At 61.5% G+C, this 83,633-nt stretch carries 78 protein-coding genes and 3 pseudogenes (1 of these 81 cut by a window edge); 36 read left to right on the top strand and 45 right to left on the bottom strand.

From position 1 onward, the window contains the following. Positions 1-111: 111 nt before the first annotated feature. From ACYVKR_RS24445 to ACYVKR_RS24420, 6 genes are all read right to left on the bottom strand, one after another. Positions 112-1,308 carry an ABC transporter substrate-binding protein gene (locus ACYVKR_RS24445; RefSeq protein ID WP_460483573.1) on the bottom strand — a complete coding sequence of 399 codons (1,197 nt, stop codon included), beginning with the start codon at positions 1,306-1,308 and terminating at the stop codon, positions 112-114. A 29-nt stretch (positions 1,309-1,337) separates the two neighbouring features. Beyond that, positions 1,338-2,057: an ABC transporter ATP-binding protein gene (locus ACYVKR_RS24440; RefSeq protein ID WP_460480087.1), complete on the bottom strand. Its 720-nt coding sequence runs from the start codon at positions 2,055-2,057 to the stop codon at positions 1,338-1,340. Positions 2,058-2,059: 2 nt separating this feature from the next. Next, the gene (locus ACYVKR_RS24435; protein ID WP_460480088.1) at positions 2,060-2,830 is read right to left on the bottom strand and encodes an ABC transporter ATP-binding protein; all 771 of its coding nucleotides are present in this window, start codon (positions 2,828-2,830) and stop codon (positions 2,060-2,062) included. Positions 2,831-2,944: 114 nt separating this feature from the next. Next, positions 2,945-3,979 carry a phosphotransferase gene (locus ACYVKR_RS24430; protein WP_460483572.1) on the bottom strand — a complete coding sequence of 345 codons (1,035 nt, stop codon included), beginning with the start codon at positions 3,977-3,979 and terminating at the stop codon, positions 2,945-2,947. Then, complete coding sequence (locus tag ACYVKR_RS24425) at positions 3,976-4,737, bottom strand: SDR family NAD(P)-dependent oxidoreductase (RefSeq protein WP_460483571.1); 762 nt, start codon at positions 4,735-4,737, stop codon at positions 3,976-3,978. Before ACYVKR_RS24425 ends, ACYVKR_RS24430 begins: the two co-directional genes overlap by 4 nt. Before the next feature lie 8 nt (positions 4,738-4,745). Continuing rightward, complete coding sequence (locus tag ACYVKR_RS24420; RefSeq protein WP_460483570.1) at positions 4,746-5,933, bottom strand: acyl-CoA dehydrogenase family protein; 1,188 nt, start codon at positions 5,931-5,933, stop codon at positions 4,746-4,748. Positions 5,934-6,030: 97 nt separating this feature from the next. Between ACYVKR_RS24420 and ACYVKR_RS24415 the strand changes: the two genes are divergently transcribed. Continuing rightward, positions 6,031-6,738, top strand: coding sequence for a GntR family transcriptional regulator (locus ACYVKR_RS24415; protein WP_460483569.1), 708 nt, complete (start codon positions 6,031-6,033; stop codon positions 6,736-6,738). Positions 6,739-6,829: 91 nt separating this feature from the next. On the opposite strand, the gene ACYVKR_RS24410 is transcribed toward ACYVKR_RS24415, so the two are convergent. From ACYVKR_RS24410 to ACYVKR_RS24400, 3 genes and pseudogenes are all read right to left on the bottom strand, one after another. Next, entirely contained in the window at positions 6,830-7,468 is a 639-nt protein-coding gene (locus tag ACYVKR_RS24410; protein ID WP_460483568.1) for a sugar phosphate isomerase family, read from the bottom strand. A gap of 1 nt (position 7,469) precedes the next feature. Continuing rightward, positions 7,470-8,177, bottom strand: a complete 708-nt coding sequence (locus tag ACYVKR_RS24405) for a CoA transferase subunit A (RefSeq protein WP_460483567.1) — start codon at positions 8,175-8,177, stop codon at positions 7,470-7,472. A 295-nt stretch (positions 8,178-8,472) separates the two neighbouring features. Further along, positions 8,473-8,586, bottom strand: a pseudogene (locus ACYVKR_RS24400) (NAD-dependent dehydratase); the annotation flags it as partial. Between the two features lie 234 nt (positions 8,587-8,820). On the opposite strand from ACYVKR_RS24400, the gene ACYVKR_RS24395 reads away from it, so the two are divergent. From ACYVKR_RS24395 to rraA, 4 genes are all read left to right on the top strand, one after another. Beyond that, complete coding sequence (locus ACYVKR_RS24395; RefSeq protein ID WP_460483566.1) at positions 8,821-9,726, top strand: LysR family transcriptional regulator; 906 nt, start codon at positions 8,821-8,823, stop codon at positions 9,724-9,726. Between the two features lie 80 nt (positions 9,727-9,806). Then, the gene (locus ACYVKR_RS24390; protein WP_460483565.1) at positions 9,807-11,789 is read left to right on the top strand and encodes an aconitase family protein; all 1,983 of its coding nucleotides are present in this window, start codon (positions 9,807-9,809) and stop codon (positions 11,787-11,789) included. A gap of 110 nt (positions 11,790-11,899) precedes the next feature. Next, a complete protein-coding gene (locus ACYVKR_RS24385; protein ID WP_460483585.1) occupies positions 11,900-12,793 on the top strand; it encodes a Bug family tripartite tricarboxylate transporter substrate binding protein in 894 nt (297 codons plus the stop codon). A 6-nt stretch (positions 12,794-12,799) separates the two neighbouring features. Next, positions 12,800-13,288 carry an RraA family protein gene (rraA, locus tag ACYVKR_RS24380; RefSeq protein WP_460483564.1) on the top strand — a complete coding sequence of 163 codons (489 nt, stop codon included), beginning with the start codon at positions 12,800-12,802 and terminating at the stop codon, positions 13,286-13,288. 158 nt (positions 13,289-13,446) lie between these two features. On the opposite strand, the gene ACYVKR_RS24375 is transcribed toward rraA, so the two are convergent. The 6 genes from ACYVKR_RS24375 to ACYVKR_RS24350 all read right to left on the bottom strand — a co-directional run bounded on the left by ACYVKR_RS24375 (position 13,447) and on the right by ACYVKR_RS24350 (position 18,020). Beyond that, positions 13,447-13,956 carry a cupin domain-containing protein gene (locus tag ACYVKR_RS24375; RefSeq protein WP_460483563.1) on the bottom strand — a complete coding sequence of 170 codons (510 nt, stop codon included), beginning with the start codon at positions 13,954-13,956 and terminating at the stop codon, positions 13,447-13,449. A 16-nt stretch (positions 13,957-13,972) separates the two neighbouring features. Then, complete coding sequence (locus tag ACYVKR_RS24370) at positions 13,973-14,566, bottom strand: NIPSNAP family protein (protein WP_460483562.1); 594 nt, start codon at positions 14,564-14,566, stop codon at positions 13,973-13,975. Positions 14,567-14,582: 16 nt separating this feature from the next. Then, a complete protein-coding gene (locus tag ACYVKR_RS24365; protein WP_460483561.1) occupies positions 14,583-15,335 on the bottom strand; it encodes an SDR family oxidoreductase in 753 nt (250 codons plus the stop codon). 15 nt (positions 15,336-15,350) lie between these two features. After that, positions 15,351-16,160, bottom strand: coding sequence for an aspartate dehydrogenase (locus ACYVKR_RS24360; protein ID WP_460483560.1), 810 nt, complete (start codon positions 16,158-16,160; stop codon positions 15,351-15,353). Next, positions 16,157-16,939, bottom strand: coding sequence for an alpha/beta fold hydrolase (locus ACYVKR_RS24355; RefSeq protein WP_460483559.1), 783 nt, complete (start codon positions 16,937-16,939; stop codon positions 16,157-16,159). Before ACYVKR_RS24355 ends, ACYVKR_RS24360 begins: the two co-directional genes overlap by 4 nt. A 64-nt stretch (positions 16,940-17,003) precedes the next feature. Next, positions 17,004-18,020, bottom strand: a complete 1,017-nt coding sequence (locus ACYVKR_RS24350) for a LacI family DNA-binding transcriptional regulator (RefSeq protein WP_460483558.1) — start codon at positions 18,018-18,020, stop codon at positions 17,004-17,006. 295 nt (positions 18,021-18,315) lie between these two features. Here ACYVKR_RS24350 and ACYVKR_RS24345 point away from each other — a divergent pair, with 295 nt between their 5' ends. Then, on the top strand, positions 18,316-19,278 hold the full coding sequence (locus tag ACYVKR_RS24345) for a tripartite tricarboxylate transporter substrate binding protein (RefSeq protein ID WP_460483557.1): 963 nt from the start codon (positions 18,316-18,318) through the stop codon (positions 19,276-19,278). Between the two features lie 363 nt (positions 19,279-19,641). On the opposite strand, the gene ACYVKR_RS24340 is transcribed toward ACYVKR_RS24345, so the two are convergent. The 8 genes from ACYVKR_RS24340 to ACYVKR_RS24305 all read right to left on the bottom strand — a co-directional run bounded on the left by ACYVKR_RS24340 (position 19,642) and on the right by ACYVKR_RS24305 (position 27,984). Continuing rightward, complete coding sequence (locus ACYVKR_RS24340) at positions 19,642-20,211, bottom strand: carboxymuconolactone decarboxylase family protein (RefSeq protein ID WP_460483556.1); 570 nt, start codon at positions 20,209-20,211, stop codon at positions 19,642-19,644. A gap of 52 nt (positions 20,212-20,263) precedes the next feature. Then, positions 20,264-21,124: a fumarylacetoacetate hydrolase family protein gene (locus tag ACYVKR_RS24335; RefSeq protein WP_460483555.1), complete on the bottom strand. Its 861-nt coding sequence runs from the start codon at positions 21,122-21,124 to the stop codon at positions 20,264-20,266. A gap of 21 nt (positions 21,125-21,145) precedes the next feature. Further along, positions 21,146-22,099 carry a VOC family protein gene (locus ACYVKR_RS24330; RefSeq protein WP_460483554.1) on the bottom strand — a complete coding sequence of 318 codons (954 nt, stop codon included), beginning with the start codon at positions 22,097-22,099 and terminating at the stop codon, positions 21,146-21,148. Further along, entirely contained in the window at positions 22,096-22,974 is an 879-nt protein-coding gene (locus ACYVKR_RS24325; RefSeq protein ID WP_460483553.1) for an alpha/beta hydrolase, read from the bottom strand. The genes ACYVKR_RS24330 and ACYVKR_RS24325 overlap by 4 nt, the downstream gene beginning before the upstream one ends. 110 nt (positions 22,975-23,084) lie before the next feature. Beyond that, complete coding sequence (locus ACYVKR_RS24320) at positions 23,085-24,422, bottom strand: amidohydrolase family protein (RefSeq protein ID WP_460483552.1); 1,338 nt, start codon at positions 24,420-24,422, stop codon at positions 23,085-23,087. After that, positions 24,419-25,930, bottom strand: coding sequence for an FAD-dependent monooxygenase family protein (locus ACYVKR_RS24315; RefSeq protein WP_460483551.1), 1,512 nt, complete (start codon positions 25,928-25,930; stop codon positions 24,419-24,421). The genes ACYVKR_RS24320 and ACYVKR_RS24315 overlap by 4 nt, the downstream gene beginning before the upstream one ends. A 9-nt stretch (positions 25,931-25,939) precedes the next feature. Further along, on the bottom strand, positions 25,940-26,920 hold the full coding sequence (locus ACYVKR_RS24310) for a Bug family tripartite tricarboxylate transporter substrate binding protein (protein WP_460483550.1): 981 nt from the start codon (positions 26,918-26,920) through the stop codon (positions 25,940-25,942). A gap of 20 nt (positions 26,921-26,940) precedes the next feature. Beyond that, positions 26,941-27,984, bottom strand: a complete 1,044-nt coding sequence (locus ACYVKR_RS24305) for a porin (RefSeq protein ID WP_460483549.1) — start codon at positions 27,982-27,984, stop codon at positions 26,941-26,943. Between the two features lie 129 nt (positions 27,985-28,113). Here ACYVKR_RS24305 and ACYVKR_RS24300 point away from each other — a divergent pair, with 129 nt between their 5' ends. The 8 genes and pseudogenes from ACYVKR_RS24300 to ACYVKR_RS24265 all read left to right on the top strand — a co-directional run bounded on the left by ACYVKR_RS24300 (position 28,114) and on the right by ACYVKR_RS24265 (position 33,788). Then, the gene (locus ACYVKR_RS24300; RefSeq protein WP_460483548.1) at positions 28,114-29,037 is read left to right on the top strand and encodes a LysR family transcriptional regulator; all 924 of its coding nucleotides are present in this window, start codon (positions 28,114-28,116) and stop codon (positions 29,035-29,037) included. A 52-nt stretch (positions 29,038-29,089) separates the two neighbouring features. Next, positions 29,090-29,713 (top strand): annotated as a pseudogene (locus ACYVKR_RS24295) (tyrosine-type recombinase/integrase). Positions 29,714-30,110: 397 nt separating this feature from the next. Then, the gene (locus ACYVKR_RS24290) at positions 30,111-30,686 is read left to right on the top strand and encodes a TetR/AcrR family transcriptional regulator (RefSeq protein ID WP_460483547.1); all 576 of its coding nucleotides are present in this window, start codon (positions 30,111-30,113) and stop codon (positions 30,684-30,686) included. A 70-nt stretch (positions 30,687-30,756) separates the two neighbouring features. Further along, on the top strand, positions 30,757-31,461 hold the full coding sequence (locus ACYVKR_RS24285; RefSeq protein ID WP_460483546.1) for an SDR family oxidoreductase: 705 nt from the start codon (positions 30,757-30,759) through the stop codon (positions 31,459-31,461). Positions 31,462-31,494: 33 nt separating this feature from the next. Further along, positions 31,495-31,806, top strand: coding sequence for a hypothetical protein (locus ACYVKR_RS24280; RefSeq protein ID WP_460483545.1), 312 nt, complete (start codon positions 31,495-31,497; stop codon positions 31,804-31,806). 90 nt (positions 31,807-31,896) lie between these two features. Continuing rightward, positions 31,897-32,463, top strand: a complete 567-nt coding sequence (locus tag ACYVKR_RS24275; protein ID WP_460483544.1) for a PaaI family thioesterase — start codon at positions 31,897-31,899, stop codon at positions 32,461-32,463. 104 nt (positions 32,464-32,567) lie between these two features. Continuing rightward, positions 32,568-33,569: an NADP-dependent oxidoreductase gene (locus ACYVKR_RS24270; RefSeq protein WP_460483543.1), complete on the top strand. Its 1,002-nt coding sequence runs from the start codon at positions 32,568-32,570 to the stop codon at positions 33,567-33,569. Between the two features lie 72 nt (positions 33,570-33,641). Further along, positions 33,642-33,788, top strand: a complete 147-nt coding sequence (locus ACYVKR_RS24265; protein WP_460483542.1) for an oxidoreductase — start codon at positions 33,642-33,644, stop codon at positions 33,786-33,788. A 285-nt stretch (positions 33,789-34,073) separates the two neighbouring features. Here ACYVKR_RS24265 and ACYVKR_RS24260 read toward each other — a convergent pair whose 3' ends face one another. Continuing rightward, a complete protein-coding gene (locus ACYVKR_RS24260) occupies positions 34,074-35,534 on the bottom strand; it encodes an efflux transporter outer membrane subunit (protein ID WP_460483541.1) in 1,461 nt (486 codons plus the stop codon). A gap of 88 nt (positions 35,535-35,622) precedes the next feature. Here ACYVKR_RS24260 and ACYVKR_RS24255 point away from each other — a divergent pair, with 88 nt between their 5' ends. The 6 genes from ACYVKR_RS24255 (at position 35,623) to ACYVKR_RS24230 (ending at position 42,701) form a co-directional block, all read left to right on the top strand. Beyond that, entirely contained in the window at positions 35,623-36,240 is a 618-nt protein-coding gene (locus tag ACYVKR_RS24255; protein WP_460483540.1) for a TetR/AcrR family transcriptional regulator, read from the top strand. An 88-nt stretch (positions 36,241-36,328) separates the two neighbouring features. Continuing rightward, positions 36,329-37,441: an efflux RND transporter periplasmic adaptor subunit gene (locus ACYVKR_RS24250; protein WP_460483539.1), complete on the top strand. Its 1,113-nt coding sequence runs from the start codon at positions 36,329-36,331 to the stop codon at positions 37,439-37,441. Beyond that, positions 37,438-40,506 (top strand): efflux RND transporter permease subunit, encoded by a 3,069-nt coding sequence (locus ACYVKR_RS24245; RefSeq protein ID WP_460483538.1) that lies wholly within the window; start codon positions 37,438-37,440, stop codon positions 40,504-40,506. Before ACYVKR_RS24250 ends, ACYVKR_RS24245 begins: the two co-directional genes overlap by 4 nt. A 41-nt stretch (positions 40,507-40,547) precedes the next feature. Beyond that, complete coding sequence (locus ACYVKR_RS24240) at positions 40,548-41,354, top strand: oxidoreductase (protein WP_460483537.1); 807 nt, start codon at positions 40,548-40,550, stop codon at positions 41,352-41,354. Positions 41,355-41,493: 139 nt separating this feature from the next. After that, positions 41,494-42,072 carry a PaaI family thioesterase gene (locus tag ACYVKR_RS24235; protein WP_460483536.1) on the top strand — a complete coding sequence of 193 codons (579 nt, stop codon included), beginning with the start codon at positions 41,494-41,496 and terminating at the stop codon, positions 42,070-42,072. A 92-nt stretch (positions 42,073-42,164) separates the two neighbouring features. Then, positions 42,165-42,701 (top strand): helix-turn-helix transcriptional regulator, encoded by a 537-nt coding sequence (locus ACYVKR_RS24230; RefSeq protein ID WP_460483535.1) that lies wholly within the window; start codon positions 42,165-42,167, stop codon positions 42,699-42,701. Between the two features lie 117 nt (positions 42,702-42,818). On the opposite strand, the gene ACYVKR_RS24225 is transcribed toward ACYVKR_RS24230, so the two are convergent. Next, positions 42,819-45,845 carry an IPTL-CTERM sorting domain-containing protein gene (locus ACYVKR_RS24225; protein WP_460483534.1) on the bottom strand — a complete coding sequence of 1,009 codons (3,027 nt, stop codon included), beginning with the start codon at positions 45,843-45,845 and terminating at the stop codon, positions 42,819-42,821. Between the two features lie 604 nt (positions 45,846-46,449). Continuing rightward, positions 46,450-48,015 carry a winged helix-turn-helix domain-containing tetratricopeptide repeat protein gene (locus ACYVKR_RS24220; RefSeq protein WP_460483533.1) on the bottom strand — a complete coding sequence of 522 codons (1,566 nt, stop codon included), beginning with the start codon at positions 48,013-48,015 and terminating at the stop codon, positions 46,450-46,452. A 167-nt stretch (positions 48,016-48,182) separates the two neighbouring features. Between ACYVKR_RS24220 and ACYVKR_RS24215 the strand changes: the two genes are divergently transcribed. The 4 genes from ACYVKR_RS24215 to ACYVKR_RS24200 all read left to right on the top strand — a co-directional run bounded on the left by ACYVKR_RS24215 (position 48,183) and on the right by ACYVKR_RS24200 (position 50,887). Then, complete coding sequence (locus tag ACYVKR_RS24215) at positions 48,183-48,938, top strand: SDR family oxidoreductase (protein WP_460483532.1); 756 nt, start codon at positions 48,183-48,185, stop codon at positions 48,936-48,938. 42 nt (positions 48,939-48,980) lie between these two features. Then, positions 48,981-49,460, top strand: coding sequence for a carboxymuconolactone decarboxylase family protein (locus ACYVKR_RS24210; protein ID WP_460483531.1), 480 nt, complete (start codon positions 48,981-48,983; stop codon positions 49,458-49,460). Between the two features lie 24 nt (positions 49,461-49,484). Beyond that, positions 49,485-49,886: a cupin domain-containing protein gene (locus ACYVKR_RS24205; protein WP_460483530.1), complete on the top strand. Its 402-nt coding sequence runs from the start codon at positions 49,485-49,487 to the stop codon at positions 49,884-49,886. A gap of 68 nt (positions 49,887-49,954) precedes the next feature. Continuing rightward, positions 49,955-50,887 carry an MBL fold metallo-hydrolase gene (locus ACYVKR_RS24200; protein ID WP_460483529.1) on the top strand — a complete coding sequence of 311 codons (933 nt, stop codon included), beginning with the start codon at positions 49,955-49,957 and terminating at the stop codon, positions 50,885-50,887. A 163-nt stretch (positions 50,888-51,050) separates the two neighbouring features. Here ACYVKR_RS24200 and ACYVKR_RS24195 read toward each other — a convergent pair whose 3' ends face one another. Beyond that, entirely contained in the window at positions 51,051-54,491 is a 3,441-nt protein-coding gene (locus tag ACYVKR_RS24195; protein WP_460483528.1) for a kelch repeat-containing protein, read from the bottom strand. A gap of 82 nt (positions 54,492-54,573) precedes the next feature. Here ACYVKR_RS24195 and ACYVKR_RS24190 point away from each other — a divergent pair, with 82 nt between their 5' ends. The 4 genes from ACYVKR_RS24190 to ACYVKR_RS24175 all read left to right on the top strand — a co-directional run bounded on the left by ACYVKR_RS24190 (position 54,574) and on the right by ACYVKR_RS24175 (position 57,319). Continuing rightward, the gene (locus tag ACYVKR_RS24190; RefSeq protein WP_460483527.1) at positions 54,574-55,443 is read left to right on the top strand and encodes a helix-turn-helix transcriptional regulator; all 870 of its coding nucleotides are present in this window, start codon (positions 54,574-54,576) and stop codon (positions 55,441-55,443) included. Positions 55,444-55,623: 180 nt separating this feature from the next. Then, entirely contained in the window at positions 55,624-56,097 is a 474-nt protein-coding gene (locus ACYVKR_RS24185; RefSeq protein WP_460483526.1) for a DUF4274 domain-containing protein, read from the top strand. Then, positions 56,094-56,675: a hypothetical protein gene (locus tag ACYVKR_RS24180; protein ID WP_460483525.1), complete on the top strand. Its 582-nt coding sequence runs from the start codon at positions 56,094-56,096 to the stop codon at positions 56,673-56,675. Before ACYVKR_RS24185 ends, ACYVKR_RS24180 begins: the two co-directional genes overlap by 4 nt. Further along, positions 56,672-57,319 carry a hypothetical protein gene (locus ACYVKR_RS24175; RefSeq protein ID WP_460483524.1) on the top strand — a complete coding sequence of 216 codons (648 nt, stop codon included), beginning with the start codon at positions 56,672-56,674 and terminating at the stop codon, positions 57,317-57,319. Before ACYVKR_RS24180 ends, ACYVKR_RS24175 begins: the two co-directional genes overlap by 4 nt. A gap of 137 nt (positions 57,320-57,456) precedes the next feature. Here the strand turns inward: ACYVKR_RS24175 and ACYVKR_RS24170 are convergent, their stop codons facing one another. Beyond that, positions 57,457-57,855 (bottom strand): hypothetical protein, encoded by a 399-nt coding sequence (locus tag ACYVKR_RS24170; protein WP_460483523.1) that lies wholly within the window; start codon positions 57,853-57,855, stop codon positions 57,457-57,459. 528 nt (positions 57,856-58,383) lie between these two features. On the opposite strand from ACYVKR_RS24170, the gene ACYVKR_RS24165 reads away from it, so the two are divergent. From ACYVKR_RS24165 to ACYVKR_RS24155, 3 genes and pseudogenes are all read left to right on the top strand, one after another. Next, on the top strand, positions 58,384-58,596 hold the full coding sequence (locus tag ACYVKR_RS24165) for a cold-shock protein (RefSeq protein ID WP_460483522.1): 213 nt from the start codon (positions 58,384-58,386) through the stop codon (positions 58,594-58,596). Between the two features lie 95 nt (positions 58,597-58,691). After that, positions 58,692-59,699: a trypsin-like serine peptidase gene (locus ACYVKR_RS24160; protein ID WP_460483521.1), complete on the top strand. Its 1,008-nt coding sequence runs from the start codon at positions 58,692-58,694 to the stop codon at positions 59,697-59,699. A 555-nt stretch (positions 59,700-60,254) separates the two neighbouring features. After that, positions 60,255-60,486, top strand: a pseudogene (locus ACYVKR_RS24155) (hypothetical protein); the annotation flags it as partial. 59 nt (positions 60,487-60,545) lie between these two features. On the opposite strand, the gene ACYVKR_RS24150 reads toward ACYVKR_RS24155, so the two are convergent. Both ACYVKR_RS24150 and ACYVKR_RS24145 read right to left on the bottom strand, forming a co-directional pair. Then, on the bottom strand, positions 60,546-61,739 hold the full coding sequence (locus tag ACYVKR_RS24150; protein ID WP_460483520.1) for a M20 aminoacylase family protein: 1,194 nt from the start codon (positions 61,737-61,739) through the stop codon (positions 60,546-60,548). A 14-nt stretch (positions 61,740-61,753) separates the two neighbouring features. Continuing rightward, positions 61,754-62,746: a Bug family tripartite tricarboxylate transporter substrate binding protein gene (locus ACYVKR_RS24145; RefSeq protein ID WP_460483519.1), complete on the bottom strand. Its 993-nt coding sequence runs from the start codon at positions 62,744-62,746 to the stop codon at positions 61,754-61,756. Between the two features lie 152 nt (positions 62,747-62,898). Between ACYVKR_RS24145 and ACYVKR_RS24140 the strand changes: the two genes are divergently transcribed. Beyond that, a complete protein-coding gene (locus tag ACYVKR_RS24140; RefSeq protein ID WP_460483518.1) occupies positions 62,899-63,837 on the top strand; it encodes a LysR family transcriptional regulator in 939 nt (312 codons plus the stop codon). A 372-nt stretch (positions 63,838-64,209) separates the two neighbouring features. On the opposite strand, the gene ACYVKR_RS24135 is transcribed toward ACYVKR_RS24140, so the two are convergent. The 6 genes from ACYVKR_RS24135 to ACYVKR_RS24110 form a co-directional block, all read right to left on the bottom strand. Next, entirely contained in the window at positions 64,210-64,617 is a 408-nt protein-coding gene (locus ACYVKR_RS24135; protein ID WP_460483517.1) for an SRPBCC family protein, read from the bottom strand. An 11-nt stretch (positions 64,618-64,628) separates the two neighbouring features. Continuing rightward, positions 64,629-65,114, bottom strand: a complete 486-nt coding sequence (locus ACYVKR_RS24130) for an SRPBCC family protein (protein WP_460483516.1) — start codon at positions 65,112-65,114, stop codon at positions 64,629-64,631. Continuing rightward, complete coding sequence (locus ACYVKR_RS24125; RefSeq protein ID WP_460483515.1) at positions 65,086-65,454, bottom strand: ArsR/SmtB family transcription factor; 369 nt, start codon at positions 65,452-65,454, stop codon at positions 65,086-65,088. The genes ACYVKR_RS24130 and ACYVKR_RS24125 overlap by 29 nt, the downstream gene beginning before the upstream one ends. Positions 65,455-65,470: 16 nt before the next feature. After that, the gene (locus ACYVKR_RS24120) at positions 65,471-65,812 is read right to left on the bottom strand and encodes a TfoX/Sxy family DNA transformation protein (RefSeq protein WP_460483514.1); all 342 of its coding nucleotides are present in this window, start codon (positions 65,810-65,812) and stop codon (positions 65,471-65,473) included. 58 nt (positions 65,813-65,870) lie between these two features. Continuing rightward, positions 65,871-66,245, bottom strand: coding sequence for a hypothetical protein (locus ACYVKR_RS24115; protein WP_460483513.1), 375 nt, complete (start codon positions 66,243-66,245; stop codon positions 65,871-65,873). 427 nt (positions 66,246-66,672) lie between these two features. Then, entirely contained in the window at positions 66,673-67,770 is a 1,098-nt protein-coding gene (locus tag ACYVKR_RS24110; protein WP_460483512.1) for a helix-turn-helix transcriptional regulator, read from the bottom strand. Between the two features lie 274 nt (positions 67,771-68,044). Here ACYVKR_RS24110 and ACYVKR_RS24105 point away from each other — a divergent pair, with 274 nt between their 5' ends. From ACYVKR_RS24105 to ACYVKR_RS24095, 3 genes are all read left to right on the top strand, one after another. Next, positions 68,045-68,737: an IPTL-CTERM sorting domain-containing protein gene (locus ACYVKR_RS24105; protein WP_460483511.1), complete on the top strand. Its 693-nt coding sequence runs from the start codon at positions 68,045-68,047 to the stop codon at positions 68,735-68,737. Positions 68,738-69,068: 331 nt separating this feature from the next. Next, complete coding sequence (locus ACYVKR_RS24100; protein WP_460483510.1) at positions 69,069-69,434, top strand: hypothetical protein; 366 nt, start codon at positions 69,069-69,071, stop codon at positions 69,432-69,434. Positions 69,435-69,680: 246 nt separating this feature from the next. Further along, on the top strand, positions 69,681-70,346 hold the full coding sequence (locus ACYVKR_RS24095) for a hypothetical protein (RefSeq protein WP_460483509.1): 666 nt from the start codon (positions 69,681-69,683) through the stop codon (positions 70,344-70,346). Positions 70,347-70,460: 114 nt separating this feature from the next. On the opposite strand, the gene ACYVKR_RS24090 is transcribed toward ACYVKR_RS24095, so the two are convergent. The 4 genes from ACYVKR_RS24090 to ACYVKR_RS24075 form a co-directional block, all read right to left on the bottom strand. Then, the gene (locus ACYVKR_RS24090) at positions 70,461-73,058 is read right to left on the bottom strand and encodes an FG-GAP-like repeat-containing protein (protein ID WP_460483508.1); all 2,598 of its coding nucleotides are present in this window, start codon (positions 73,056-73,058) and stop codon (positions 70,461-70,463) included. 118 nt (positions 73,059-73,176) lie between these two features. Next, positions 73,177-74,271 (bottom strand): helix-turn-helix transcriptional regulator, encoded by a 1,095-nt coding sequence (locus ACYVKR_RS24085; protein WP_460483507.1) that lies wholly within the window; start codon positions 74,269-74,271, stop codon positions 73,177-73,179. Between the two features lie 430 nt (positions 74,272-74,701). Then, positions 74,702-76,174 carry an ATPase domain-containing protein gene (locus ACYVKR_RS24080; RefSeq protein WP_460483506.1) on the bottom strand — a complete coding sequence of 491 codons (1,473 nt, stop codon included), beginning with the start codon at positions 76,172-76,174 and terminating at the stop codon, positions 74,702-74,704. Beyond that, complete coding sequence (locus ACYVKR_RS24075; RefSeq protein WP_460483505.1) at positions 76,171-76,617, bottom strand: hypothetical protein; 447 nt, start codon at positions 76,615-76,617, stop codon at positions 76,171-76,173. The genes ACYVKR_RS24080 and ACYVKR_RS24075 overlap by 4 nt, the downstream gene beginning before the upstream one ends. Before the next feature lie 326 nt (positions 76,618-76,943). Between ACYVKR_RS24075 and ACYVKR_RS24070 the strand changes: the two genes are divergently transcribed. Then, positions 76,944-77,618 carry a Crp/Fnr family transcriptional regulator gene (locus tag ACYVKR_RS24070; RefSeq protein WP_460483583.1) on the top strand — a complete coding sequence of 225 codons (675 nt, stop codon included), beginning with the start codon at positions 76,944-76,946 and terminating at the stop codon, positions 77,616-77,618. A 370-nt stretch (positions 77,619-77,988) separates the two neighbouring features. On the opposite strand, the gene ACYVKR_RS24065 is transcribed toward ACYVKR_RS24070, so the two are convergent. The 5 genes from ACYVKR_RS24065 to ACYVKR_RS24045 all read right to left on the bottom strand — a co-directional run. Beyond that, entirely contained in the window at positions 77,989-78,726 is a 738-nt protein-coding gene (locus ACYVKR_RS24065; RefSeq protein WP_460483504.1) for a response regulator transcription factor, read from the bottom strand. A gap of 407 nt (positions 78,727-79,133) precedes the next feature. Then, a complete protein-coding gene (locus ACYVKR_RS24060; protein ID WP_460483503.1) occupies positions 79,134-79,361 on the bottom strand; it encodes a hypothetical protein in 228 nt (75 codons plus the stop codon). A 646-nt stretch (positions 79,362-80,007) separates the two neighbouring features. Further along, a complete protein-coding gene (locus tag ACYVKR_RS24055) occupies positions 80,008-82,284 on the bottom strand; it encodes a polysaccharide deacetylase family protein (RefSeq protein ID WP_460483502.1) in 2,277 nt (758 codons plus the stop codon). 184 nt (positions 82,285-82,468) lie between these two features. Then, the gene (locus ACYVKR_RS24050) at positions 82,469-83,242 is read right to left on the bottom strand and encodes a hypothetical protein (RefSeq protein WP_460483501.1); all 774 of its coding nucleotides are present in this window, start codon (positions 83,240-83,242) and stop codon (positions 82,469-82,471) included. 14 nt (positions 83,243-83,256) lie between these two features. Further along, on the bottom strand, positions 83,257-83,633 hold the final stretch of the coding sequence (locus ACYVKR_RS24045) for a YaiO family outer membrane beta-barrel protein (RefSeq protein ID WP_460483500.1). 538 nt of this gene lie beyond the right edge of the window; the window shows 377 of its 915 coding nt (coding positions 539-915); the start codon falls outside the window, past its right edge — the gene reads right to left on this strand; the stop codon is at positions 83,257-83,259.

Below are 83,633 nucleotides of genomic sequence, written 5' to 3'. Positions count from 1 at the left end.
CCATTGACCAGGCCCAGCAAAAGCTGGCTCAGCATCGCCGGCAATGAAACACCAAATATGTCCATGAGGGGCTCACACAGCAGTGGATCTAGCTAGATGTCGGTCCGGAAATTACTTCCAGAGCGCGCACTTGGACTCGGCCTTGGTGGTGAAGACTTCTTCGCCGGGCAATTGTTTGACGATCTTGTAGTAGTCCCAGGTACCCGTGGATTCTTTGGGCGACTTGACCTGCACGAGCAGCATGTCGTGCACGTAGCGACCATCAGCGCGCAGGTAGCCAGAAGCGAAGAAGTCGCTCATCTTCATACCGCGCCAGGCAGCCATGACTTTGTCTGCATCGGTGCTGCCGGCGGTTTGTACTGCCTTCAGGTAGTTCATCATGGCAGAGTAGTCCGCCGCTTGGATTTCGCTGGGGCGGCGCTTGGTCTTGGCCATGAAGCGATCAGCGAACTTGCGGGTTTCGTCATTCATGTCCCAATACCAACTGGTGACGAATTGCATACCCTCAGTGTTTTTCAACCCCAGGCTGTGGATATCGGTGTAGAAGACGAGCAAGGGGCTCACTTTCATCGACTTACCAATACCGAACTCCTTGGCGGCCTTGATGGAGTTGACGGTGTCGCCACCCGCATTGGCCAACGCCAGCACCTGGGCCTTGGAGTTCTGCGCCTGCAGCAGGAAGGAAGAGAAGTCGGAGGCGTTGAGCGGGTGCTTGACCGTGCCCACCACCGTGCCGCCTTTTTCCTTGACAACCTTCGAGGCATCGGCCTCCATCGCCTGTCCGAATGCGTAGTCTGCAGTGACGAAGAACCAGCTCTTCCCTCCGTTTTCCACGATAGCTCCGGCTGCGCCCTTGGAAAGCGCAACGGTGTCATAAGCATAGTGCACGGTATAAGGAGTACATTGCTCATTGGTCAGTGCCGAGGTGGCGGCACTATTGTTGATCATCACGCGCTTTTTCTCTTCAGCCACCTTAGCCAAAGCCAAGGCCGTGCCTGAGTTGGACCCACTGAAGATCATGGTGAGGTCCTGCGTATCAACCCACTCTCGGACCTTGCTCGCAGCGATGTCAGCCTTGTTCTGGTGGTCGGCCGAGAGCAACTCGATCGACTTGCCCAGTACCTTGCCACCGAAGTCGTCAATCGCCATCTGAATAGCCACTCCGCCATTCTTTCCTTCCAGATCCGCATATAGACCAGACATATCAGTGATATAGCCGACCTTTACCTTTTCCTGAGCGTGGGCTGCCGTCAATGCCATTCCCATGACGCCAAGCGCGCCAGCCAATGTCCTCATCGTCACCTTCATTGCAGTCTCCTTATGGTGTTTCAAAAAATTCAGACGCCGAGCAGGGTATTGAGCAAAGGCATCTTGGCCTCCAGCTCGGACGCGCCGAACTGCTCCACGATCTGGCCGTGCTCCATCACATACAGGCGGTCGGCCAACGGCGCCGCAAAGCGGAAGTTCTGCTCCACCATCACGATGGTGTAGCCCTTCTGGCGCAGGCTCACGATCATGCGCGCCAGCGCCTGCACGATCACCGGCGCCAAGCCTTCCGAGATCTCGTCGAGCAAGAGCAGCTTGGCGCCGGTGCGCAAAATGCGCGCCACCGCCAGCATCTGCTGCTCGCCGCCCGACAGGCGCGTGCCCTGGCTCTGGCGGCGCTCGGCCAGGTTGGGGAACATGGCGTAGATCTCGTCCACCGACATGCCGTCGGTGCCGGTCTTGAGCGCCGGTGGCAGCATCAGGTTCTCTTCGCACGAGAGGCTGGCGAAGATGCCGCGCTCTTCAGGGCAATAGCCCACGCCCAGGTGGGCGATGCGGTGCGTGGGCATCTGGATGGTTTCCACGCCGTTGATCTTGATCGAGCCCTTGCGCGCGCCGGTCAGCCCCATCACGGCACGCATGGTCGAGGTGCGCCCGGCGCCGTTGCGGCCCAGCAGGGTCACCACTTCGCCGGGCATCACGCGCATCTGCACGCCGTGCAGCACGTGCGATTCGCCATACCAGGCCTGCAGGTCGTTGATCTCGAGCGCGGGAGTCGTTGCGTTGTTCATGCTCAGTGGGCCCCTTGCAGTTGGCCGTCGGTCGTGCCCATATAGGCTTCCATCACCTGCGGGTTCTGCGACACCGTCTGGTAGTCGCCTTCCGCCAGGATGGCTCCGCGCTGCAGCACCGTGATGCGGTCGGCGATGGTGGAGATCACCTTCATGTTGTGCTCCACCATCAGGATGGTGCGGCCCGCCGACACCTTCTTGATGAGCTGGGTGACGCGGTCCACGTCCTCGTGGCCCATGCCCTGCGTGGGCTCGTCGAGCAGCATCAGCTCGGGCTCCATGCCCAGCGTGGTGGCGATCTCCAGCGCCCGCTTCTGGCCATAGGGCAGGTTGACGGTGACCTCGTCGGCCATGTGCGCGAGGCCCACCTCTTCGAGCAGCGCCCGGGCGCGCTCGTTGAGCTGGTTCAGCGACTGTTCGCTGCGCCAGAAATGGAAGGCCGTGCCCAGGCCACGCTGCAGACCCACGCGCACGTTCTCCAGCAGCGTGAGGTGCGGGAACACCGCCGAGATCTGGAACGAGCGGATCACCCCGCGCCGAGCGATCTGCGCGGGCTGCTCGTTGGTGATGTCGATGCCGTTGAAGCGGATGACGCCCTTGGTCGGCGTCAGGAACTTGGTCAGCAGGTTGAAGCAGGTGGTCTTGCCGGCGCCATTGGGGCCGATGAGCGCATGGATGGAGCCGCGCGCCACCGAGAGGTTGACGTTGCTCACCGCCGTGAACCCCCGGAACTCCTTGGTCAGGTCGGTGGTCTGAAGAATGACATCACTCATGATGGCCAATCTGGACGAGGCAGCACATCCGCCAGAATGGCGCTGTGCTACCCTGCCCTTGTCTCCTTGTGTGTTGTATGGGGCTGCGGATCATGGATACGGCAATAGCGGCTCTCAGCCTCCTGGCTGGTAAGACTGCGCAGCCTGCCAGCCCAGGTCGGCAAGCGGACCTGCTTTGCGTCCGGTCTCCACGGCATCGGCCGCCGCAGCGTTGCCCTCAGCGGCACGCTGCGCAATGCCATGCAAGATGGCCGCCATGCGGAACAGGTTGTAGGCGATATAGAAATCCCAATGCCCAGCCGCATCGCGGCCCGTGGCGTCGCCGTACCACTTCACATATTGCCCTTCCGAGGGAATGCCGAGCTTTGCGAGATCGAGCCCCCCAATACCGCGCCATAAGTCGTGCGGAATGCGCCAGCCCATGCACTGATAGGCCAGGTCGGCTAGTGGATGCCCCAGCGTAGACAGTTCCCAATCGAGCACCCCGATCACGCGCGCCTCGGTCGGATGGAAGATCAGGTTGTCGAGGCGGTAGTCACCGTGAACCAGCGTCGTTTCGTCGCCAGCAGGCAGGTGTTCCGGCAGCCAGTCCATCAGCTTATGCATGGACTCGCTCACCGACAGCGTCGACTCCTGGCACTGGCGCGTCCACCGGGCAATCTGGCGGCCGACGTAGTTGCCTTCCTTGCCATAGTCCCCGAGGCCCACCGCCTTGTAGTCCACTGCATGCAGCGCGGCGATCACGCGGTTCATCTCGCGATAGATCGCCAGACGCTCGGCGTTGTTCATACCCGGCAGGCCCTGATCCATGAACACGCGGCCCTGCAAGAACTCCATCACGTAGAACGGCGTACCGAGTAGGGTTGCATCCTCGCAATAATCGAGCATGCGGGGCACCGGCACGCCGGTATCTGCAAGCGCCTTCATTACACGGAATTCGCGGTCAATCGCATGGGCTGAGGCAAGCAGTGCTCCCGCTGGCTTCTTGCGCAGCACGTACTGTCGTCCCTTGCCAACATCGATGCGGAAGGTGGGATTGGATTGCCCGCCCGCAAGCACACTCACATCGATGGGATCGGCGTCCGCGAGGCCCTTTTTGAACAGATACGCGACCAGCGCATCCATGGGCAAGTTGGTAGCTGCATTCATAGTCCACTCACCAGGTGTGCGCCATCCACAGCAACGGTCGCACCCGACATCGCCGCCCCGGCATCGGAGGCAAGCAGCAGCAGAGGGCCATCGAGATCGGCAAGTTCGCTGAAGCGGCGGCTTGGAATGCGCATGCGCAGTTTTTCGCCCGGCTCGCTGGTCAGAAAGTCACGATTCAAATCAGTGATCACGTAACCGGGCAGCAGCGCATTCACGCGGATGCCATAGCGCGCGAGTTCCAGCGCCATGGCCTTGGTGGCCTGAATCACGCCCGCCTTGGAGATCGCATAAGGCGCCACACCACCGCCCACACGCTCGCCAAGGATCGAGGCCACGTTCACAATCGCACCGCCCTTTTTGGCGGCCACCATGCGGCGAGCACCTTCGGTCGCGACCAGCCAGTTGCCCTTGAGGTTGGTATCCATCACCTGGTCAAAGTCGTCTTCGGTCTGCTCCAGCAGCGCGCGCGTGACGGTGATACCGGCATTGTTGATGACCACATCGGGTACGGCCCATTCGCCGACCGCATCGAAGCAGTCCTTCACGCTTGACGCACTGCTCACGTCGAGCGAGAACGCCCGCGCATCCCCGCCGTCCGCCGCGATGCCATCCACCACGGACTGCAGCTTGTCGGCGCGCCGTGCGGCCAGCGCCACCTTCGCGCCATGGGCCGCGAGCATCCTCGCGAAATGGGTACCGAGACCGCTCGATGCACCGGTCACCAGCACCAGCTTGCCCTGGAGGCTGAATTTGCTCATGACATCTCTCATGCCACATCCTCCGCCGCAGCTTTCTCCGCCATGTGCACCAGCTTGCGCGCCATGCTCCAGCGATGCACTTCGCTCGGGCCGTCATAGATGCGGAATGCGCGCATGTCACTGAAGATGCGCATCACCGGGGTCTCACCGGTCACGCCCTGGCCGCCGAGCATCTGCACGCTGCGATCTACTACGCGCCACTCGGCTTCGGAGCAGATCACCTTGGCACGGCTCGATTCATAATTGCACTTTTCGCCTTGGTCGAGCAGCCACGCCGTGTGCCAGATGTTCAAGCGCGCGGTGTGCAGATCCATGTCGTTGTCGGCCAGCATGAAACCCACGCCTTCGTGCTCGGCAAGCGGCTTACCGAACGCCTGGCGTCTGCGGGTGTACTCCAGCGCCGTTTCATGCGCACGGCGCGCCTGGCCCAGCCAGCGCATGCAGTGCGTGAGACGCGCGGGGGCAAGACGCACCTGCGCATAGCGAAAGCCCTGCCCGATCTCGCCCAACACATCGCTCACAGGCACGCGCAGATTGTTGAAGCGCAGCACGCCGTGTCCGCCCGTGAAGCAGGAATCCATAGCATCCATACTTCGCTCGAGCACGATTTCTGGACGATCCATGTCGCTGAGAAACATGGTGGCCGAGCCATCTTCCATACGCGCCATGATGATCACATAGTCCGCACCTTCGGCTCCGGTGATGAACCACTTCGTGCCATTGATCAGATAGTCCTCGCCATCCTTCACTGCAGTAGTGGCGAGCATCGATGGGTCAGCACCCGCACCCGGTGAAGGCTCGGTCATCGCAAAGCACGAGCGCGTCTCGCCCGCCACCTGCGGACGCAGCCAGCGCTCTTTCTGCGCCGACGTGGCGACCTCCTCCATCAGGTGGATATTGCCTTCGTCTGGCGCATGGATGTTGAGCGCTGTGGGGCCCAGCCACGAGTAGCCGGCTTCCTCGAAAACAACTGCCTTCGCAATGTGGCTCAGCCCCAATCCGCCCATTTCCACAGAAGCGTGCGGCGTGAGCAGCCCGGCCTCACGGGCACGGTCGACCAGTTCGCGGCGCAGCTCTTCGCTAGGGCCATGAGCAGACTGGCGCCTATCGTTCTCCAACGGAATCACCTGCTCGGCAATGAAGCGCCGCGTCCTGTCGCGCAGCTCCAGTAACTGTGGCGAAAGCGAAAAGTCCATGTGCTCCTCATTCCTGATTTTATCCAACGATATTGTTGGACAATATTGTTGCACGAAAATTCACCATACTGCAAGCACATTCAGACCCCGAGCACAGATGCGTATCATTCAGCCCATCGATATCGCCTGCACCATGCCTTCAAAAGAATCCAAACCATCTGACGACGTCGCCAGCGCATCCAGCGTGGTGTTCTACGGAATCATGAATGCCCTGGCAGAGAGGACGCTGGTGCCAGGCCAGCGGCTGGTGGAGGCTGACCTCACGGAGCAATACGGAGTGAGCCGAAATTCCGTGCGGGAAGCCCTGCAACACCTGGCAGCTCAGGGCGTTGTCGAGGTCCTGCGCAACAAGGGGGCCGCCATCCGCGCGCTGAGCCTCCAGGAAACCCTGGAAGTGCTGGATGTAGCCGAGCGCATGACCGGCCTGCTCGCCAAAAGCGCGGCCCACGGCATTGCCAGCGGGCGTTCACGGGAGCCCCTAGAGCGAGCACTGCAGGAACTCACGCGGGCCTATGACTCGCAAGATACTGATGCTTTTGCAGTTGCGCGGCGCAGCCTGTACCGTGCTCTGCTCACCACCAGCGGCAGCCGCGAACTGAAACGGCTTTTTCCCTCCATACAGATGCCCATCGTCTACGCTCAGCATCGGCCCTCTACGCTGCAGAAGGTACGCATGCATGACTACCAGGTCATGTGTGAAGCCGTGCTGCGCGGCGACGAGCCAGCTGCAGACAAGGCTGGCATGGTGCACGTGCAGAACGTGCGCACAGCCATCATCCGAAAGGTGTCCGGCAACCCAGAGTGAGGGATCTCGTCAAGATGCAAGGAACCCTGCAGACACCAACCTGCTGTGCGCCAGGCATCACTGCGGTGTGAAGCCAAAGCGGGGAAGGCTTTTACAAGAGCGGTACCCCGGTCATCGCCTGCACGTCCTCACGGCTGACGCCGTTCGCAAGCTCCACCAGTTGCAGACCATCCGCCACCACATCAAGAACGCACAGATCGGTGATGATCCTGGAGACCACGGAAAGCCCTGTCAAGGGTAGCGTGCACTCCGGGAGGATCTTCATGTCCCATCCTCCATCCTTGCGTCGTGCCACGTGCTCCATGAGGATGATCACCCGGCCGACACCCGCTACCAGATCCATCGCGCCGCCCATGCCCTTGACCATCTTGCCCGGGATCATCCAATTAGCCAAGTCGCCGCGCGCACTCACCTGAAGAGCACCCAGGATCGACAAGTTGATCTTGCCTCCCCGAACCATGGCAAAGCTATCGTGTGAACCAACGATACTGGTTCCCGGAATGGTCGTCACAGTCTCCTTGCCTGCATTGATGATGTCCGGGTCCACTTGCTCTTCGAAGGGATAGGGGCCGATCCCCAGCATTCCGTTCTCGCTCTGCAGCCAGACATCAATCGCTGGATCCACGAAGTTCGCAACACGCGTAGGCAGGCCAATCCCCAGATTGACATAGAAACCATCTTGGAGCTCTTGCGCCGCTCGTGCGGCCATTTGGTCATGCGTCCATGCCATGTCAGTTTCCTTCACTCTGCCGTACCGTACGGCGTTCAATCCGTTTTTCCGGGTTTGCATTCACAACGATGCGATGCACGTAGATGCCTGGCAGATGAATCTCGTCCGGATCAAGGCTGCCGGTCTCCATGATTTCCTCGACTTCCACCACCGTGCACTGCCCAGCCACCGCAACGGCAGGGTTGAAATTGCGCGCAGTCCGCCGAAATACCAGGTTGCCGGCCCGGTCTGCCTTCCATGCTTTCACAAGCGACAGTTCAGGCACGAGCGACTCCTCCAGGACATACGTCTTACCTCCAAATTCGCGCAGTTCCTTTCCATCAGCTACCACGGTGCCGACACCCGTGCGTGTGAAGAATGCGGGAATCCCTGCTCCACCCGCCCGTAACTTCTCGGCAAGCGTCCCCTGCGGAGTGAACTCCAGTTCGAGCTCTCCAGCAAGAAACTGCCGCTCAAACTCCTTGTTCTCGCCCACATAGCTCGCGATCATCTTGCGGATCTGGCGCGAGCGCAGCAACTTGCCCAGGCCGAAGTTATCGACTCCCGCGTTGTTAGAGATGGCCGTCAGATCCTTGACGCCAGACGCCAACAGGGCGTCGATCAGGGCTTCTGGAATGCCGCAAAGACCAAAGCCGCCGACGGCGATGAGCTGGCCATCTCTGGCCAGCCCGTCAAGCGCTGCTTCGGCGCTGGGATACACCTTGTTCATTTACCAATCCCCTGCAGAGCCCAAAACCGGGCGTGTGCCACATCGTCCTCGTTCATTTCGTAGAAGAGCGATGCGGTTTATAAATTGACCAACAATATTGTCGAACAATATAAATTAATGCAGATCATGGTTTACCCGAATCCGGAAGCGATATCACAGTGCGGCCGCTTACCTCGGCAGTTGCTCTCCATGCGGAGTTGTGACCTTGCCGACGTGTTCAATGACGTGGCGTGCTCAGGCTTCACCCACTGCTGCCGGACAGTTAGCAGTTCCGCTCTACGAACTCTTGTCGACCTCACCTCAACCCCTGTCGACAGGAGGTCACTTGGAAATCAAGAAAGCGGCGCTTGAAGAACTTCGTGGAATCGAATAGGCTGTCCTGCTCATCGCGAGGTAGCAATTCTTGGATGGCCGAATAGGCAGATGACTACTCCAGGCTGATCTGAGACGTTCGGCCTTCCCCGGCTAAGTTCCGCTGCGACCGATTCCAGACATCGGCTCGCGGTTCGGCCAGATGTCTACGGAGTCTTTCAAGACTCCTGCGGCCTGGCGATAAATGCAAGAATGGCGAACGCTCCCGCGTGGGCGCGCTTTCCGCCCGCAGGTTTGCCCCGTTTCTCCATTGCACTCACCTCTTGCCACGATGAAGCAGTCTCCCACCCCGGTCAGACGCCTCGATGCCTATAGCCTGCGGCTGTTCGTTGCCGTCGCCCATACCGGCTCGATCGCCAGAGCTGCCGAACAAGAGCACATCGCTTCCTCTGCGCTGAGCCGCCGGCTCGCCGACCTCGAGCATGCCTTCGGCACGCCTTTGCTGATCCGCTCTCCGCGCGGTGTCGCGTTGACCGATGCGGGGCGCATCGTTTTTGAGCGGGGCCTGCAGATAGACAACGAATTGCAGGGACTGGTGCGCGAAGTGCAGATGCATGGTGACGAGGTACGCGGCACGGTGCGCCTGTATGCCAACATGTCGGCGGTCGTGGGCTTTCTGCCAGAGCGACTGTCGCTGTTCAAGACCCACTACCCGCATGTGCGGATAGCACTGCATGAAGCCGATACGCGAGAAGTCATCAGGGCCTGTCTCGACGACCGTGCCGATGTGGGGGTAGGAGTGGCTGTCACGGCTTCCTCTGGCCTGGATTCCTGGTATTTCGCGACAGACCCACTGCAGGTGGTCATTCCCGGCGGCCACCCTCTGGAACGCACCGAATCCCCCGATTTTTCCCAGGTACTCGAGTTCCCTCTCATAGGCGTGCACCAGGGAGGGTCGCTGGACCGGATGCTCCATGAGCGGGCAGAGGCTGTGCAGATGAAATTCTCTCCCGAAGTGTCCCTGAGCAGTTTCGACGCCGTGTGCCGGATGGTGGAAGCAGGTCTGGGCATTGCTGTCATTCCCCAAAGTGCCGCGGCCGCCTATGCCGGCACGGCCCGCTTCACACTGCGCCCGCTGTCGGATCCGTGGGCCCACCGGGAACTGCGCCTGTATGCCTTGCGGCGCCAGCCCCAGCTTCGAGCGGTCCAGGCACTGTTGGATGCGCTTTCCGGGTAATCCCGGATGTCGATTTCTGCGCCCTCCCCTGTGCTGTCTTAGCGCTACCCGCTGGCGTAGCGGCGGCCCAAGATGGAGGCATGCAAGCCAAATCACGGTTACCCCTCCACTTCTCGCCCCACATTCTTTACCTCAGCCATTGCCCTGCAACGGTAAAGAAGGCGCTCGATGGCCAGCAGGTGAAGTTGGCGGATGCGCATCCCCTGCGCGATGACGTGTCCACAGATGAGATCACCCCCATCGCGATCCTCACGCATTTCGACGATGAACTGGGGCGCTACCCCTACTCGGGCTTCAAGACCGGTGGCGAATTTCCCATCGCCGTCGACGCGGTGCGCAACAGCGGTATCCAGGTGGTCGTTGCAGGAAAGCGCTACGGCAAAGGTTCCTCGCGGGAACACAGCCCGGCAGCAGAAAAGCTTGCCGGCGTTCGCCTGGTAATCGCAGAGAGTTTTGAGCGCATCTACCGCCAGAACGCCGACAACATCGGGCTGATCACCTCCACGGATTTCAGCCTGATTCCCCGGATTGAAGCGGGGGAGGACATTCCCTGGGACGAACTCACTCAGGGCCGGGACACCCTCGCAGCAGCCATCCTCCGCGAAGGTGGCCTGCTGCCATTCGGCCAGGCGCATCTTGGCCGAATCTCGGCATCGGGCATGGATCAAGTCAGCCAGCCACGGACTCTCTTCGAAAAAATCGTGGCCCGGCATGCGCTGGCCACAGAGGCAACGCCGCAAGATCCGGCTCCGGGCGATGGCGCATTCGTACGTGCCGACTGGCGTTTCATTCACGAGTACTACACCGGCATGGCGGCGCACATGCTGCACGCGACTTTCGGTCGGCCGCTTGAGCTCAATGAGCCCCACTCCATCATCGTCTTCGAGGACCATACCTCCTATGTAGAGGAAAGCCCGGCCCACGTCAGGGGCGGCCTGGTACCCAATGTGCACCGCATGGTGCGTGCCCAGCGCGACTTCGCCAGCGAGTACGGGCTGCGCAGCCACCGCACCCTGACTGAGCTCGAGGCCCGGGAGGACGATGGCAGCAACGTTGCGGGTATCTCGCACGCGATGATGGCCGAGCACTACGCGCTTCCCGGCCAATTGGTAGCGGGCACGGATTCCCACACGACCCACAGCGGCGCCCTGGGATGCGTTGCATTCGGCGTCGGAACCACCGACATGGCGAATGCCTTTGTCACGGGCGCCGTACGTCTGACGGTCCCGGAGAGCCTGCGCATCGTCCTCGATGGAGAGCTGGCTCCTGGCGTCACTGCCAAGGATGTCGTCCTGCACTTGCTGGCCCAGCCCTATATCCGCGCGGGTGGCGGCGTCGGAAAGGTCTTCGAGTTCACGGGAACGGCCATTGCGCGGATGAGCACCGACGAGCGCGCGACCTTCACCAACATGACAGCAGAACTCGGGGGCTTCACCGGGATCGTGGCGCCGGATGCAGAAACGGTCCGTTTTCTCCAGGAGCGACGTGGGGTGCGTTTTGCGATCGAGGAATGGATGCACAGCGACCCGGATGCCCAATATGCGCAGACCATCCGGATCGACTGTTCAGCGGTGCCGCCCATGGTTGCAGCCCCCGGGGATCCGGGCAATGGCCTACCGCTTTCGACGATCGGGCAGAAGGTACGGATCGACATCGCCTACGGAGGCTCCTGCACCGCTGGCAAACGGGAAGATTTTGAGCACTACCACGAGGTACTGCAATGGGCCGCTGACCGTGGCCTGCGCGTCGCGCCAAGTGTCGAACTGTTCCTGCAGTTTGGCACGACAGCGGTTCGAGACCATTGTGTGGCAGCGGGCTACCTCGATGCATTCGAGCGCGTGGGAGTACGGATTCTCCAGCCTTCCTGCGGTGCGTGCGGGAACTGTGGTCCGGGTGGCTCCGTGAGGCCTGACCAGGTCACCGTGAGCGCCATCAATCGCAACTTTCCTGGACGGGGTGGCCCCGGTAGCGTATGGCTCGCCAGCCCTCCCACGGTAGCCGCCAGCGCCATCGCGGGGGAGCTCATGTCCTTCGAGGACTTGAAGCGGCAGTTTTCCAGCTGAATATCAAAAAGGAGATAACGATGAAACCCATGCTGAGCAAACGCAGACTGGTTCCGCTACTGGTCGCGGCCCTGGCCTTCCCTTCATTGCATGTGAACGCCCAGCCTGCCATGTCGGACAAGCCCATACGCGTGGTGGTTCCACTGGCGGCGGGCTCTACCGTTGACGCCGTAGCCCGCGCTTTGGGGCCGGGCTTCGGCCGGGCGACAGGGCACCCCATCGTGGTCGAGAACATTGCAGGAGCCGGCGGCATTCCTGGCACCACACAGGTGGTCAAGGCGCCCAAGGACGGACTCACCCTTGGGATGATTTCATCGAACCATGTCATCAACCCAGGCATCTACAAGACAATCCCCTACGACAGCCTGAAGGACATCACGCCCATTGCTGTGCTCGCAACCGTGCCTTTGGTACTGGTCGTCAATGCGAAACTGCCGGTGAAAAGCGTCCAGGAGCTGCAGGCCTATGCCAAGTCCCACCCCGGAGCCTTGAACTACGGCTCTGCAGGCAATGGCAGCACGCTGCATCTGGCGAGCGAGCTGATGATTTCCGAGACTGGCATCGACATGAAGCACGTACCCTACCGCGGAACCGGCCCGCTCATCACGGATCTGGTCGGTGGCCAGGTTCAGCTGGGCTTCGTTTCGGTATCTCAGGTAGTGCCGCAGGTAAAGGCGGGCACGCTCCGTGCACTCGCCGTGTCCACTACATCCCGGTCAGCGGCGCTTCCAGACGTTCCGACGATGGCCGAGGCCGGTGTTCCTGCCTACAGCTTCGATGCCTGGATCGCGTTGCTCGGTCCGCCGGGACTCGGTAAACCTATTGTCGACAGCTATGCAGCGGCCATCAAATCAGCAATGGCGTCGCCAGAAGCCCAGGCAGCGATCGCCGGACAAGGCTTGATGCTCGTCGACAAAGGGCCGAATGAAGCGCCAAGCTTCTTTCAATCCGAACTGGTCAAGCACCAGAAGCTGGTGAAGCAGTCCGGCGCAACGCTGGACTGATCAGCCATGCAAATCAAGACCGCGGATCTGTGTGATCGATTCGGAGAAGCCGTTCAGCTGTGCTCAACCAGCTGGCGATCCTATGGCGGCCGGCATGCCGCTTCCGGCCACATCCAGACGCTGCGGACCTATGAGGACGCAGCCCTCCTTCGACAAACCCTTGCCGGCCCCGGCGAGGGACGCGTGCTGGTTGTCGATGCTGGAGCATCGTTGCAAGTTGCTGTGCTGGGTGATCGCATGGCGCGCATCGGGCTGGACAATGGCTGGGCTGGCGTGCTCATCCATGGCGCCGTGCGCGATATCGAGCTCCTCCGTGATCTCGACTTTGCGGTCTTCGCCTTGGGCCGGAACCCGCGGCGCGGCAGCAGCACTGGCGTCGGAGACATCGGGGTGGCGCTGAGCATCGATGGCATCCTCATCCGTCCGGGGGACTTCATTGCCATGGATCTGGACGGGGTTGCAGTCATGGATGGAATACCAATCGCTCCTGGCTGAGCTCCACCGCTCAGCTCTGGCGAATGCATGACAGCAGAAGCCAGGAGCAAATGCTCATCTACGCAGGTCACGGCAATCTACTCCTAGCCCCCTCCGCCGCGAGCATTTCCTAGCAGACGATCTGCATCACCGATGTCTTTTGAAAGCCATGGATACCGTCAGGTTTTGGAAAAAACCGTCGCCTCCTCGATCGCCTTCACATCGCTCGGACGCGCGAACGGCTCGGGAGCCGGCTCACCCGGGGTACGGGTACGTCCAATCGCCTCAAAGAAATCCTCCAGGCCACCAGGCATGAAGAACCATACCCACTTCAGGTCTGTCGTGCCGTCGTTGGTGAAGGTATGCGTCTGGTTGTGCCCCAGGTAGAGCGTGGTATTCGGAGCCATGCGTTCGGGCTTGCCATCCACGATGGCGGCGCCCTGCCCTTCGATCACATAGAGCACCTCTTCGGCGCGGTCATGGGAGTGCAAGCGCACCGTACCTCCAGGAGGCAGGGTCTGGGTTCCCATCGAGAACGGATGGAAAGAGCGGATGTTGCGGGGCGACAGGATGACCTCGGCATGCCCATTGGCGGGCTGAGGCTGCCACCACGACGCAGAGGCATCCTGCGGGATGACCTGCGAGTCACCATGCGGGTCGTCGAATGTGAGAGAAGTGGGTTGCGTCATGGTCTGCTCCAGGCTGTCAAGGGATAAGGGTTGGATTGGCGGGATTCAGCGGCGTGAGCCTATGTACCCGGTGCGCTTGAATATGAACTCGCACTTCAGCGAGCGATGCGCTATCTGGCTTTTCCGTCAGCACCGCAATCTCATTGGGGTCGGGAAAGTCGGTGGTCCAGACCGCGTTCGCATCCGTCTCAGCCTGTGCGAGGATCAGCGCCGCCTTCCCGACCATGCCTCTGGCACGGTGCAAGTAGGTGGTCTTGGCCGCCAACGGCTCGACCACATTGCTGGAGTGCTGCGGATTCAGCACGCTCAGATACTGGCGATGGATCAGTGGCGCTGCCGGCGGGAGAAACTCCTGGATCCAGCCTGGCACCCGAGAGAGTTGCTTGCGCAGTGCCGCCCGCTCATCAAGGCTGTCGTACTCCCACAGGTGCACGAACCTCACATAGCCCGCCTCCGAGGTGTCGGCATCGCCCAGGATCTGCGCCTCCCAAGCCCCCAGCAAACGACCGTATCCGTCGCCGCGCACGCGCCGCGCCACATCGACAAACAGCCGCCGGTATTCTGGCCAATTCCCCTCACGCAGGAGGTACTCTCGAAGTTCGTGGATCACTGGTACCTCCTTGGCACTACCAGGCGGTGTAGCCACCGTCCACGGTGAACATCGCACCGGTGGCGAAAGAGGACTCTTCGGAGGCCAGGAAGAGAATCATCTGCGCGATCTCCGCAGGCTGTCCCGGGCGGCCGATCGGTGCGCGCGAATCATTCCATTTCTTGAACGCCTCGGGATCCGGATGCTCGGCAATCATCTTGTCGAAGTAGCTGGAGGCCACCACGCCCGGGGCCACGCTGTTGACCCGGATGCCCTGTTCGATGTGGTCCAAGGCCATTGCCCGGGTCAGCGCCGCGACACCACCCTTGGCCGCGACGTAGGCTGCCCGGTCCTTGATACCTACCACGGAAATGGTGGAGGCCAGATTCACGATTGCGGCCTTGCCCCGCTTAGCCAGGTGGGGAATTGCATATTTCGAGCACAGGAAGACCCCCTTGAGGTCCACGCCCATCAGATCGTCCCAGGCCTGTTCATCGGTGGTTACCACAGACCCCAGGCAGCCATAGCCTGCGTTGTTCACGAGGATGTCGAGGGCGCCGAAGCGCTCCACCGCAGCATTCACCATGGCCTGGACATCTGCGGACTTCGAGACATCGGCGGCCACAGCCAACGCACTATCGCCCAGGCGCTGCGCAACGGCCTGCGCCTTCTCGAAATCCCGGTCGGCTACGACGACCTGGGCGCCTTCCTTTACAAAAAGTTCAGCGGTTGCCGCGCCGATGCCGGCTGCCGCGCCGGTGATGATTGCAACTTTGTGAGCCAGTCTCATGATGATGTGATGGGTTTAGATAGAGGAAGGGATCTGGAGGTACTTGCGCAACTCGGCTTCGATGCTGAGCGCGGCAAGCCAAGACGTTTTGACGTTGTCGGGAAGCGGGTTGTTTTCCAGGCGCATGAAGAAGCGGCCGAACGCTCCGCGCGCCTCGACCTCGTGCACATTGCAATCCACGGTGGGATCGGCGATCAGGCGGACCGAGGTTGCATCGAAGCCCACGCCGGCCAATGCAACCGCTGCGGTGACGTTGGCATTCTTCGGAAAGCTCTGCGCCGCCCCACGCGCCGTCCCCTCGAAAATGACCGCGGCCTGCTGCAGCGACACGAGATCTACGACATCCTCCGCGGGAGTGTCCTTCCATGCCAACGGTGGCTTGCGCCCGGTGTAGACGACCGAATCCAGGCCGGCGCTACGGGCAGCGTCCAGCGCATCCAAGCCCCCAATCGCACCGGACACGGTAACTAGCCGGGCACTTCCGTCATGCGCCGCCTGGGCCAGGTCAGCACGCAGGCGATCGTCCGACAGGGCGCCCACCGAGACCAGGATGACATCCACCCCTTGCCGCAGCAGCACAGGCACCACGCTGGAGACCACCCCATGCCCAGCACACTCGACCACCAAGTCGGGCCGCCAGGCACACAGGCTCTCCAGCGATGTAATGCGCTCCACACCGTCCATGTCAGGCGATGAACCCGGACGATCAAAACCCGCGTAAATGCCGTTCGGCAGCAGCTCCTTCTGGAGCCCGCTCAGCACGCGCTTGCCAATGGCCCCCAGGCCCAGCACCGCAATGCGACGGCCATGTGTTGTGATGGTCATGTGTTAGCTTCGAGAAACGATGTAATCAGCTTGGCATAGTCCGAGACCTCTGTGGTCGGCGTGAAATGCCCCCCGGCGATCTGGGCCAGTCGCGCATGCGGAATGCGCGCGGCCAGATCTTGCGAGTGGTGGAAGGGAACGATGTTGTCGTCGGGCGCGCCGACCACGAGCACCGAAGCCTGGATGCGGCTCAGTTCTTCGCTGCGTTCATGCGCCAGCAGCATGTCGATGCGCTCCAGGGTGAGCGCCACATTCATCGACGGCACCTGGGCCGCGCCACCCTCTTGCGCCCGAGCAGCGAGGTGGCGCTCGAACCATTGCGAGGGGTAGGCCAGCAGTTCGCCGAGCGCGGCGTAGGCAGCAACGCCGGATGTCCGCAGCACCTCCTGGCGCAGCCGGAACAGCGCATGGAAGCGCTGATCGGGCTTGGCCCAGGTGCTACTCAGCACGAGCTTATGGACGCGATCAGGCGCATCCAGCGCCAGCGCCTGGGCAACCAGGCCACCGGTCGAATGGCCGACTATGTGCGCACGCTCGATGCCCAGTTGATCCAGCAGTGCCACCACCTGCCTGGCAATGGCATCAATGGATTGCGGCCCCTCTGCCGGGGAGCCGCCCATCCCCGGGTGGTCGATGGCAAGCGTCCGAAAGTTGCCTGTCCATTGCAGTTGGGCCGGCCGCCAGAACCTGCCCAGGCCACCCAGTCCTGGGACAAGCACCACGGCCGGACCGTCGCCGCAGTCGGCGACGCAAAGCGTTGACTTCTTGAAATCTGACATGGAATAAACTGTAATCGATTACAAATTATTCCGCAAGGGAGCAACGCAGGAGATGTCGATTTTTTTAAGGCGCGGGGCCGCTGGAAGCGCGGATGACCAGATTGGCGGGGATCTGCCGGCTGGGGCTGGTTTGCCCTTCCAGGGCACGCAGCAGGATGGTGGCGGCCTCCGCCCCCATTTCCGCGCTGTTGACCGAGATGGTGGTCAACGCGGGATCGACCAACGCGGCGAACTCCTGGTCGTCGAATCCGACGATGGACATGCGACCAGGGACGTCAATGCCGAGTTTCTTGGCTTCGCAGAGCGCTGCCAGGCCGTAGTAGTCGCTGTTGCAGACCACTGCCGTCACCTCCGGGTAGGCGTCGACCAGGGTACGCATGGTCCGCGTGGCATGGTCGAGGGAATAGCCCTTGGGGTCTTCGAAGATCAGGGGCTCATCATCAATTCCCGCAGCCCGGAGTGCTTCCACATAGGCCCTGCGGCGAGCCTGCTGGCGGTCATTGCCCACCGCCGGGCCGGACAGCATGGCGAAATGCCGGTGCCCCAGGCCCAGCAGATGCTTCATCATCTGGGTGGTTGCCGCATAGTTGTCGGATCCGACCGAGGGAAAGGGCGCATCCGCCAAGTGGGAGTAGGTGGAGACCACCGGAATGCGGCTCTCCAGCAGATGCGCCAGCAGCCGGTGATCATCGATTCGACCTACCATCATCAGCCCTTCGACGCCGCGGTCCAGCAGTTGCTTCACCGGCTCGAAGATGCGGGAATTGTCAAAGCCCACCGTGATCAAGGCAGACAGATAGCCAGCCTGGCTCATCCGGGCCTGGAAGCTCGACAGCATGCCCGAATAGAGGCCATGGTCCGTTGTCGGAAAGATCGCCCCCACCATGAAGGTGCGCTGCAAGCGCAAAGCCTTGGCGGCCGGGTTGGGCCGGTAGCCCAGCCGAGCTGCCACTTCCAGCACATGTTTGCGCGCTTCTTCGCTGACCGTTTCGGGCAGATTGAAGGCACGCGAGACCGTGGCCACCGACACACCGGCGGCTTTCGCCACATCTTTCACTCGGGCAGCCTTGGGCTGTTCCATCTCGATCCGTGTTGCTGTCATAGATGAACTGTATACGGGCGTACGTTGCTGAATGCGCATCTCGCCTCATTTGATGCATTTTTGCCTCTTACGACGCAACGCATAGCGGAATCGCACTACTCAGCCTGGCATGCCATCTGCGTATCAAGGGTTTGCACGGGTGCTTCTACCTGCGGCTCGCTGCACAATGTAATCGTTTACTTAAATTTCTGGCAGATCATTTTTTTGCCAAGATATGTAATCGATTACTTTTCAAGAATTCCTCATCCACCTCAACCGTTCTAGGATGCTTTCCATGCTCTCCTTCAAGGCCATTCTTTCCGCAGCAGCCGTCACCACGGCCGCCCTGGTTACGTCCTCCGTGCAGGCGGCCGACCCCTACCCGGCCAAGCCGATTGAATTGGTGGTCGCGTTCCAGGCCGGTGGCGGCACCGATTCGATGGCCCGGGCATTCGCGGAGGCCGCGCGCCACCATCTGTCTCAGCCCATCATCGTGACGAACAAGCCGGGCGCGAGCGGCTCCATCGGACTGTCCTATGTTGCGAATTCGCCGCCGGACGGCTACCGCGCCGCCATGGTGTTTGCGGAGCTGTTGGCGATTCCGCTGATGAACATCAGCAAGGTGAGCTACGAGGATTTCCAGCCCATTGCCCGATTTACCTCGGACCCCTCCTCCATCACGGTCCGCGCCGACTCGCCCTGGAAAACGGTTGAGGAATTCCTGGCGTACGCTAAAGCCAATCCCGGCAAGGTCACGGTGTCCAATGCGGGCAACGGCTCGATTCCCCAACTGGCGGCGGCCTCGCTCGGCGACAAGATGGGCGTCACGTTCAGCCATGTCCCGTACCAAGGCTCCGCGCCGGCCATTCTGGGGCTGGTTGGCGGACAGGTCGATGCCACCTTCGTCGCGTATGGCGAGCTGAAGGCCCACGTGGAAAGCGGCAAGCTGCGCACCCTCGCCGTAATGGGCGACAAGCGCCTTCCCGGTCTAGACAATGTGCCGACCTTGAAGGAAAAGGGCATCGACCTGACCTCGTACGTATGGCGCGGCATTGCGGTCGCCAAGGGCACGCCGCCGGAGATCGTCAACAAGCTGCGGGAAGCCGCGGTCAAGGTCGCGGCTGAGCCTGCGTTCAAAGACACGCTCGCGAAGCAGAACCTCACCTTCTCCTATGCCGACTCCCAAGAATTCCGCAACCAGATGGCGGCACAGAGCGCTGTCTACCAGAAGCTAATTCCCACGTTGAAGCTTAATTGAGCTTCTGCTCCGCAGCCGGGACAGAGAGAAATCCAGCCGCTTCCCGGGCTGTCTATTTCCCTAATGTCCACCAGGCCAGCTAGCGAACATTACCTATACGAGCTAGCTGGCCAATGCGATCGGCTCTAAAACCCGGCCTACTGCTTCAGGCTGTTCTGAGACGTTCGGATAAGTCTTCTCAATGTCCGTCGGGCGCATTTCCCGACATTGATTCAAAAGTGTCCCATCAAACCAGGTCGACTCAGGGCACGTCAGCGGCTACTACGCTTGGAAGGTCCAGCCGCACAGTCCGAGGGGCAAGGACGATTAGCCTCTGACGAGCCTTCTCAAGCAGGCCTGGCTGAAGAATTGTGGCGTGTATGGCTACCCGGGAGGCAAAGGTAACAATGCGGCCACAGACGTATCCGGCACTGCGGTGCAAGCGACATTCATCACCATGGCAAGAAAGGTGTAGTACCCGGTAATGCCGATGAGATCGACTACGCCCTGCTCTCCAAAGCACTGCACCGCTTGCTGCCAAAGATCGTCCGAAACGGCCTGCTTGCGTTGAAGTTGCATGCAAAACTCGTAGAGCAACGACTCGTCATCACGCATGTCCGCTGGCCACACTCCTTGAGCGATCGCTTCAATGATGTCTCGCGAAACGCCCTCGCGCAAGGCAATCGGAACATGGATGGCCCACTCCACCTGCTGAGTCCATTGCCGAGCCACCAGCAGGATTGCAAGTTCGGAAAGCCGCTGCCCGATGGTGCTACGGTAGCGCAGGTACTCCCCCATGCGCTGGGCATGGTCCATCAGCTCAGGACTGCGCAACAGCGGCACAAAAGGCGATATCAGCGCACCTCTGGGACCGTGAATCACCTCTTGCGCAGACCGCCGCTGCTCGCCCGTCCACTGATCCTCCGGTATTGGTGGCAGGCGATCAAGCGTCATCGGGAGCCCTCTCGGTCCAGCATGTGTGCTCTCTGCCTATTGGAGTTGCTTATCATGCCAGTACCTCATCGACCACTGGGTTACGCAAGACGCCAATGCCTTCGATCTCCACCTCACAGATGTCACCATCTTTGAGCCAGACCTGGGGATTACGTGCCAGCCCCACTCCGGAAGGGGTTCCGGTAATGATGATGTCGCCCGGCTGCAATTCCATTCCCTCCGAACAGGCCGCAACCAGGGTGGCCACATCGAAAATCATGTCGGTCGTATTAGCGTTCTGCAGAACTTCGCCGTTCAACCGGCAGGTCACTTGCAAGCCTTTGGCTCCTGCAGGAAGCTCATCCGCCGTGACAAATTCGGGGCCAAAGCCGCCACTGCGGTCGAAATTCTTCCCCCATAGCCACTGGCCCGAGCGGAACTGATAGTCGCGGATGGAGCCTTCATTGAAGATGGAATAGCCTGCCACGTAGTCCAAAGCATCCTCTTTGCGGATATAGCGGCCTGCTTTTCCGATGACCGCTACGAGCTCTGCCTCGTAGTCGAACTGCGTGGACACCCGGGGCCGTACCAAGGGCACATCGTGCGCGACCCAGGATGAGGGAAAGCGCTGAAACAGGACCGGATGCTTGGGGGGATCGAAGTTGCTTTCCGACGCGTGATCCACGTAGTTGAGACCAATGGCAAACGCCTTCGATGGGTTTTGCAGCGGGGGAAGCAGCGTCAGATCTGCCAATGCCAGATGCTCTTTAGAGCGGCTCGCCGCGTCCTGAACTTGGTTGAGCCCATCGGGGCGCTTGAGCAGTTCCTCCAATGTTCCAGGCAGTCCCGCGGCAGTGAGATTGACAACTTGCGAACCGGTTCGCAGGCCCAGGGCAGGCTGCCCGTTGCTGTCGACAAAGGCGATAATTCTCATGGTCTTGCTTTCAGGCCGGTATTACGCCGGCTGCTCCAGGTTGGTAATGAAGTCAGAGGGCAACAAAGGCCCCCACACATACAGCGAGTCTTCCGGCGGATGGTCCGCCGCTGGCCACTCGTAGCCAGCCGGCACGAAATCGATGTCGTAGGAATATTCGGCATAGCTGCCCCACGGATCGCGCACGTAGTAGAAGTAGTTCGATCCGAGCACGTGCCGCCCCACCCCCCATCCCTGGGTGTAGCCAGCCTTGCGCATCTGTTCGGAGCCACACCCGACCTCTTCAAGGCTGCCCACATCCCAACTGGAATGGTGCAAACCAGGTGCATGTGATTTGGCGAACGCGACCAGATGGTGGTCGCTGCCGTGGGCACCATGCATGAAGGCAATGATGTCGCCGGAATGGTCAGACAGCCGCAGTCCCAATATTGCTTGCGCAAACTGGACCATTCGCGGCACGTCGGGTGTAAAGAAGAGGACGTGCGACAAGTACCTGGGGCGAACCGGTTGCACACGGCTGCGCGCGGGCGCAGCACCCTGGCCGGGGGCGACTGATGGCATGGCATTCGGTCGGGTCTTGTGCGAAGGCGACACTTTGGGCGCACCCACGATTTGCAAGAGCGTCCCGTCCGGGTTGGTCAGCCAGAGACCCTCCGAATCACCCAGGGGATGCGGCTTCGCCTCAAGACCAGCCTGGCGAATGCGCTCGCACATACCACTCATCTGGTGCTTCGGCATGCCATAGCGCACGTACTCCAACCGCTTCGGCCTACCTGTCTCATACACACGTGCCCAGCAGTGCGAGTGGCCGAAGGTATAGAGATCTAGGTGGTGGCCGTCACGGCGTACCTCCAGGCCAAATGCGCGGTAGAAATGCTCGGCTTCGCGCAGATCGGGCACGCTGAATACCAGGCAATCGATCGAATGAACCGACGCCTCCGCTGCGGCGTTCATACCTGAAACCTGGATGGTCATGTTGTACTCCCTTTGACATTGCCGGGACCGGAGCGCAGGACCGCAGCGAAGCGCCGGCAGATCTCGTCATTAGCACTGCGCGCAGCCTCCGAGACTTCAAAAAATCCGAAGAATGGATGGAACATGTCATTGAATTGCAAGACCTGCGCTTCTACGCCGGCGGCCTGCAGCCGCTGCGCATAGGCCAACCCCTCATTGCAAAGCGGATCGCACCCCGCCACGGCGACAACAGTGTCCGGAAGCCCCCCCAGATCCGTACAGCGCATGGGCGAAGGAGGAAATTCCGCCGCTCGCCCTGCCGAAGCACCCAGATAAAGCCTGGCCACATCGCACAAATCATGCGGAGTCAGCATGGGGTATTCACGCCCATCGCGTTCCAGCAAGGCGGTATCGCGGGCGAAATCGACACCGGGAACAATGAGAAGCTGTCCCGCGAGCGAAAAGCCCAAATCGCGCACCTGAAGTGCGGACGAAGCCGCGAGATTGCCCCCCGCGCTCTCTCCAGCAACAGCCACGCATGCGGGATCACCGCCCAACACGGCAGCATTCTCAAGTGCCCACAGCGTGGCGGCCAGCGCATCGTCATGCGCCGCAGGAAAGGGATGCTCCGGCGCGAGCCGATAGTCCACGGATACGACGACCGCCTCGATATCGCGGCATAGCTTGCGCGCGATATCGTCCATCAGTTCGACACTCCCCAGGACGAATCCCCCACCATGGAAGAAGACAACTGTCGGCAGCGAACGCATGCGCGAATGCGGGCGATACACGCGTACTGGAACACGAACGTTTCCATATACCGCGATAGAGTCTTCCATCGACCGCACATCCGGCACACCGAATCGCGCACGTGCAGCAAGAATGGCGTCGCGCATACGTGTGCGGGCCTCCTGCGGAGTACCGCTGAATGGCGCAGGGGCGTCCCGCACCTGGAGGGCAGTGACAACTGCGGCGAGTTGCGGATCAAGTTGTGCAATGGCCGGCATCACAAGTCCTCCAGCACATACCGCTGCGAATGGAATGCGCGTGCGCGAAGCGCCTCTACGTCAATGTGCAGCAGGCGGCCATGGCGCTTGACTGCGCGTCCGGCAACATAGACGGAATCGACATTTCCCGGGTGTGCAGCCAGCACAATCGCCCCTACCGCATCTGAAACGGGCATAAGGTTCAGATCGTCCTGCCTCACCAAAATGATGTCGGCTTGCTTGCCCGGCGTGAGTGAGCCGGTCTTATGAGCCAGCCCGGTGGCATGGGCTCCTGCGATCGTCGCGAACTCCAGCACGTCGCGCAACGTCAATGTCTGCGGCGCGTTCGCGGCCCGGGAGTGACCTCCTCCCATCCACGAGCGGTAGTATGCAAAAGCATGGCGCATCTGCGTGAACATGTCACCTGCGCACTTGGTTTCGGTATCGCCGCTCAGGCTGGGACGGATGCCGACGGCCAGGAGCCGATCGAATGGAATGTCGCCAATGCCCTGCGCATTCAATTCGCAATGGACCCCAAGCGACGCCGTGACACCCGCATCGGCCATCATGGACAGTTCATCGTCGGCACAGCAGCAGCAGTGAACGAAGGTCAGGTCATCGCCGAGCATGCCAGCTTCATGCATCTGGGCAATGGCACGAACCTGGGCATTGCGGGCGTATGCTCCCATGTGGATGGTGGAGCGAATGTCCAACTCGCGAGCCAGGCGCAAATCATTCAACCACACATCCCGCTGTGCCATTTCCGGGCCACGGCCCGCCATTGCCAGCGTGAGCAATTGGTCATCCGAGGAAAAATACTGTTCACGCAGCCGGCGAATGTCCTGTGGATGTCCGCGCTCGCTGCTGAACATCCATGAGTTTCCCTCAATGAGCGGCCAGCCATGGGCAAATACGCCACGAATGCCGGAATCGCGCAAGGCCAGGATTGCAGCATCCGCATGCTCCGGCGTGTTCTGCACATGGGACCAATCCAGCATGGTGGTCGTCCCTCCGTCCAGCGCGGATACCGCTCCCAGCAGGGTTCCCACATAGACGTCTTCGGTACGGAAAGCCGCCCCCTTCGCGCCCAGCATTTCAGCGAAATAAATCTGTGGATCAATATCCGCGTAGCGATGCCGCACACAGGTCTGCCAAGTGTGCCGATGGGTATCGATAAATCCTGGGAGCACGATCATGCTCCTGGCATCGATCCGCTCGGCGGCCTCTGTCTCGATGTGTGGCGCCACGGCAAGGATCCGCTCGCCCTCTATCAACACGTCTCCGCGGCGCAAGTCCCCGATGGCAGGGTCCATGCTGATCACCCAGCCACCGGTCAAGAGGGTGCGACGCTCATTCATGTCCTGCTCCGCGTCAGCCACCGATCCAGTTCCGCGCGGACCGTACCAGCCTGCGCTGGGTCGCTGCTGGCCCAGGCAACATAGCCGTCCGGACGGACCAGGATACCTGTCACGCCGTCCATGGCCAGAGGAACACGGCCGACGCGCGCACTGACGATATTCAGAGGAACGCCCATGGACTCGAGCGATGCGAACTGCCGGCTCTGCCCTTCCAGGTCGAGCAGCAGAAACCTGCGGTCGCGCAGCAGTTCGGCGGGCCGCACCGACTGGCCGTCCTGCGTGATCAGATCGAAGTCCGGGAGCCGGCTACCCGTCAAGGGATGGCTTGCGGCCCCACGCTGATACGGCTCTTGCAGTCCGCACAGTTCGAGAACCAGCTTACGCTGCACATCCGGCAGCGGGACGATGTGCTCCGCCAAATGCCGCTTGAGCGCAATCCCCCCGGCGTCAAAATTGAACTGCAGCTCGCATTGGGCCTTGACGCTTTCGAGCAGCGAGCGCATCACCGGCAAGCGCTCCTCGTCGTAGCTGTCCAGCGTCGATTCATCAGCGTAGCCGTTGATCACATGGGCCAACTTCCAGCCCAAGTTGAAGGCATCCTGCAAGCAGAAGTTCATTCCCACACCGCTGGCTGGGTAGTGGATGCGGGCGGATTCGCCCACCAGGAATACCCGATCCTTGCGCAGTGATGGCACCGAGCGCATTTGGTCATCAAAGCGTGATGCCCATCGGTAGCTGGTAATTCCGTAGTCGGTGCCGTGCACGTCCTTGATGCACTGCAGCGCTTCCTCCAGGGTGACGGGCTCATCCTTCGGAGCCATGCGCCGGTCGCGGTGAACGATGTTGAAGCGCGTGATGCCTTCACCAAAGGCATAGCCGCGCACCCATCCCATTTCATTGTCGACATTGATACGCCCGCCTTGCCAGGGGGCCTCCAGGAGCGCGTCGATGACGATGCCACGGAAGGTACCGGAATGACCGTCAAACGAGATACCTGCGCTGGACCGCACAGCACTGCGGCCTCCGTCCGCGCCGACCAGATAGCGAGCGCGCAGCATGGCCGGTGCGCCGTGCTCATCCACAGCCGACACGGTCACCCCATCCGAGTCTTGCTCGAAGGATTTGAACTCCATGCCACGCCAGATCTGCGCCCCGCTCTCGATCGCCCACTGCCAGAGAATCTCCTCGGTCAAGTTCTGCGGCAATCCGAGCGTAAAGCCGAAACGGCTCTCCAGGTATTGCCAGCGGATAGGATGAAAACCCGCCCATATGTGCGAATGGCGGAATGGATACGGCATGATCCCCCTGGTACGCTCGACGAAGCGATCAGCAATGCCGCGGGCATCGAACAGTTCGAGCACACGGGGCAGAATAGTCCCCGCCCTCGATTGCACGCCCTCGGTTCGGCGCTCGAGCACCAGGGTCTTCGCCCCGGCACCCGCCAGTTCGGCAGCCAGCGTCAGACCAGACGGGCCACCTCCAACAACGATGGCATCCCATGCTTGCATGCTTGTCTCCTACTCAGGCTTGAGGCCTGCGGCCTTGACGGCGGCCTCGACCATTGGTCGATCGTTCGAAATCATGCGGCCGAGATCCTGGGCGGATCCCCCCATGACACGCCACTGCTCTTCCTCGATTCTTTTGCGCACTTCAGGCATTTCCAGCACCTGGGCGAAGACGGCGTTGAGCTTGCGCACAACCAGCTCAGGCGTACCGGCCGGTGCGACAAGGCCCATCCAGTTGCCGAACGGACGAAATGCAGGAAACAGTTCCGACATCGTGGGAACGTCCGGTTGCGATGGCAAGCGCTTGTCCGACATGAAAGCGAGTACCCGTACTTGCCCTGACTTCCACTGCCCGAGCACCGAGCCAACGCTGAGAACCGTCACATCCACACGGCCGCTGAGCAATTCGGGAATGATGGGCGCGGCGCCCTGGTAGGGAACATGCAGCATGTCCACCCCGGTCACCGTCTTGAATTGCTCCATCAGCAAGTGATTGAAAGAGCCGATACCGACGCTGGCATAGGGCTGACCCGGCTGCTTCTTCAAATGCTCCACCAATGCGGATATGTTTGTCACGGGTAGCCGGGAGCTGACGATCAAACCCACCGGAATGTCGGCTACAGCAATGACCGGCGTGAAGCTGCGCACCGGGTCGTACGGCAAGTCCTTGCGCTGCAGACTATTGAGCAGCAAGGCCGACGTCGTGGTGAGCCCTAGCGTGTAGCCATCTGGCTTAGCCCGCGCTACCTGGGCTGTGCCCAGGATGCCATTGGCGCCAGCCTTGTTCTCGAACACGATCGGCTGGCCAAGCAGGCGCGAGGCGCGCTCGGACACCAGACGCCCCACGACCTCCAGCGCAGAGCCTGCAGGATAGGGAAACACGACATGGATAGGCTTGTCAGGGTAGGCACTCTCTTGTGCGAAGGCCGGCCGAAGCATGGAGAGCATGGCCATGGCAGCACCGCAGATCAGCGAAGTTCGTCTTGTCTTCATTTTTTCTCCCAGGCTCCTCTTTAGAAGGTATGGCGGATACCGAATTGAGTCCCGGTAATGTCCTCACCCTTGGCGAGTGCCGGCAGCGCCGGATTCAAGGTCTCGGAAAAGCCTGAGCTATTGTTCAGGCGAGCAATGCCCGCAAAAACCGAGGTCCGCTTGGACAGGAAGTGCATGTACTGGATCACCACCCTGGAAGCCCTGGCGTCTCCCTGCCGCTCCAGCAGATAGCTCGCGCGGATTTCTCCGAGGCCGATGGGCCAGTTGGTGCCAACCAGAGCCGTGTTGCGCTTTGGCTGACCCGGATCATTGCGCTGGATATAAAAGCCCGTGAGGCGCGGACCTCCGAACTTGTAGTCCCCGCCCACCATGAATTCCCTGCGATCGCCAGTAGGAACTGCACTCTTCTGCGTGGTGTAGGCCGCATGCATGTCGAAGCTCTTGTCGCTGTACGAAGCGCCCAAGCCCATGTACTGCATGCCCGCCACCCCTTCACTGGCGCTGGCGAGTGCACGCGCCTGGAAGCCACCCATGCGCGGACTGATGTACTTGACGGAATTATTGATGCGGGGCGTGAAGATTGCCATCGGCCACGCCGCCCCGATCCCCGCAAAATAGAAGGGATCCAATGGTGCGGTGAGATCGTCCATGGGGATGTAATTGCGGCCCAGGCGAACCTCGCCGTAAGGCGTTGCCAGGCCGACCATCGCCTCGCGGCCAAAAAAGGTTCCGCCGAAGCCAGTGGTGCCGGTATCCACATTGAAGCCGTGGTCCAGCTTGAACTTCGCCGCCCAGCCACCGCCCAGGTCTTCCACCCCCTCGAAAATCAGGCGCGAAGAATCGCTGGAAAGGCCCGTGAGTGTGCGTGACGCTCCGCTGGGCGAAGAGATGCGAAGGTAATCGATGGATGCCTCCACCTTGCCGGAGATCGTGATGGAGCTTTGCGCCTGCGCTCCGCTCGCGGCCAAGGCCGCATATGCAGCAACCGCATGGAGTGCCCGAGCGCTCAAACGGCGCGATCCGGCAGTCTGTGCTGCCCTCTTATGAACGGTGAAGGATTTCAATTTTGTCTCCTGGGTGATGAGGCCACGTAACGGCGCATTCCTCATGGGGCTCGATTGTTTTCTGGCCACTTCCATCCGACAAATGAATTGTTTAAAGTACTACCATTTACACCGCAAATAGTTAAGAGCATGCGCTTCGACAAACTGGACCTGAACCTACTCGTGGTGCTCGACGCGCTGCTCACGACTCGCAGCGTGACGCGGACCGCGGAACGTGTCTTTCTGAGTCAGCCGGCTACCAGCCTGTCCCTCAAGCGCCTTCGCGAGTACTTCAAAGACGAGTTACTGCAGCCGATTGGCAAATCCTTCGTGCTCACGCCCTTGGCCGCAGAGCTTGCCAAGCCGGTGCATGACGTGCTGCTGCAAGTCCAGGCGATCTCCCGTGCCCAACCCACATTCGATCCGGCCAGGTCGCAGCGGCGATTCGTTATCGACTCCTCGGACTACGTCATCTCGGTCTTGCTGTCAGAGATGGTGAGGCGTGCTGCCAGCGCCGCCCCCGGCATGGAGTTTGACTTGCGTGCAAGGAGCCCCCAGTCGCGTGAACTCCTTCAAAGCGGGGAAATTGAGTTGCTCATCACGCCGCAGTTCGCACTGGTGCCCGGACAGCCTTCTGAGCTGCTGTTCGAGGACACCTTTTCATGCCTTGTGAGTCCGGAGTATTTCGGCACCAAGAAAAAACTGACGACGGAGCAGTATTTCGAGGCCTCCCACATCGGCGTTGAATGGGGAGGTGGTCAGCGACTGACCTACGATCAGCAATTGATCTCCGTCGGCAAGCGCGCTCGCAAACAAGACGTCATCGCCCCTAGCTTCACGCTCGTACCGCATCTGCTGGTGGGAACCCCGCGCATTGCCACCTTACCGACCCGGCTTGCCCAGCAGATCGCCGCGCGCTTTGCCCTGCGTGTTGTCCAATGTCCCGTAGACATCCCGCCATTTGCCGAACACATGCAGTGGCATAAGTACCAGGAGCGCGACCCTGCGATTGCCTGGCTTCGAGGACTACTTCTCGAAATTGCTGAGGAAATGAAGCCCACTTCTGTGCCGTAATTGGTAGATGCAAGCGCATTCTGTAGATCCCTCAACTCGATGGGAGACCATCATGGAATCCACAGACAACACCACGCATCGCGAGCCGTGGAACAAGGGCAAGATCGTGGGGCAGAAATTGCCTTTCAAGCTGAAGGATATCTGAGCTTTGCGCGTCCGGCTTCAGATGGAATCGCGGGTGCGCGAACTCGCCCTCTTCAATCTGGGCATCGACAGCAAGCTGCGGGGCTGTGACCTCGTCGCCCTGAGAGTGCGAGACGTGTGCCATGGAGACCAAGTCGCCTCGCGCGCCATCGTCATGCAGCACAAGACCCAGCGACCGGTGCAGTTCGAGATCACCCAGGCCACTCGGGACGCCTTGCAGGCATGGATCAAGCAGGCTGGGCTCAAGCCTGAAGACTTCCTCTTCCCCAGCCGGCTTCATGAATCCCCCCATCTGGGCACTCGGCAGTACGCCCGGATCCTCGGGCACTGGGTCGATGAACTCGGACTGGATCGTGCCGACTACGGCACGCACTCAATGCGCAGGACCAAGGCAACGCTGATCTATCGGCGTACCAAGAACCTGCGTGCTGTGCAACTGCTGCTAGGTCACTCCAAGTTGGAGTCGACAGTGAGATACCTCGGCATCGAGGTGGATGACGCCCTCGAAATCTCCGAGCAGACTGAGATCTGACCTCGTTGAAGTCCCGCCCCCGCGCTAATACCGGATAGGTGGGACTCGAATAGCTGTTGCAAGGTCACTGCCCGCACTTACCCTCCCGGGCAAGACCGACACCGATCAGCATGCATTCAAAGCAGCGCGCTCCAGGCTGAACCGAGTCATTCGCGGTCGGCGGCCCAAGCGGCGGCGGCGATCATCACCGGACTTTCGGCGGGCAGCGGCTCGTATGACCGCTGCGCCCCCGAGACCGGGTGCTCAAGGTGGCGCGGTCGTGGTCGGGTCGTGAATGACAGATCGGAGGCGGAACCCACCGGCACTGCCGACCCAGGGACAACACTCACCATCCGCGAAACCGGGCCTTCGACCGTGGTTGACGCGATAATATGATGATCGTAATATAATGAACATCATGTCTGCCACCACCAGCCGCAAGGAACTGACCCACGACCGCATCCTGGATGCAGCGGCGCGAGCAATTCGCCGCGCCGGTTACGACGGCGTCGGTCTGGCCACCATCATGAAAGAGGCCGGCCTGACGCATGGCGGCTTCTATGCCCACTTCGCATCCCGCGATGCTCTGTTGGCCGAGGCCACGCAGCGTGCCGGTCGCGACACCGGGGCTGTGCTCGTCGATCGGCTGCGCCAGGCTCAGGCCCAAGGGATGAGTCCGTTCTCCGCGCTGGTGCACACCTACCTGGCTGATGCGCAACTCGAGAATGCCGAGTGCGGTTGCGTGGTCGCCGCGTTGGCCTCCGAAATCCCGCGCCAGTCCGAAGAGGTCGCCAGTGCAGCCCGCGCCCGCCTGCTGGGCTTGGTTGAACTGGTGCGCCGCACCCTGCCTGCCAGTGCCGACTCGGCGCAAGCCCAAGTGGTCGCGGCCACCCTGGTCGGCGCGCTGCAACTGGCGCGCACGCTCCAGGGCAACGCGGGCAAGGCCTGGCTGGCGAATGTGCGGGCCAGCCTGATCCAACAGTACGACATCTGAAGCGCCTTTGAAGCGGCCGCTGCGCGCTTGCGCGCTTGCAAATATGACGGCCATCATTTTTAGGAGCATCATGAAAATCGACAACGCCACCGTCCTCATCACCGGCGCCAATCGCGGCATCGGACTTGCGTTCGCCCAGGCCGCCCTGGCGCGCGGTGCGCGCAAGGTCTACGCCGGAGCACGGGACCCGAAGAGCGTCACGCTGCCTGGCGTCACGCCGATCCAGCTCGACGTGAACTCGCCTGCCGACATCGCCGCCGCCGTTGAGGCAGCCGGCGATGTGGCGGTGGTCATCAACAACGCCGGCATCGCACAGTTCACCAGCCTCCTCGCGGCGGATGCCGAGGCCAGCCTGCGCCAGCAGTTGGAGACCAATCTCTTTGGCGTGCTGCGCATCAGCCGCGCGTTCGCGCCGGTGCTGGCTGCCAACGGCGGCGGCGCGCTGCTCAACGTGGCTTCGGTCGCCAGCTGGATCACCAGTCCGGCGCTGGCTGCGTACGCGGTGGCGAAGTCGGCCACCTGGAGCCTCAGCAACGGCCTGCGCAACGAGTTGCGAGGCCAGAAGACCCAGGTGCTGACCCTGCACATGGCCTTCGTCGACACCGGCATGACCCAGGGCATCGTCAGCCCCAAGTCAACGCCGGACGACATCGTCGCCAGGGCGTTCGACGCGCTCGAAGCGGGCGCCGACGAGGTGCTGGCAGACGAGTTGACGCAACAGGTCAAGCTCGGCTTGTCAGCGCAGCCTGGCGTGTACCTGCAGGCGCGGGACTGAACATGATCACAGCCGTCGACACCCCGGCTCTGCGTGCCGCGTCGCCTGGCGACACGGCTGGGGCATCGCCGCTTCCTGGTCGGCGGTTCTCTGCTGTATGCCTGCAGCAGCCTGTGGTTCCTGCTCGTACCGGGGATCGAGCCGCAGTATCTGTCGCACTGGCTTCCCGGGCTGATGATGAGCGGCATCGCGGTCGGCGTGGCGCTCACCGTGGCGTTGCTGGGCCATGCAGCGCTGCAGCGCAGGGACTTCAATGCGCTATATGCCCTGCATGGAGCGCTGGCGCTGCTCACGGGTCTGCTCTGCCTGCCGGTGAACACCAAGCCGGGGGCGGCGCAGCCGTGAACATGGCTGCTCGATGCGATGTCGATGTTGGGTCCCGCAGAAGCGGACCGGCATCACGATCACTTTTTCACACCTTCAGTTGGATCCATCATGTCGATTGAGAGCACGGTCGAAGCCACGTTGAGCGCCTGGCAGGCGCAATTGGAGCAGGTGAGGCGGCGCAGGCTCGAGCGAGGCGGAGGTCATGCCGGCCTGGCCCATCCGCATCAGACTCAAGGCAAGACAGGTCTGCAGGTGATGACCGCCTTGCTCGAAGGCGACTTGCCCCACCCGTACATGGCCGACACCTTCGACTGTGAATTGGTCGAGTTGGGTGATGGGCGCGCGGTCTTCCAGGCGACTCCGCAACTCAAGCACTACAACCCGCTGGGTTCGGTGCATGGCGGCTGGTACGCGACCTTGCTGGACTTCGCATTGGGATGTGCCGTGCAGACCAAGCTGCCCGCCGGACGAAGCTACACCACCAGCCAGATCAATCTCAACATCGTCCGGGCGGCCAGCACACAGACCGGCCCGCTGCGTTGCGTGGGGACGGCGCTTCACGTCGGGCGTCAAGTCGGCACGTCTGAAGCAAGGATCGTCGGCCCCGACGGGAAGCTCTATGCCCATGCGACAACCACCTGCGCCATCTTTGAGTCTCCGCCTTCTGCGCGTTGACTCGGAAAGGCCTGATTCCTTCAGGCACTCGCCCCTGGCGATCCACCCACGGCCCGATCAACCCGTGGCAGCCCATTCGGGCCCGCCACGACCAGGAAGAACCCATGAAAGCACTCACGTTCAAGCGCTACGGCAAGTCGCCCGAGATCGGGTTCGCGGACGTTACCCGACCCACGCCAAGGGCCGACGAACTGCTGGTCCAGGTCCATGCGGCCAGCGTCAACCCGATCGACAACATGATCCCCACCGGGATCTTCAAGGCCGTGCTGCGGTTTGAGTTGCCAGCCACGCTGGGCAGCGATCTCGCCGGTATCGTGACCGAGGTCGGCAGCCGCGTGACCCGGTTCAAGGTCGGCGATGCGGTCTTTGCCAACATCTTCGATCAGGGCACCGGCTCCATTGCCGAGTTTGCAGTGGTGCCGGAGAGCGCTGCCGCGTTGAAGCCGGCCAATCTGGACTTCGTGCAGGCGGCATCGGTTCCGATGGTCGGGCTGACCTCGTGGCAAGCGCTGAAGGAACGCGTCAGTCTTCAGCCGGGCCAAAAGGTCTTCATCCCTGCAGGCTCCGGCGGCATTGGCACGTTTGCCATCCAGTTGGCCAAGCTGTTGGGGGCCAAGGTGGGAACGACCACCAGCACGGGCAATGTCGAACTGGTGCGCAGTCTGGGCGCCGACGAGGTGGTCGACTACAAGAAGCAGGCGTTCGAGACTGTGCTGAGCGGCTACGACGCGGTGCTGGGCACCGTCAGGGGCGACTCGATCGAGAAGTCCATCGGCATCATCAAGGCGCGGGGCAGGATCGTCTCCCTGGTCGGGCCGCTGGACGTCGCATTCGCTCGCGCTCGCCGCCTCAATCTCGTCCTGAAGTTCGTGTTCGCGCTGATGAGCCGCAAGATCCTGCGCCTGGCAAAGAAGCGGGACGTCGACTACTCGTTCCTCTTTGCCCGCCCGGATGGCGAGCAACTTGCCCAGATCGGCAAGCTCCTCGAGACGCAGCGCATCCGGCCGGTGATTGACAAGGTGTTTCCGTTCGAGCAGGCCAAGGAAGCACTCGACTATCTGGCCCTGGGACGCGCCAAGGGCAAGGTCGTCGTGAAGATGCGTTGACGCCCCTTGATGGGCAGCGGCGCCCCTGGGTTGCCGCGCTTCCATCTCCAACATTCCTGGCCCAGGGTGGACATGCTCTTCCAACCTTTTGCTGCGCGCTCGCTCCAACTCGCGAATCGCATCGTCATGGCCCCGATGACGCGCAGCCGCGCGGTCGACGCCAGCAAACCCAACGACTTGATGGCCGCGTACTACAGCCAGCAGGCCCGGCCAGTCTGATCATCACCGGGGGGGGAACCTGGCCTTCCCCGGACTGGGGTAACCCAGAGCCCTCATGGTGGCTGCAATGCATCGATCAAGGGTGAGGGAGGCTCGATGGCGGCAGCTTTCTGCCCCCTGCGAGAACTTCGGCTCTAAGAGCCCCCGGGGAGACTTGATCCGCTTCTCGTTGTCCCAGCGGAGTAGGAATCAACCACCTCAGTGAGCTGCTCAATGGGGGGCCACCTTCCAGTCCCGAGGAAGCAATAAGGTTCCATGCGCCTCCCGTTTCATAGGGTCGCAGTGTTATTTGCTTGCTACAGCGGCAGGCGCATCAGGCTGCCACCCACCGCCCAGCGCCTTGAAGGCAGCGACTGCGGCGCGGGCCGATTCAGCCTGAGACTGCACCCGAGCGTCGGACGCTCGCAGCAAGCTCTCGTCCGCTTGCAAGACTTCGATCAGGCTGACGACACCTTTTTGATATGCCGCCAATGAAGCGGTTCGTGCTCGGCCGAGCGAGTCCACTCCTTGGGAGAGCACGGCGGTTTGCTCCTCGCGCTTGACCAGGGCCGAAAAGGCATTCTCTACGTCTTCGGTTGCGTGCAGCGCTGCAAGCCGATACGCCGCCAGCATTTCGGCCTCCTGCCCTTTGGCTTGCTGAATCTGCGCATTGATGCGCCCGAAGTCGAACAAGCGCCAGCGCAAGCCGAGCACGCCAGCGGCTTGACTGGCGCCGCTGGTGAGCAGGTTGCCGCTGGACACTGCCGTGGCACCGCCGATAAGGCCACTCAAGGAAAGTTTGGGGTAGTACTCGGCGATGGCCATGCCGATACGCGCGTTCGACGCAGCCAAACGGCGCTCCGCCGCAATCAGATCCGGCCGCCTCCTCAGCAGGTCACCCGGCGATCCAGTGGCTGCGATCTGCGGAGCCATCGGGATGTCGGCAGTTTTAGCCAGTTCCGCCCGATGTGTGCCGGGCGGTGTGCCGAGCATCACATCCAGTGCGTTCATGGCGGTATCCAAGCCCGCCTCAAGCACAGGGACAGATGCCCGAACCTGGGCCAACGCACCTTCGGACTGCCTGACTTGAAGTTCAGGCACCAGGCCCTTACCGTTGAGAAGCTTGATGGTCGAAAGCAGTTCCTGCTGTGTCTGCACTTGGCGCCGTGCAACATCCAGGCGGGCCTGCAGTCCACGGATGCTTATATAGATGTCGGCGGTTTGCGCGGCCACTGCCAGCCGCGCGGCCGCCGCACCAGCTCCCGAGGCCTGGTACTCGGCAAGCGCAGCTTCCCGCCCACGGCGCAGCCCTCCAAACACATCCAGTTCCCAGCTCACGGCGAGGTTGGCCTCATAGGCATTGCCGTAGCGGTTGAAGCCACGCGTTGAGTTCAGGACTTGTCCCAAGGGCGTTTCAACGGATTGGTAGGCTCTGGTTGCCTGAGCGCCGACATTGCCGGAAGGCAACAGTGCAGCACTTGCCGCGCCAAGACCTGCACGCGCTTGAGTGACGCGGGCGGATGCCTGTGCGAGGTCGAGGTTCTGGTCAAGGGCAATCGTTACGTACCGCGTCAGTTGCGTATCGCCGAAACCCATCCACCAAGTGGCGAGGTCGGCGTTGATGGCCGCATGCCGAAGATCCATTGCGGCCCGACCATGAAACTGCGCCGGCATGGGCACATCGGGCCGAACGTAGTCGGGGCCGACAGCGCAGCCGGTCAGAAGGCTGGCGACAGCGAGCGCGACAAAGATGTGTTTGGGCAGCATGGACTTCTTCCACAGAAAGCAGGTTGTGACCATAATACCAAACAGTCACACGTTGTCCAATCTTTGTGGTTGACGTAAGCTGGAGTCCATGAAGAAATCAAGCGCTTATCCCGTTTCGGCCCGAGGCCCGGCCGATCACGAGGTGCGAGACCAGATCGTCACGGCCGCCACCGAACACTTCAGTCGCTATGGCTATGAGAAGACGACGGTCTCCGATCTCGCCAAGGCCATCGGCTTTTCCAAGGCGTACATCTACAAGTTTTTCGAGTCTAAGCAGGCCATTGGCGAAATGATCTGTGCGAATTGCCTGCGCCAGATCGAAACCGAGGTCGGGGAAGCCGTGGCGGAGACCGATCTCCCGCCAGAGAAGCTGCGGCGAATGTTCAAGACTGCCACCGAGGCGAGCCTCAAGCTGTTTTTCCAAGATCGCAAGCTCTACGAGATTGCAGCCTCCGCCGCCACGGAGAACTGGCAGGCAGCGATTGCCTATGAAGAACGCATCCAGAAACTGCTGCAAGACGTCTTGCAGGAAGGCCGGCAGACCGGCGACTTCGAGCGCAAGACCCCTTTGGATGAGACCACAAAGGCGATCTACCTGGTGATGCGCCCCTATCTCAACCCGTTGCTTTTGCAACACAGCTTTGGCTACGTCGAGGAGGCTCCGATGCATCTATCCAACCTGGTGCTCCGCAGCTTGTCCCCGTGACGCTCCGCCTAAAATTCAATGTGACTATTGACCAATTAAGTCACTAGTTTCATAATGAAAGTCCGATCACTTCGTCGATGGGACTTTCATGCTCCGGCGCCGCCTCGCTACCTCTACCCTCATCTGTGCATTGCCTTTCGCGCTGGCCGCCTGCGGAGACAAAGCGACATCTGACCCCCGCACCGAAGCACCGTTGGTGCGGGCCGCAGCTGTCGAAGGCGCAAGCTCCGCATCGCGCTCATTTACCGGAACCGTCGCCGCCCGGGTGCAGAGCGATTTAGGGTTCCGTGTCGCCGGCAAGGTATTGGAGCGGCTTGTGGATGCCGGGCAAACCGTCAAGCGCGGTCAGCCGCTCATGCGCCTCGACCCTGTTGATCTGAAGCTGGCGGCCCAGGCACAGCAAGAAGCAGTCGCAGCAGCACGGGCACGAGCGCAGCAGACCGCAGAAGATGAGGCTCGCTACCGCGATCTGCGCGGCACGGGGGCGATTTCGGCCTCGGCCTACGATCAGATCAAGGCCGCGGCCGATGCCGCGAAAGCCCAACTCAGCGCAGCCGAAGCCCAAGCCCTCGTTGCCCGCAATGCAAGTGGCTATGCGGAATTGGTCGCAGACAGCGATGGCGTCGTCATGGAAACGCTCGCCGAGCCTGGGCAAGTGATCAGTGCAGGGCAGACTGTTGTGCGTTTGGCTCGTGCCGGACAACGCGAGGCCGTGATCCAACTGCCGGAGACCCTGCGCCCGGCGATCGGCTCGACTGCACAGGCCACGCTCTTTGGCAAAGCGGGCGTTAGCGTTCCGGCCAAGCTTCGCCAGCTATCCGATGCTGCGGATCGACTCACCCGCACTTTCGAGGCCAGGTATGTGCTCGACGGCGAACTGGGCAACGCTCCGCTGGGTAGCACGGTCACGATCCGGATTGCGAAAGGGCCAGACGCAGCGCAAGACGGTTTGCAGGTTCCCATTGGCTCCATCTTCGATGCTGGCAAGGGGCCAGGCGTTTGGCTCATCAGCGGCAAGCCCGAGAAGGTTTCCTGGCGTGCGGTCACGATCGAGCATTTGGGCGACGATAACGCCCAGATCGGCGGACAGCTCAAGCAAGGCGACCAGATCGTCGCGCTGGGTGCGCACCTTCTTCAAGAAGGCAAACAGGTGCGCGTAGGCACACAAACGGCCGCCACGGGGCAAGGAGCACGTCCGTGAGCGAAGGCCGATTCAACCTGTCTGCGCTCGCCGTGCGCGAGCGCTCCATCACGCTGTTTCTGATCTTGCTGATTACCGGCGCCGGCATTCTTGCATTCTTCCAACTCGGACGCGCAGAAGACCCGCCGTTCACGATCAAGCAGATGACGATCGTTACCGCCTGGCCGGGTGCCACGGCGCAGGAGATGCAGGATCAGGTTGCAGAGCCGCTGGAAAAGCGCATGCAAGAGCTGCGGTGGTACGACCGGACGGAGACCTATACCCGCCCCGGTTTGGCCTTCACGATGGTTTTCCTGCTCGACAGCGCTCCACCATCCGAGGTTCAGGAGGAGTTCTACCAGGCTCGCAAGAAGCTCGCAGATGAGGCCAAGAAGCTACCTGCCGGAGTCATCGGGCCGATGGTCAATGACGAATATGCAGATGTGACCTTCGCGCTCTTTGCTCTCAAAGCCAAAGGTGAGCCACAGCGCTTGCTGGTACGCGACGCGGAAACGTTGCGCCAACAACTGCTGCATGTCCCCGGAGTGAAGAAAGTCAACATCATCGGGGAACAGTCTGAGCGCATCTTCGTGTCGTTCTCGCACGACCGCCTGGCTACGCTGGGTGTCACGCCGCAGGACATCTTTGCCGCACTCAACGGTCAAAACGTATTGACTCCAGCCGGGTCTATCGAGACCAAGGGGCCGCAAGTCTTCCTCCGTGTCGATGGCGCGTTCGACAACCTGGAGAAGATTCGACAGACACCGATCACCGCCAAGGGACGCACGCTGAAACTTTCGGATGTGGCCTCTGTCGCGCGTGGCTATGAAGATCCGGCCACCTTCCAAGTGCGCAACAACGGCGAACCAGCGCTGCTGCTCGGCGTCGTGATGCGCGACGAATGGAATGGCCTCGACCTCGGCAAAGCGCTGGAGGCGGAAGTCTCCAAGATCAATGAAGGTCTCCCCCTGGGAATGTCGCTGACGAAAGTGAGCGATCAGGCCGTCAACATCAGTTCGGCGGTGGACGAGTTCATGGTCAAGTTCTTCGTCGCACTGCTTGTCGTGATGGTGGTGTGCTTCCTCAGCATGGGCTGGCGGGTCGGCATCGTGGTCGCGGCGGCCGTGCCGCTCACGTTGGCGGCCGTGTTCATCATCATGGCGGCCACCGGCAAGAACTTCGACCGCATCACGCTAGGCTCACTGATTCTGGCGCTGGGCCTGTTGGTGGACGACGCCATCATTGCCATCGAAATGATGGTCGTGAAGATGGAGGAAGGCTATAGCCGGGTCGCCGCGTCGGCCTACGCCTGGAGCCACACGGCCGCGCCCATGCTCTCCGGCACGCTGGTCACGGCCATCGGCTTCATGCCCAATGGGTTCGCACGCTCTACCGCGGGCGAATACACCAGCAACATGTTCTGGATCGTCGGCATTGCGCTGGTCGTTTCCTGGGTGGTGGCGGTCGCGTTCACGCCATATCTGGGCGTGAAGATGCTGCCGGACATCAAGCAGGTCGAGGGCGGGCACCAAGCCATCTACAACACGCGCAACTACAACCGCTTCCGGCAGGTGCTGGGGCGCGTCATTGCCCGTAAATGGCTGGTGGCCGTCGCGGTTGTGGGGATGTTTGCTTTTGCCATTCTCGGCATGGGGCTGGTCAAAAAGCAGTTCTTCCCGACTTCCGATCGGCCTGAGGTTCTGGTCGAGGTGCAGATGCCATATGGCACGTCGATAGAGCAAACCAGTGCTGCAACGGCGAAGGTCGAAGCCTGGCTGGCGAAGCAGAAAGAAGCCAGGGTCGTAACGTCCTACATCGGCCAAGGCGCTCCGCGCTTCTTCTTGGCCATGTCGCCTGAATTGCCCGATCCGTCGTTCGCCAAGATCGTGGTGCTAACTGGGGACGAGAAGGAGCGGGAAGCGCTTAAGTACAGGTTGCGCCAGGCAGCGGCCGACGGATTGGCGCCGGAGGCACGGGTGCGCGTCACTCAGATCGTGTTCGGCCCGCCCTCGCCATTTCCTGTGGCCTACCGGGTTATGGGGCCTGACCCTGACAAGTTGCGCGTGATCGCCGCGCAGGTCGATGACGTAATGCGCGCCAGTCCCATGATGCGCACGGTCAACACGGACTGGGGATCGCGTGTCCCTGCCTTGCACTTCACGCTCGATCAGGATCGTCTTCAAGCCGTGGGACTGACTTCCAGCTCGGTGGCCTTGCAGTTGCAGTTCCTGTTGAGCGGAGTGCCGCTTACGGAAGTGCGCGAGGATATCCGCTCGGTGCAGGTGGTAGGTCGCGCGGCCGGCGACATTCGTCTCGATCCTGCAAAGATCGCCGGTTTTACGCTGGTCGGATCGGCAGGACAACGTATACCGCTGTCACAGGTGGGTACCGTCGATGTTCGCATGGAAGCTCCCATTCTGCGGCGCCGTGACCGCACACCGACCATCACGGTTCGGGGCGATATCGCCGATGGGCTGCAACCGCCGGATGTCTCCACGAGCATCTTGAGGCAGTTGCAGCCGGTCATTGCCCAGCTTCCTTCTGGCTACCGGATCGAACAGGCCGGCTCCATTGAGGAGTCAGCCAAAGCCACCACGGCGATGCTGCCGCTGTTCCCGATCATGATTGCGCTCACGCTGCTCGTCATCATCTTGCAGGTGCGTTCGATCTCCGCAATGGTCATGGTATTCCTGACCAGCCCGCTTGGATTGATCGGCGTAGTGCCGACGCTGCTTCTGTTTCAGCAGCCATTCGGCATCAATGCCCTGGTTGGCTTGATTGCGTTGTCCGGCATCCTGATGCGCAACACGCTGATATTGATCGGGCAGATTCACCACAACGAGCAAGAAGGCTTGAGCCCGTTCAACGCGGTTGTCGAAGCGACCGTTCAGCGCACACGTCCCGTGATCCTGACGGCCTTGGCCGCGATCCTGGCATTCATCCCGCTGACCCACTCGGTGTTCTGGGGAACGCTTGCCTACACGCTCATCGGAGGCACGTTCGCAGGAACGGCTCTGACCCTGGTGTTCCTGCCGGCCATGTACTCCATCTGGTTCAAGATCAGGCCAGTTCCTTCGCAAAGCTGATCGACCCCTTTCTCTATCTCATCACCCGACAAGGAACTTCCATGTCAATCTCTAAAGTCGTCGTCATCACTGGCGTGTCATCGGGCATCGGACGAGCCACTGCAATCAAATTCTCCAAGCAGGGATGCCGGGTATTCGGCACCGTACGCAATATGGAAAAGGCGCAGGCAATACCCGGTGTTGCGCTCGTCGAGATGGATATCCGCGATGAAGAATCAGTTCAACGTGGAATCCAGACCATCTTTGCGCAGGCGAAGTGCATCGACGTCTTGGTCAACAGTGCGGGAGGAACCCTGATGGGCGCAACTGAAGAAACGTCAATTGCGGAAGCCCAGACATTATTCAACACGAACCTCTTTGGCCTCTTGCGCATGATCCAAGCGGTGCTGCCGTATATGCGCGAACAACGTTCCGGTCGCATCGTCAACGTGAGTTCTGTGCTGGGCTTTCTGCCTGCACCATATATGGCGCTCTATTCGGCATCCAAGCACGCCGTCGAAGGGCTGTCCGAAACCCTGGATCACGAGGTGCGCCAATTCGGAGTGCGCGTCACACTTGTCGAGCCATCGTTTACCAAAACCAACCTGGATCTCAATGCACCGCAAACCGTGTGCAAGATCCCCGACTACAGCGAAGAATTCGGCATCGTCTCCCAGGCCATTCAGAAGAGCGTCCAAAAAGCTCCCGAGCCCGATGGTGTCGCTGACACGATCGTGGATGCCGCTTTGGGCTCCTGGAAGATGCGCCACACGCCCAAGGGCGAGGCATCGCTTCTGGCCAAGCTCCGCCGCTTCATGCCCGCCGGCCCGGTCGAGAAGGGCCTTAGAAAAACGTTTGGTCTGGTCTGAAGTCCCCCTCCCCCATCAACTCGCAGTACCGACTCCAGCTCTGCGGGGACGGGACCTCGAATGGCCGCGATAACCTCTCTGGTACCCAACCGGCGGCTGCCATTGCCAACCCTTCGAGACAAGTCCAACGACGCTGGGAATGTTTTTGAAAACCGTGAAGAAGAGAGATATGGAAAACAGCCAGGCAACATTTACGTGGGAAAAGCAGCAAGCAGAGGCGAATAGGCGCATGCGTGCAGGTGGTGGATCGGCCGGTATTGCCCGGATGGAGCAACTGGCCGGTAAGAGCGGACGCCAGATTCTTGAGGCGATGATGTCCGGCAAGTTGCCATATCCGCCGATGAATGAAACCGTGAACATGACGCTGTTGGATATTGGCGACGGCTATTCCGTGTTTCAGGGCATCCCGCTGCTACAGCATTACAACCCGCTAGGAACAGTGCATGGCGGTTGGTTTGCCTCGTTGCTGGACTCAGCACTTGGCTGTGCTGTGCACTCCACGCTACCCGCCGGGCGCTCATACACTACTGCCGAACTCAGCATCAACATCGTGCGGCCCGCTTCACACAAGACTGGCCCCTTGCGGGCGATCGGCAGGCTGATCCACGGCGGTGGGCGCATTGCCACGGCCGAAGCCCGCGTCGAAGATGAGCTAGGCAAGCTGTACGCCCACGCGACAACAACCTGCTTTGTCTTTGACGTAGCCGTCATGGAGTAAGCGAACTACCCCGCCAGTGCCGCTCTAGGGCCGCGCGCGCCCGCGCCCTGCTACTCTTGAGAAAGGAAAAGACGGTAGCCCCCAATGGCCCCTTGCACCAGTGGCTGACGCAAACAGCCCTGCGCGCCACGCCCATGCTGGGCCTGCTGCAGCGGTTTGGCCATCTGCTCGAATCAGAGCCCTTGCAGGGCGCTGCCAGCCAGCAATTGGCCGCCCGCCAACTGCAGGACACGCTGGCCGTGGCCCTGGACCAGTCGCCCGACTATGCCGCCTGGGCCGAGGAATACAGCATGGCGGCCGTGCGCCTGCGAGCCGTGCGCGCCGACATCGCCTCACACCTGGCCACCAGCCGCCTAAGCCTGGCCTGGCTGGCCGCACGCCAGGGCATATCGGCCCGCCAGCTGCAGCGCGTGTTGGCATCGGCGGGCACCAGCTACGAAGAGACCTTGCGCCACACCCGCCTGCAAGCCGCCCGAGCCATGCTACAGGAGCCGCGCAACGCGGGCATGAGCATTGAGGCTATCGCGCATGCCTGCGGGTTTTCCGAGGCGTCGACGCTGAGCCGGGCATTCAAGCAGCACTACGGCATGCCCCCCGGAGAGGCAAGATGGAAGCTGGGGGGGAGGTAGCTCTTCCCTAGATCCACTTCAGGCTGATCTGAGACATTTGGCTTTGCCTTTTCAAGGTTCGCAACGACCGATTCCGTCCCCTGGACTGCCCCTAGTCCGCCCTATCCTCCTCTCAGGTCAACTCACACGAGAACGTCGCAAGCCAGCCGCGGCGAATCCTGCCACTGTGAACGAGAGCAGCATCAGCGCCCACTGACTCAATGTGGGAATCGGCTTCACTTCGCGTGCGATCACCGTCTGCGTATACACGGTGCTCGTTGTGGCGGGATAGTTGGCATCACCTCCATAGCTCGCCACGAGACTGTGCTCTCCCAAAGTCTTCAATTGCGTGGTGGTAATGGACGCCACTCCGTCCACCAACGTGGCTGAACCTAGCGATGTGCCTCCATCGGTAATCTCAACATCCCCAGTGGGCATAGCAATCACCTTGGTGCGTAGCGCCATGCTTGGCGGAACCTCCAGCGTGACCGACACCGTGAACGTCACCGACTGACTAGGGAACGAAGGATTGACGCTGGAGGTGATGGTCACCCCAGAGTTACCTTGACCAATGGACACCATTTGCTGCGCCTGCGGCGCATCGCTGTAATTGGCATTGCCCTGTTGGTTCGCATTGATGGTGCAGGTGCCCACGGCCTCGAATGTGACCGTGCTTTCAGAGATGGTGCAAATCGATGCGCTGGCACCATCGACCGTGAAAACCACCGTGTTGCCCGACGCCCCGCCCGTGGCCGCAACCGTATAGGTGCCACCAACCTTGGCCTCCGCAGGGGAAGTCGAGGTGAAGCTAATTACCTGCACGCCTTTGGCGATCGACACGTTCTGCTGCACCTGTGGAGCAGCTTCGTAGTTGGTATTGCCCGCTTGGTTGGCCTGAATCGTGCAAATGCCAGTCGCCAACATGGTGATGGTACTGCCATTGGTTCCACTTGAGGAGCAGATGCCAGCGCTGGACGGTGCAATGCTGAAGGTAACGGGCAAGCCCGACGGGCCTCCGGTAGCAGCAACGCTGAATGTGCCGTTCTCGCTGAAAACCGGGCTGGTCGGCGTGGCGGTAATGGCGGAGATAGTTTGCGGCGCTTTCCCAATGGCCACGTTCAATGACACCTGCGCTGCCGCTTGGTAGTTTCCGTTGCCGGCTTGGTTGGCCAGCACAGAACAGGTGCCGCTTGCCAACATGGTGATGGTGCTGCCATTGGTTCCACCTGAAGAGCAAATGCCAGCACTGGACGGTGCAATGCTGAAAGTGACTGGCAAGCCCGACGGACCTCCGGTAGCAGCAACGCTGAATGTGCCACTCGCACTAAAGACAGGGCTGGTTGGCGTAACGACAATGGCCGAGATAGTTTGCGGAGCTTTTCCAATGGGAACGTTCAACGGCACCTGCGCTGCTGCTTCGTAGTTTCCATTGCCGGCCTGGTTGGCCAGCACAGAACAGGTACCGCTGGAGAGCATGGCAATGGTGCTGCCGTTGAGACCGCCAGCCGTACACACGCTGGCACTGGATGCCGCGATGCTAAATACCACTGGCAAGCCCGATGCTCCCCCCGCCGCAGAGACATTGAATGTACCGCCTTGGCTGAACGTAGGGGCGGCGGGAACAGCCGCGAAACTTGTGATAGCCTGGCCGGCCTTGCCGATAGTCAACGTATACGGACGCGAGCCACTAAAGCCATTGTTGGAAGTCGCCTGTACTGAAAAATTGAACGTCCCAACCGCTGTGGGCGTACCAGACAGCACACCTGCACTGGACAGGCTCAGCCCGGCAGGCAATACCCCGGGAGGCGTGGAGAAGGTATAGGGCGCAACGCCTCCATTCACGCTGCTGGCAGTAAAAAGCTGCGAGTACAGGGTGAAGTAGGTGCCCCCAGGTATAGCAGCTGGAGCCACCGTAATTGCTACGGTTGTACAGCTCAACGCCACATTGCTCACGTCCGCGGCAATGGCGGTGCCGCTAGCTGCACTGACTGTGCATAGTTGTCCGGCTGGCGCAGAAAGCACACTGACCGCCCAGTTGGCTCCCACAGGCAGGCGTGTCGCGAAGACATAGGAAGATGCGGCCTGGGCCACTACTACCTGCTGCGTACTGGCAGGGTTGCTTGCCGTCAATTGCAACGTCACCGGACCAGTCTGCCCTGTCGCAGTGCCTCCGACTGCGAACTCGCTGGGAGCAAAGCAGATGAGTGCTGCGCCGTTTCCTGCCTGCACTCCGTTGTTAATAGTGACTGCGGTGAGCCCAGTTGCGCCTGAACTACCGCCCGCACCGCCGCCGCCGCCGCCATTCCAGTTCTGCTGGCAGCTGGTGGTGCCGACGCCAGCACCTCCACCACCAGCTCCGACCGTAGCGCCACCTCCACCGCCTCCGCCAAACCCGGCCCCCGAAAAAGAACCGGAGAAGTTGAAGGAGTCACCGCCGTCGCCATTGGCCGCGTTTCCCGCAGTTGCCGGAAATGAGCCGCAGCCTCCACCAGCAGCGCCACCGGTACCGACCGCGCCCCCACCGCCACCAAACGGGCCTGGGCCACCAGGAACGTTGGCCCCTGCGCCACCCGTCCCCCCACCGCCGACGCCACCGGCGCCACCAGCAATAACATTTGCCGTACTCCAGCCAGCATTGCCACCGCCGCCGCCACCACCAGCAATCGCGACACGATTACCAGGGGTATTGCCACCTACCCGCAAGTCCGTGGCACCGCCGCCTATCCCGTCTACACCTTGACCTACACCACCGGGATTGACCGCTTGCGAGGCTTGCCCGCCGACCCAGATGGAGAGCGAACTGCCAGGCGTGACTGCCAGCGTGCCCCGCACTCTGCCGCCAAGGCCGCCGGTTCCGCCGGGAGAGTTGGGACTGCCGCCGATCGTGCCTGCACCGCTTCGCCCGGCGCCACCTTGCGCCCCGCTGAGATAGACCGTCAGAGAGTGAACACCTGCGGGAACCGTAACCGTTTGCTCCCCTCCCGTGAACCCGAACGCGGCAGGCGTTTCTCCCACTGAGCAACTTTGCGCATTCGCGGAACTCCCCGCAAACAGCATCGAAATAGCAAATACAGAATTTAATAAAACCCGCGCTCTGCTATTTACTGATGAATGAGGATCCCTTAATAAATATTTCCCAAACCTCAAGGGAGAGTTGTTTTTCATGGTATTGGACCCTCATAAGCGCTCCAGCATTGCCAGAGCTCAAATAACTCAATAGGAAGAATAAAGGCATCAACCAATAAGGCCAATCAATTTCAAAATAGAAATGATTTATATACAATGGTACATTTATACTAGTCAGTGCTCGCAAAAATCAGAATCTCCTATGAGGAGCGGTTTTATTTTGTTACGTATTGGGGTAAGTCTTCGTAACGCAAGCAGCGCCGTATGCTCAGATTGGCCGGTAGTCGCAGGCGTGAAGGCTAAGCTTGAAACGGCTTTCGGTCGGCTTTTTTCGTTGAGCCCAAGCCAGGGCACCCATTTGCACGCCGCAATGCCATCGAGAGGCTACGAAGCAACTTCGAACGACTGCGGCCGCTGCAATGCCGCACGCTCATTTCGAATGGTGGGTACAGGCTGGTCTGAGACATTCGGCTGTACCGAATCAAGGTCTGCTGTTTCCAATTCCAGACATTGGCTCAAAAGTTTCTAAGTAAGCCGGGACGATTCAGGCAGTCCAGTCGGTCACGTCAAATCCAGATATACAGTCGCAGCTCTATTGGTGTTTCAGCGAGCTTATTGGAGGCGTTCATACACGACCTTGGGGCTACAATCCCGCCCTTGCCAGGCCTTCGATCATGAGCCTGTAGTTCACTTGGCTTTGACTTGGCAGCCAGCCGAGCGGCGTATCCAAGCAGACGGAAGGCGCGAGCTCTCTCAGGCGTACAAGGGATGCTCCGGCTTCTGCCTGTTTGCCCAGCATGGCCTGGCTGGCAGCAAGTACGGCTTGTGATAACACCATGCCTCGCATCTTCTGTACCGATTTTTGAGCCCAGATCTCCGCTTCGGTAAAATTTCCCAGAAAATAATTCGCCGCAGCCATGCCCGCCTGCATGCGGTAGAGTTCTGGGTCCACGGGACTCAACTGCATAGCACGCATGAACTGCGCCACGGCCTGTTCTGTTTGGCCCTTCCACAAATGGCAGAACGCGCCTAGAAACCAGGCCGAGGCAAGGTTGGGATTCAGCAGTTGTGCACGCTTGAGCAAAGCGATGCCTTCCACGAGGTCACCGGCCAAGTGGCCCAGAACGTGGCCACAGCGCGTCAGTACCTCCGCATCGTGGGGACCGAGTTCGGCAGCCCGGCGCGCCCACTCAATGCCCTCTGCCGTTTCCACGGGAGCATCCCGCATCCAGTCATTGATCTTGCGCCAGCAGTGGCACCATGCCGCCATCGCATATGCTGATGCAAACTCGGGGTCGCAGGTGCACGCCTGCAGGAACAATGGCTGGGCCTGCTCTATGGCATCGCATGTACCCCGGTGCAGATAGGCCATGCCCCGCAGGTAATAGTCGTAGGCATTCAAGTTTTCCGTGGGCTTGAGCCGTGCGCGCACGATTTCCGCCTGCTCCACCTGCGGCGCAATGGCACCTACGACGCTATCCGCGATTTGGTCCTGGAACTCGAACAGGTTGGTCAGCACCCCTTCGAAACGGTCGGCCCAGCAGGTCGCGCCGGTTGCGGTATCAATCAAGTGTCCGCTGATACGGACCCGGTTGCGCACCTGTCGCCAACTGCCTTCCAAGACATAGCGCACGCCAAGCTCACGTCCGATCTGCTTCACGTCGACGTTGCGGTTCTTGTAGGTAAAGCTTGAGTTGCGCGCCACCACGAATAGCCAGCGATAGCGTGATAACGCGGTGATGATGTCTTCGACCACCCCATCGGCCCAGTAATCACGCTCGGAGCCATGGCTCAAGTTGGCAAAGGGCAAGACCGCGATCGAGGGTTTGTCACTCAAGCCCGCCTCATTCGAGCACAGGTGGATTGCTGCCATTGACCCAGCAGAGGGCGCAGGGTCAACGGGCGTTTCGATCGTTGCGACGAACCGAAAGCCTTTGCGTGGAATGGTCTTGATGATGTGCTGTCGCTGGCCATCGTCTCCCACCGCCATGCGCGCGGCATTGATATGACTGGCGATCGTGGATTCGGAGACGATGCGTCCGCCCCATACCGCGTCTATCAACTCATCACGCACGACGACACGATCGCGTTGGCTAATCAAATAGACCAGCAAGTCGAAGACTTTGGGTGTCGCCGCCACCGGCTGGGATGCGCGATACAGCTCACGGCGTTCCAGATCCAGCGTGCAGTCAGCAAAAACGCATTGCATTGGGATTTCCTATACGGAAGTGGACGGTTTCATGCCCATCTGGCGCTTGGGATGCGGCAAGGCGTCTTGGATGGAAATACAAGGTATCGACAAAGCGGCCGCTGTGGTTGGAAATGATAATTTTTCCATGGTTTTTGACCATAAAACGCTTGAGTAAAGGATGGGATATGAAAGTCGTTGTGATCGGAGGCAGCGGGCTGATCGGCTCGAACGTGGTGGCACGGCTAAGCCATGCTGGGCATGAGGTGGTGGCAGCGTCGCCCAAGCACGGTATCGATGTGATTTCCGGCCATGGCCTGGCTGAAGCACTCCAGGGGGCGCAGGTTGTGGTGGACGTCGCCAACTCACCGTCCTTCGAGAAGGAGGCGGCAATCGCTTTCTTCCAAACGGCAGGACGCAATCTGCTGGCGGCCGAGAAAGCGGCCGGCGTCGAGCACCATCTGGCGCTATCGGTTGTGGGAACCGAGCGTCTGCAGCAGAGCGGCTATTTCTGCGCAAAAGCGGTCCAGGAAGCACTGATCGAGGCCTCTCCGATTCCGTATACCTTGCTGCGAGCCACGCAGTTCTTTGAGTTCGTCGGCAGCATCGTTGATCAAAGCACGATCGGAGACGAAGTGCATATTTCTCCGGCACTGATACAACCCATCGCGGCCGACGATGTCGCCGCTGCTCTGGCTGATCTGGCTGTTGGAATGCCAGTCAACGGCATGGTGGAAGTTGCTGGCCAGGACCGAATCCCCATGGATGAACTGGCGCGCAAATACCTTGCGCAACGCAACGACAGCCGCAAGGTCATCGCCGACACCCGTGCGCGCTATTTCGGCAGCGAACTGGATGACCACACGCTGACTGCTGGCGAAGGAGCCCGCCTCGGACCGACCCGCTTCAATAACTGGCTTGCCAGCGCCATCTCCAAGACCTGAGCGGTGTCACGCCTACTTTAACTGGACCCAAGGAGAAAGCACATGACGCAACGCATCAATTACCAGCAGCAGTCCCCGGAGCTATTCAAGAAGCTGGTTGAGCTCGGTCTGCTGTTGAAAAAGTCTTCGATCGAAGAATCCATTCACGACCTCATTGACATCCGTGCTTCGCAGTTGAATGGCTGTGCGTTCTGCGTGGACATGCACGTGAAAGAAGCCACGATGCACGGCGAGCGCGCATTGCGCCTGCACCATGTCGCCGTATGGCGCGAATCCAATCTGTTCTCGCCGCGCGAGCGCGCAGCATTGGCATGGACCGAAGCGCTGACCCACCTCTCGCCACATGGCGTGGGCGATGAGATCTACGAAAAGGTACGTACCCAGTATTCAGAAAAAGAATTGTCCGACCTGACCTTTCACATCATGTCAATCAATGCATGGAACCGCGTGAATGTCGGCTTCCGCATTCCGCCAGGGATTTACGACAAGGCGTTTGGCGTGGACAAATCGGGGCTGGCCTGAGCTGCAATCTGAAGGAGTTTCCCCATGCGAGTTTTTAAGTACCTGGCCTTGGCGCTGCTGCTGACCGGTGGCGTTGCCCAAGCGCACGAATTGCAAGATGCCAAGGTGACACAGGTATTGAGCAAGGCGCTGACCGACCACCCGGGCAAGGAAGTCTCGATCATCACCGTCGATTACCCGCCGGGCGGTGTCGACCCTGTCCATCGTCACGATGCGCATGGCTTCATCTACGTACTGGAGGGATCTATCGTCATGGGCGTAAAAGGCGGAAAAACAGTCACGCTGAAGCCCGGCGATACGTTCTATGAAGGTCCAAACGATCTCCACACAGTCGGCAGGAATGCGAGCGCTACCAAGCCTGCGAAGTTTTTGGTCATGCTCGTGAAAAACCAGGACGCACCAATTTTGATCCCGGTGGAGCAGTAGTTTCCAAGTGGCCACGAGGTGCTTGCTCGGCAAGGCCCATCTCAATTTGATTTAAAGGAATGCATTCAATGAGCAAGACCATCCGCAATGTGCAACCGGTGACCGCCAATCTGGGCAAAGAAGGCTCCGCCGAATTCGTGCCTGCCCGCTACGCGGTGCGCATCGGCGATGTCGATGTCGCGCTGATCAGCGACGGTATTTTGCCGCTCCCAACCTCCACCATGTCCACCAACGTCAGCGAAGCTGACCGCAACGAATGGTTTGATGGCAGATTCCTGCAACGCGATATGTTCGATTGGGCGCTGAATATCGCGCTCGTGCGCAGCGGCGAATGCTTGATCCTGATCGACTCGGGTGTCGGCGACGGGTTCGAATACTTCACTCGTGCGGGTCGCTCGGTGATGCGTCTGGAGTCTGCTGGTATCGACTTGGCTGCGATCACCGATATCGTGATTACGCACATGCACATGGATCACGTCGGCGGGTTGAACGTTGAAGGGGTCAAAGCGAAGCTGCGCCCCGACGTGCGTATTCATGTGTCATCTGCGGAAGTGAAATTCTGGGAAAACCCGGACTTCAGCAAGACGGTGATGCCGGCGGCGGTGCCTCCCGCGCTCCGCAAAGCGGCAGCAAGATTTGTGGAACTCTACAGTGAGAACATCATGCAATTCGATCTGTCCGTGGAGATTGCAGCGGGTGTGTCGGCACGGGTGACGGGAGGACACACGCCGGGGCATTGCGTCGTGGACGTCGACTCGAACGGCGAGAAGCTGACGTTCGTCGGCGATGCGATTTTCGAAGTCGGGTTCGACCATCCGGAATGGCAAAACGGCTTCGAGCACGAGCCTGAAGTGGCCACAGCCGTGCGAATGAGATTACTGAATGACGCAGCTGAATCCGGAGCCCTGCTGGCCGCAGCGCATGTTGCATTTCCATCCATCGGACATATTACGAAGACCAGTCAAAACTTCCGTTTCGTGCCGGTGCAGTGGGACTACTAATGGGGTGCCCCAAAGTGGACCGGCAACCCGAATTTCGTACCAAGGCAATAGAGAAGCCGCGCAAATGAGACGAAGGGCTCCCGCTGTGAAGGCGGCTCCAGGCTGATCTCAGCCATTCACATGTCAGCTCGTAAATGACCGCGCCCGCAAGAACCGGTCATTGTCAATCCCGGCCCTTGACCCACTGCATGGAGCGGCCATGGGGATGGACACCCAACCACCCCAGCAGCCCCACCAGCAACGCCAGTGCCCATGCCCCCAGCATGGGCACCGGCGTGGGTGCGACCGGCCCGGCCGGGGCCATGGTGACCGAACTCACCAGGCGTGGCGCGGCGCTGTAATTCGTGTTGCCCTCCTGGTCGGCTGCGATGAGGCAGATACCCACCACCACCATGGTGACCATGTTCCCATTTACGGTGCATACCGAGGTATCCAGACTGCTGAAGCGGACCGGGTTGCCAGATGCCCCCCCAGTGGCCGACACGGTGAAGCTGCCGCCCTGCACGTACACCGGCACGGTGGGCGTGGCGGCAAAGTGGGTGATGGCTTGTGCCGCCGGGCTCACGGTGTGGTTGAGCGCCAGGGTGGCAGACTTGTTGTTCGCATCGCCCGCGTAGCTGGCGGTAATGGCATGGGTGCCCGCGGCCAGCGCGGCGGTGGTGCAGAGGTATGGCGCAGCAGCCACGGTGCAAAGCAGCGTGCCGTTGTCATAGAACGTGATCGCGCCCGTGGGGACGTACCCGCCGTTGAGGGTGGACAGGATGTCAATGCTCTGGCCCCAGATGCTGGGCATGGGCGTAGTGCCCAAGGTCAGTACGGGCTGCGCCTTGTTGACGACGTGCTGCAGGCTGGCGATGGCGCTGTCATTGTTTATGTCGCCCGCATACTCGGCAGTGATGGGGTGGTTACCGGCGGCTAGCGTGGCGGCACAGGTATAGGGCGCCGCACTCACAGTGCACAGCGTGGTGCCACCGTCCTTGAAGGTGACCGCCCCCATGGGGCTGTTCCCGCCCGTCAGCATGGCGGTGAAGGTGACGCTGGCACCCGCCGTGGTGGGGCTGACGGGGTTGGCGACCAAGCCCACCAGGACGGACGGGGACGCGAGCGCCAGCCGGGTGATGGGCGCCGAGCTGGGCACGCCGTTCACCCAGGCGCGCACCAGCACCGGCCCATCGGGAAAGCCGCTCATCGCCGCAGCGCTGGCGGTGAACGCCACGTCGACGGGCGGCTGGCTGGCATCAGGTGTGATGAAGCGCATCTGGCCGTTGTCGATGCGCTGCACCTGCAGCACTGGCGCATTGCTCGCGCTGTTGCTGCCGGACATGCTGCCATTGGCTTCGATCGGAGGGCGAAAGCCGGTCCGAGTGACCGCGCCATTGCCATCCCCCATGCTGCCAGAGCTGCTGGCACCCAGCGTGCCCATGCCGCCCGGCAGCAGGAAGCTGTAGGGGGCCAGGAGCCTGGGCTGGCGCACGGCCACGGGGGCGAGGCCGGGGTCGTAGCGCTCGGCGGAAGACAACGGGACGCCGGCACCGGTATTGTCCAAACCTCCCACCGCCAGCACATGGCCCATGGGCAGCAAAACGCTGGCATGCAGCCCGCGCGCCGTGGTCAGGGGCGGGGCGCTGGTCCAGGCGTTGGCCACCGGGTCGTACAACTGGCTGCTGGCATGCGCCGCAGAGATGGGATCGAAGCCGCCGGTCAGCAGCACTTGCCCCGAGGGCAGCAGCGTGGCCCCCGGGCTGATGCCACCCGTTCCTGGGGGCAGCGTGCCGGCGGGCGACCAGAGGCCGGTGGCCGGGTCATAAAGCTCGGCCTCCAGCACGGAGGCGCTGCTGCCTCCGGCGCCGCTGACACCGCCCGCCACCAGCACCTTGCCCGACGGCAGCAGCGTGGCGGTGTGGCCGCTGCGCGCGTGCGCCAGTGCACCGGTGGCCGTCCAGGTGTTTGATGAGGGGTCGTACAGCTCGGCGTTGGCGGTGCGGTTGTTGGTGGCGAACCCACCGGCCACCAGCACCCGGCCGTCGTGCAGCAGCGTGGCGGTGAAATCATGGCGAATCGTGAGCATCGGGGCGCGCTGCGCCCAGGTGTTGGTGGCGGTGTCATAGCGCTCCACGGCATTGCCGGAGTTGCCGATGGCACCGAGCCCGCCGATCACCAATGCCTCGCCCGTGGGCAGCAGCACGGCGGCCCCGCTCTCGTGTACGGCGTTCATGGGGCCGGTGGCCGTCCAGGTGTCGTTGTCCTCGTCGTAGTACTCGGCGCTGGACAGCCCACGGCCGCCCGCCACCAGCAGGCGGCCGGAGGGCAGCAAAGTCAGCGTCGGCAACGAGCGCCGAGTGCTGAGGCTTGCGGCAACGCTCCAGCCGTTGCCCGAAGGGGTGTACACCCGCACAAAGTTCGTTTGGTCGGTGATGGCCAGCACCTTGCCCGTGGGCAGCAGCGAAGCCTGTGTGACGTTGCCCGCGTTGCCCATGTCGCCCGCCGCGCTCCACGCCCCTGCGGCGGGGTCGAACAGATCAGCGCTGTCCAACGTCACGGAGGGGGTGCTGTCGTCCTGCCCGCCCGCCACCAGCACCTGGCCGGTGGGCAGCAAGATAGCGGTGTGGGCCGTGCGCGCGGCGCTCATGCTGCCTACGGAGGTCCATGCACCTGCGGCCGGGCTGTAGCGCTCGGCGCTGGCCTGGGCGCCGCCAGCCACCAGCACCTCGCCTGAGGGCAACAGCGTGGCCGTGTGGCCGGCGCGCACCGCGCCCATGCTGGCGGCAGCAGTCCAGGTATTACCGATGGGGTCGTATAGCTCCGCGCTGGCAAGGCCGGCACCATTGCTGCCGCCTGCCACCAGCACCTGGCCCGTAGCCAGCAGTGTGGCGGTGTGGCTGGCGCGCCGCGCGGCCATCCTGGCCACGGCGCTCCAGCTGTTCGTGCCGGGGTCGTAGACTTCGGCGGTATCGAGCCAGTTGGTGGCGTCGCTTCCGCCTGCCACCAGCACTTTGCCGGAGGGCAGCAGCGTGGCAGTGTGGTTCGCATGGCCCGCCGCCATGGTGCCTGCGGAACTCCAGGAGTTGGTGGCCGGGTCGTACAGCTCAGCCTGCTGTTCAGGGGTGCGGCTGGTGTCGAACCCGCCTGCCACCAGCACCTGGCCCGAGGGCAGCAGCGTGGCCGTATGGAACAAGCGGGGGTGGCCCGGGTTGGTCGCGGCACTCCAGGTGTCGGTCTGTGGGTCGTACAGCTCGGTCCCGGCCGGGGCACCGCCAGATGTGAGCCCGCCCGTCACCAGTACCTTGCCGCTCTGCAGCAGCGTGGCCGTATGGGCGACGCGGCCCTCGGCCATGGTGCCTGCGGGGCTCCAGGTGTTGGTAGCAGCGTGGTAGCGCTCTGTGCCGGCAAGGAGGCTGGTGCCACCGCCTCCAGCCACCAGTACATCGCCATCAGGCAGCAAGGTAGCGCTATGACCAGCTCGCGCCGCGCCCAGGCTGGCCGCCGGGCTCCACGCATCTGTGGCGGCCCTTGCGGAGACAGCGCTCAACGCCAGCCAGGCGGCAAGAACGAAATGCAGCCAGAGTGTAAGAACGGGCTTGCAATCTGTATGCTGCGGCGTCATGGGCTTCCCTCTCATTGGTCTGAACATGCCATGATCGGGAGCCCGCCCTCGTTCGCCAATCCCTCGAAAGGGTGAAATGTCCATGCCCACCAGCATCCAGCCCCCTGATTTACCGCCTGATGTCCGAATAGCCCTGGACCGGGCGCTGGTGCGCCTGTACGCCGCCGATCTGGACTTGCACGCGCTGCCGCCCGCCATCTTTGCCTGTGTGGACGCACTGATTGGCTGCGAGCAGGTGAGCTATGGCGAGTACCACGGTGCAAGCGGTGATTTCCGCAGCCTGTTCCTGCACAATCCGCCGCAAGAGAATGGCCAGCGCACGGCTAGTCTGGATGCTTACCAGCGGCACGCCGTCAGCCACCCGTTCTGGCTCAAGGATCCGTCTTTTTTTGGTGAACGGGCCCTGCGCGATTCCGATTTTTTTACCGATGAGGAATTCATGGCGCTGCCGATCGCACGCGAGGTGTTCTTGCCATTCCATGCGCATCACGCTATGGCAGTGGTTGTCTCTTTGCATGGCTATGCACTGTCGATGACATGCCATCGGGTGTTGGGCCAGCCGGCTTTTTCGGATATGGAGCGCGACCTGTTGCAGGAACTGCGCGGGCACATGGCACGGCTGTACCGCCATGCGCTGGAGCGCACGCAGGCATCGCTGTCGCCGCAGGAGCGCATCGCCTACCTGTGCCCCGACCTCACACCGCGCCAGCGTCAGGTGGCCTTGCTGCTGGCCGAGGCCAAGTCTAATGAGGCCATCGCGCAGGCTCTGTACATCAGCATAGAAACCGTGAAAACCCATGTGCGCATGCTCTACGAGAAACTCGCGGTGGAAGACCGCCTCGCCGCGGCGCTCGCCATTACCAGCCGCCCGCTGTTTGCCCAGATGCCCCCGCTATGGAGGCTGCCGGGTGCTCACTGGGGGCCGGCAGGCGAGCAGGTGAACAAGCCTTAAAACCGGGGATTGCATTGATAAGCCAAGAAAGCGGTGAATCTGCAGGGCTTAAGCAGTTCGCGCCCGACCTGCTCGTGCAGTTGCAGGGCGATGGCGAGGAATGGTGTGCAGTGTTCTGCCCCAGCCTGAGGCTGGGCGCACGGACGCATGATCTGCCATGAACTCTCCGGAGACCACCGCATGACGCACAGCGCCCCCACCACCCCACCGCATCCCCTCGTCGAAGAAGCCCTGGCCTGCGAGCACGACGAGGCCGGCGCCCTCATCGCACGGTTCCCCACTGCCAGCGAACTCGACCACTTTAGCCGCCGCTACAACGTGAACGATGGCTTCGAGCCACTGCTCGGCGTGCTGCGCCACCCTGAATGCGATGCAGGCACGGCCCTGTTCATCTATTGGCAGTTCCACGAACTGCTGGACGACCCGCAGGCCCGCGCTGATACGAGCAGCGAGCCCGCGCGCTGGAACGCACATGCGCTGCTGACGGAGATCGAGCAGCGCTATCCGCACGGCTTTCGCCACCGCCGCATCGCCTGCGACCCCGCCGCCGAGTGCGCCCGGGCGCTGGGCGCGGAATACGTGCAAGGCATTCGTGCCCGGCATGCCGGGTCCCCCTTGATGCAGCCACTGCTCCCGATCGGCGACGCCCCATGACCGACTTCCCCTACCACTTGTTCACCGCCGCCACCGCCCGCTGCCAGCCGCGCAGCGGCCCCACGCAGCAGGCGGCCATCACCATTGCGCTGCAGCCCTTCCCCCTGGATGGCTGGGCCGTGGACACCGTCATCCGCCTGGACTGTATCGCGCTGGACCTGCGCGATCCGCGCAGCCTCGCCCAATGCAGCCACCGCTTTCCCACTAATCCACAGCCCGGTTATATCGACGGCAGCATCTACCTGCTGCACCGCCATGTACCGCTGGACGTCACCGAGTTGTCCTTCGGCATGTCCGGCGAACGCACCCTGCCCATGCGACTTGCGGGCATGCTGGTGTTCTCCGCCGCGGGCATCACCGACTGGCGCGACACGCCGCTCGAGCTGGCCTTCGCGCTGGAGCTGCCGCCCACGCCCGCCCAGATCGACGCCGCCATCGCCTCGGCCATCGCCGCATCCGGCGCGCGCAGCACCCGCGACGCAGGCCGCGCCATGGCCCACCTCGTGCGCGAGCACCCCGGCTGGGACGACCGCAGCGCACTGCACGCGCGCCTGTGCGAGCATCTGCCCCGACCATGATTGACCGCGAACACCTGCAATCCATCGGCCTCGCCCCCGAAGCTACCGAACGCGCCGTGCAAGCCCTGCAGGACGGCGACCTGCGCGGCTTCGTGCACGAGTTGCTGCTGCACGGCCTGTGGAGCGACGTCGTCGACGAAACGCAACCCCAGCCGCAATGGCTGGAGCGCTGGCGGCAACTGGCCTCCAACGGCTTCCCGATCATCGATGCTACCGCGCTGCAACGCCTGCTGGATGCGGGCGTGGACGCGCACGACCTGACCGGCGTGGTGCGCTCAGCGCAAATCCTTGCGATCTACAACATCGCGCAACTGCTGGACTACCCCGCACTGGGGCTGGGCTGGGATCTGCCTGAAGCAGCTACCCCGCACCTGGCCTGCGGCAGCGAAGCTGCCTCTTCCACGCAGCGGTTGCATGCACTGGCCCCCGAACTGCTGGGGCGCGACCCCAGCGGCCGCTTCGGCGAGCCCCGGCCGCTGGCGCTGCGCCAATGGCAGGCCCTGCCCGACGAGCCGCGCGAGCGCATCCGTACGCTGGCGCTAGGCGACCAACGTGCGCAGGCCGCCGCCCTGTGGAGGCAGCATGTGGGTGGCGAGCTGCGTACCTGTCTGGATGCGGTTGATGTGCTGAAAACGCTCCTATGAGAATGGATGGCTGCGCACAATAACGCCCAGACCCTCGGCGCTCATTGGCTCCGCAGCCCGTTTTCGAGCTGCCAAGGTAGCGACAGCCGTCGATCTCGATGTAGCAACCTCGGCTTTGGTGGGCGATCTTGCCTTCGTCATCTGGCAAGCTTCACATTCGACTGCCCTGCTCTTGCCATCGCCTCGATCTGCACTATGGCCACTGTGTGCAGCGCAGGGTGGACGTTGAAACCAAAGCACGTACGCAGCCCCAACCCAAGCTGACGGGCGCCTTCCTCGGTCAGCAGCAGTTCGATAGAGTCGCCATGCCCAATCAGGCCGATGACCTCGCGACCGTCGCAGGCCAAGCTTTGGTCGGTGCGCTCCACGTAGAGTAAGTCTTCGACGGGCGGCGGCTTGATGCCGCTGCACCGATGAGGGCAGGAGAAATGCCGGATGTCGAGCGGATCGTGACCCGACACGAATCCCAGCGACAGCACGATGAGATCGTCGTGCTCAGTGAAGACCTCCTCCACTTCGAATGCTTCATATTCCATGAAATCCCCGGTTAACGAGATCTGTGCAACACGATAGACACCACAAGCATTGAAGACCAAGCCCGTTATATATCAAGGAGACTGATGCCAGCACTTATCGCAATCACCACTTTAGCAATCTGCCTTCGGCTGAACTGAGGCATTCAGCATTGCCTTGCCAGGGTCCGCTGTGTCCGATTCTGGACATCGGCTCTAAAGTATCTAGGTAAGCTAGGTCAATCCAAATCGAGATTGCCATGACGTGCACAGAGTCACTCGATCTTCCCGCGGCTCCCAGGCGCTTTAGGACTTGCGTCACCTCGTTCAAGCACTTGACAAGTCCTGAGAAATTTACATGTGCAAAACCGGCACACCGTGTGCCAAAGCAGTACCATGGGTTCGTTGATATGTGCAAGGCCATCATTGCATCGGTCCTTTCTCGCTTCCCTGGGCATCCCAGCGGCCGTGTCTAATCTCCCTTGATGATTTTCTTGGCGTCTCATCGCCGGCCGCGCTTTTGCGTCCTGGCAATTTCGAAAGGAAATCGGCATGACGACACAAACCGGAACCGTGAAATGGTTCAACGAAGGCAGGGGCTTTGGCTTCATCGCTCCCGATGATGGCGGCAAGGATCTCTTTGCCCATTTCCGTGACATCCAGGGCGGCGGCCTCCAAACCCTGACTGAAAACCAGCATGTGCAGTTCGAAGTCACTGATAGCCCTAAAGGTCCGCAAGCCTCCAATATCCGCGCCGTGAGCTAGGGAGGATGGGGCCGGATGCCCCATCCCTTGGCCTGCCGTGTTCTGCAAAGTGCGGCCATTCCGCGCTTTCTCCTCTCAGGAAGGCGTCCGCTGCCATGAAGAATCTGCAAGAGACCATCGAGCGCATCGGCGAGCTCGAGGGAAGCCTGGCGGCGCAGGAGGCCTTGCTGTCAGCATTGCTCGAAACTGTGCCATCAACTGCCTCCGATGCCTTGGTACGTTCGTTCGAGAGCTATGCCAACGCGGCGCGAATGGGCATGCTGAACGCCACGGGTCATAACCGCAAGCTGGTCGCATTCGAACGCAACGTTGCCCGGATGCGCGCAGCAGTGACCAACATAGAGCAGCCACTGGCTACCAGGGATGCACGCCTTGCAGTCGAGCCAGTGCTGCTGACCACAACGCACATCCACACTTATGCAGGATCACTGCTTTCCACCAAGGCAAGCGGTTTTTTCTTTCGCCGCGATGAGCGACTATTCTTGGTGACGAACCAGCATGTCTTTGCCGACGAGCCCAGCGGTCACTTTCCGGATCGCGTCGAGATCGAGTTGCATACCGATGCAAGCAACCTGACCCTGTACACGACCTTCTCGATCCCGTTGTATGGCAATGGGATTGCGTTGTGGCGTCAGGCTGCAGACAGCGGCGGCTCCGTGGATATCGCAGTCATCGAGATCCAGGTCAACCGCTTACCCGAACGCACGGTGCTGCAAGCGTTCGATGCATCGCATCTCTCCCCTCGCGGCGAAGATGTGGCCATTGGTGACAGCTTGACGGTCATTGGGTTTCCGCTGGGGTTCCACGACACGGTCCACCTTCTCGCTGTGGCCCGCAGTGCCTCGATCGCATCGGCGTATGGCGTGCGCTTTCAGCAGCAGGGCTATTTCCTGACCGACGCCCGTACGCACCGCGGCAGCAGCGGCTCTCCCGTGCTACGGCGCAGAAGCGGCGTCCCAAGCAACGGCTCGCTGCAGCAATGGCAATTGCTCGGGGTGCATTCCACACGCATGGATATGCGTACACGCGATCTGGCCCAGGATGAATCGCTTGGACTCAACTGCGCTTGGTACGCAGATGTTCTGATGGTTCTGACCACCTAGCGGCGCCGCATATCCCAATGGCTCGGGCAAGCGCTGCTCCCCTTTACAGTGGTGGGTCGCATGGCGATGACCCAGATCGCAGTCTAAGGCCAAGGGCCCCTCCCAATCATTCAGGTTCGCAGCCTTGCGCCCCTCAGTGCAGATAAGAGTACCCAGCGCGCCGACTTGAAGGATTGAGAAGCTTTTCTGACAAGTGCGCTGTTTAAGGTTATTAAAAAGAGTACTGTGGGCTGAGACGATCCATCCTGCTTCGTCAGCATAGACCGGAGGTCTATATGCCAGTTCACCCCATCCCTGTCTCACCGCCGTCCTTCTGGGACACCTTGAAGCTCATGTTCTCTATTGGCGGTGAGGACCCTCCCCCACAGGAGCAAGACAAACCTACCTCTTTAGAGGAAGAAGTGCAGCAGCAAGGCAAGAACGTCGATTCATAGCGACATACAAAGTGACTCGCTCCTATGCGTAAGACCAAGGAAAGCACCGTCCACCGCGTCGTGGCGCAGAAACAATGGGAGCTCAAACGTGCGCAAGAACGCATAACGTACCCACCGGAGCATGCGGGGCCGATTCAGATGGACTGGCGGACCCGGGAGACCTACTCTGCCAAGGATCTGGATTACCGAGGGCGGTCGTCGAAGGATGGATAGCCCGGAGCAGTTCAACAACCAACTCGCCCTCTTTAACCTCGGCATCAATAGCAAGTTGCGTGGGCGCGATCTCGTGGCCCTCAGAGTCCGAGATGTATGCCACGGGGAAAAAAGTAGCAGCACGCGCCATCGTCATGCAGCAAGTGTCTAGATAAGCCTGGTCTCGCACTAACCATCCCCGGGCCGACACAGTCGATCTCTAAGACTGCACGAGGAAACGTTCCGCCAGCCGTACGAAATAGCTGGCCCCCACCGGGATCAACGCATCGTTGAAGTCATAGGAAGGGTTGTGCACCAGGCAGGGTCCGGGTCCGTGCCCAGGCAGGCGGTGCTCACCTTTGCCGTTGCCCAGCAGCACGTAGCAGCCGGGTCGGGCCTGCAGCATGAAGGCAAAATCTTCCGAGTTCGTCAGCCGCGGCGCGTTGGCATCGACGTTTTCTGCGCCGGCGATTTCCCGCATCACCTCAGTCGCAAAGGCCGTCTGCTGCGGATCATTCACCAGTGCCGGGTAGCTGCGCTCGAAGTTCAGTGTGGCCGCGCACCCATAGGCCGAGGCCGAGCCCTGCACGATTTCGTGCATGCGGCGCTCGATCATGTCCAGGGTACCGTCACTCTGCGTACGCACCGTGCCGCCCAGCCATGCGCTGTCGGGTATGACGTTCACCGCATCCCCGCCATGGAACTGCGTGACCGACAGCACGGCCGCATCGTCCGGCATGCGATTGCGCGCGATGATGGTCTGCAGACCCGTGAAGATCTGCCCCGCGCACACCAGTGGATCAACGCCCGTGTCCGGTTGCGAGGCATGCGCCCCCTTGCCCTTCACGTCGATGCGGAAGCGGTTGCTCGAACTCATGAACGGCCCCGATCGCACGCCGAAGCTGCCCACCACGCGGCCGGGCATGTTGTGCAGGCCAAAGACGGCGTCGCAGGGAAAGCGCTCGAACAAGCCATCTTCAATCATGGCACGCGCACCAGCCTGGCCACCCTCTTCCGCCGGCTGGAAGATGCAGTGCAGCGTGCCATTGAAGTCGCCGCTGGACGCCAGATACCAAGCCGCAGCAAGCAGGACGGCGGTATGGCCATCGTGCCCACAGGCATGCATTCGCCCGTCGTGGCGCGAGCGGTGCTCGAAGGTGTTGGCCTCCTGCATGGGCAGTGCGTCCATGTCGGCACGCAGGCCGATGCTGTGGCGTCCAGTGCCCCGTGCAAGCGTTCCCACGACGCCGGTGCCGCCCACATAGCGTGTCACCTGAAAACCCCAGCGCTCCAGGCATTCGGCAACCAGGCTACTGGTGCGCTCCTCCTGGAAACCAAGCTCTGGGTGTGCGTGCAGATCGCGCCGGATGCGGCGGAACTCCGGGTTGGCAGCAATGGCCTCAATGATGGGCATACAGAACTGGCTCCCTATTGCAGTTTCACGCTGATGCTGCGTGCCCTGGCTTCGTCACGCCCCACCTGTTCCACGAACCCTCTGCGTTGTGCCGGTGTCGACAATTGCATCCCCATGGTCCTGAATTGCTCATCCAAGCCCTTGGTTGCCAGGGTAGCGTCCAATGCGGACTGAAGGCGGGCCACGCGCTCCGCTGCCAGTCCCTTGGGCGCAAACAGCCCCATCCAGCCACTCATCTCCAGCCCGGTCACGAATTTGCCCTCATTGAGAGTCGGGATGTTTCTGAGCGCCGGCTCGCGCTGCAGGCTGGCGACGCCAAGCACCTTGAGCCGCCCCGCCTTGATATGGGGCAGCGCCGTCGCAGGCACCATCACCGCGAGATCAATCTGGCCGCCCAGCAGGTCGGTCACCAGCGGTCCCGCACCTTTGTAGGGGGCATGGATCAGGCGCACATTGGCGCGCGACTGCAGATCCTCCATCAGCAGGTGCTGCATAGTGCCCATACCAGGGCTACCATAGCTCAGCGACTCGGGCTTAGCGCGCAGCGCGGTGATCACGCCGTCCAGATCGTTCATGGGCAAATCCCTACGTGCCACCAGCAACGGAGCGTTGAAGCTGATCGGACCGATGGCCGTGAAGTCCTTGGTCTGGTAGCGCACATTCTTGTTGAGCACGGGCACCAGCACCACGTCGTTGTTGGAGCCAACCAGCAGCGTATAGCCATCCGCGGCGGCACTGGCCACCTTGGCCGCGCCCAAGGCACCACCAGCGCCGCCCAGGTTCTCAATCACCACGGGCTGACCCAGCTCGGCAGCAAGCCGGGGCTGGATAGCACGCACCGCTGCGTCGATGGAGCCGCCCGACGGGAAGGGAACAACCAGGGTGATGGGTTTTTCAGGGTAGCTCGCGGCCTGCGTCGACAGGGCTGTGGCCAGGCAGAGCGTCAGCCCGGTAGCTATCGCAGCGCAAAACTGCCGACCTGCATGGGCTTGGAGCGGGAAATTCATCGCGTGTCTCCTTTTTCTGGAAATGGCCACCACGGCGTTGTGTGGGGCTTGGGGTAAGTCTGAGCCACAAGCTCTAGCCATGGAATGCAAAATTGCCATTACCTATGCCATCTGCGAATACCTCGTTACCCCACTTGCCCGGACGCTCTTCCGTGTTGCTCAATCGGCTGCTGGCACGCACACGGTTGCGGCAGTTGCAGTTGCTGGTCCTGATTGCGGATTTCGGTAGCATCCAGCGTGCGGCGGATGCGGCCGGGCAGACACAGCCTTCGGCCACCAAGGCACTGGCGGAGCTAGAGCGGCTGGTCGGTTTGTCGCTGTTCGAGCGCCATGCCCGCGGTGTCCGTCCCACCTTGGTATGTCGCGACCTCCTGCCGCGACTGCGCAGCATGCTGGGCTCGCTCAGCGGCTGTGCCGAGATGCTCGCGGCGGCAGCGGAAGGGGCTCAAGGCGTTGTGACGGTGGGCGCCATCACCGGGGCCGTTTCCGGATTGCTGGGCCGTGCGCTTCCCGACTTCCTGGACCGTCACGCAAAGCTACGCGTGGAAGTGGTGGAGGACAGCCATCACGCGCTGTTGAGCGGGCTGGCCATGCAGACCCTGGATATGGTGTTGGTGCGTGAGCCGGCCACGCTGGCCAGTGGCACGCGCTTTACCCCTCTGTTAGAAGACCGGGTAGTAGCCGTCGCGGCTCCAGGCCACCCATTGCTGCGCAGGCGCGAGGTACACGCCGAACAGTTGCTGGAGCAGTTGTGGATACTGGCACCTCTCGCCACCCAGATGCACGACGCTTTCGAGTGCCTGTTCAAGTCCTGCGGCCAACTGCCGAAGCGCACACCACTGGTGACTCGGTCACTGCCCATGTTGCTGGAATTCCTGCGTGCCAGGCCAGCTCTGGCGTTGACGCCACTGAGCCTCGTCCAGCCCTTTGTCGAAACCGGCTGGCTTCAGGTGCTCAAGCTTCAATGCCCCGATGCACTGCCACCGATCGGAATGCTGGTGCATGATGTCCCGGAGAAGCAGGGCGTGGTGTTGCTTGGCGAATACCTGGTTCATGCACAATGCGCAGTAGCCCCTCCATCGATCAAGTGAGCTCGCAATCATGCTGCCCCTTCAGCAGTTGGTCGTCAATCCAGCCTTGGATATCGACCATAGGAGACAGTCCGTTGGCAACAAAATGTTGCAAAAGCAGTCGCATTTGCTGATAGATTGGCCGAGCCGATAACTTCGCCAACATCGAGATGAAAGCAAAAATCAACTTCATTGAGAGGGAACGTCTCTTCAGGCGCGAGATGAAACGACGTCGTGTGAAATTTTTGCCATGGCAGGTCCTGCGCCGGCTCTTTGAATCAGCGGGCGTGTAATAGAGCTAGTCCCCCCTGAATCTGCACGGCATCTTGCTCCAGGCGCAAGCAGTCTTGATGTGACGCGTGGCGCCGAGGCGCATGCGAATGGATCTTCGGATCAGGCCTGAACCTCCACATAGGCCTTGAAGCGATCCAGGATGCTCTGCCAGCCCTGCTGCTGTTGCTCCACCGGGAATTCGTTCTCGGCATCGAAGCGCACGCGCACCACCGCACCTTGCGGCTGCTCGGTGAACGTCACCTGTGCCGTGCGGTCACCGAAGGCGTATTCGATCAACTGGTTTTCCTCGATCTTCGTGTAGGTGCCCGCGAAGTCGAATCCCATGCTGCCGTCCTTGGCCTCCATGCGGGATGAGAATGCGCCGCCCACGCGCAAGTCGACCGTGGCGGCCGTGGTGTGCCAGTCGTCGGACGCGGCGTTCCAGCGCATGATGTCCGCGGGCGTGATGTAAGCCTTCCAGACTTGGGCGACAGGTGCGGCAACGGTGGTTTCAACAGTGATCTGCATGGGGATTCCTTTCAACGGAGGGAGAGTGCGAATGCATCGAGCTGGGTGATGACGGTGCCCCAACCCTCGAAGAAACCGAGTTTCTCGTGCTGCTCACGGGCGGCATCGTCCGGGTGCATCACGCGGGCCGTGTAGCGGCTTCCTGCCCCTTCATCCTCCATCGTGATGACCGCCGTGAAGCCTATCCAGGGAACATGGGGACGCCAGCCACCCAGCAGCATGGAGGTGAATACGATGCGCGACTGCGGCACGACTTCCAGAAAGCTGCCGGGGTTGTCGCTGATGCCACCCTCGGGGCCGCGCATGGTGGTGTGAAAGGCTCCGCCGGTGTGCAGCTCGAAGGCGCGCACCTCGGTGGTCCAGGGCTTGGGACACCACCACTCCTTCAGCAGCTCGGGCTCTGTCCACGCCCGCCACAGGGTCGCGCGCGGCGCACGCAAGGTGCGGGTGATGACCAGATCGCGGGCATCACCCGCGTTGGCGTCGTTGTCGGGCATGGTGTTGCTCCTCTTGGTGAAGGCGTTCGACGAATGCGGCCATGCGGTCGGATCGAGCCTCCCACATGGCGCGCTGCTCGGCCAACCACTGCTCAGCCTGGCGCAGCCCTTCCGGCACCAGCTCACAGGTACGCGTGCGCCCCTGCTTGCTGCTGCGGATCAGGCCGCTGCGCTCCAGTATCGTCAGATGCTTCATGAAGGAAGGCAGCGCCATGTCAAAGGGCGCCGCCAATGCCGACACGGTCTGGGCTCCGCCAATCAGCGCACACACGATGGCGCACCGGGTCGGGTCTGCCAGTGCATGAAACACCTGATTCACGGACGCATAATAGTTAGCCATACAGATAAGTATATGGCTAAACCGAGATGTAAGAAAGCCCCCTGCCCAGCCTGTACCGATCAACAAGCCTGGTCACCACGAGTAGGCCATGGCTGCTGGTCAGCAAATCCGCATCAATCCACGATCGAGCTGCCGCGATGGTCACGCGCCACATCTTGCCAATGCATACCGGTGAGCGCACCATCGAGTGCCCCTCCCCTGGCAGGCTCTGACTCCCAGCACGCTTGGCCTGGACATGGTCGACCACCGCTCCCAGTTCATGCAACTGCTCGAAGGATGTAACACCGGCCTGCAACAGCATCTGCCGGGATCGGGGTCCGAGATTGGGAAGATCCGCGAGAATACGTGGCGCGTACATGCACCCACGATGCTCGATGTGTTGACCGCTCTCCCGTTCGCCGGGCACCGGAGACGCGTCAATCGTCGTCGTCTTCGCGCTGCCAGCGCCCGTGGTGATGCCGGTGCCATCTACGCCACCGCTCATTGTCTTCCCGCCATTGCCAGTCGGCCCCATAGGCGGGAGGCGGTGCAACCATCACGGGGCGCGGCCCGTAGACCGGCCGGGAAGCAACATAAACCGGCGGCGGGGGCGGAGCGTAGTAAGCCGGAGGGGGTGGCGGTGCGTAGTAACGCTCAGGCTGTGCCACCATCAAGGGTCCGGTCACCCCGATGCCGACATCCACATAGACCTCCGCCCGTCCAGGAACCGATGCCACCGCCAGCGCGGTGGCCAATGCCAGTGATGCGATTTTCATGGCATCCTTTCGCGAGATTCTGTTATCCAATGGCATATGCCACTCCCTAAATAACGCGACAGAATCACGCTTGTTGACCCTCAGCGTGTATCCGGTGGGCAAAGTGCGAGCCGTTCACTAGCACATCAGATGGCACTGCCCGCCCAATCCGGCCCGGCCGGTTCGGTGGTAGCGAGGGGCGCGCGCAGCCTGCAAAGTCCGGCGGCGCGTTACGCCGACAGGCCCAGGCCGTTCAGCAGCGATCATGAACAGGCTACAGATGCGGCTTGAGCCAGAGCCACAACGTAGCACCCGCCGCCAGCCAGAGCACCACGATCTTCCTGTGAGGCCACATCAAGCGCGCTGTCCGGCTCCGGTTCGCCGCTTCTGCCAGCCGGCCCAGTAACAACGTCAGGTCCGCTAGCCAAGCCGCCACCACATTGCACGCCAAGCAGCCTATGTGCGGCGCGCGCCATCGGCGGTCTCAATCCGCCAATGGTGGCGCAAACAGCAGCGCCTGTAGTTCCTTACGGTTGTGAACGCCCAGCCGCGTGTAGACCTCGCGGCGGTGGTAGGTCGTAGTGTTGGCGCTGATGCCCATGCGTGCGGCAATCTGCTCTTCGGGCAGGCCGCGCGCCAGCCAGTAGGCCAGTTCATGCTGGCGCTGCGGTAACTTGAGGGCGCGTAGCGCGGGCAGCAAATGCGCAGCCCTCGGTATCCGCTGCGTGATGTGGATACCCACCGCCCGACCTTCGCCCGCTGCGGCCGCCATCTGCGTGACCCGCGCTGAAAACATGCCATTCGCGTTGTGCAAATCCAGCTGTGGCAGTTCCGTGGCAGCCCCCCTTCGGGCGCTCTCCAGGCGCGCAAGCAGCGCATGCAGCGCCAGCGGTAGTTCGCTGCGGCGCCACCAGCGCGGGCCGAAGGCCAAGGCTACCAGCCCGTCCGCCTCTGGCGACGTCCACAACAACCGTCCCCCCGGCGTGACCACCAGCATGGCGCTGGCATGCATCACGCTGTCATCGGCATCCACCTCGCCCGGTTGCAGGATGCGCGCCAGCCAGGGTTCCAGCCGCATCAGCGTAGCGGCTTCCTCCGGTCCAAAGAACGGCGCCCCCGGCCCCCGGTACAGTTTGAGCGCGCCTACACCCGCACCTTGCGGTGTGCGCAGCACCAGACTCAGGCAATCCAGCAGTTCGGCGGGGCGCAGCACCAGGTTGTAGAAGTCGCTGCGTAGCAAGGCGGCTAGGGGCACGCTGATGAGTTGCTCCATGGCCTGTGCGCCGTGGTCGTCGCGCACGGCGCCGGCAAAGTCGTGTGCGCTGCGCCGGATCACCTGGCGCTCGGTCTCCATCAACTCGGGATCGAAGTAGGTGTGCATCCACCCCCGCGCAATGGAGGGCTCGATGTACGCATCCATCACCCCACGCTCGCCCGGATGGAAATAGCCGCCCGTGTCGAAAGCGATGAGCTGGTGCAGTTCATGCAACACCGGCTCGATGAGCTGAGGCCCGGTGAAATCCAGACAGGCCATGTGTTGCAGGCGCGCCATGGCTTGCTGCTGGGTGCGAATGAGGGACATGGATGGGGTGTTGGTATAGCGGTAACGCGGCAATGCCAGCCTACCGAAGGGCCTGGTATCGCGCCCCACCCCCGGGGGTTGGGACAAGCGCCGCGGCAATTCCTATATTTACCGACTGCTTTGCAAAGTCTTCGCAAGGCCATGGCAAGCCGGTGCAGCGCATGACTGGATTACGCATATTTCTCCCTTGCCCCAGCGCACCATGGGCCTTGCGAAGATCATCAAAAACCATAGCTTTCCGCGCATGATTGACGGGGATCAGAGACCGATTTCAATGAAAAAACACCTGACACTACTCGCCCTGGCCGCATACGTCCACGCAGGCACCTGGGCCGCCACCTATACCTACGCAGGCCCACCCTACACCGCGCCTGCCCTGCACAACTTCAGCAACTGCTTTGCCGGCAACTGCGCGGCCTACACCACGGCCATGGCGCAGGCGGGCTCGTTCACCACGGCGACGCCCCTGGCGGGCAACCTCAACGACGACGACATCACGGCGCAGGTGACTTCGTTCTCGTTCTCCGACGGGCTGACCACCTATGCCAGCAGCGACTCCCAGGTGACGCTGGCCTACATCAAGGCCACCACCGCGGGCGGGGTGCTGGATCTCGTCGTCGCCGTGCAGCGCTGGCAAACGCCCGCTCCGCATGTGCAGGGCGACCCCATCGACTTCATGAACATCCACTATGGCGGCGCCCATAACGGGCAGTGCAACGCGCCACCGGCCTCCACGCTGCAGGGCGCCGTGATGTGCAGCACCATCTACGCGGGCGACGTGAATTCAAGCCGCTGGGATGCCGAACCCGGCGGCACCTGGACGTTCTCTGCCCTGCCGCCCGTGGTGGCACCCACGCCGGGGGACGTCAACGCCGTGCCCACGCTGGGCCACGCGGCCCTGGCATTGTTGTCCGCCGTGGTCGTTGGCGCGGGCGCCTGGCGGCGGCGCAAGCAGCGTTCTGGATAAAAAGAGGCTGCAGCGCCTGCGCAGCGGGCGCAAGCAGCTATTTATTTGGTAGTGAGTTCACTCCAACTTTTGCGGGCCAAGGCCCGCGTTTTTCTTCAGGCGCTTCCACGGGTCCGCCAAACACATTCACCGGGTGCGCCAGAGCTTCGCGCAAGCGGCCCCGATCACCGGGCAGCCCGGCACCCTGTTCCACGCCAGGCGGTTCGCGCGATCTGGCCGGGTTGCATCAGAGGGTTGCTCTTGACCTTGTTGGACTCCATGCGATTGGGCATGATGTTCTGGATGACCGCACCCGGTAGGTTGGCATCCGCACATCGCTGAAAGGAAACGCATGAAAACCACTCCCATGTCCCACTCCATGGCCACCATAGCCATGGTGGCAACGGCCCTTGCCGCGACCTCCATCACCGCCATGGCCGATACCATCAAGCCCTTGCTGTTCAAGATCGTCACGGTAAAGGACGACGTCATCGTTGCCGTACCGCCAGACGAAGCTGGCGCCCCTCGCCCGGAAGCCGCCGCCATTGGTCAGGCCCTGGCCGCCAAGGGCGCGCTCACCCTCTGGCAGTACACCACGCGCAAGGGGGCAGACGGCGCGCTGGAATGGGGCCCCAAGGCCAAGGTCAGCATTCTTGCGCATGACAGCCTTCGCGTGGAGCCGTACACACCCGCCGTGCGGGTGGTGCCGGTGCAGTAACCTGCCTCCCCATATACAAATCCCTGGAAGCGCTTCGAAGCGCCGTGCCCATCTCGTTGGTGTTGAGTGCTCTTGGCACGCTGGCCGTTCTGTACGCTGCGACGGCGGTGGCGGCTACCAGCGCAGCCTAGGTGGGGCTTGGCACTATGACGGCGCGGCGTTCCCCCTGGAGACCCGGCCAGCTTCAAGCCGCTCTCGCCGCACTTCGGGCGCGATGCGCACCAGGGCTACTACCGCGGCAGTGCGGTGGATGGCAGCGATGAAGCCACGTTCGAAGCGCTGTCCGAGCACGAGGCGCGCGACCGCAACACGGTCTTTTACTGCGACACCTATCGCAAATCGCAGGAGTATTGGGCCTACCAGCACTTGCGTATCGCCGCCATCCCCGGCGCCGATGCAGCCAGCTACCAAGCGCTGGCCCATGGCTATGCGCGTGACCGCCACCGTGCCTACGACCAGGGCGAGCCCTTTGCCGTGCGCGATGCGGCCAGCTTCGAGCCACTCAGTCCACGCTTTGCGCGCGATGCGCGGCGCGGCTATTTCGAACGTGCCGAAATCCCCGGCAGCGACGGCGCGAGCTTCGCACTGATGCACGCAGACGACCCCGGCTATGTGCGTGACCGCGCTCACGCCTGGCACGGCCATATCGAGGTCAACCAGCCGAACAAGGGTCCGCATCCTGTGCTGCGTCCGCTGCGCGGCTCCGACCTGTCCACGCTGCGTGCCCTGGGGCGTGGCTACGCGGCGGATGCGCGGCAGGTCTGGTACCAGGGCCTGCCGCTGGCGCTGGCGGATGCGGCCAGCTTCGCGGTTCAGGACAACGTGACGGGCGATGTAGATGCGCATGACCGCGCGAAGAACGGCCAAGCGCGTGCGTGGCAGCACGGGCATCTGGTGCGAGATGCGTCGTAGCCCTGGCCTTTTCCCAAAGAAGCAATTTGCCTGAGGTGCCGCCGCTGCGAGGCTTGAGAGAGAAGCCCCCGGCATCAGCGCCAGGGGCTGGGGCTGGGGCTGGGGCTGGGCGCGTTATCGCTGGGTGCGGCGCCGCACGAAGGCCAGCATGGCCAGCGACAGGCCCAGCAGTGCCAGCGGGCTGTCCATCGGCACCGGAGCCGGGCCGCCAGGGTTTCCGGGCGGGATGGAGCCCGGCGTGTTCGTCAAATCAAACGTTTGGGTAATCGGTTGCTCCAGCACGGTGTCATACACCACGGCGGTGACTTGGTACGACCCTACCGTTGCGTCAGCGGTGGCCGTGACTTCGGCGACGCCATTGGCATCGGCCAGCGCGCTCTCGGCAGACAGCACCGCCCCGCCGGACGCGATGAAATAGACGCGCACTTGGGGCGTGACACTGTTGTCCCACCCCGTGACTTTCACGCTCAGCTTCTGGGCAAAAGGCGTGTTGATCGCCGTGCTTTGCGGCGTGCCGCCCGCGGTGGCCATGAACTTGGGCAGATCGGCCACGTTGCGCAGCAGACGGCTTTGGGGGCTGACCAGCCCACTGCCCTGCACGCTGACCTTGACCACATAGGCGCCCACAAACCCGTTGGCCGTCGCGCTCACCTGCGCATTCCCTTGGGCATTGGTCACCGCCGTCAGTGCGCCCAGCGTGGCCGAGGCGCCCGATGCGGCATCGGGGATGATCTCGAACACCGCCGTGGCGCCTTGCACCGGGTTGCCATAGAAGTCCTGCACATGCGCCACGATGGGGCCCGAGAACGGCTTGGTGACATACGCCCATTGCGGCGTGGATACGTCAAAGGCAATGGCGGCGGCGGCCCCGGCGACGGCCGAGTTCGACAGTTTGAACGCCACGCCCGTGGTACCAGACGCGGTGGCGCTGACCGTGTAGGTGCCCGCAATGCCTGCAGCCGTGGCCGTGACCGCTGCGTACCCATTCACATCGGTGATCGCCGTGGACGACGACAGCACCACCCGCGACGGCACGCTGGGGCCGCCAAACGTCACCGTGACACCGGGCTTCGGATTGTTCGACGCGTCGGTCAACTTGACCTGCAATTGCGTGCCAAACGCCGTGTTGACCAGCGTGGTCTGGTTATTGCCCGCCGTCGCCGCCAGGCTGTTCGAGTTGGTGTTGCACAAATCAAAGGTCGGCACATTGCCCAAAGTGCCGACGCTGGCCTTCATCTGATAGCAACCCATCACGCCATTGGCGGTAGGGGTATAGCTGAAGACGCCTTGCGCGTTGGTAGTGCCCGAGCCGCTGGTTGCGACCGGCAGGCTGGGCCCCGGATTCACCGGGGTAATACCCACCGCCAGGCCCGGCACGCCGACGCCATTGCTGTCGAGCACCTTGATCGACAGGGGTTGCGCAAAAGCGGTGCTGAACACCGTGCTTTGCGGCGTGCCGGTAATCGCTATGGACGAAGCAGTAAGTGCCAGGGTTTTGAAAACCGCGATGGTTCCGGCACCGGGGCCGGATGTGACCATGTCGCCCCGGCCATCGCGGTTCAGGTCAATGCCAGCGAGCATGCTCGTGACGGAATAGCCAATGTGCTCGTTCAACACAAAGCTGTGATTGGCCTGCTGCAGCCCCACAAAGCCGTCGGAGATCACGTCCATTCGGCCATCGCCATTCACGTCGGCGATGATGATGCGGCCCATGTTGCGCCCGTTACCACTGGACACCCCGGTCGCAAAAAGTTTGGCGGACGGCAAGAATATGCCGTTGCCCACGCCTTTGGCCATCCACACGCCTTGACCATAGTAATTCTGAAACAGCAGATCAAGCTTGCCATCGCCGTCAACATCAGCCACTTCAAACTCATAAACCACACTGGCGCCGGTACCTATGCCAAGGAGTGGCGCTTGCGGTGCGAATGCTCCGTTGCCAGTACCTTGCAGCCATGAAACTGTCGCCTCGCCGACCTGATCTAAAAAAACCAGATCGACATTTCCATCGCCATTCAGGTCGGCCAAATGGGCTTCGCGCGTCCAATTGCTGGACAGGCCGCTGTAGGTCACGTCGTACTGCCCCACCAATATGAAATTTCCAACCCCGATATTCTGTAAAACTTCAAAATAATGGTTGCCACCAAAATTTCCTGTTTCGTACACACCGACCACGATGTCCAGTTTCCCGTCGTTGTTCACGTCGGCGAGCATGGCGCTGGAAACACGATCCGCGTCCTTGAGTCCAGGCCGCTGCACAGCAAACGCACTGAAATCCCCATTGTTGTTGCCCGACCCCTTCAACAGGGACACGCCTTTTTCATCGGTGATGACCAAGTCAATCTTGCCATCCCCATCCAGGTCACCGGCAGAAATGCCGTTGGGGATTTGCAAACCGAACACCAGATTATTGAAAGCGTGCTTGAGCGCCAGACCGCCAATAGGCGTACCCATATAGATCAGCAGTTCAGAGGTATCGGCATTGAGAACAGCCAGATCGGGATAGCCATCGTTGTTGAAATCCGCGCTCACGGCGGCGGTTGAAACGGCGCCGGAGTTGCCGATGTTATTGGCCTGCAAAGCTGGCGGGCCATAGATGTTGGCCGCGTGCGCGGGTAGCGCTGCCGCGCACAAGGCGGTGGCAGCAGCCACACTGATGGCCAGGCGTTTCGCTCGCTGCCGCCATCTGCTCGATATGCTGGGGATTTTCATGATTCATAGACTTGACTGTGGGACGGAAGTCAGTCTAGGGAATTAAGCCTTTCGGCGTCCCCACCGCTGGGGGTGGGTTGACTCAAAAATTGTTGTCCTTGGGTCACCACGAATCCACTCAAGCCGATTGCCGTGCGAACAAGAGTGTCTGTAGTTCTTGCCGGTTTTGCACACCCAGCCGCGCATAGATCTGGCGCCGGTGGTAGGTGGCGGTGTTGGCGCTGATGCCCATGCGCGCGGCGATCCGCGGCTCGGGCAGGCCACGCGCCAGCCAGTAGGCCAGTTCGTGCTGGCGCTGCGGCAGTTGGAGCGTGCGCAGCGCGGGCAGCAATCGCGCCGCGCGCTGAACCCGCTGCGTGATGTGGATGCCCACCGCCTGGCCTTGTCCCGCGGCATCGGCCATTTGCGTGGCGCGCAGAGTGAACGTGCCGCTGGCGTTGTGCAGTTGCAATTGGGGTAGTGCAAAGGCCCTGCCGCGTTCAGCAAACCGCAGGCGCTCCAGCAACACGCGCAGGGCTGGCGGTAGTTCGCTGCGGCGGTACCAGCGCAGCCCAAAGGCCAGCGCCATCAACTGGTCGGCCTGCGGCGATGTCCACAGCAGTTGCCCGTTGGGCGTGACTACCAGCATGGTGCTAGCGGCGACGATGCTGCCTTGTGCATCCATCTCGCCAGGCTGCAGGATGCGCGTCAGCCACGGCTCCAGTTGCGCCAGCAGGGCAATGTCCTCCGGTGCAAAACGCGGTGCACCGGGTTTGCGGCACAGCTTGAGCGAGCCCACGCCTGTACCCTGCGGCGTGCGCAGCACCAGGCTCAGAAAGTCCTGCAACTCGGACGGCCGCGCCACCTGGTTATAGAAGTCGCTGCGGATGAAGTCATTCCTGGATACGGAGATGAGTTGCTCCATCACCAGCACCCCATGTTCATGGCATACGGCGGCGGCAAAGTCGTGCGAGCTGTAGCTCACCACTTCGTGCTCCAGCGCGGCCATTTCTGGGTCGAAGTAGCGGTACATCCATTCGCGCGCCACCGAGGGCTCGATGTACGCATCCAGCACCCCATCGGCATCGGGATGGAAATAGACACCTGTGTCAAAACCGATCAGGCGGTGCAACTCATGCAGCACGGGCTCTATCAACGGCAGCCCGTTGAAATCAAGGCAGGCCATTTGCTGCAGGCGTGCCATGGACTGCGAATGAGCGCGAGAGAGGGTCATGGAAGCCATTATTCCGCCCTCCCCCCGGAAGTGGTACGGAGTATCCCGAGTAATCGAATGCTGGGCGGCGAGTTGTTTTCAACATTCGCGCAGACCGCGGACCGCGTTTGCACTGGGCAGCTTGGCTGCGGCAATCTAGCCCCTGACAAACGGCCTCGATCAGATCGCAGGCCCGCTGGGCTTGAAGAGATTCGCGCGCTGAGCCATTCCACGAGCCAGATCTCAAAAAGTGATGCTCGCCCTCGAAAGCAACAGCGTTTTTCCATCGCCTGAATGAGCTATGGCAACGACTGAAAAGTCGACTCTAGGCTGATTCAAGACATTCGGCTTTACCTTTCGAAGGTCCGCCGCGTCCGATTCCGGACATTGACTCAAAAGCGCCCAAGTAGGCCGGGTTGATTCATACAGCCGGCCTGTCTCCCGCTAATCGCTAGTCGGTGTTACGACTCGTCCACGTCAGCGCGCTACGGCGGGTCGGCTGACCTCGCAGCAGGCCTTCCATGCCTTGCATGCGGTCGCCGATCTGCAGCCCCTTCTCGTCGATATGGAACTGCCGCAGCTCGTTGGAATGCGCACTGTCTCGCAGCTTGACTACGGCCATGACACGTTGCAACCGGCTATCAACTTCGATATAGCGCTGCACGATGATGGCGTCGGTCAGAAAAGCCGAGCCATAGGGCGAGAAGCGCAGATCCCCATAGCGGTCCTCCAACTCCGAAGTCATCAGTACCGTGGCACCAGTGCTGGCCAGGGCCGAGACCAAGCGTGACAGCGACTCGCGGAAATTCTGCTTGAAGGTCGGCGCCAGGGCCAATTCGAAGCCCGATAACGAATCGATGACGACACGACTGGCCTTGAGTCTGCGAATCTCGGCAATCAGTTGCATCGCAATCTCATCCACCGACAACGAAACCGCGCGCGTGTCAACCACGGCGATCCGACCGCTCTTGATCAAATCAGCCAGCAGTGCACCGCGCGAAAGCGCTGGTCGCTGCTCGAAGGCAGCGATCACGCCGGTCTCGCCGCTGCGCGCGCCCTCGGCCAGGAAAGCAGCGGCAAGAATGCTCTTGCCTGAACCCGAAGGCCCGGCAACCAACAGGGAGTAGCTACGCGGCAGCCCGCCGCCCAGCATTTCATCAAGACCTGGCACGCCCATAGCCAGACGCTTTGCGCCAGGCTGCTCCACGGCCGGCACCTGCAGCGGCGGTGGCGCGAAGACCTGCAGACCGGCCGGCCCGATGCGGAAGGTGTGCAGACCCGGCAGGGTCGGCTGGCCACGCATCTTCATGATCTCCATCTTGCGCACCATGGAATTGCCCTGCAAGCTCTGGCGCAGCCAGATCAGGCCGTCAGAGACGGTGAAGACTGGATTGGGATCGCTGTCGGTGAAGTACTCGCCGATCAGAAAGGTCGTGGCCTGCCAACTGGTCATCATTACGCCTAGGCTCTGGATGAATTTCTGCAGGCTGATGAAGCTATGGCCCTCCCCCTCTCCGGCAAGCACCACCGAGCGAAAGGAGTCGACGAACACCAGACCCGGCTCGTGGTTCTCCACCTCGACGGCAATGCGCGACAGCACTTTGTCGAGATTTCCACTGCTCATGTCCTCCGCCAGATTGATGAAGCGGATCGCACGGTTGAGTTGGTCCAGATCGAAGAATTCGAATTGCTGCTGGTAGCGCAGCATCTTGATGGGCGGCTCACCCAATACCGTGAAATACAGGGCCGGCCGCTCGGGTGTAGCCAGGGCAAACATGATCTGGTGGGCCAGCGTGGTCTTGCCACAGCCGGGCGGGCCCGCGATCAGATTGAAAGAGAGCTCGGGCAAGCCGCCGCCCAATACCTCGTCCAAACCGGGCACGCCCGTCGCCAGACGCTTGATGGTTGCTTTGCCTGTTTTCATGACGATGGGTCCTTGGCGGCTGAGCCATTAAAATTGAGCGGGTGGATTAACTCACCCGATGGGTGCAGCAGGCGCTCAGCCAATCCCGCACCGATCAGTTGCGACAGCAACTCGACAAAATGCCGGCCAAGGCTCGCCTGCACAGCAACGGCCTCAGCGGCATCGAGCTGGAGAAGCATGGTTCGCAGATTGGTCAGGTCAATCACACCCGGGCTGGTGCCGCCATAAAGAGCGGCCAAGCCTGCGTGTTCCCTGCGGCTGAGAGAGAGACAGCGCCTGTAGAGCGCGGCCACACCCTGCTGGCCGATCACCGGCGATAAGACAGCAAACGCTCGCTCCCAAGCTCGCTGAGCAGCTGCGGCGACCGCCCACGCGGCGGTGTCAGAGCCCAGCGCTTCAGGCGATTCGGGCATGGCCTGGGGCGATCGCGCCTGGGTGGACATGGATTTGGTATTAATGCACACACCTGCGAATGCAGGGGGTTACGTATCATAAGTGCTCACGCAGCCAGCCGGGTGCATATATGGATTTGCGCGTCTTCCAACAAGTTGTTGGCATGTATGGGTTTGAACAACTGGCTCCGCCTCATCCATCAGGCACATGATGCCGAGCGCCATAGCATGAGTCCCCATGGCCGAAGCCGACTATACTGCAACGATCCAGCTCCCCACGGGGGCTTTCACCGGTACGGTGGACTCCCGCTTCCTTCAGTAGAAAGGCATCCGTGGTCACCGCCTACCATGCCCGAGGCAATCTGCTGTTGGCTGCCTTGCCTGAGCAAGAGTTGGCCCATTGGTTGCCGGATCTGGAGTCCGTCGAGATGCCCTTGGGCACTGTGCTCTACGAATCGGGCGGCCGCCTCAGCCACGTCTACTTCCCCATCTCCACCATTGTTTCCTTGCTCTATGTACTGGAGGATGGAGGCTCGGCAGAGATCGCAGTCGTCGGCAATGAGGGCCTGATCGGCGTTTCGTTGTTCATGGGCGGCCAGACCACGCCGAGCCGTGCCGTCGTGCAAAGCGCCGGCCAAGCGCTGCGGCTGAAGGCCCATCTCATGATGACGGAGTTCAATCGCGCCGGTGACGTGATGCATCTGCTGCTGCGCTACACGCAGGCCCTGCTGACGCAGATGTCGCAGACGGCTGTGTGCAACCGCCACCATTCTTTGGATCAGCAACTGTGCCGCTGGCTGCTGCTCAGTCTGGACCGCTTGCACAGCAACGAGTTGGTGATGACGCAGGAGCTCATCGCCAATATGCTGGGCGTTCGCCGTGAAGGCGTCACCGAGGCAGCCGGGCATTTGCAAAAGGCAGGCCTGATCCAGTACCGGCGTGGCCATATCACCGTGCTCGATCGTGTCGGGCTGGAGCAGCGCACCTGCGAATGCTACGCCGTGGTCAAGCAAGAGTACGACCGCCTGCTGCCAGTCCCGGGATCCCACTGAGGCAGAGAGCGCCGCACGGTGCCAGAACATCCGTGACAGGTAACAATCTACTCCCCCACATTCATAGGGCGGCGCCATAGCGGGCAGCAGCCTTCTGGCCGGCATCGATTCACGATGGCCTTTCATCGCCAATCTCACTCTTGCATACCCGCTGATGATCAGTGCGAAAGCGCTCGGCATCTGTCCCCGGCCATCATGGCATCGGTCTTTTGTCGTTTCCGCAGCGTCCTCGCGGCCGCGTCGAATCTCTCTTGATGATTTTCTCGCTGTCTCTTTGCTAGATCTACCAGGCGCCTGGCCAAGTCGAAAGCAGTCGATATGACGATCGTGACATGGTTCACAACGGCCTCAAGCTCCCACGGCAATGGCTTCAAGCCTCTTGATCCCGCAGTGCCTGCTGGCTGCTGAATACCAACCCTTTGCCAAACACGGCACGGATTGGCAACGCCATGCCAGTGCTCTGCAAGGTCTTGCGCCGCAGGCGGTTCAACTGCGATTCGATTCGATGAAAACCATCTTCCACGTAGGCATAGCCCATGGCCTCGAGCAGTTCCGTCTTGCCGACGATGCTTTCGTCAGCGGCAGCCAGATGGCCGATCAACTGCAGCTCGCGACTGGTCAGTGATATCGAATGTCGATTAGGTGCAACCAGTCGAGCTGCCGCCTTGTCAAGATGCCACGAGGGACGTGCCCCATTCAGGGCCACCAGCGTTGGCGCAGCTGCGGGCGGGGCCAGGTGTAGCTGCGCGCGCAAGTCGGCTGCCAGTGCATGCAGGTCCTCAGGCTCAACGAAATACCGCAGCGCCCCGGTGCTCAATCCGGTGATGCAGCAACACAGATCACTGCGTGCAGTGAGTACGATGACCGGTATGCGCTGCTCCGCCAAGCGCTCTATCAGGCACAACCCTTCTTCACGGGGCAAGCTCAGATCTACGATCACCAGATCGGCCTTTTCCCTCAACAGCGTTATATAGAACTTCTCGACGGACTCTGCGCCCCAGGCATGTACCCCTGATTTTTGCAAGAAGTTGCATACATTGCGTCGGATATCTTCATCATCCTCAACAATGGCAATGGTAAATTTGAAGGGAGTGGCGGTTTGTTGCATGATCGAAAATTCTTAATGTTTGATAAATATCGACTGATAAGTACCAGCATTGATTGTTTTTAAAGCAGGAGCGCATCTGCATACAGAAGCTCACCGTTCATTCATAAAAAATTGCAATCACCAGCCTCTGAAAAACAATCACTGAATACGGTCTTTTGAACATTCCACCCTGTCTAACCACAAAGCCTGAAAACATCCCTTCCAAGACCTCGCAGCTTGGTTATTTTGAGTCTACATCATCCATAAATTAAACCCTTTACCAAAACAAGCGCTTCATAAGAATAATTTTCGAAATCATTGCTGCAGCTCCAGCTGATCACCATGGCTCACCAGAACATATGTACGGTATTTTCCGATTTTCGATCCATTGAATTCCATGCAATCCCACCCAAGTGCAATTTGGGCATCTAGCACTCCTCCGGCAGACGAATATACTTGAGCCGCCCCACTTGCGATGTAATCACAAAATCCTGAAGTGCACCATTGCTTGATGAAACCCTGCATCCATGCAGCCTCAAAGCACTGCTGCGCGCTGCATCTCCCGACCCGGAAGGTATTTTCACGGCATTCTGCAGCAGCATGGAAAAATCATGGGCAGCCTCCGCTGTTGCCTTGATGGACAGTATTTTTCTCATTCATGCTCCTTGGAAATCATCCGTTGGGACTTGATCAAAACACGCGCATGCCATTCCTGATATCAGCGAAACATGATGGGCGGCGAGGAAGCCTCTTGAGCAAGCCTGGGATATTGCAGGGTGGTTGCTGATGAGCGGTTGATAAGGCTCATGCATCGACGGCCATTGCACTTGTCGACTACCGTCCTCAGCAGCCCCGGTCACTCCTTGAAGATGGGTCGCCCTCAGGGCAGGCAGGCCAGGCAATTGCATCGACACATGGGCATTTCAAGGCGCCAGGACAATATGTTGCCAAGACTACATCCCGAAATCGGGGTGGTCTGTGCGCTAGCCAACGGACTCGATTGCAGATCCAGGAGGCAAGCGCTTCCCCGATGGTGGATGGCTCCGTCTTGTCCACATTGCCGCCGCCATCGACCGCCTTGCCGTCCAACGGGCCCGACTGACTGGACCTGCATCCGTGGCCAATGGACTGCCCCTGCTGCGATAGACCCACCAGCCTCACGCCCTGGTGCGCTCCAACGCCTCAGGGCTCAGCAGTCCACTCACACTGCGGAGCAATCTATGCCAACCAGATGAAGCTTGGGCAAATCGGGGAACCTGGACGCTCATACGCATGTCCACCAATCCAGCTTCTGGCTCGCGCTTAGGTCGGATTGAGCAATGCCCGGAAGGTCAGCGTGCGCACGCCGGCGGCGGCTCGCACCAGCCACACGCTGCCGCCGTCCTCCACACGGCCGCCGTTCACCGTGTTGGGCATGAGGTAGCGAAGCTTGGGCAGGCGCCACACCATTTCGCCCAGCTCCACCGGGTGGGTGGCCCGAAACTGGACGACGCCGCCGTCGCCCAGTTGCTCGCTCCACTGCACCTGCTGGCGCTTGGTCATGAAGTCGGCCAAGCGGGCCATGTTGTACCACTGGAACCTGGCAACGCCTTGGGTTCTCGCATAGGCCTGCAAGTCCTTCATCACGTCGATCCAGGCATAAGCGCCCGGTGGGTGCGCGTAGACCATGCGAGCCGTGTTCTGCGCGATGCCGAAATCAACCAGGGAGTGATACCAGTCGATGACATCCATTTTGGGCACACTGAACTCTTGGAACTCCTCGAAGGTGGCATAGTTACCCATTGGAGTTACTGGCACCACCCACAGATTGGAGTTGCGCAAATCACCGTCGCGATACTGGCGCGTCACGCCCAGGCCGGTATGACCGCCAAAGTAGACGCCCACCACGCCCTGCTGCTCCAGCCAATCCATGGCCCAACGCGGATTGTTACCCTGGGGGGCAGAGTAATCGCGCGAAGGATGGCCCAGAGTCCCGTCTACGGCCTGGCGATTGAGCACCAGATACTGAAGAAAGTCGCTGCCATTGGTTTCGCTGGCGTTCAGACCGTAGTAGTCATGGATCCAGCCGCCATGCGAACCTACCGAATGCCCCTTGGCGTCCATGCGGCGCAGGAAGGCCTGGGCGGTGAGGTTGTTATTGAGATCGAAGCCTAGCTGGTCGCCAATGTTGATCGTATCCGGACCGGCTGTCATGTGCATGCTGGTGGTGCCCGTATTGAAGATACCAGCCTGCTCCAGCGCCCGCATGGGGCGTTGGGCCGCCATGGAGTCCAGGTGCCAGTTGAAGATCATGCCAGGCACTCCGTTGGGCACATTGGCGAGTTGTGCGCTGCCCAACACATGCTTGACGAAATACTGCAGCATGCCGTGCATGGGTAGCGCGTCGGTACGCCCTTTCAGGTAGGTGAGCGGTAGGTTGACGAACATCACGCGCCCAGAACCGAAAGACTGCAGGCCGGCCACCAAGCCAAACTGCGGCGATGCAGCCAGCGCCGTACCGGTGTAAGAGCCCTCGGTGACATAGCTGGGATAGATCAGGAAACCGAGCAGGTAGCCACTGTAGGCCTGCAACGCATCCGCCGCTCCGGCCTCGGCCACACGAAGGCTGCCGGACGCGGCGCGCGCGACATTGTCGAGAGTGGCTGCAACGGGCGTCACCACGCTGGCCATGGCTGGCTCGGCCGCGCGCCGCACACGCCCGAAGCTCACCTGCACTGCCCGCGAATGGCTGCGGCCACTTGCAGCCGAATCGGGCATGGGCAGCATCTGGAACTGCTGGGTATCGAAGGCTCTCACACCCCCTGGGTCAGCTGGACTGACCGGTGCATACAGCGCCTCGCCTCCCTGCACTCCCGCCGCCTGCAATAAGGGCACCTTGCTGCTTACCTTGCCCAGCGGACGCACCACGCTGGTGGGTGCCTGCCCAAGCATGGAGGCGATCTGGGCTATTGCCACAGGGCCTGTGCCGCTGCTGATGGCAGGGCTGCCGCCACGGGCACTGCTTGAGGACGGCGGCGGTGTGATGAATGGCTCTGACTTGCCGGGCGGCACCTGCAATTCACGCAAGGTGCTGCGCATGGCTGTCACCGGCCCCAAGCCAACAGTGCGGTCGAGGTACTTGTCGTACAGCACGTAGTCCACGCCGGCAAGATCACTCAGGCGCGATTTAGGAATGGGGTACACCGGCGCGCCGTCGGAGCGGAGCGTGAGGGCGCCGAAGTCAAAAGTGAGAAAGGTCTGGCCACCTTGGTAGGTGAAGTCGTGTATCGCAGCTACCACCTCATCCGTGGCGATGGTATGCAATTGATCGGGCAGCACCAAGCCGGCATACTCCAGCGCTACGTCGGTGCCCATGTTCAAGAACTGCGAGTCCGTGACCATGGCCATGCGCACACCTATTTCGGAGGCCGCGTCCTTCCATGCTTTCACCCCCGGGTCGGTTTCAACGGTACCGTCAGGCACCAGCAACAGCAGTACGCCGGGGTCTGACGCGGCTACCGCCGGCTGGGAGTACACGGGCGGGATCGCCCCCGCCTCAGCCTGCGGGCTGAGGCCACCACCGCCGAGCACCAAGGCCATGCACACCGACACCCCAAGCCAGGCAGCCCTGCGCGTACGGGATGGGCACCGGGCGGTCGGCATGGCCTCTTCCGGCCCGGACCTCCCGGAGCTGAGAATTTGGGTATCGCAGCACATAGCTTCTCCTTTGTCAGCCCGAGGCTGAACATGAAACCCGGAGCCCGGGCAGGCGTTGAAAGCCGCTTCAGATAGACGGTGCAGGCGTGAGGCTGACGAAATAGCCGTACAGACCCAGTTGGATCACCACTTGAGGCAGGAAGGTTGCCAGCAGATAGATGGGCAGCACCATCAGACCACTGGTGTGGGTCAGCAGCCAGGCAATGGCGCCAGCCTGCAGCGGCACGCTGAGCGCTACCAGCGCCAGCGCATTCACGGTGGCCATGAACTGGCGGCCCAGCGAAAGGGGAAAGATGTAGAGCACCAGCGCATGCAGCAGCGGTATGAACCACAGCAACCCCACGCCAAACATCAACAGCTGATTGACCACCGCCTGCGGGCTCATTCCGGTACCCGGCGGCAACCACAGCCAGCCCAGCACGCTGACCGCGCACAGCAGCCCCACCAGACGCAAGAAATAGCGCAAAGGCAGTCCGTCTCGGGGCAGCAGGTACGAACACAGCCACAACCCTCCCCCCAGCAAACCAGTGAAGATTGCCGCCACCGGCCCAGGTGCGCGCATGGGTAGTTGCACCACCACCAACGGCAGCGAGAGGCCTGCCAGGTCGGCGACTCCCCACAGCACTAGCTCTACCGAGCCCAGACCAAGACGCGGCCAGGCCCAGGCGAGCATGTAATGCCAACCGTTCATGATGCTGTCGTGTGCAACGGCAACCAGGCCTTGCGATACCGCCAGCATGCCCAGCAATGCCATCGTGTCACGCAGGCGCCAGACATAGCTGCGCAGGCCGCGCGGCTGCACGGTGAGTGGAAAGCGCGTGGCAGAAGTGGGGCGTGACATGGTTCAATCCCCCGTCAGAAGTCAAAGAACAAGCCCACAGATGCCCCTGTGCGCCGGTAGTAGGGATTGCGGTAGTACTGCAGCGAGGCGATGAAGCCATAGTCCTTGCCCAGCCAATGGCGCCACTGGGGGCTGATCTCGGTGGAGGTGAAGCCGACGCTACCGCCGGGTGCGACGCCAGCACCGGCTGGTAGATAGGCCTCACGGCCGTGGTCCAGCCGCAACGACCACAGATCCTGGCCACGCGTTCCCAACGTCACCACGCCGAAGCCGCGAGCGGCATTCACCGCACCAGGCTGGGAATGGTTCAGCAGCAGGCCACCCTCGGCTATCCAGCCAGCCGGAGCGTAGTAGGCAGTTGTCAGTCTGAGCATCACGTCGCGATGCACAT

The sequence above is a fragment of the Comamonas humi genome (assembly GCF_054782535.1).
The sequence above is the reverse complement of the archived record's forward strand: the minus strand, read 5'-3'. Positions and strand labels throughout refer to the sequence as shown.

Bases quoted from the DNA above. Each gene is read 5' to 3' on its own strand.
- ACYVKR_RS24205 (WP_460483530.1), top strand. From the start codon at position 49,485: ATGCGAGTTTTTAAGTACCTGGCCTTGGCGCTGCTGCTGACCGGTGGC.
- ACYVKR_RS24060 (WP_460483503.1), bottom strand. From the start codon at position 79,361: ATGAGAAAAATACTGTCCATCAAGGCAACAGCGGAGGCTGCCCATGAT.
- ACYVKR_RS24290 (WP_460483547.1), top strand. From the start codon at position 30,111: ATGTCTGCCACCACCAGCCGCAAGGAACTGACCCACGACCGCATCCTG.
- ACYVKR_RS24435 (WP_460480088.1), bottom strand. From the start codon at position 2,830: ATGAGTGATGTCATTCTTCAGACCACCGACCTGACCAAGGAGTTCCGG.
- ACYVKR_RS24325 (WP_460483553.1), bottom strand. From the start codon at position 22,974: ATGCGCGACGCCATTCTTGCTGCACGTGCGCGATTCGGTGTGCCGGAT.
- ACYVKR_RS24235 (WP_460483536.1), top strand. From the start codon at position 41,494: ATGTTTTTGAAAACCGTGAAGAAGAGAGATATGGAAAACAGCCAGGCA.
- ACYVKR_RS24085 (WP_460483507.1), bottom strand. From the start codon at position 74,271: ATGACCCTCTCTCGCGCTCATTCGCAGTCCATGGCACGCCTGCAGCAA.
- rraA (WP_460483564.1), top strand. From the start codon at position 12,800: ATGCAAATCAAGACCGCGGATCTGTGTGATCGATTCGGAGAAGCCGTT.
- ACYVKR_RS24185 (WP_460483526.1), top strand. From the start codon at position 55,624: ATGACGCACAGCGCCCCCACCACCCCACCGCATCCCCTCGTCGAAGAA.
- ACYVKR_RS24225 (WP_460483534.1), bottom strand. From the start codon at position 45,845: ATGAAAAACAACTCTCCCTTGAGGTTTGGGAAATATTTATTAAGGGAT.
- ACYVKR_RS24165 (WP_460483522.1), top strand. From the start codon at position 58,384: ATGACGACACAAACCGGAACCGTGAAATGGTTCAACGAAGGCAGGGGC.
- ACYVKR_RS24210 (WP_460483531.1), top strand. From the start codon at position 48,981: ATGACGCAACGCATCAATTACCAGCAGCAGTCCCCGGAGCTATTCAAG.
- ACYVKR_RS24240 (WP_460483537.1), top strand. From the start codon at position 40,548: ATGTCAATCTCTAAAGTCGTCGTCATCACTGGCGTGTCATCGGGCATC.
- ACYVKR_RS24110 (WP_460483512.1), bottom strand. From the start codon at position 67,770: ATGTCCCTCATTCGCACCCAGCAGCAAGCCATGGCGCGCCTGCAACAC.
- ACYVKR_RS24405 (WP_460483567.1), bottom strand. From the start codon at position 8,177: ATGAACAAGGTGTATCCCAGCGCCGAAGCAGCGCTTGACGGGCTGGCC.
- ACYVKR_RS24065 (WP_460483504.1), bottom strand. From the start codon at position 78,726: ATGCAACAAACCGCCACTCCCTTCAAATTTACCATTGCCATTGTTGAG.
- ACYVKR_RS24215 (WP_460483532.1), top strand. From the start codon at position 48,183: ATGAAAGTCGTTGTGATCGGAGGCAGCGGGCTGATCGGCTCGAACGTG.
- ACYVKR_RS24255 (WP_460483540.1), top strand. From the start codon at position 35,623: ATGAAGAAATCAAGCGCTTATCCCGTTTCGGCCCGAGGCCCGGCCGAT.
- ACYVKR_RS24175 (WP_460483524.1), top strand. From the start codon at position 56,672: ATGATTGACCGCGAACACCTGCAATCCATCGGCCTCGCCCCCGAAGCT.
- ACYVKR_RS24425 (WP_460483571.1), bottom strand. From the start codon at position 4,737: ATGAGCAAATTCAGCCTCCAGGGCAAGCTGGTGCTGGTGACCGGTGCA.
- ACYVKR_RS24275 (WP_460483544.1), top strand. From the start codon at position 31,897: ATGTCGATTGAGAGCACGGTCGAAGCCACGTTGAGCGCCTGGCAGGCG.
- ACYVKR_RS24195 (WP_460483528.1), bottom strand. From the start codon at position 54,491: ATGACGCCGCAGCATACAGATTGCAAGCCCGTTCTTACACTCTGGCTG.
- ACYVKR_RS24310 (WP_460483550.1), bottom strand. From the start codon at position 26,920: ATGAAGACAAGACGAACTTCGCTGATCTGCGGTGCTGCCATGGCCATG.
- ACYVKR_RS24250 (WP_460483539.1), top strand. From the start codon at position 36,329: ATGCTCCGGCGCCGCCTCGCTACCTCTACCCTCATCTGTGCATTGCCT.
- ACYVKR_RS24170 (WP_460483523.1), bottom strand. From the start codon at position 57,855: ATGGAATATGAAGCATTCGAAGTGGAGGAGGTCTTCACTGAGCACGAC.
- ACYVKR_RS24150 (WP_460483520.1), bottom strand. From the start codon at position 61,739: ATGCCCATCATTGAGGCCATTGCTGCCAACCCGGAGTTCCGCCGCATC.
- ACYVKR_RS24055 (WP_460483502.1), bottom strand. From the start codon at position 82,284: ATGGCCTTGGTGCTCGGCGGTGGTGGCCTCAGCCCGCAGGCTGAGGCG.
- ACYVKR_RS24145 (WP_460483519.1), bottom strand. From the start codon at position 62,746: ATGAATTTCCCGCTCCAAGCCCATGCAGGTCGGCAGTTTTGCGCTGCG.
- ACYVKR_RS24420 (WP_460483570.1), bottom strand. From the start codon at position 5,933: ATGGACTTTTCGCTTTCGCCACAGTTACTGGAGCTGCGCGACAGGACG.
- ACYVKR_RS24385 (WP_460483585.1), top strand. From the start codon at position 11,900: ATGTCGGACAAGCCCATACGCGTGGTGGTTCCACTGGCGGCGGGCTCT.
- ACYVKR_RS24270 (WP_460483543.1), top strand. From the start codon at position 32,568: ATGAAAGCACTCACGTTCAAGCGCTACGGCAAGTCGCCCGAGATCGGG.
- ACYVKR_RS24445 (WP_460483573.1), bottom strand. From the start codon at position 1,308: ATGAAGGTGACGATGAGGACATTGGCTGGCGCGCTTGGCGTCATGGGA.
- ACYVKR_RS24115 (WP_460483513.1), bottom strand. From the start codon at position 66,245: ATGCCATTGGATAACAGAATCTCGCGAAAGGATGCCATGAAAATCGCA.
- ACYVKR_RS24100 (WP_460483510.1), top strand. From the start codon at position 69,069: ATGAAAACCACTCCCATGTCCCACTCCATGGCCACCATAGCCATGGTG.
- ACYVKR_RS24090 (WP_460483508.1), bottom strand. From the start codon at position 73,058: ATGAAAATCCCCAGCATATCGAGCAGATGGCGGCAGCGAGCGAAACGC.
- ACYVKR_RS24180 (WP_460483525.1), top strand. From the start codon at position 56,094: ATGACCGACTTCCCCTACCACTTGTTCACCGCCGCCACCGCCCGCTGC.
- ACYVKR_RS24430 (WP_460483572.1), bottom strand. From the start codon at position 3,979: ATGAATGCAGCTACCAACTTGCCCATGGATGCGCTGGTCGCGTATCTG.
- ACYVKR_RS24355 (WP_460483559.1), bottom strand. From the start codon at position 16,939: ATGTCAGATTTCAAGAAGTCAACGCTTTGCGTCGCCGACTGCGGCGAC.
- ACYVKR_RS24200 (WP_460483529.1), top strand. From the start codon at position 49,955: ATGAGCAAGACCATCCGCAATGTGCAACCGGTGACCGCCAATCTGGGC.
- ACYVKR_RS24415 (WP_460483569.1), top strand. From the start codon at position 6,031: ATGCGTATCATTCAGCCCATCGATATCGCCTGCACCATGCCTTCAAAA.
- ACYVKR_RS24390 (WP_460483565.1), top strand. From the start codon at position 9,807: ATGCAAGCCAAATCACGGTTACCCCTCCACTTCTCGCCCCACATTCTT.
- ACYVKR_RS24315 (WP_460483551.1), bottom strand. From the start codon at position 25,930: ATGCAAGCATGGGATGCCATCGTTGTTGGAGGTGGCCCGTCTGGTCTG.
- ACYVKR_RS24350 (WP_460483558.1), bottom strand. From the start codon at position 18,020: ATGGAACAGCCCAAGGCTGCCCGAGTGAAAGATGTGGCGAAAGCCGCC.
- ACYVKR_RS24340 (WP_460483556.1), bottom strand. From the start codon at position 20,211: ATGACGCTTGATCGCCTGCCACCAATACCGGAGGATCAGTGGACGGGC.
- ACYVKR_RS24265 (WP_460483542.1), top strand. From the start codon at position 33,642: ATGCTCTTCCAACCTTTTGCTGCGCGCTCGCTCCAACTCGCGAATCGC.
- ACYVKR_RS24395 (WP_460483566.1), top strand. From the start codon at position 8,821: ATGAAGCAGTCTCCCACCCCGGTCAGACGCCTCGATGCCTATAGCCTG.
- ACYVKR_RS24125 (WP_460483515.1), bottom strand. From the start codon at position 65,454: ATGGCTAACTATTATGCGTCCGTGAATCAGGTGTTTCATGCACTGGCA.
- ACYVKR_RS24260 (WP_460483541.1), bottom strand. From the start codon at position 35,534: ATGCTGCCCAAACACATCTTTGTCGCGCTCGCTGTCGCCAGCCTTCTG.
- ACYVKR_RS24080 (WP_460483506.1), bottom strand. From the start codon at position 76,174: ATGAAAACAGGCAAAGCAACCATCAAGCGTCTGGCGACGGGCGTGCCC.
- ACYVKR_RS24220 (WP_460483533.1), bottom strand. From the start codon at position 48,015: ATGCAATGCGTTTTTGCTGACTGCACGCTGGATCTGGAACGCCGTGAG.
- ACYVKR_RS24320 (WP_460483552.1), bottom strand. From the start codon at position 24,422: ATGAATGAGCGTCGCACCCTCTTGACCGGTGGCTGGGTGATCAGCATG.
- ACYVKR_RS24300 (WP_460483548.1), top strand. From the start codon at position 28,114: ATGCGCTTCGACAAACTGGACCTGAACCTACTCGTGGTGCTCGACGCG.
- ACYVKR_RS24335 (WP_460483555.1), bottom strand. From the start codon at position 21,124: ATGAGAATTATCGCCTTTGTCGACAGCAACGGGCAGCCTGCCCTGGGC.
- ACYVKR_RS24130 (WP_460483516.1), bottom strand. From the start codon at position 65,114: ATGCCCGACAACGACGCCAACGCGGGTGATGCCCGCGATCTGGTCATC.
- ACYVKR_RS24160 (WP_460483521.1), top strand. From the start codon at position 58,692: ATGAAGAATCTGCAAGAGACCATCGAGCGCATCGGCGAGCTCGAGGGA.
- ACYVKR_RS24075 (WP_460483505.1), bottom strand. From the start codon at position 76,617: ATGTCCACCCAGGCGCGATCGCCCCAGGCCATGCCCGAATCGCCTGAA.
- ACYVKR_RS24365 (WP_460483561.1), bottom strand. From the start codon at position 15,335: ATGAGACTGGCTCACAAAGTTGCAATCATCACCGGCGCGGCAGCCGGC.
- ACYVKR_RS24345 (WP_460483557.1), top strand. From the start codon at position 18,316: ATGCTCTCCTTCAAGGCCATTCTTTCCGCAGCAGCCGTCACCACGGCC.
- ACYVKR_RS24050 (WP_460483501.1), bottom strand. From the start codon at position 83,242: ATGTCACGCCCCACTTCTGCCACGCGCTTTCCACTCACCGTGCAGCCG.
- ACYVKR_RS24410 (WP_460483568.1), bottom strand. From the start codon at position 7,468: ATGGCATGGACGCATGACCAAATGGCCGCACGAGCGGCGCAAGAGCTC.
- ACYVKR_RS24360 (WP_460483560.1), bottom strand. From the start codon at position 16,160: ATGACCATCACAACACATGGCCGTCGCATTGCGGTGCTGGGCCTGGGG.
- ACYVKR_RS24120 (WP_460483514.1), bottom strand. From the start codon at position 65,812: ATGTACGCGCCACGTATTCTCGCGGATCTTCCCAATCTCGGACCCCGA.
- ACYVKR_RS24330 (WP_460483554.1), bottom strand. From the start codon at position 22,099: ATGACCATCCAGGTTTCAGGTATGAACGCCGCAGCGGAGGCGTCGGTT.
- ACYVKR_RS24190 (WP_460483527.1), top strand. From the start codon at position 54,574: ATGCCCACCAGCATCCAGCCCCCTGATTTACCGCCTGATGTCCGAATA.
- ACYVKR_RS24135 (WP_460483517.1), bottom strand. From the start codon at position 64,617: ATGCAGATCACTGTTGAAACCACCGTTGCCGCACCTGTCGCCCAAGTC.
- ACYVKR_RS24440 (WP_460480087.1), bottom strand. From the start codon at position 2,057: ATGAACAACGCAACGACTCCCGCGCTCGAGATCAACGACCTGCAGGCC.
- ACYVKR_RS24105 (WP_460483511.1), top strand. From the start codon at position 68,045: ATGAAAAAACACCTGACACTACTCGCCCTGGCCGCATACGTCCACGCA.
- ACYVKR_RS24285 (WP_460483546.1), top strand. From the start codon at position 30,757: ATGAAAATCGACAACGCCACCGTCCTCATCACCGGCGCCAATCGCGGC.
- ACYVKR_RS24375 (WP_460483563.1), bottom strand. From the start codon at position 13,956: ATGACGCAACCCACTTCTCTCACATTCGACGACCCGCATGGTGACTCG.